At 67.6% G+C, this 115,343-nt stretch carries 86 protein-coding genes and 4 pseudogenes (2 of these 90 cut by a window edge); 48 read left to right on the top strand and 42 right to left on the bottom strand.

What is annotated here, in order from left to right; genetic code table 11:
* The 9 genes from HUA76_RS28570 to HUA76_RS28535 all read left to right on the top strand — a co-directional run.
* A protein-coding gene (locus HUA76_RS28570) for a hypothetical protein (protein WP_174462629.1) crosses the window boundary here: on the top strand, window positions 1-1,046 show its 3' portion. Its footprint begins 454 nt before the window's first position; the window shows 1,046 of its 1,500 coding nt (coding positions 455-1,500); its start codon lies off the left edge, out of view; its stop codon occupies window positions 1,044-1,046.
* Between the two features lie 470 nt (window positions 1,047-1,516).
* The gene (locus tag HUA76_RS28565; protein ID WP_174459501.1) at window positions 1,517-2,026 is read left to right on the top strand and encodes a hypothetical protein; all 510 of its coding nucleotides are present in this window, start codon (window positions 1,517-1,519) and stop codon (window positions 2,024-2,026) included.
* A gap of 81 nt (window positions 2,027-2,107) precedes the next feature.
* A complete protein-coding gene (locus tag HUA76_RS44950) occupies window positions 2,108-2,491 on the top strand; it encodes a hypothetical protein (protein WP_217440335.1) in 384 nt (127 codons plus the stop codon).
* A 577-nt stretch (window positions 2,492-3,068) separates the two neighbouring features.
* Window positions 3,069-3,584, top strand: a complete 516-nt coding sequence (locus HUA76_RS44945) for a hypothetical protein (RefSeq protein ID WP_217440333.1) — start codon at window positions 3,069-3,071, stop codon at window positions 3,582-3,584.
* Between the two features lie 234 nt (window positions 3,585-3,818).
* Window positions 3,819-5,471 carry a hypothetical protein gene (locus tag HUA76_RS28555; protein WP_174462628.1) on the top strand — a complete coding sequence of 551 codons (1,653 nt, stop codon included), beginning with the start codon at window positions 3,819-3,821 and terminating at the stop codon, window positions 5,469-5,471.
* Between the two features lie 265 nt (window positions 5,472-5,736).
* Entirely contained in the window at window positions 5,737-6,270 is a 534-nt protein-coding gene (locus tag HUA76_RS28550; RefSeq protein ID WP_174462627.1) for a DUF4833 domain-containing protein, read from the top strand.
* A gap of 129 nt (window positions 6,271-6,399) precedes the next feature.
* Window positions 6,400-7,653, top strand: coding sequence for an endonuclease (locus tag HUA76_RS28545; RefSeq protein ID WP_141649009.1), 1,254 nt, complete (start codon window positions 6,400-6,402; stop codon window positions 7,651-7,653).
* A 408-nt stretch (window positions 7,654-8,061) separates the two neighbouring features.
* Window positions 8,062-8,589: a hypothetical protein gene (locus tag HUA76_RS28540; protein WP_141649008.1), complete on the top strand. Its 528-nt coding sequence runs from the start codon at window positions 8,062-8,064 to the stop codon at window positions 8,587-8,589.
* A 209-nt stretch (window positions 8,590-8,798) separates the two neighbouring features.
* Window positions 8,799-10,055 carry a serine/threonine-protein kinase gene (locus HUA76_RS28535; RefSeq protein WP_174462626.1) on the top strand — a complete coding sequence of 419 codons (1,257 nt, stop codon included), beginning with the start codon at window positions 8,799-8,801 and terminating at the stop codon, window positions 10,053-10,055.
* 194 nt (window positions 10,056-10,249) lie between these two features.
* Here the strand turns inward: HUA76_RS28535 and HUA76_RS28530 are convergent, their stop codons facing one another.
* The 3 genes from HUA76_RS28530 to HUA76_RS28520 form a co-directional block, all read right to left on the bottom strand.
* Window positions 10,250-10,774 (bottom strand): hypothetical protein, encoded by a 525-nt coding sequence (locus HUA76_RS28530; RefSeq protein ID WP_174462625.1) that lies wholly within the window; start codon window positions 10,772-10,774, stop codon window positions 10,250-10,252.
* Between the two features lie 13 nt (window positions 10,775-10,787).
* The gene (locus tag HUA76_RS28525) at window positions 10,788-12,446 is read right to left on the bottom strand and encodes a hypothetical protein (RefSeq protein WP_174458963.1); all 1,659 of its coding nucleotides are present in this window, start codon (window positions 12,444-12,446) and stop codon (window positions 10,788-10,790) included.
* A 334-nt stretch (window positions 12,447-12,780) separates the two neighbouring features.
* A complete protein-coding gene (locus HUA76_RS28520; RefSeq protein ID WP_254614546.1) occupies window positions 12,781-14,748 on the bottom strand; it encodes an APC family permease in 1,968 nt (655 codons plus the stop codon).
* A gap of 308 nt (window positions 14,749-15,056) precedes the next feature.
* On the opposite strand from HUA76_RS28520, the gene HUA76_RS28515 reads away from it, so the two are divergent.
* The 3 genes from HUA76_RS28515 to HUA76_RS28505 all read left to right on the top strand — a co-directional run bounded on the left by HUA76_RS28515 (window position 15,057) and on the right by HUA76_RS28505 (window position 18,717).
* Window positions 15,057-15,860 carry a hypothetical protein gene (locus tag HUA76_RS28515; RefSeq protein ID WP_174458962.1) on the top strand — a complete coding sequence of 268 codons (804 nt, stop codon included), beginning with the start codon at window positions 15,057-15,059 and terminating at the stop codon, window positions 15,858-15,860.
* Window positions 15,861-16,127: 267 nt separating this feature from the next.
* A complete protein-coding gene (locus HUA76_RS28510; protein ID WP_174458961.1) occupies window positions 16,128-18,311 on the top strand; it encodes a methyl-accepting chemotaxis protein in 2,184 nt (727 codons plus the stop codon).
* Window positions 18,312-18,339: 28 nt separating this feature from the next.
* Window positions 18,340-18,717, top strand: a complete 378-nt coding sequence (locus HUA76_RS28505; RefSeq protein ID WP_141648481.1) for a hypothetical protein — start codon at window positions 18,340-18,342, stop codon at window positions 18,715-18,717.
* A 58-nt stretch (window positions 18,718-18,775) separates the two neighbouring features.
* Here the strand turns inward: HUA76_RS28505 and HUA76_RS28500 are convergent, their stop codons facing one another.
* Window positions 18,776-19,690 carry a hypothetical protein gene (locus tag HUA76_RS28500; RefSeq protein WP_174462624.1) on the bottom strand — a complete coding sequence of 305 codons (915 nt, stop codon included), beginning with the start codon at window positions 19,688-19,690 and terminating at the stop codon, window positions 18,776-18,778.
* 435 nt (window positions 19,691-20,125) lie between these two features.
* On the opposite strand from HUA76_RS28500, the gene HUA76_RS28495 reads away from it, so the two are divergent.
* The 5 genes from HUA76_RS28495 to HUA76_RS28475 all read left to right on the top strand — a co-directional run bounded on the left by HUA76_RS28495 (window position 20,126) and on the right by HUA76_RS28475 (window position 24,559).
* A complete protein-coding gene (locus HUA76_RS28495; protein WP_174458959.1) occupies window positions 20,126-21,028 on the top strand; it encodes a hypothetical protein in 903 nt (300 codons plus the stop codon).
* Between the two features lie 75 nt (window positions 21,029-21,103).
* A complete protein-coding gene (locus HUA76_RS28490) occupies window positions 21,104-21,895 on the top strand; it encodes an enoyl-CoA hydratase/isomerase family protein (protein ID WP_174458958.1) in 792 nt (263 codons plus the stop codon).
* Window positions 21,896-21,989: 94 nt separating this feature from the next.
* Window positions 21,990-22,574: a hypothetical protein gene (locus HUA76_RS28485; protein ID WP_174458957.1), complete on the top strand. Its 585-nt coding sequence runs from the start codon at window positions 21,990-21,992 to the stop codon at window positions 22,572-22,574.
* 78 nt (window positions 22,575-22,652) lie between these two features.
* On the top strand, window positions 22,653-23,384 hold the full coding sequence (locus HUA76_RS28480) for a hypothetical protein (RefSeq protein WP_141646925.1): 732 nt from the start codon (window positions 22,653-22,655) through the stop codon (window positions 23,382-23,384).
* A gap of 521 nt (window positions 23,385-23,905) precedes the next feature.
* Complete coding sequence (locus HUA76_RS28475; RefSeq protein ID WP_174458956.1) at window positions 23,906-24,559, top strand: lipopolysaccharide assembly protein LapB; 654 nt, start codon at window positions 23,906-23,908, stop codon at window positions 24,557-24,559.
* A 17-nt stretch (window positions 24,560-24,576) separates the two neighbouring features.
* On the opposite strand, the gene HUA76_RS28470 is transcribed toward HUA76_RS28475, so the two are convergent.
* Window positions 24,577-25,161 (bottom strand): TetR/AcrR family transcriptional regulator, encoded by a 585-nt coding sequence (locus HUA76_RS28470; RefSeq protein ID WP_371745766.1) that lies wholly within the window; start codon window positions 25,159-25,161, stop codon window positions 24,577-24,579.
* A gap of 99 nt (window positions 25,162-25,260) precedes the next feature.
* On the opposite strand from HUA76_RS28470, the gene HUA76_RS28465 reads away from it, so the two are divergent.
* Both HUA76_RS28465 and HUA76_RS28460 read left to right on the top strand, forming a co-directional pair.
* A complete protein-coding gene (locus HUA76_RS28465; RefSeq protein ID WP_254614545.1) occupies window positions 25,261-26,103 on the top strand; it encodes an SDR family NAD(P)-dependent oxidoreductase in 843 nt (280 codons plus the stop codon).
* 159 nt (window positions 26,104-26,262) lie between these two features.
* Window positions 26,263-29,673 (top strand): Ig-like domain-containing protein, encoded by a 3,411-nt coding sequence (locus HUA76_RS28460; RefSeq protein WP_174462623.1) that lies wholly within the window; start codon window positions 26,263-26,265, stop codon window positions 29,671-29,673.
* Window positions 29,674-29,765: 92 nt separating this feature from the next.
* Here HUA76_RS28460 and HUA76_RS28455 read toward each other — a convergent pair whose 3' ends face one another.
* The 3 genes from HUA76_RS28455 to HUA76_RS28445 all read right to left on the bottom strand — a co-directional run bounded on the left by HUA76_RS28455 (window position 29,766) and on the right by HUA76_RS28445 (window position 34,000).
* On the bottom strand, window positions 29,766-30,362 hold the full coding sequence (locus HUA76_RS28455) for a hypothetical protein (protein ID WP_254614544.1): 597 nt from the start codon (window positions 30,360-30,362) through the stop codon (window positions 29,766-29,768).
* Between the two features lie 108 nt (window positions 30,363-30,470).
* On the bottom strand, window positions 30,471-31,547 hold the full coding sequence (locus HUA76_RS28450) for an MBL fold metallo-hydrolase (protein WP_174458952.1): 1,077 nt from the start codon (window positions 31,545-31,547) through the stop codon (window positions 30,471-30,473).
* A gap of 83 nt (window positions 31,548-31,630) precedes the next feature.
* Entirely contained in the window at window positions 31,631-34,000 is a 2,370-nt protein-coding gene (locus tag HUA76_RS28445) for an arylsulfatase (protein WP_174458951.1), read from the bottom strand.
* Between the two features lie 205 nt (window positions 34,001-34,205).
* Here HUA76_RS28445 and HUA76_RS28440 point away from each other — a divergent pair, with 205 nt between their 5' ends.
* Entirely contained in the window at window positions 34,206-34,673 is a 468-nt protein-coding gene (locus tag HUA76_RS28440) for a carbonic anhydrase (RefSeq protein WP_141646931.1), read from the top strand.
* Window positions 34,674-34,694: 21 nt separating this feature from the next.
* Here the strand turns inward: HUA76_RS28440 and HUA76_RS28435 are convergent, their stop codons facing one another.
* From HUA76_RS28435 to HUA76_RS45685, 4 genes are all read right to left on the bottom strand, one after another.
* Window positions 34,695-36,170 carry an amino acid permease gene (locus HUA76_RS28435; protein ID WP_141646932.1) on the bottom strand — a complete coding sequence of 492 codons (1,476 nt, stop codon included), beginning with the start codon at window positions 36,168-36,170 and terminating at the stop codon, window positions 34,695-34,697.
* Between the two features lie 109 nt (window positions 36,171-36,279).
* Window positions 36,280-36,939: a hypothetical protein gene (locus tag HUA76_RS28430; protein WP_174462622.1), complete on the bottom strand. Its 660-nt coding sequence runs from the start codon at window positions 36,937-36,939 to the stop codon at window positions 36,280-36,282.
* A 119-nt stretch (window positions 36,940-37,058) separates the two neighbouring features.
* Window positions 37,059-38,162: a right-handed parallel beta-helix repeat-containing protein gene (locus tag HUA76_RS28425; protein ID WP_254614543.1), complete on the bottom strand. Its 1,104-nt coding sequence runs from the start codon at window positions 38,160-38,162 to the stop codon at window positions 37,059-37,061.
* Complete coding sequence (locus HUA76_RS45685) at window positions 38,111-38,614, bottom strand: hypothetical protein (RefSeq protein WP_254614542.1); 504 nt, start codon at window positions 38,612-38,614, stop codon at window positions 38,111-38,113. The genes HUA76_RS28425 and HUA76_RS45685 overlap by 52 nt, the downstream gene beginning before the upstream one ends.
* 405 nt (window positions 38,615-39,019) lie before the next feature.
* On the opposite strand from HUA76_RS45685, the gene HUA76_RS28420 reads away from it, so the two are divergent.
* The 3 genes from HUA76_RS28420 to HUA76_RS28410 are packed head-to-tail and all read left to right on the top strand — an operon-like array spanning window position 39,020 to window position 41,440.
* Complete coding sequence (locus HUA76_RS28420) at window positions 39,020-39,634, top strand: hypothetical protein (RefSeq protein ID WP_174462620.1); 615 nt, start codon at window positions 39,020-39,022, stop codon at window positions 39,632-39,634.
* The gene (locus tag HUA76_RS28415; protein WP_174462619.1) at window positions 39,631-40,653 is read left to right on the top strand and encodes a DUF2071 domain-containing protein; all 1,023 of its coding nucleotides are present in this window, start codon (window positions 39,631-39,633) and stop codon (window positions 40,651-40,653) included. The genes HUA76_RS28420 and HUA76_RS28415 overlap by 4 nt, the downstream gene beginning before the upstream one ends.
* A 25-nt stretch (window positions 40,654-40,678) precedes the next feature.
* Window positions 40,679-41,440, top strand: coding sequence for a murein L,D-transpeptidase family protein (locus HUA76_RS28410; RefSeq protein ID WP_174462618.1), 762 nt, complete (start codon window positions 40,679-40,681; stop codon window positions 41,438-41,440).
* A gap of 21 nt (window positions 41,441-41,461) precedes the next feature.
* Here the strand turns inward: HUA76_RS28410 and HUA76_RS28405 are convergent, their stop codons facing one another.
* From HUA76_RS28405 to HUA76_RS28395, 3 genes are all read right to left on the bottom strand, one after another.
* On the bottom strand, window positions 41,462-42,286 hold the full coding sequence (locus tag HUA76_RS28405; protein WP_174462617.1) for a matrixin family metalloprotease: 825 nt from the start codon (window positions 42,284-42,286) through the stop codon (window positions 41,462-41,464).
* 86 nt (window positions 42,287-42,372) lie between these two features.
* On the bottom strand, window positions 42,373-43,830 hold the full coding sequence (locus tag HUA76_RS28400; RefSeq protein WP_174462616.1) for an SPFH domain-containing protein: 1,458 nt from the start codon (window positions 43,828-43,830) through the stop codon (window positions 42,373-42,375).
* Window positions 43,831-43,895: 65 nt separating this feature from the next.
* Entirely contained in the window at window positions 43,896-45,239 is a 1,344-nt protein-coding gene (locus HUA76_RS28395) for an OmpA family protein (protein ID WP_371745767.1), read from the bottom strand.
* Between the two features lie 210 nt (window positions 45,240-45,449).
* On the opposite strand from HUA76_RS28395, the gene HUA76_RS28390 reads away from it, so the two are divergent.
* Window positions 45,450-47,084 carry a fumarate hydratase gene (locus HUA76_RS28390; protein WP_141648781.1) on the top strand — a complete coding sequence of 545 codons (1,635 nt, stop codon included), beginning with the start codon at window positions 45,450-45,452 and terminating at the stop codon, window positions 47,082-47,084.
* A 64-nt stretch (window positions 47,085-47,148) separates the two neighbouring features.
* Here HUA76_RS28390 and HUA76_RS28385 read toward each other — a convergent pair whose 3' ends face one another.
* The 5 genes from HUA76_RS28385 to HUA76_RS28365 form a co-directional block, all read right to left on the bottom strand.
* The gene (locus HUA76_RS28385; protein WP_174462615.1) at window positions 47,149-50,580 is read right to left on the bottom strand and encodes an HYR domain-containing protein; all 3,432 of its coding nucleotides are present in this window, start codon (window positions 50,578-50,580) and stop codon (window positions 47,149-47,151) included.
* A gap of 219 nt (window positions 50,581-50,799) precedes the next feature.
* Entirely contained in the window at window positions 50,800-51,021 is a 222-nt protein-coding gene (locus HUA76_RS28380) for a hypothetical protein (protein ID WP_141648779.1), read from the bottom strand.
* A 145-nt stretch (window positions 51,022-51,166) separates the two neighbouring features.
* Entirely contained in the window at window positions 51,167-53,296 is a 2,130-nt protein-coding gene (locus HUA76_RS28375; RefSeq protein WP_141648778.1) for a M13 family metallopeptidase, read from the bottom strand.
* Window positions 53,297-53,502: 206 nt separating this feature from the next.
* A complete protein-coding gene (locus HUA76_RS28370) occupies window positions 53,503-56,820 on the bottom strand; it encodes a C45 family autoproteolytic acyltransferase/hydolase (RefSeq protein ID WP_174462614.1) in 3,318 nt (1,105 codons plus the stop codon).
* Between the two features lie 158 nt (window positions 56,821-56,978).
* Window positions 56,979-57,929: a hypothetical protein gene (locus HUA76_RS28365; RefSeq protein WP_174462613.1), complete on the bottom strand. Its 951-nt coding sequence runs from the start codon at window positions 57,927-57,929 to the stop codon at window positions 56,979-56,981.
* Between the two features lie 59 nt (window positions 57,930-57,988).
* Here HUA76_RS28365 and HUA76_RS28360 point away from each other — a divergent pair, with 59 nt between their 5' ends.
* Window positions 57,989-58,399 carry a VOC family protein gene (locus HUA76_RS28360; RefSeq protein ID WP_141647649.1) on the top strand — a complete coding sequence of 137 codons (411 nt, stop codon included), beginning with the start codon at window positions 57,989-57,991 and terminating at the stop codon, window positions 58,397-58,399.
* Window positions 58,400-58,473: 74 nt separating this feature from the next.
* Here HUA76_RS28360 and HUA76_RS28355 read toward each other — a convergent pair whose 3' ends face one another.
* Together HUA76_RS28355 and HUA76_RS28350 are read right to left on the bottom strand one after the other, a co-directional pair.
* Entirely contained in the window at window positions 58,474-59,367 is an 894-nt protein-coding gene (locus tag HUA76_RS28355) for a 1,4-dihydroxy-2-naphthoyl-CoA synthase (RefSeq protein ID WP_141647648.1), read from the bottom strand.
* Between the two features lie 40 nt (window positions 59,368-59,407).
* The gene (locus HUA76_RS28350) at window positions 59,408-59,572 is read right to left on the bottom strand and encodes a hypothetical protein (protein WP_174458938.1); all 165 of its coding nucleotides are present in this window, start codon (window positions 59,570-59,572) and stop codon (window positions 59,408-59,410) included.
* A gap of 220 nt (window positions 59,573-59,792) precedes the next feature.
* Here HUA76_RS28350 and HUA76_RS28345 point away from each other — a divergent pair, with 220 nt between their 5' ends.
* A complete protein-coding gene (locus HUA76_RS28345) occupies window positions 59,793-60,212 on the top strand; it encodes a hypothetical protein (RefSeq protein ID WP_174458936.1) in 420 nt (139 codons plus the stop codon).
* 171 nt (window positions 60,213-60,383) lie between these two features.
* Complete coding sequence (locus HUA76_RS28340; protein WP_141647644.1) at window positions 60,384-61,274, top strand: DUF1003 domain-containing protein; 891 nt, start codon at window positions 60,384-60,386, stop codon at window positions 61,272-61,274.
* Window positions 61,275-61,357: 83 nt separating this feature from the next.
* Here the strand turns inward: HUA76_RS28340 and HUA76_RS28335 are convergent, their stop codons facing one another.
* The 3 genes from HUA76_RS28335 to HUA76_RS28325 form a co-directional block, all read right to left on the bottom strand.
* Window positions 61,358-63,091, bottom strand: a complete 1,734-nt coding sequence (locus HUA76_RS28335; RefSeq protein WP_174462612.1) for a PA14 domain-containing protein — start codon at window positions 63,089-63,091, stop codon at window positions 61,358-61,360.
* 507 nt (window positions 63,092-63,598) lie between these two features.
* A complete protein-coding gene (locus HUA76_RS28330; protein ID WP_174462611.1) occupies window positions 63,599-64,306 on the bottom strand; it encodes a hypothetical protein in 708 nt (235 codons plus the stop codon).
* Between the two features lie 257 nt (window positions 64,307-64,563).
* Window positions 64,564-65,046 (bottom strand): hypothetical protein, encoded by a 483-nt coding sequence (locus HUA76_RS28325; protein WP_141647640.1) that lies wholly within the window; start codon window positions 65,044-65,046, stop codon window positions 64,564-64,566.
* An 834-nt stretch (window positions 65,047-65,880) separates the two neighbouring features.
* On the opposite strand from HUA76_RS28325, the gene HUA76_RS28320 reads away from it, so the two are divergent.
* Window positions 65,881-67,131, top strand: coding sequence for a hypothetical protein (locus HUA76_RS28320; RefSeq protein WP_141647639.1), 1,251 nt, complete (start codon window positions 65,881-65,883; stop codon window positions 67,129-67,131).
* A gap of 142 nt (window positions 67,132-67,273) precedes the next feature.
* Here HUA76_RS28320 and HUA76_RS28315 read toward each other — a convergent pair.
* Window positions 67,274-68,359, bottom strand: a pseudogene (locus tag HUA76_RS28315) (serine/threonine protein kinase); the annotation flags it as partial.
* A gap of 277 nt (window positions 68,360-68,636) precedes the next feature.
* Window positions 68,637-69,350, bottom strand: a pseudogene (locus HUA76_RS46545) (DUF2381 family protein); the annotation flags it as partial.
* 922 nt (window positions 69,351-70,272) lie between these two features.
* On the opposite strand from HUA76_RS46545, the pseudogene HUA76_RS28305 reads away from it, so the two are divergent.
* Both HUA76_RS28305 and HUA76_RS28300 read left to right on the top strand, forming a co-directional pair.
* Window positions 70,273-70,473: pseudogene (locus HUA76_RS28305) on the top strand (transposase); the annotation flags it as partial.
* Window positions 70,474-70,551: 78 nt separating this feature from the next.
* On the top strand, window positions 70,552-71,040 hold the full coding sequence (locus HUA76_RS28300; protein WP_174458932.1) for a hypothetical protein: 489 nt from the start codon (window positions 70,552-70,554) through the stop codon (window positions 71,038-71,040).
* Window positions 71,041-71,277: 237 nt separating this feature from the next.
* Here the strand turns inward: HUA76_RS28300 and HUA76_RS45670 are convergent, their stop codons facing one another.
* Window positions 71,278-71,436 carry a hypothetical protein gene (locus tag HUA76_RS45670; RefSeq protein ID WP_246137689.1) on the bottom strand — a complete coding sequence of 53 codons (159 nt, stop codon included), beginning with the start codon at window positions 71,434-71,436 and terminating at the stop codon, window positions 71,278-71,280.
* A gap of 459 nt (window positions 71,437-71,895) precedes the next feature.
* Here HUA76_RS45670 and HUA76_RS28290 point away from each other — a divergent pair, with 459 nt between their 5' ends.
* From HUA76_RS28290 to HUA76_RS28280, 3 genes and pseudogenes are all read left to right on the top strand, one after another.
* Window positions 71,896-72,144, top strand: coding sequence for a hypothetical protein (locus HUA76_RS28290; RefSeq protein ID WP_174458931.1), 249 nt, complete (start codon window positions 71,896-71,898; stop codon window positions 72,142-72,144).
* Window positions 72,145-72,392: 248 nt separating this feature from the next.
* Entirely contained in the window at window positions 72,393-73,322 is a 930-nt protein-coding gene (locus HUA76_RS28285; RefSeq protein WP_174462610.1) for a WD40 repeat domain-containing protein, read from the top strand.
* A gap of 83 nt (window positions 73,323-73,405) precedes the next feature.
* Window positions 73,406-73,741: pseudogene (locus HUA76_RS28280) on the top strand (tyrosine-type recombinase/integrase); the annotation flags it as partial.
* 21 nt (window positions 73,742-73,762) lie between these two features.
* Here the strand turns inward: HUA76_RS28280 and HUA76_RS28275 are convergent.
* Entirely contained in the window at window positions 73,763-75,028 is a 1,266-nt protein-coding gene (locus HUA76_RS28275; RefSeq protein WP_174462609.1) for a cytochrome P450, read from the bottom strand.
* A 394-nt stretch (window positions 75,029-75,422) separates the two neighbouring features.
* On the opposite strand from HUA76_RS28275, the gene HUA76_RS28270 reads away from it, so the two are divergent.
* Window positions 75,423-76,622, top strand: a complete 1,200-nt coding sequence (locus HUA76_RS28270) for a DUF2314 domain-containing protein (protein WP_174462608.1) — start codon at window positions 75,423-75,425, stop codon at window positions 76,620-76,622.
* A gap of 478 nt (window positions 76,623-77,100) precedes the next feature.
* Window positions 77,101-79,875 carry an ELWxxDGT repeat protein gene (locus HUA76_RS28265; protein WP_174462607.1) on the top strand — a complete coding sequence of 925 codons (2,775 nt, stop codon included), beginning with the start codon at window positions 77,101-77,103 and terminating at the stop codon, window positions 79,873-79,875.
* A 229-nt stretch (window positions 79,876-80,104) separates the two neighbouring features.
* Here HUA76_RS28265 and HUA76_RS46540 read toward each other — a convergent pair whose 3' ends face one another.
* Window positions 80,105-81,409, bottom strand: a complete 1,305-nt coding sequence (locus HUA76_RS46540; RefSeq protein ID WP_306440922.1) for a M57 family metalloprotease — start codon at window positions 81,407-81,409, stop codon at window positions 80,105-80,107.
* A gap of 331 nt (window positions 81,410-81,740) precedes the next feature.
* On the bottom strand, window positions 81,741-83,855 hold the full coding sequence (locus tag HUA76_RS28255; protein WP_174462606.1) for a hypothetical protein: 2,115 nt from the start codon (window positions 83,853-83,855) through the stop codon (window positions 81,741-81,743).
* A 337-nt stretch (window positions 83,856-84,192) separates the two neighbouring features.
* Here HUA76_RS28255 and HUA76_RS46535 point away from each other — a divergent pair, with 337 nt between their 5' ends.
* Window positions 84,193-84,306 (top strand): DUF6289 family protein, encoded by a 114-nt coding sequence (locus HUA76_RS46535; protein ID WP_371745768.1) that lies wholly within the window; start codon window positions 84,193-84,195, stop codon window positions 84,304-84,306.
* 357 nt (window positions 84,307-84,663) lie between these two features.
* Window positions 84,664-88,479 carry an Ig-like domain-containing protein gene (locus tag HUA76_RS28250; protein ID WP_174462605.1) on the top strand — a complete coding sequence of 1,272 codons (3,816 nt, stop codon included), beginning with the start codon at window positions 84,664-84,666 and terminating at the stop codon, window positions 88,477-88,479.
* A 113-nt stretch (window positions 88,480-88,592) separates the two neighbouring features.
* Here the strand turns inward: HUA76_RS28250 and HUA76_RS28245 are convergent, their stop codons facing one another.
* Window positions 88,593-90,860 carry a hypothetical protein gene (locus HUA76_RS28245; RefSeq protein ID WP_174462604.1) on the bottom strand — a complete coding sequence of 756 codons (2,268 nt, stop codon included), beginning with the start codon at window positions 90,858-90,860 and terminating at the stop codon, window positions 88,593-88,595.
* A 297-nt stretch (window positions 90,861-91,157) separates the two neighbouring features.
* Between HUA76_RS28245 and HUA76_RS28240 the strand changes: the two genes are divergently transcribed.
* Window positions 91,158-91,736, top strand: a complete 579-nt coding sequence (locus HUA76_RS28240; RefSeq protein WP_174458922.1) for a hypothetical protein — start codon at window positions 91,158-91,160, stop codon at window positions 91,734-91,736.
* Between the two features lie 79 nt (window positions 91,737-91,815).
* Here HUA76_RS28240 and HUA76_RS28235 read toward each other — a convergent pair whose 3' ends face one another.
* The 3 genes from HUA76_RS28235 to HUA76_RS28225 all read right to left on the bottom strand — a co-directional run bounded on the left by HUA76_RS28235 (window position 91,816) and on the right by HUA76_RS28225 (window position 94,712).
* The gene (locus tag HUA76_RS28235; RefSeq protein ID WP_174462603.1) at window positions 91,816-93,306 is read right to left on the bottom strand and encodes a ricin-type beta-trefoil lectin domain protein; all 1,491 of its coding nucleotides are present in this window, start codon (window positions 93,304-93,306) and stop codon (window positions 91,816-91,818) included.
* 284 nt (window positions 93,307-93,590) lie between these two features.
* The gene (locus HUA76_RS28230; protein ID WP_174462602.1) at window positions 93,591-93,935 is read right to left on the bottom strand and encodes a hypothetical protein; all 345 of its coding nucleotides are present in this window, start codon (window positions 93,933-93,935) and stop codon (window positions 93,591-93,593) included.
* 357 nt (window positions 93,936-94,292) lie between these two features.
* Window positions 94,293-94,712 (bottom strand): hypothetical protein, encoded by a 420-nt coding sequence (locus HUA76_RS28225; protein ID WP_174462601.1) that lies wholly within the window; start codon window positions 94,710-94,712, stop codon window positions 94,293-94,295.
* A 177-nt stretch (window positions 94,713-94,889) separates the two neighbouring features.
* Between HUA76_RS28225 and nth the strand changes: the two genes are divergently transcribed.
* The 7 genes from nth (at window position 94,890) to HUA76_RS28190 (ending at window position 103,877) form a co-directional block, all read left to right on the top strand.
* Window positions 94,890-95,522, top strand: a complete 633-nt coding sequence (nth, locus tag HUA76_RS28220) for an endonuclease III (RefSeq protein ID WP_174462600.1) — start codon at window positions 94,890-94,892, stop codon at window positions 95,520-95,522.
* Window positions 95,523-95,612: 90 nt separating this feature from the next.
* On the top strand, window positions 95,613-96,929 hold the full coding sequence (locus HUA76_RS28215; protein WP_174458915.1) for a DUF418 domain-containing protein: 1,317 nt from the start codon (window positions 95,613-95,615) through the stop codon (window positions 96,927-96,929).
* A gap of 138 nt (window positions 96,930-97,067) precedes the next feature.
* Entirely contained in the window at window positions 97,068-97,901 is an 834-nt protein-coding gene (gene xdhC, locus HUA76_RS28210) for a xanthine dehydrogenase accessory protein XdhC (protein WP_174458914.1), read from the top strand.
* Window positions 97,898-101,713 (top strand): xanthine dehydrogenase molybdopterin binding subunit, encoded by a 3,816-nt coding sequence (xdhB, locus tag HUA76_RS28205; RefSeq protein ID WP_174462599.1) that lies wholly within the window; start codon window positions 97,898-97,900, stop codon window positions 101,711-101,713. The genes xdhC and xdhB overlap by 4 nt, the downstream gene beginning before the upstream one ends.
* Before the next feature lie 14 nt (window positions 101,714-101,727).
* A complete protein-coding gene (locus HUA76_RS28200; RefSeq protein WP_174462598.1) occupies window positions 101,728-102,354 on the top strand; it encodes a hypothetical protein in 627 nt (208 codons plus the stop codon).
* 91 nt (window positions 102,355-102,445) lie between these two features.
* Window positions 102,446-103,045 (top strand): hypothetical protein, encoded by a 600-nt coding sequence (locus tag HUA76_RS28195; protein ID WP_174462597.1) that lies wholly within the window; start codon window positions 102,446-102,448, stop codon window positions 103,043-103,045.
* 196 nt (window positions 103,046-103,241) lie between these two features.
* Complete coding sequence (locus HUA76_RS28190) at window positions 103,242-103,877, top strand: hypothetical protein (RefSeq protein WP_174462596.1); 636 nt, start codon at window positions 103,242-103,244, stop codon at window positions 103,875-103,877.
* Window positions 103,878-104,093: 216 nt separating this feature from the next.
* Here HUA76_RS28190 and HUA76_RS28185 read toward each other — a convergent pair whose 3' ends face one another.
* The 4 genes from HUA76_RS28185 to HUA76_RS28170 form a co-directional block, all read right to left on the bottom strand.
* Window positions 104,094-105,080, bottom strand: a complete 987-nt coding sequence (locus HUA76_RS28185; RefSeq protein ID WP_174462595.1) for a hypothetical protein — start codon at window positions 105,078-105,080, stop codon at window positions 104,094-104,096.
* Window positions 105,077-105,898: a serine aminopeptidase domain-containing protein gene (locus HUA76_RS28180; RefSeq protein WP_174459205.1), complete on the bottom strand. Its 822-nt coding sequence runs from the start codon at window positions 105,896-105,898 to the stop codon at window positions 105,077-105,079. The genes HUA76_RS28185 and HUA76_RS28180 overlap by 4 nt, the downstream gene beginning before the upstream one ends.
* Window positions 105,899-106,081: 183 nt before the next feature.
* The gene (locus tag HUA76_RS28175; RefSeq protein WP_305794251.1) at window positions 106,082-106,294 is read right to left on the bottom strand and encodes a helix-turn-helix domain-containing protein; all 213 of its coding nucleotides are present in this window, start codon (window positions 106,292-106,294) and stop codon (window positions 106,082-106,084) included.
* Window positions 106,295-106,332: 38 nt separating this feature from the next.
* The gene (locus HUA76_RS28170) at window positions 106,333-107,145 is read right to left on the bottom strand and encodes a hypothetical protein (RefSeq protein ID WP_174462594.1); all 813 of its coding nucleotides are present in this window, start codon (window positions 107,143-107,145) and stop codon (window positions 106,333-106,335) included.
* A gap of 256 nt (window positions 107,146-107,401) precedes the next feature.
* Between HUA76_RS28170 and HUA76_RS28165 the strand changes: the two genes are divergently transcribed.
* On the top strand, window positions 107,402-108,676 hold the full coding sequence (locus HUA76_RS28165; RefSeq protein WP_174459207.1) for an endonuclease/exonuclease/phosphatase family protein: 1,275 nt from the start codon (window positions 107,402-107,404) through the stop codon (window positions 108,674-108,676).
* A gap of 16 nt (window positions 108,677-108,692) precedes the next feature.
* On the opposite strand, the gene HUA76_RS28160 is transcribed toward HUA76_RS28165, so the two are convergent.
* Window positions 108,693-109,433 (bottom strand): peptidoglycan-binding protein, encoded by a 741-nt coding sequence (locus HUA76_RS28160; protein ID WP_174459208.1) that lies wholly within the window; start codon window positions 109,431-109,433, stop codon window positions 108,693-108,695.
* A gap of 83 nt (window positions 109,434-109,516) precedes the next feature.
* Window positions 109,517-109,849: a hypothetical protein gene (locus HUA76_RS28155; protein ID WP_246137600.1), complete on the bottom strand. Its 333-nt coding sequence runs from the start codon at window positions 109,847-109,849 to the stop codon at window positions 109,517-109,519.
* A gap of 209 nt (window positions 109,850-110,058) precedes the next feature.
* Here HUA76_RS28155 and HUA76_RS28150 point away from each other — a divergent pair, with 209 nt between their 5' ends.
* Complete coding sequence (locus HUA76_RS28150) at window positions 110,059-111,801, top strand: amidohydrolase family protein (protein WP_174462593.1); 1,743 nt, start codon at window positions 110,059-110,061, stop codon at window positions 111,799-111,801.
* Between the two features lies 1 nt (window position 111,802).
* Here the strand turns inward: HUA76_RS28150 and HUA76_RS28145 are convergent, their stop codons facing one another.
* A complete protein-coding gene (locus tag HUA76_RS28145; RefSeq protein ID WP_174462592.1) occupies window positions 111,803-112,753 on the bottom strand; it encodes an FAD-dependent oxidoreductase in 951 nt (316 codons plus the stop codon).
* A 199-nt stretch (window positions 112,754-112,952) separates the two neighbouring features.
* Between HUA76_RS28145 and HUA76_RS28140 the strand changes: the two genes are divergently transcribed.
* On the top strand, window positions 112,953-115,343 hold the 5' portion of the coding sequence (locus HUA76_RS28140; protein ID WP_174459211.1) for a CHAT domain-containing protein. 375 nt of this gene lie beyond the right edge of the window; the window shows 2,391 of its 2,766 coding nt (coding positions 1-2,391); its start codon is at window positions 112,953-112,955; its stop codon lies beyond the right edge, outside the window.

Raw genomic sequence — 115,343 nt, 5'->3', positions numbered from 1 at the left:
TCAGCGATGGCACCGAGACCGGAACCCGGCTCGTCAAGGACCTCACACCCGGCCCCGAGGGCACGTATCTCGCGGCCGTCGCCGCGCAGCACGGTCAACTCACCTTCCTGAGGCTGTGGTCCTTCGCGCCCGGCAATCCTCAAGTGGAGCTGTGGCGCTCGGATGGGACGGCCTCGGGCACGGTGCGGTTCGCGAACTTCGGGACGAGCTCGACTCTTGGCAACGTGTCGCTGCAGGTGGGCGACAACCTGCTCTTCTTCCTGGCCTCGCCCGAGCAGGGCACCGCGCTGTGGCGCACCGACGGGACCGCGAGCGGAACCCAATTCGTCAAGAAGCTCGATGCCCAGGTCGTCAATCTCACGACCACGGGACAGGCGGGGGCCGTGGGCCTGTTCCTGTTCAAAGACGGCGCGAACACGGAGGTGTGGAAGACGGACGGCACGGCCTCGGGCACCCTCCGGCTGGACGCGTTCGGAAAGAGCGTCAACCTGCTCGGGGCGCTGCACGACACCGTCTACCTGTCCTCGGTGGACAGCACGACGATGCTGATGCGCATCGAGAGTCTGTCCCTCCAGGGCGGTGGCAAGGCCTCCGTCACCACGCTCCCCAATCCGTTCGCGGGCCAGGAGGCCGCCTACCCCTACCCGCAGCAGATGGCCGTCTCCGGGGACCTGCTCTACTTCTCCGTGGCCATCGCCAGCCCCGGCCCCGCGCCCCGCGCCGCGACGCTGTGGGTCTCGAACGGAACCGCCGCGGGCACCCTCCCACTCTCGGAGTCCCTGAGCCTGAGCGATGAGTACGCCTCGCCCTTGTTCCCGACCGGTGACGGTGCCGCGCTGTTCGTCGCGTCGACGACCCACACCAGCCTGGAGCCCTGGTTCACCCAGGGCACTGTCGCGACGACCCGGCTCCTCGCGGACATCCATCCGGGTCCTGCTTCATCCATCCCCGATGGCTTCGCCCGCGTGGGTGATCGCATCTACTTCCGCGCCGTGGACGACACCGGCTCCTATCAGCCGTGGTTCGTGTCCTGTCCGCGAAAGTGACGCGCCCCGTCTCCATCCCGGCCTCCGGAGTCGTGCGCAGCAGGAGAAGATGCGGCCCTCCCGGTCGACGTGGGTAAGGCCTCGGACAGAGGCGTCCCAAAACAGGACCCTCACACGCTGGCGCTTCTCACGAGCGCGATGGGAGTTCCACTCTCGCGCACGGGACAGCAGGTGGGCCTCCGCTTCGCGCGGCGGGCCACCCGCATCGCGGCGTTCGGCCAGACATGAAGGGGTTCTATCGGTGGCGCTCCGCTTCTTCTTTCATGAAAAGTATTTCCATGAAGAAACCCTCGCGCCACCAACCCCCTCCTGATTCCGAGCGCACACTGGAATCAACCATCCCGCGGAAGCAGCTCCATTCCATTACCAGACGCTTCACAGCCCCCTAGGACTGTCGCCACCTTGGCACAAGCAGTGCTCAGGCACCTCGCCCACACGGCCGCTTGAACGGCCGCTTGGGGAGGGACTTCATGAAGAAGTGTATTGGCCTTGCACTCGCTCTGACCATCGTCGCCTGCGGCAAGGCAAAGGACGACGAAGCGCCGTTGATCGATCCGCCGGAGACACCCACGTCTCAGACCGTCGCGGTGCGCCTGCTCGGAGTCAACGCAGCGGGGCCCGTGCGCGTGCAAGTCTCCACGCTGGAACTGACGGTGGATGGCAATCCGTTTCCGGCTCGGATTGGCGGCAGTGAGATCGACCTGGGCAACGACCAGAACGCGTGGGCCGTGACAACGTTTGACCTTCCCGTCGATGCACGCAAGGTCGCGATCAGGCTGAAGTTCCAATCCGAAGGCATCATCGAGCGCAACGGGAAGTCGCAGCTGCTCGACCTGAGTGGCCCACCGATCTCCCTGATCGCGGACGCCGCGCAGATCCGGACTCGCAACAAGGTGGTGGTCGAGTTCGATATTGCCCGCTCCCTGGTCGAACGTGGCGAACAAGTCTTCATGTTCCCGGAGTTCATCGTCCGCTACTGACGAGACTCCGGGCGGCACGAACACAAGCAACAAGCAAGAGCTGAAGACAGTCCAAGCATTTTGAAGTGAGGGCAGGATATCATGCGTTGGGGATGGTTGGCGGCAACAGCGGCAGTACTCACGGGCAACGTCGCGCTTGCGCACGAACTGGCGTGCGACAAGCGGGTGAACGGCGAGCTCATCTACGAAATTCAGTCGTACCCGGCGACGCTCGAGTGGACGATGACGGTGCGCAACGTGCACCGCACGAGCGCGTCGGACGTCGAGGCGGTGGAGGATCGACTGCTCACCGACAAGTTCGGTTGGGCACCTCAACGAACGCCTCCGTACAGGCTTGCATTTGGCGAGTCACACCGAGAAGTTCACGAACACCGTGAACTCGTTCGAGGAATGCAAGCAGCTCGCGCTGGCGGATGGCTCGAACGACGAGCTCATCGACAACGTGTTCTCGGCGACCTGGGATGATGGCGAGACCCAGTGTCGGGCACGCGTCGTCTGCCTGCCGCTTTGCCCGCCTCAGACGTGCATCGGAGAGCGGGGTCCCCCGGGGGCGGAGGGGCCAGAGGGGCCAGCGGGGGCCCAGGGGCCCGTGGGTGATGCGGGGCCCGAGGGGGCACAAGGGCCCCAGGGAACCAGCGGACCGCCGGGGTTGCCAGGCGCCACCGGAGCGCAGGGACCCGCGGGGCCCATCGGCCCTATCGGTCCTATTGGTCCTGCCGGTGCCACGGGCCCGGCGGGCCCTGCTGGCCCCGTGGGACCCGCGGGGCCTGTCGGTGAGACGGGTGCCACTGGTCCCGCCGGCCCTGCTGGCGCCACCGGTCCTGCCGGTCCTGCTGGCCCCGCCGGTCCTACCGGGGATACAGGTGCCACCGGCCCTACGGGCCCTGCCGGCGCAACCGGCCCCGCGGGTGCGACGGGGCCCGCTGGCGAGACGGGTGCCACCGGCCCCGCGGGGCCTGCCGGGCCCGCCGGCGCAACGGGTCCTGCCGGTGCAACGGGTCCTGCCGGGGAGTCCGTGGTCGGGGCGTCCGAGCCCCCTGGGGTGAACTGCCCCACGGGCGGTGTCCAGTACACCTCCGCCTCTGGCGTCAACTACGTCTGCAACGGAGCTCCGGGCCCCGCGGGTGACACCCTGGCCTTCGGCTACTTCTATGCGCTGATGCCGCCCGACAACGCCGCCACGGTCGCGGCCGCGTCCGCGGTGGACTTCCCTCGCGATGGTGCGACGAGCGGAATCAGCCGGGCCAGCGCCAGCGAGTTCGTCCTGCCAGCGATTGGCGTCTATGAAATTTCCTGGCAGGTCAGCGTCAGCGAGGCCGGCCAGCTCATCCTCGGGCTCGACAGCGGCTCAGGGGTGGTGGAGCAGATCAGCACCGTGGCTGGCAGGGCGACGGGAACGTCCCAGATCATGAACCACGTGTTGATCACGACGAGCTCCGTGAACTCGCTCTTGACCGTCCGCAATCCCGCTGGGAATTCGCCGGCCCTGACGATTACGCCTCTCGCCGGCGGCACGCGGGCCGTCTCCGCGACACTCCTGATCAAACAAATCCAGTAGGCACCGGCCCCATCAGGGCCGGTGTTCCGGGGAGGCCATTCGCGCGGTTCGAGTGGCCTCCCCTCGAAGTCTGTCATTTCGGACGCAGGGCCAAAAAGGCATGACACCTGCCCGGCTCGAATTGCGCAGACACCTCGTGAATGCTTGCGCAGTAAAGGGCTGTCAGTCCATGACATGAACACCGTCAGGAGCCGCGGTTAGGGTGTGAATTCCTAACGCTCCCTGGAGGTCTTCATGCAATTGCCGCGATTTTCTGTCGTACTGGTTTCAGCCTGCGCCGCATGGCTGGTGGGCTGTGGGGATGCGCCCGCGGACTCGATGGAACTGGCGGACGGGCTCTCCACCATCGACCCACGGTCGGGCCCCACGGGGGACGGGACCTGGATGGGCGAGCCCACGGGCGCGGGCTGCGAACCCGACGCAGGCACTCCGCCGCCCACGGATGGCGGACCGTCTGCCGACACCGTGCTGGTGACGAGCACCACGCGCTTCTTCACCTCGGTGGGCATCTCCGAGCAGGTCGAGGACTTGTCTGCCAATCCCCCTGAGATCCTCGTGCCCCAGGGCGCGACCTTCTCCCTGATTCTGGGCTCCGCGGTGCCCGGTGGCTGGGAATTCCGGGGCGTGCCCCAGGGGCCGTACTACCTGCACACGGGGACCTCCCACGTCATCACGTCGGCGCGCCACGTGGACGTCGGCAGGAACCGGCTGGGCCGGGACGATGCCGTCTACTCGGAGTTCAACTGGGCGCCCCTGCAAATCAACCTCTTGAACCTGGCGCCATGGACGCCATCCGGGTCCGGAAACCTGCAGCCCGGCTCCAGCCTCCAGCTCACCTCCGGGCAGGTGGACCTGTTCGGCTGGATGGACCTCTTCGAGAGGGTCCCCAGGGGGCAGACGTCCATCCTCACCAACCAGGCCAGCCTGTCGCTCGGCAGTGGCTACAACATCCCCATCTTCGAGGCCGCGCGCGGAGACCGGATGTATGTCAATCAACTGAGCCAGTTCAGCGCGCAAGCGCTGTCGGATGGGACACCCGTGGGCTACGCCGCCGTGGAGCGCTCCCTGGAAGTGGGCGCGTTCGACTTCGCGCCGGACGGGGTCAGCCCGCTGCCGGTCTCCGGCATGCTCCAGCCCGTGAGGATGCGCGAGTTCCCCGTGGAGTGGCGCCTGCCCGCGTTCACGCGCTTCGCCTCGGAGGTACACCCGCTGGCGGCGCCCTGGACGCCCACGCTCCAGGTCCTGCCCGCCGCGCATGGGCTGTCCAAGGGTTGGATCGGCTACTCGGGTGAGCTGCTCACCCTCCGCCTGCCCCGAGCCTCCTCGTTCGACTACACGACCCGCCTGAAGTTCGGCAATCCGTTTCCCCAGAACTGGGGTGTCGTAGGCGCCTCGGGCTACAGCTTCCGGCACTCCGCCCCGCTGCCGGACGGCTCGGGCAACTCAATCGCCATCTCGGGCACCATCTCCACGGTCGACACGCTCGACAATCTCATCGCGGGGCCGCTGCAGCCCCGGGTGTCCCCTCCCCGCTCACTGACCATCGACGGCGTGCCCGCGAGCGTGCCGCGCGAGGTGGGCTCCGCAAGCCCCGTCATCGCCTGGGCACCGCCCACGCTCGGCACGCCCAATGCCTACCGGGTGGCCTTCTACCGGTATGACCCGGACCTGAACTTCGCCTTCCAGACGACGAGCCTCTATGTGCCCGGCTCGGCCACGCAGGTCCGACTGCCGCCCGACGTGCTCCTACCGGACAGCATCTACTACCTGCGTGTGGGGGCCATCGACGCCCCTGGCTTCGACATGGAGCGCCACCCGTTCACGACCCACGAGCAGGTGCCCTACAGCAGCGCGGATGCCGTCAGCTCCCTCATCACCACGCCGTAAGCGGCTTCGGTGGAGCTGAAACGTTTCGCCAGCTCCTGGCCACGCGGCCCGGGTCCGGACGGGGTCAAACCTCACCGGGCCCGGGCCGTGGTGTCAGGAGTTGCATCTTCCGCCACACCAAATTGCGGACCTCCCTCGTCTTCCGTGCTAGGCAGCGCCCGCCGAAGCGCCTCGGCCGGGTGACAGCTCGAGGGCCCTGGGGTGTTGAACCAGTCCAGAGCCTCCAGACCTGACCCACGGCACCGCGCCGAAACAGGGGGACCGCATGTTTCCGAAGACCGGGTTCACGAGTGCCGTCACCACGGTGCTGCTGGCGTTCGCTCCGCGAGTCGCCGCGGAGCCCACCGTCCAGGCTCCGTCCGCCTTCTTCCTCTCCCGGAGCGAGAACCGGAACCAGGTCCATTACGCCGTGGCCCTGGATGAGGGCTGCCGCCCTGTCGGCGCGCGTCCCGTGCACGTGTACTGGCGGATGCTGGAGCGGGGCGAAGCGGAGGTCGAAGCGCTGCTGAGCATCGAGCTTCCCGCCTATGGACTCGAGGACGCGCAGCAGGTGGAGTCCACCGCCGAGGGTGGGCGGGTGCGCATCCGCCTGCGGTCATTTCCGGATCGCCCCATCGACATCACCACCACCCTGGTGCGCGGTCAGTGCTCGGTGCAGGCCTGGACGAAGTTCGGCGCCAACACGGCCCAACTGGTCCACATCTTCGTGAAGACGTCCTGGCCCTTCTCGGTCGACTTCGTGCGGCTGGATGGCGTGGGCGCCGAAGGTCAGGCCCTCTCCGAGCTGATCCGCCGGTAGGACGTCCCGCCCGCGCCGGAGCCATGAAACACCGGTGTGATACCCCTGGAATTTCCAGCGGTTCCGGCTGCGTCAAAAAATCCGCGCGGAAGTGACAACCTCAGGGGGAACGGGGCCGATAATGCCCGCATGACCAGTGTCGTCGGCCCCCGCCGCTCGCCCCTCTCCGCTCGCCCGACCGAAACTGAAACCGCGCGTGAAACGTCTTCACCCCGGGCACCTGCCCCGGCGCGCAACGAGTTCGAGCCCTCGCGGCAGGGACTCGCGGGCCTCACCCCCTCCCTGCTGACGAAGCTCGGCTCCGTCTTCGTGCCTGGCGCCCCCACCGTCGCGAACGCGGCGGCCCCGAGCGCGAAGGCCGCGACGGGAACGGCGGCGACGCCGCTGACCCCCAGCACGAGCCCCAACGCGGCCATCCAGGACAACGCCACCGTCACCAGCACGCTGGACGTCGCGGACGACGCCAAGGTGGAGTCGCTCAAGCTGGACCTGGACATCGCGCACACCTACCGGGGTGACCTGACGGTGACGCTGACGTCCCCGTCGGGCAAGAGCGCGGTGGTGTCCAACCGCCAGGGCGGCTCCGCGGATGACCTCAAGGGTTCGTTCGACCTGAAGGACTTCGCGGGAGAGCCCACGAAGGGCACCTGGAAGCTCGAGGTGAAGGACACCGCGAAGGGCGACATCGGCACGCTGAAGCAGTGGGGGATGAACATCGTCCCCGAGACGAAGGCGCCCGAGCCGGACCCGGAGCCCTCGGATGACCCGTTCGACGGCCTGCGCGACGACGCGCTGCTGAAGGCCGTGAGGGACTCGGCCTCCGGCAAGAAGGTGGTCAGCTACAACGAGGCGCGCAACATCATCTTCTCCAGCCTGGACGTGAACGCCGCCGGCAACGTGGAGTGCGTCTACACGGGCGTGGAGGTCAAGGGCGGGAAGATTCCGAACAGCTCCGTGATGAACGTGGAGCACACCTGGCCGCAGTCCAAGGGTGCCACGGGCGCCGCCAAGAGCGACCTGCACCACCTGTTCCCCACCGACAGCAAGGCCAACTCGCGGCGCAGCAGCTTCCCGTTCGGCGAAGTGGTGAACGTGAAGTGGAGCCACAACGGCGCCAAGCTGGGCACCGACGCCAAGGGCAACACCGTGTTCGAGCCGCCCGACTCCCACAAGGGCAACGTGGCGCGCGCGATGTTCTACTTCTCGTCCACGTACAACAAGCCCATTCCCGCCGACGAGGAAGCCGCCCTCAAGGCGTGGAACAAGCTGGACGGAGTGGACACCGCGGAGATCGAGCGCAACCGCCGCGTGGCCAACATCCAGGGCAACACCAACGCGTTCGTCGACAACGCGGACCTCGCGGATCGCGTCAAGGATTTCTAGACGCCCGCTGAGCCGCACCGGAGATGAAGCACAGGGGTTGGATGGCTCGAGCCGTCCAACCCCTTTCATTTGGAGCCCGTCCATCCGCCACCGCGACATCGCTGCCCGGAACTCGTGGTGTGGGGAGTGCTGACAATCCTGTCGCGATGGCTGCTCGCCCACTCCCGCGACTCCGGGGAAAAGCGAGGGGCGTCGCGAGGCATGGGTGTTGCTTGGAGACAATCGCCACCCAGCCACAGGAGCGACTGTCTGACTCGCCTCGCCTTCGTCGCGCTGCTCCTCCTCGCCCCGGCGGTTCGTGCCCAGGCGGAGTCCCCCAGGCCCCAGGCCGAGTCCACGGCGGCCATTCCGAAGACCTCCATCTGGCTGTCGCCCGTGACGCACGCCTTCTTGTTCTTGGGAGGGCCGATGACGGAGCGGCTCCACGTCGCCGTGCCGATTGGCGTGGGCCGGAGCTTCTCGGAGACAACCACGGGGGTGCTCGAAGTCACGCCCATGCTGACGCGCAACAGTTGCAACCGCGAGTCCATGCGCTGCGACACGATACGGCAGCTCAAGGTCACCCTGGGCCTGGCGTGGAAGCCCGCGCCCAGGGCTCGTGGGCAGGGCTTCTTCTTCCAGCCCAGGTTGAGCGGCATGTGGACCTTTGACAGCCAGCATTTCCGTCCCTTCGGAAGGGCCTCCGCGCTGACGTATGAGCAGGAACATGGCTTCCAGGTCACCCTGGGGATGGACGTGGGCTACCGCGTCGTGACGCGACGCTCTGGGTTCTTCTTCGAGCCCATGCTCGGACTCGGCATGGGCTACAGCGTGAACCAGCGACGCAAGGCCATCGACGTGAGCTTCCAGTATGGAAATCCCATGACGGAGGACCGCACGGACCGCGCCATCACCGACCTGGACCTGGACCTGGTTCGCCTGGGCGTCACCTTCTGAATCCAGTGTCCCGGTACTCGATACGGAGCAGGCTCTCGCGCGCCAAGAACCATTCGCTCACGACGCGAGATATTCATGGAAACCTCCGCGCATGAAACAGGCTCGGTACATCGGGCTCGTCTGAGATTTCCCGGTATCAACGACTGAAACATACGTCATCAGGCGGATACCCCTCGCCATGTGGGCGGCTTGGGTATACCGGTTGATTCATGAGCCGCTCGTCAGCTTCGGTCGGGACATTGCTGGGTCAGAAGTATCAGCTGCGCCAGAGGATTGGCGTGGGGGCAATGGGCATCGTCTACGAGGCGGCGGAGCTGGACGAGACCGACGCGGTGGCCATCAAGGTGCTCCAGCAGCACCTCCTCGACAACGAGGCCGTGCTCGCGCGCTTCCGCCGTGAGGCGCACGCCATCGCGGGGCTCCAGCACCCGCACCTGGTCGAGGTGAAGGACTTCCAGTGCAACCCGGACGAGCCTCCGTTCATGGTGATGGAGCTGCTCCAGGGTCAGACGCTCCGACTCCTGCTGAAGCAGCAGGGTCCCCTGCCCGTCGCGCGCGCGGTGGCCATCGCGCTGCAGACGTTGTCCGCGCTGGAGACCGCGCATCGCGCTGGGGTCATCCACCGCGACATCAAGCCGGACAACCTCTTCATCGTCTCGAGCGAGACGGGTGACAAGGTGAAGGTGTTGGACTTCGGTGTGGCGAGGCTGCTCCACGAGGACGACGCCTCGGCGGTGGGCGCGGAGGCGGGAGCCTGGGTGGGGACGCCGTCGTTCATGGCGCCCGAGCAGGTGCGTTGCCAGCCCGTTGACGCGCGCGCGGATCTCTACTCGCTGGGTGCGTGTCTGTACCAGATGGTGACGGGGAAGCAGCCCATCGACGTCGCCGACACGGTGGCGCTCTTCTCCGCCATCGTGGAGCGGGTGCCGCCGCTCGCCTCAGCGATTCGCGCGGACGTGCCCGAGGACTTCTCGCGAGTGCTTGCACGCGCGCTGCACAAGAAGCCCGCGGAGCGCTTCGCTGATGCCGAGGAGATGGCACAAGCGCTCAGGCCGTGGGCCACCCCACCCGGGATTGAGACTGCGCTTCAGATTGACGCCGGACCTGAGCTTCCGATCGACGCCGGGCCTGAGCTTCAGTTCGACATTGCGCATGAGCTTCCGCTCGACGCCGCGCCCGCGCCTCAGCTCGACACCGCGCCTGAGCCTCTGCTCGACTGCGCGCCCGCGCCTCAGTCCAACGCAGCCCCTCAGCCCAGCGCCGCGCCTCAGCCCAACGCTGCGCCTGCGCCGCAGCTCAACGCCGAGCCTGCGCCAAATCTCGCGCCTGTGGATGAGCGTGCTCCGATTGTACCTATGGCGCCGCTGCCGCCCCTGCCCCGGCGCCGCTCGGCCATGAAGGAGAGCCTCATGGTCGTCGGAGCCACCCTGCTCGGGCTCGTGGTAGGCGTGGCGCTCGGCCTGTAAGGCGGGGGCCTCACACCGCGAGCATCGTCTGTGCCTTCACATCCTCGCGGGCCGCGACAAAAGAAGACGCGCCCCTCCACGCTGACGCAGGGGCGCCCAAACCTCGAGCACGGGGAGCATGCTCAAGGTCCGACATCGAAGAATGACTCTCTCCAATGGAGCGGGAGCCCCAAGGGCCCCCGCCCCTCCCGCCCTCAGTGGACGATGAACGTCGAGGGGAGCAGGACCTTGGCGCCTCGGCCCTGGAAGAGGCTGTCCTTCAGGTGCAACTGGATGACGACGTGCTTGCGCTTCTCCAGCTCCGCGCGCTTGGTCGTGAACAGGATGGAGCCCGAGCGAGCGTTGATGAGACCCGGCGCGCCGGACTCCCGGAAGGCCCCCATGTCATCGAAGTGCACGCGCACGTCCGCCGACTGCGCTTCCGCCGGCAGGTAGAAGTACCCCAGCAGATAGGCGTGGTCCGTCTGAGCCAGGTCCATGGAGCGCGCGGACGCGGCGAGCTGGAACGGAATCGACTTGCCCTGCGCAATCACCTCGATGCGCCCCACGCCCAGCAGCGCCTTCTCATACAGCTCCGCATCCTGACCGAGCAGCCGCAGCTCGAAGCGGTCGCCCTCGGGCACCACGATCGGGTCCGGTCCACCGCCTCCATCACACGCGCTCAGCGTCAGCGCCACGAACATCCCGGACAGGGCCATCCACCTTGAATTCGTCATCATGTCATCCCCCCTTTCAGTACTGCGGTTCCACGGCCCGCTCCTGCCCCAGCAGCGGATCCATCTTCCAGATCTTCTTGCTCAGCGGCACCGCCCTGCGCTGACCGGAGCGGTTGTGCTTCTCCAGTTGCTCCAGCGCCTGCTCCAGCAACATCGGGTTGGGAGCAACCCACGCCTCCAGGCCCGTCAGCGCCGGAGCCTGGGTGCCGAAGAACCGCTCGTTGCACGTGGCCGTCAGCAACTCACGAGCGACCTTCACCTTGAGGGACTCGAAGTCCGAGCGGATGGCACCGCCCTGCGAGATGGCCGGGTTGGCCCAGAGGATGCCCAGCGCGGTCTCCGTCGTCGTGACCTTGCCCAGGTTGCCCAGCGAGATGGGGCCCGGCGCCAGACACTCGCTCAGGGCGTCCTCGCTGGAGCCATAGAAGCCGTGGTCCCGCGTCAGCATCGGAGGCTGTTCCTCACTGCCCACGGGAGGAGGCAGGTTGAAAGCACATGTCGCGCCGTCCGCGAACTGCGTGGCGGGGCCGGTGGTGACAGTGGTCAGCGCTCCCGTGACCAGGTTCACTGAATAGAACGTGTTGGCGAGGTTCACGTTCGCGTTGGTGGACCCGTAGAAGAACAGCGATCCGGAGACCGTGAAGAAGGCGGAGACCATGGAGTTGCCCACCGACGGCACACCGTTGATGAGTGTCGGGAGGAGGAAGTCCAGGTGGGTGCCCAGCACCGGATCGATGACGGTGACGCGCTGGGTGGCGCTGTTGAAGCCATACAGCAGGCCGTTGATGGGGTTCACCGCGAAGTCGGCGACCCGGAACGTCGCGGGAGTGCCCACGACGACATCCGACAGCGTCGCGCCCGTGGCGGTGTTGATGCGGACCAGGTGGTTGCTCGTGATTTCGAACCCGAGATAGGAGCCATCCTGGAGGACGGCGCCCGCGCCCCAGAGCGCCGTGTTCGCGGCCCCCGTGGCGAGCGGAGCGATGACATCGGACGAGCCATTGGCGTCCACCCGGATGAAGCTGGGCTGGACCACGCCGTCGGAGCTGATGGCATACAGGAAGCCGTCGACATGGTTGAAGGCGAGGGCATTGTACGGCAGCGAGGTCTCCCCCTGGAGCGCGAGCGTGGCCGTGCCAGGGTCGAAGATGTACAGACGCGACGGCCCCACGGGCAGCCCGGCGCTCGAGGAAGACGCCGTCGAGATGTAGACCGTGTCGTCACACGACAGGATGCGTTCCTGGGCGCAGAGCACGTTGACGCCGTCCTGGGCGGAGCCGCTGTCCCAGCCGATGCTGAAGACGTTCGTGAAGGAGGCCTCCTCGCTGGGTGTGGAAGGATTGGCGTCCAGCGCGCCCAGCGCGATGCAGGCCTCGTAGCTGGGCACGGGGAATGAGCACTGATACGTGACGTTGCCACCCACGGGGACCGTCCGCGGCGGCGTGGGGTCGAGCGTGCACGCGGTCAGGAGCGGGTCTGCCGCCAGGAGGAGAATCGACTCCAGCGTCGGATGGATGTTCGTCGCGCTGAACGTGAAGTTCAGCGTGTTCGGATAGGTAATGATCGTGGCCTGCTTCACGCCATTCACGAGCTTCTCCGCTCGGAAATCGTGAGCCCAGACACCCGGGGCCCATAACGCGCCACCGAGCAGGACTCCAAACCATCTGCGATTCATCTTTATGCCTCCGCGCCCTTGGGGGTTACGGCCAGGGACGCCGGACGCCCTGCACGGAAGGTGCCCGCTTTGGCTTGGTTCACAAACTATTCCCGGTGACGCCTGCGAATGCCCTTCAGTCCCGGCGTGTGATGAACACGCGGCATGAACAGACAGACATTCTCGGATGATGGGTGCCCGAGAGTGATTGTCTGCCCGATGAAGGGCTCGACACCCGCCCCCCAGGGCAACACCGCCTGCGGGCCAGGACGCGAGGGAAACAACCTACACGGAAATTTTTGGCAAAAGAGCCCTGCAACAATTCCAGTCAAAACACATATTCCGTGTCGGGTGCTCAGGAAGGAGCCACGGGCCCTGACTCCGCGACGGGCCCGAGGGCGGAGCCGGGCTGGGACTGGTCCTCGGTGCGCAGGTACCAGGGCACGCTGATGACCACCAGGCGCCGGGCTCCGGACAGCATCAAGGTGCTGCGCAGGAGCTCGGAGCGGCGCCCATACATGACAGCCCGGTACCACCGGCGCTCCAGCAGCTCCGGCAGGACGACGGCCACCGTGCGGTGCGGGTCCTCGGCGAGGAGTCTGTCCACGTAGTCCAGCAGGGGCTGCACGAGCCCCCGGTAGGGCGAGGGGACTTCGTCCAGCCTCGGCACCTGGAGGCGGGCCCGCACCGCGGGCTCCTGGACGAGCGCGGCCCACTGCTCGGCCAGGGAGCCCGGGGCGGCCTCGTCCTCGTCGGTGCGCACATGGACCGCGCGGACGTCATGGCAGAGCCCCAGCGCGAACCGCAGGGCGGTCTCCGACGCGTGGGACCAGCGGCTCATGGGCACCACCGCCACCATGCTCCCGCGCGAGTCCACCGCCATGGGCCGCTGAAGCCCTGTCGTCTCGCGCACGCGCAGATAGGCCTTGTGGACCCGACTGAACAGCAGCACGCCCAGCGGGATGATGACCACGGCGGCCCAGCCGCCATGGGTGAACTTGGCGACGATGACGATGGCCAGCGCAAGCCCCGTCAGAAGCGCGCCCACGCCGTTGAGGACGCGGCGCCACCGCCACCCCGTCTCGCGGCGGCGCGTCCAGTACACCACCATGCCCGTCTGCGAGAGGGTGAAGGCGAGCAGCGCGCCAATGGCGAACAGCGGGATGAGCCGGTCGGTGATGGCATCCGAGGCGAGGATGAGCAACCCCGCGAGCACCGCGAGCAACAGGATGCCTCGCGAGTACGCCAGCCTGCGTCCCCGGTGCACGAAGGCCACGGGCAGATAGCGATCCAACGCCAGGAGCCAGCACACGCGAGGGAAGCCCGCGAAGCTGGTGTTGGCCGACAGCGCGAGCACGCCGAGGATGGACGTCATCGCGACGTAATAGAAGACACCCCGCCCTGTCACCGCCGCGAGCAACTGGGACAGGACACTCTGGTAGCCCGGGCCGTCGGGCGCCGTCGCGCCCACGCCATAGACCTGGCACAGCGCGGACACGCCGAGCAGCAGCAGCACGAGGACGAGGATGATGAGCGACAGCGTGAGCCTGGCGCGGCGCACGGAGGGCGCGCGGAACACCGGCACCGCGTTGCTGACCGCCTCCACGCCCGTCATCGCCGTACAGCCGCTGGCGAAGGCCCGCAGCACCAGCCACAAGCCCACGCTCGCCGAGGGCGAGGGCAGCGCTGGCGGAGGGATGTCACTGGCCGGAGCGCCCCCTTGCGCGAAGGCCCGGAACGCACCGACGGCGAGCAGGATGAAGAGCGAGCCGATGAACATCGCGGTGGGCAACAGGAACAAGGCCCCGGCTTCCCGCGCGCCTCGGAGGTTGACGAGCGTGAGCAGGCCCAGCAACCCCAGCGCGAGCCCCAGCGTGTGCGGCCGCAGCGCGGGGAAGGCGGAGACGATGGCGCCCACGCCCGCGGAGATTCCCACCGCCACGTTGAGCAGGTAGTCCAAGAGCAGGGCGGACGCCGCGAGCAGCCCCACCCGACGGCCCAGGTTCTCTCGCGCCACCGTATAGGCACCACCGCCGCGCGGGTAGGCTGCGATGGTCTGCCGGTAGGAGGACGCCACCACCACCAGCAGCCCGACGATGCACGCGGTGATGGGCAGCAGCAGCTTCACGCCCGTGGGGCCCAGGGGGCGCAGCACCGTGAGCGCGGCCTCGGGGCCATACGCCGCGGACGACAGCGCATCCAGCCCGAGGAGTGCCACGCCCGCGAGCACGCCCACCTGCTCGTGTGACGCCTGCGCCGTCGTGAGGGGCTTGCCGAGCAGCATGTCCATCCAGCTCCGGCGGCTCGTCCTGGCGTGTTCCATGCCACCCCTCTGGCGCCCCTCGTGGTCCCGTCGCCGGGCGTCCCTCACGGGCAACCTGGGGATGCCACGCTCCAGGCAGAGCGGGCGGCGTGCCAGGCGCGCGACTCCACCCAATCCCTCGCATCCGCCCCAGGACACGTCGCATGCCTCCGCGCGGACACCTTGCTGCCCCGGGGTGATGGGCTGCCAACACCCGGAGTCCGCTTGTGTCGTCCCCGGACGCTCGGCCCTGGAGTCGGCTTCACGGAGCCCTCCCTGATTGGTCACTTCCACGTCCACCCCGCAAATCGCATTGGAGGGCAGCACGTATGGCCATGAGGCACTGCTGGACGCTATCTGTCATCGCCACCCTGGGAGTCTCCGGGACAGCGGTGGCGCAGGAGTCGGAGACGCGCGAGTCGAGCCCGGTGGAGCCGGTGGAGATGGATGTCCGCGCGGAGCACGGGATGGCCGGCCCCCAACTGGCGGTGGGTATCAACCTGGGCCTGGGCGCGGGCTACGTCTACAAGGACGGCACGTCGCGCACGGGGACCCGGGAGGACTTGAAGATCACCGACGCCGCCAACGCCTCCCTGCCACTGATGCTGGAGCTGGGCTATCGCTTCAACCCCCGCTTCTACGCGGGGCTCTGGGGCAGCTGGGAGAAGGTCTTCACCAAGACGAACGACATCTCCTGTCCGGAGGGGTTCGACTGCAACAACTCCCAATGGCGCTTCGGCCCCGAGGGCCGCTTCCACTTCAATCCGGAGTCGGGCTTCGACCCGTGGGTGGGGCTGGCCGTGGGCCTGGAGTTCCTCAAGAGCCACGTGGAGGGCACCACCCAGGTGCCCGTGCCCGGCGGAGGCACCGTGGCCGCGAACATCGACACCCAGGTGACGGACCGGGGCCCCACCTTCATCCGCCTCAGCGCCGGAGGCGACGTGCGGCTCACGCGCTACGTCGCGTTCGGGCCCATCGTCACCGCGTCGCTGGGCAGCTACACCGTTCGCACGGGTGACCAGACGTTGAGCATCGCCGGCCTGCCCGGGCAGACCTCCCCCGTCTCCGCCGTGGACGACGGCTTCCATGCACTCTTCACCCTGGGCGTGCGCGGCGTCTTCCGCACGTTCTGAGGCGCGCGGAGCAGGCCCGCGAGGCGGAAGACCGGGCGAGCCGTCCACGACGGCCCGCCCGGCCCGGTGCCCGATTTCCCCCGCTCCTGACACGATGTCTCGTGACAAGTGCACCTGGGTCACAACCGCCCCTCCCAAATGTTGCCGTGGCGCGTCGGAAAAGGCTCACTCCCCGGCTCCCAGAGGCCCTTCCCAAACCTTTCCTACATGTCAGGGGATGCAGACCTATTTACAGTCATGCGCCGCCAGTCGAGCATTGGCCTCCTCATGGCTGCCTACCGCCCCTCCCCGACACCTTTCGACAGCCTTGCCCCGCGCGACTCCATCGCGAGGCGTCACGCACCGTCGCGCCGAGTCGCGCGTCTGGCCCTGCTGGGCTGCGCGCTGTTCATGGCGCTCGTGCATGCACCGACGGCCCGCGCGGCCGAGGAGGCGAGTTCCTCCATCCCATTGCTGGAGGGATGGCGCTACCGCTGGGGTGACTCGCCCCAAGGCGCGGATGGACTTCCCTTGTGGGCGCAGACGGCCAACGTCGCCGAGGACTGGCGCACGATGGAGGCGCTCAAGCCGCCACCGGGACGCGGCACCCACGTCTTTCTGTGGGTCAGCATCCCGTTGCCCCAGGGGCCGTGGGCCGAGCCCGCCGTCATGCTGGGTGAGGTCACCAACGCCGTGGAGGCCTACGCCAACGGTCAGCGCGTCTATGTGAGCGGGCGACTGAACACGTCTGGCGCGGAGCTGTCCGACAACATGGCCTGGCATGTCGTGCCGGTGCCGCGCGCCGCGCTGGGTGGACATCTGCTGCTGCGCGTCCAGTCGAGCAACCCGAACATCGGCGTGGCACAGGGCGCGTTGATCGGCTCGCGGCACCAACTGCTCGCCAAGGTGACGCGCGAGGGCCAGGCGCCGTTCGTCATGGGCATGCTGCTGCTGGCGGTGGCGGTGGGTTCGGGTGGAGCATTCCTGATGCACTGGCGTCGGCGGATGCTCGCGGGCCTGGCGGTGTTCTCCGCCAGCGGCGGCTTCGTGCTGCTGGGCCTGAGCGGCATGCCCAACGCGCTCTGGGACGCGCCCATCACCGCGACGCGCTTCACGGTGCTCGGCATCTTCCTGCTCGTGTCGGGCCTCATCGAGTTCGTGTCCGACGCCATCCTCAACAACCAGCGGCGCTGGTTCCGCATTGGAGCGATGGGCTACACGGCGCTCTGCGTGGTGGCGGCCCTGTCCGCCCTGCTGGACCTGGGCACCGCGCAGCGCATCCTGGTGCCCTTCCTGCCCTTCTCCTTCATCATGCTGCTCATCTGCTTCAGCGTGGCGGCGGCGGAGGCGTGGCGGGGCAACCCCGACGCCCGCATCTTCGTGGGAGGCATGTCGGGGCTCGTGCTCTTCCTCGCGCTCACGGTGCTGCCCGTCATCGGCGTGCTGAGCTTTTCGTTGGGCAACGTGTCGCACTGGGGATACCTGGCGCTCACCCTGTCGCTGATAGGCATCGTCGCGCGACGCTCCATGGAGGTGGTGCGCTCGCTGGAGGCCCACACCCGGCAACTGGAGGAGCGGCAGCTGGAGGTGCGCAACCTGGCGGGGCGCATGGGCACCGGCGCCGGTGAGCTGGCCACGGTGGTGCAGCAACTGCGCTCCACCAGCGACCAGCAGACCGAGGGCGTCAGCCGTCAGGCGGCGGCGCTCCAGGAGGCCGAGCAGACGGTGAAGGAGATCCGCCGCTCGTCGCAGATGACGGCGGAGAAGGCCAGCTCGCTCGCCGCGTCCGCGGAAGGCGCCGAGCAGGTGGGCCGCGAAGGCAGCGCCGCGCTGGAGCGGACGCTGGCGGACCTGGCGGCGATTCGCAACGAGGTGTCGGAGATGGCCCGCCGCATCCTCGCGCTCGACGAGCGGACGCGCGAGGTGTCCGGCATCGTCGACTCGGTGAAGGACCTGGCGGACCAGTCCAACATGCTGGCCATCAACGCGGCCATCGAGGCGGCGCGCAGCGGCGAGAGCGGCCGGGGCTTCGGCGTGGTGGCGCGGGAGATGCGAGGACTGGCGGACCAGTCCATCCGCGCTACGCACCGCATCCGCGAGGTGCTCAACGGCGTGAGCGCCAGCATGCGCGAGGCGGCCCAGTTCAGCGAGAAGGGCGACGAGCGCGTCCGGCAGAGCCTGGATGCGGTGCGCACGTCCAGCGCCCAGTTCCAGGAGCTGGCCATCCTCATTGGCGACTCCAGCGCGAGCATGCGGCAGATCACCGCCGCCGTCAGCGCGCAGGACTCCGGTACCCAGCAGATGGCCATGGCCATCCAGGAGCTCTCCGGACAGATGCAGCGCACCCTGAAGACGGTTCAGGAGACACAGGAGGCCACCCGCTCCGTCCAGTCGCTGGCGGAGAGCATGTCCGGCCTGGCCACCCAGTCGCTCCGGGCAGAGGGCTCCACGAGCGTCGCGCCACCCCGGTAGCCCCCAACACCCTCGGAAGAGAGGTCCCATGCGTACCCAGGCCGCCCTGCTGCTCGTGCTCGTCGCCGTGGCTTCAGCGTGTGGAGGGGCCCATGGGGCCGCCTCGGACCCCAATCAGCCTCCGCCCCCCAAGACAACGGTGGCGGTGGAGAGCCGGAAGCTCGTGGACGTCAACCTCTACGCGCTGACGGGGACGCGGCGGATGCGGCTGGGGACCGTGCCGGGGATGTCGACGCGCAACTTCGTGTTGCCCCCGGACATGGTGGGCAACACGGACCGCATCCGCTTCGGCATCGAAATCATCGGCACCCTGGGCCACAAGAGCCTGGGCAGCGAGCGTGGCTTCGAAAGCGAGCAGGAGATGTCCGTCCGGCCCGGCGACGAGCTCTCCCTGACCATCTACTGACACCCACCCGGCGCCTTCCTTTCGTGAGGAAGGCACCGGGCTCGGGTCCTGGTTCCGGTCAGAACGACACGATGTCGCGGCGGCTCGAAGCCCCGCTTTCAAGGTCGGACAGCACCGAGGCCCCATCGAACGGCACCGGAGGCGCGGGCTCCAGGGGCCGAGCCGCGGCATCTGACGCCAGCGCGGCGGCGGTGACCTCGAGTTCGAAGAACCCGCCGTTGTTGTTCTCGTCGCTCTCCGCGACGACGCCATCCACGTCCGCCAGCACCACGACGCGGTAGCTGCCCGGAGCGATGGTCGGCGAGAAGGTGATGGTGGTGGGCGGCAAGGACCACGTCCCCGCGCCCGCGCTGATGGGAATGGCGCCAATGCCCTCCAGAATCTGGAAGTCCGGGTCGGTCAGGAAGACGCCCACGTGCGTGGCCGAGGGGGCCGCGCAGCGGGTGAAGAGTTCGAAGGAGAGGTCGGCGGAGCCTCCTGGCTGGATGGTGCCCGGGCTGAGCGTGCCGGCCGTGAAGAAGAAGTCGGGCGGCTTCGTGGTGCCCAGCAGGCTGTTGTCGCTCAACACGCCGGTGAGGTCCACGCGGCCCAGGACATACCAGGTCGATGGCTGACACCCGTTGGAGATGAACTCCAATTGGGCCACGGTGTTGGCGGGCATGGAGAACCGGGAGATGAACTGCGTCTGGGTTCCCACCGGCGGCAGATAGGGTCCAAGTCCACTTCCCCGGAGCGCGATCTGCGTGGTGAACAGCGGGTAGACGCCGCTGCTGCCATTCGCAGTGGCCGACAAATAGAAGTTCAACTGCGCCACCGCCGCTCCAACGCCTGACTTGCTGCCGGCCATGGAGTACTGGACGTTGAAGCCCGAGAGCGGGGTCGTGATCGTCGGCGGTACCGAGATGGAGATCATCTGGACCTGCGCCCAGGCGGGAGTCGCCACCACGCCCAGCAGCAGAAAGAAAGACACCACGGCGGATTTCCTTGTCATACAAAAGACAGTACACACGCCAGGAATGGCGCAGCAAGACAGACACCACCCGCCACGCCCGCGCCCATGTACACCAACCAGACACGCTTCTCCAAGGCAATCACAACCAATCCAACTTTACGACCGCGACGGAAGCTCGCGACCCTCAACAGGGCCCTCGGCCGGGAGACTCCCCCGGGAAACCGCTACACCGACAGCGAGACGCGCCGGCGCGCCACGGGCGTGCCCATCCTCCGCGCCCTCCTGAAAACACCCACACGCGGATGAAGACAGCCACTTCTTAAATTCCGATTCTTCGGAAACTCCGGACATCCCCGGCCCGACAACGTGTGGACCCCGGGTCGAATCGCGGTGCGACAGGCCCGCCGTGCACGGCCCGAGAACCGCTCGCGGGAACACCCCGCCTGGAGAAGAAAGATGCACACGAAACGGAAGATGTGGCTCCTCGCCCTGCTGTTCGTGGGGCTCTCCGCCTGTGGTGGTGAGGGCGAAGGGGTGACGGACGCGCCCGAGTCGCTCGACACGAGCACGGCCGAGCTCAACACCGCCATCTACAACCGGGCGCGCAACTACGCCGCGGCCCATCCCACGCGGGATGGCGGCACGTGGGACCAATGGTGCGGCTCGCTGATGTGGCGCTTCGGACAGTTCCCGGAGTCCTCGGCGCGGCCCTCGGCCATCGAGGCCTATCACGCGTCGACCCGGCAGCCCTACGCCGCTTCGCAGGCTCCCGCAGGGGCCTTCCACTGGTGGGACATCGGTTCGTTCGGCCACGTGGGCCTGGACCTCAACGGCGGTGGCACCACGGTCTTCATGGCCACGCGAAAGCTCGCGGAGAGCTGGGGCAACGCCATTGGCATCAACAGCGTGTCGGGGTACTCGGCGCAGTCCGGCGCGCGATATCTCGGCTGGTCGCTGGACTACGCGGGCAGCGTCATCCCGGACCATGGCCCCCTGCCCGGTGGCGGAGGTCTGCCTCGGACGTCGACGGAGGACGACGGCATCCCCGGGCCCATCTACTACAAGCGCATCCAGACGGTGGGGCGGCGGGACTTCGGCTACACGGGTCCCATCGACGGTGTCACCGGACCGAACACGGAGAAGATTCGCGTGAGAATCACGGCGCGCGAGCTCAACCGTCGGGGCGGCCCGCGCACCTCCGCGCAAGAAGACGGAATCCCAGGCGCCATCTACTGGCAGCGCGTCCAGACGGTGGGCCGGGGGTTCGGCTACACGGGCCCCATCGACGGGATTCCCGGCCCGAACACGTACAAGGCCGAGCACCGCATCTGCGGGTACGCCGTGAATCGGGCGTTCTAGACGGAAGGCCCCTGCCCTCGCGCTCACAATGCCCTTTCCGCCGAGCGCGAGGGCGGATGCGGCTACAGTCCGCGCATGACTGTCCAGGCCACGGGCGTGCTGCTCGACCTTGAAGGTGGCGTCGCCACGCTCACGCTGAACGATGCCGCGCGCCGCAACGCGATGACTCCCGAGCTGGGGGATGCGCTTCGTGCGCGGGTGGAAGAGCTGCGTGGGCGGGAGGACGTGCGCGCCGTCGTCCTCGCCGGAGCGGGCGGGACGTTCTCCGCGGGCGGCGACCTCCTGATGCTGGAGCGACTGCGCCAGGTCTCCTTCGAGGAGGCCCGCGTCTTCATGCTCGACTTCTACTCACGCTATCTCAGCATCCTGGACCTGCCCGTCCCCACGGTGGCGGCGGTGGAGGGCGCGGCCATTGGCGCGGGGCTGTGTGTCGCGCTCGCGTGCGACATGTGCATCGTCTCCGAGGACGCGAAGCTCGCCCTCAACTTCGTGCAGCTCGGCCTGCATCCCGGCATGGGCGCCACGTGGCTCGTGCCACTGCGCACAGGCCCGCAGCGCGCCGCGGAGCTGCTGCTCACCGGGCGGCGCTTCGATGGCCGCGAGGCGGTGCGGCTCGGGCTCGCGCTGGAGGCCACCCCCGCCACGGAGACCCGGACCCGCGCACGCGCTCTCGCGACGGGCATCGCGTCGAACGCTCCGCTCGCGACCCGGGGACTCAAGCAGCGGCTCGGCCTGGACCGCGCGGGGCTCCATCGCGCGCTGGCGGAAGAGGCCCGGCTCCAGGCGGAGAGCTACGGCAGCTCAGACCTGGGCGAAGGACTCGCCGCCGCCGCGGCGCGACGGCCTCCCGTGTTCCAGGGGCGGTAATCCGCCCATCGCCGTGCTTCCTCGTCGCCAGGGTTCGCGACATGCTGCCGGGCGGCTTCGCGGTGGACGCGAGACAGCGGCGGGAGGGATGGAGATGGGACAGCTTCGACTGGAGCGACACCTGCACGGGGTGCACGTGGTGCTCATGTGCACGGACGACGCGGAGGAACAGGCGGAGTGGGTGCTGAGCGTGCTCGAGCGCCTGCCTCCCGGCGGACTCATCCCCGGACGCACGCTGCGCTTCGGCTGGTCCAACCTGCGCCTGGACCCGCGCGGAGATTCGCTGGTGGTGACGGAGCCCGACTTCGACGGCAACCCGCTGACCGACTGGCGCGACGACATCACCGTGACGCTGCGAGTCCAGGGGCGGATGCTCGAGACGACGCAGACGGTGGGCACCGAGCCCCTGTTTCCTCGCTACGGGGACAAGGTCGCGGCCGTGCCCGGCTGGGACAGGAGCCCCCGGGTCGCCATGGCGCGCGCACGCGCCCCCGAGGGCACCGACTCCGGCTGGCTCATCGTCCCACCCGGCCCGCCCGGCGATGAGACCTTCGAGACCTTCCCCGTGTACGCCCTGCTGCGTCGCCGCCCCGCGTTGCTGTCCGCGCTCGCCCTCCCTGGAGGATGGGTGGCGGAGTTCGAGGACGACACGCTCGTGGGCTACGGCAAGCCCGACTGAGAATCCGGGTCCGCGTCAGGTACGCTCCGAGCGAACCGTCCTGGGCCCCCAACTCAAAAATTCGAAGACACGAACATCATGACCAAGCTCAATCAGATCATCGCCGTCGAGAAGGGCGTCAAGAACCGCTCCCAGCAGGAGCTGACGCAGGCCCACCACGACCTCCAGAAGCCGCAGCTGCTCAACGGCATCTCCCGCACCTATCAGCCCCGTGACGAAGAGGGTGAGCGCTTCCCTCCCGAGTCCACGCGCGTGCAGGTGCGCACCGACGACGTGCTGAAGAAGACGAAGGAAATCCTCACCCGGCTCTTCGACGTCACCGCCACCAAGGACCTCACCAACTGTCACGCGAAGGCGGACGTGCGTGTCGACGGCAAGGTGCTGCTCAAGGGCGCCCCCGCCACGTACCTGCTCTTCCTGGAGAAGCAGCTGGTGGACCTGCAGACCTTCGTGAAGAAGCTGCCCACGCTGGACCCGTCGGAGTCCTGGGTCCCCGACCCGGCGCAGGGCCTGTGGGCCACCGAGCCGGTGCAGACCGCGAAGACGAAGAAGGTCCCCCGCAACCACGTGAAGGCCGAGGCCACCGAGAAGCACCCCGCCCAGGTGGAGGTCTATTACGAGGACATCGTCGTCGGTTACTGGAAGACGGTGAAGTACTCGGGCGCTCTCCCCGCCGTCCGGGTCAATGAGCTGGTGGAGCGTGTGGAGAAGCTTCAGCAGGCGGTCAAGTTCGCGCGCGAGGAAGCCAACGCGGTGGAGGTCGAAGAGTTGAAGTCGGGCGAGGTTCTCCTCGGCTACCTCTTCAGCTAGACTCGGCGCGCAGTCCTTTCGGAGTACAAGCTCAAACTCAGCAGCAAGTTGATGCCGAGCGTTCCCGGGTCGCCTTCAGTGCAGGTTCGAACCCTGCCCCCGCCATCCACTCCTGCGGCGGGGTAGCCCAACGGGTAGAGGCAAGCGACGTCACGGGCCCGCGAAGCACCCCACGCTCAGATTCTCACTCCAGACTCAGCATTCGCTGTCGCAGGTCCGATCAACCGCCTTCGCCCTTCTCCCCGAGATGCTGGTGCAATTCCAGCCCGCCGCTCCACTCGCTTGCGCGGCGGTCGTTCAATCGCAGGACACGGGGCATCAGACTGAGGCGAAGTCTTAAACGTGCGGACCTCATCCATGGCAGCACCCCGAGCCCGGTCAGGAGGACACCCTGATCGGGCTCACCTATTTGTCCCGTCGAAACTTCCAGCGCGGCTGTTTCACCTGGCGGACATGTCTCGCCGTGAGGGCTCGTGTGGGGTTGCCCTCGGCGCGCGGGGCGACTTCAATGCGGAGTCGCGATGCTGTTCGGAAGCAAGACGCCGCCGTCCCGTTCGGAGCTCGTCACCGAGGCGGACCTGGCTCGCTCGAAGGGCCGGCTGAACAAGGCCATCTCTGGTTACCGGAAGGCGCTGGAGCTGGAGCCGAAGGACGCGGTGGTGCTCGGCAAGCTCGCGCCGCTGCTGGCCCGGGTGAAGCAGCCGGAGGCCGCGCTGGAGAGCTTCCGCGCGGCGGCCCAGGTCCATCTGGACAAGGGTTTCGCGGACAAGGCGCTCGCCGTCTATGCGCAGGCGGCGGAGCTGTTTCCCCTGGAGCTGGACCTCTGGCGACAGGTGTCGCAACTCCACGTCGTGAAGGGACACCGCGCGGAGGCCGTGAAGACACTGCTCCGAGGCCGGCTCCACTTCCGTCGCGGGGCCGAGCGGCCTGGTGCCATCCTCCTGCTTCGCGAGACGCTCGCGCTGGACGCGACGTTGTTCGAGGTGAAGCTGGACCTGGCGCTCCTGCTCGCGCGACAGAAGCAGCGTGACGAAGCGCTCGCGGTGCTGGAGCCCCTGCCCGCGGAAGCGAAGAGTCGCCGCCACATGCGCAGGTTGCGGTGGACGCAAGCCCAGGTGACGCCGACCGTCGGAGCGTTCGCGTCGTGGCTGCGCGCGGTGCTGCTGGGCCGCTAAGCGTCAGCCCTTGGCAGTCATGAGCCGTGAGCCTCCCTGGACTTGACGCTCTGCCACGCGAGCCTTGGCAGTTGGCCTCGCATCCAGGAGGGCTCCAGCGGAGCGCCCGCGAGGAAGCGGCGGCAGGCCTCGTGACTCGGGCCGAGCAGCACGACATCCAGCAGCAGCGGCGGCCACGGTGGCAGCGAGCCCTCCGCGATGAAGCGCCCGAAGTGCTGGACGATGGGCGCGAGCAGCTCCGCCTTGCGCGCCGTGAGCGCTCCCGCAGCGTGCGTCCCCAGCTCCATCGCCATCGCCTGGTACATGAAGCGCCCTTCATCCCGGTGGGCGAAGATCCACTCCAGGTGGCCATCCACCAAGGCCACCACGGCCGCCTCCGCCGTGGTGGTGGGCAACACGCGCTCCGACAGGTGCGTGAAGAGGCGCTCGAAGGTGCGAATCAGCAACGCCAGTGTCAGGTCCGGCAGCCCGTCGAAGAGGTGGTAGACGCTCGACGGGCTCGCCCCCGCGGCCTTGCGAATCTCCTCGATGCCCGTGCTGAGAACGCCCCGCTCCGCGAAGCAGTGCAGCGCCGCATCCAGCAAGGCATCGCGTCGCTTCACCCCGTCCCGTCGTGCTGGCCCCATCGCCCTACCCTATGCGCTGCCCCCTCCTTGGGTCATCAAACCCCAGACTCTCGAATTGGAATATTCTTCCAATTCATGAACAGGGCTGGCAGGCTGGTGTCCATGGCCGACCTCATCCTCACTGGAGCGTCGCGTGGCATCGGTCACGCGCTGGCAAAGGCCCTCGCGAAGTCGACGGAGGACCGACTCATCCTGGTTGCTCGGGACCGGGCCCGATTGGACGCGCTGGTGCTCTCCATCCAGCGGGACGGCGGGCAGGCGCTCGCCGTGCCTGGAGACCTTTCCTCTCTCGCGGCGGCGCGCGACCTGGGGCGGCGATTGGTGGACGTAGTGGGCCCCGAGTCCACGCTGGTGCACAACGCGGGCGTGTGGCCATCGCGACGGGAGCTGACGCCGGACGGGCTGGAGCGGGCGTTCGTGGTGAATCATGCCGCGCCGTGGGTGATGCAGCAGGCGTTGCTCGACGCGGGCCGGCTGCGCCGCATCCTGCTGGTGAGCGCGGGACTGTTGGTGAAGGGCCGGTTCGACGCGGCGCGCACACCCATGGGTGAGGACTTCTCCAGCATCCGGACCTACTGCGACACCAAGCTCGGCTTCGCGCTCGCGATGCGCGACGTCGCCACCGAACATCCGGAGCTGGACGTGCTCGTGATGCATCCCGGCGTCGTGCGCACGGACCTGGGTGCGCGCACGGGGCCCGTGGGCTGGCTGCTCTCGCTCGTGAAGCGCGGCTGGGAGTCGCCGGAGGTCTGCGCCGAGCGCCTCGTCCGAGTCCTCTCCAGGAAGCGTTGGTCTCCTCCGGGACAGGCCTCCTGGTGGATGGAGGAAACGGAGCAACCCTGGCCCGCGGTGACGGAGGATGTCGCCACGCGGCGCGCCGTGCGCGAGGTCCACGCGCGACTGTTCCCGGGCACTTGAGGCCCGCGCGGCCGCGGGCTCGTCCCGCGCGGAGGACGACTCGTCACCGGCGCCGGAGCTTCCGTCACATCCCCGCCCTCGCTGTCGACACGTCCCGCTACGACACGGTGCTCCAGCGCCTCCGGTGTTCGCCGGCGGCCCGTAGCGAGGAGCGTGTCCATGCATCGCCCGATATCCATCCGAAGCCTGTTCCTGGCGAGCGCCCTCACCCTGGCCTTCGTGCCCGGGTGTCAGGACGCCCCGCCGCCCGCTGACTCCCCTCCCGAGCCGCTGGGTGCCGCCACCCAGGGCCTCACCTGCGGCGACAGCCTCATCCCCGCGATGACGGCCGGCGATGCTCCGAGCGGGCTCGCCATCGGCTCCAGCCAGCTCAGTGCGTCCAACCCCGGCTGGATGGCGCTCGACGGCAGCGACACCACCATGTGGCTCTCCGCGAGCGGACAGGCCACGGCCTGGCTCACCTACGAGTTCTTCAACGGCCCCAAGACAGTCACGCACTACGCCATCAAGTTCTCCAACGGCACGCTCAACGCACGAGCGCCACGGGACTGGACGCTGCAGGGCTGGTCCGGCACCGCGTGGAACACGATTGACTCGCGCACGCTCCAGACGAACTGGGGAGGCACCGAGCAGCGCGAGTTCGCCGTCGCGTCTCCCACGGCCTACAGCAAGTACCGCCTGGTGGTGACGGAGGACAACGCGGCCGGCACGGGCGTGGACGTCCTCTCCATCGGCAAGCTGAGCTTCTACAACTGCGCCTGCGCCGCCAGCGTCAACCAGGTACCGGACATGACGAGCGCGACCGCGCCCTCCGGCATCGTCACCGCCTCGGGGGTCATCGACGCGGAGCCGGAGTACGACGCCTGGAAGGCGTTCGACAGCGTGGCCACCGGAACATCCATGTGGATCTCCGCCATCAAGCAGACTCCCGCGTGGTTGGCCTACGAGTGGACGGACGGTCCTCGCATCGTCAGCCGGTACGCCATCAAGTACGCCAACGGAGACATTACCACGCGCGCGCCGAAGAACTGGACCTTCCAGGGCTGGAACGGCAGCGCGTGGGTGACGGTGGACACGCGCATCGACGAGATGAACTGGTTGGGCGCGGAGCGGCGCGAGTACACGCTCAGCACCCCGAGGACGTTCAGCAAGTTCCGGCTGAACGTGACGGACGACAATGATTCTCGCACCGGGGTCGAGGTCATCTCCCTGGCGCGGCTGGAGCTGCTCGGCTGCGTGCGCGACACGGTGGCGCCCATCGTCCCGGTGTTCACGGGCTTCACGCCGGCCTCTCCCAGCACGCAGACCAGTACGACTCTCGCCGGCACCACGGAGGCGGGAGCCACCGTGCGGCTCTTCTCTGGAAGCAGCTGCGCCGGAAGCCCCCTCGCGAGCGTGACGGCCACCGCCACGGGCACCTTCACCCGCCCCTTCACCATGACGGCCAACACCACGAGCACCTTCTCCGCGAAGGCGGAGGACGCCGTGGGCAACATCTCCGCGTGCTCCGCCGCCATCAGCTATGTCCATGACAACATCGCCCCCACCACGCCCTTCCAGCTCGGCTTCGTCCCCAATGGAGTGGGAACGCAGTTGACGCCCCTGCTCGAAGGTCGCACCGAGGCGGGCGCGCTTGTCCGCGTCTTCCAGAACTCCAGCTGCGGAGGGACTCCGCTGACCACCACCACGGCGAACGCGACGACCGGCAACTTCAGCCTCAACCTCACCGTGGGGACCAACTCGGTGACGACGTTCTCCTTGCGAGCCGTGGATGCCGCTGGCAACACCTCCGGCTGCTCTCCGACGGTGGCGTACACGCACGACAACCTCGCGCCGCTACCGGCCACCTTCATACCGGGACTGGTGCCCTTCCCCCAGGCGCCCTTCGTCAGCGCGGTGCGCACCCTGGCCGAGCCTCGCACGCGGGTGGTCCTCTTCTCGAACGCGGGCTGCACCACGCCCATGGGCACGGAGGTGCCGCTGGACAATGCAGGCAGCGCGATGGTGCCGCTGCTCGCCAACCAGGTCGGTGTCACCGTCTTCGCGAGGGTCCGGGACGCGGCGGGCAATCAGTCCTCCTGCACGTCCTTCACGGAGACCTGCGTCGCGGGCTTCCTGGACTGCGATGGCAATCCGGGCAACGGGTGTGAGACGTCGATGATGGAAGACGCGGCGAACTGCGGCGCGTGCGGCACCGTGTGCGGTGGCGCGGCCTCGGCGAGCGGCGTCTGTGGCGCGGGGACGTGTGGCCTCGGCTGCGCGGTGGGCACCTTCGACTGCGACGGCAACACGGTCAACGGCTGCGAGTCATCCACGGCCTGTGCTCCAGGCGTGTGTCAGGTGACGCCGAACCGCGAGCTGCTCATCACCGACCTGTCCGTGGTGGAAGACCCGGTGCGCACCACCGGCAACGGCGTCTGGACGTTCGGCACGCTGATGCGCCGCATGAACGGCGGGCAGAATCCCTCCGAGCTGGTGCGCAACTGGCTGAAGACGTGGGAGCAGGACCAGTTCATCGAGGCCTCGTTCGTCGCCGCGCGCACGCGCATCCGCCCCGACGTGCTCGGGCCGTGGGAGGCACGCAGCGGCGGCCCCACCGCACAACTCGACTTCAACACGGCGCCATTCCGACTGCTCGCCATCGTCAACCGCATTGACCTGCGCAGCGAAGGTACGCACTCGGGTGAGGGCCGCTTCGTCTTCGGCGTCACCACGCCCACGGGCCAGCCGCTGCCGTTCACCGTCATCCTTGAGTACATGCTGCCCGGCGATGGGCCGGAGGACATCCAGCGCTGGGCCCGTGACTGGCACGAGTTGGGCACGCTGAGCCTCGGCACACCCGCGTTCAACACGAAGCTCCAGGCGCTCACGGACCGCTTCACCCAGTCGTTCGTGGCACCCGGCCACTTCATGGGCAGCGCCATCCATCAGGTGCGCACCAACGAGAACGCGCTGGACCCGCTGTGGGAGCTGCGCGAGTTCCGCTTCGGGCCCACCGGCCTGGCCCCCGCTCCCGTGGCCCTCACGCCGGAGCTCTTCCACGCCGGCACGCCCCTGGTGTCGAACTACGTGCAGCAGAACGTGGCGCCCCTCATGAACGGCACCCACGAGGTGCCGGCCTTCTTCGAGGGACAGCCCTTCCTGGCGGGCTCCGCGCTCACGCCGTTCTTCTTCTTCTGGGACGCGCCGGGCGCGGACCCCGAGGCCCGGCATCGCTTCTCCCTGAACACGTGCAACGGCTGCCACGCGGGGGAGACGCAGACCCCCTTCCTCCACATCTTCCCGCGCTCGGCCGGTAGCGCCTCGGGCCCGTCGCCCTTCATGGTCAGCCAGGCGCCGACTCCAGACCCCGTGAACTCCTCCATCACCCGCGTCTTCGACGACCTGGGCCGGCGAGACGACGACCTGGAGAACCTGGTGTGCGGAGCACCGCAGGGCTTCCAGGCGATGACGGGCTCCGTGGGCGAGGCCCTCCTCGCGCCACGCTCACTGAGCAGCGCGAAGAACCTGGACGCTGCCGTGCCGGGCTTCCCGCCCCGCTCGAACCTGCCTCCGGGCCGCGTCCACTGAGACGCACCGGACACACGAAGTGAATGGGCCGGGCTCCACCAAGGCGCGTGGAGTCCGGCCCGAATCATGTCCAAAGGACATCACGCGCTGGCTCAGAAACTCCCGAGCATCCAGGCACTGCCCACGAGGATGGAGACCGTGGACGCCACACGAGGCACATGCGTCGCCAGCTTGGAGGAGAACTGCTTGATGCGGGAAAAGGCGGCGATGCTCGCGGTGAGCGCGGACATGGCCATCGTGCTGCCGATGGAGAACCCGCCCAGGTAGAGGGCCTGCTCCGGCGCCGTGCCCGACACCGCGATGGGGAGCAGCAACACCAGCGCGGATGCACCCGTCAGACCGTGCACCAGCCCCACGGCGAGCACGCCTCGGGACGCCAGGGCCTCATCGCCCGCGCCCAGCTTCCGCCGCAGTCCCCAGACGCCCATCCCCAGCAGCGCGAGTCCCGCGAGGCGTTCGGCCCAGCGATCAACGGACTCCAGATGCACCGCGGACAGGAGCACCAGCAGCACTCCCGCGGCGATCAGGGTTCCGAGCCCATGGCCGAATCCCCACAGCAGCCCCACCCGCCACGCGCCCCGACGACGTCCCACCGAAAGAGGGGCGAGACTCAGCAGGTGGTCCGGTCCCGCCAGTGCGTGCAGCGCACCTGAACCGACAGCCGCGAGCGCGATGAGGGGCATGGTCATGGTGGTATCCACCTGCTGAGGGAGAGATGCCCATCCCCCCGCCCGCGTTCCAAGACATCGACTCAGGGGTCCCGCGAAGCCCCGCCGCCCGGTCGATTGAACGCCCGCCTACCCGCCCAGGACGGGCCCTGGGGCCAGCACTCCCGCCGAGACTTCCCGCCACCAGGGCGTGGCCTGCTCCAGGCGCAGGGGCTCGCTCGCGGCCCCCAGGCGAGGCGTGAAGAGCCGGACCTGCTGCTCGGAGGCCAGCCGGAGCAGCGTCTCCGCGGGCTCATCCCATGCGTGCAGGGCCAGGTTGAAGGTGCCCCAGTGCACCGGCATCAACCGGCCGCCCCCGAGCATCTCGTGGGCCTTGAGCGCGTTCTCCGGTCCCAGGTGGATGGTGCCCCAGCTCGGATGAAAGGCACCCACCTCCAGCATCACCAGGTCGAACGGACCATGTCTCCGCCCCACTTCGCGCAGCTCCTCCGTCAGCCCTGTGTCACCACTGAAGAAGAGGCGGTGCTTGTCACCCTCCAGAACCCAGGACGCCCACAGCGTCCGGTTCCGGTCGCCCAAGCCGCGCCCGGAGAAGTGCTGCGACGGCGTGGCGGTGAGTGTCACCGGTCCCACCGTGGTCCGCTCCCACCAGTCCAGCTCGGTGATCAGCTCCGGCGCCACACCGTAGGCCTCCAGGTGGGCCCCCACGCCCAGGGCCGTGACGAACGGAACGCGCCGCTTCGCCAGGGCTTGGATGGTGGGCCGGCACAGGTGGTCATAGTGGTCGTGCGACAGCAGCACCACGTCCAGCTCCGGCAACGCGTCCAGGGACACCGGCGCCTCGTGGAAACGCCGAGGCCCGGCGAAGGACATGGGCGAGGCACGCTCGCCGAACACGGGGTCCGTCAGGATGCGCGCGCCGTCCAGCTCCAGCAGCATCGTGCTGTGCCCCAGCCACGTCACCCGCAGGCCGGTGTCGGGCCTCCGTCCCCAGGCTTCCAGCGGGTTCTCCAGGGGCAACGGCCCCGGAGGCGTGCGCTGCGCGCCCCCGAAGAAGTACTCGCCGAGCAACGGCAGGGGGTTGCCCTGGATGCCAGGGTGCACGGGCGCGGTGTTGCGGAACCGACCCTCCGCGAACTGGCGGGAGGCGCTCACCCGCTCGAGTCGCAGCCCCGAGATATGCCCACCACGGCTGGAAGAAGACATGTCGTCGTGTCTAACGCCTTGGCCCGATTCTGGCCACCCCACCAGGAGGACGAGCGATGGGTCGCCCTCCCGGCGGGTGGAAGTCAGTCCAGTCGGACGTGCTGCTCCAACCGCTCCTCGGCCGTCAGCTCGCGGTTGGCGACCTCCAGGTCGAAGTCAAAGGTGGCGTACTCGATGCGGCCCGTGAAGGGGAACGTCCCCCGGTCCAGGTACCCGCGGCTCACGGGCGAACGAGAGTCCATTCCGACATCCATGCACTCGGTGCTGAAACGCCCGCGACACTGGCGCGGAATCGCCACGTGGCCTACGTCCTTGCCGTTGATGAAGATGCGTGCCGACGCGGGGCCGCCCAGCGTGTCGGACTCATTGGTGAACGCGAGCTTCAGCTCCACCCGCCCCGTGGGGACCTCGATGTCCGACACGGCCTCGTGCCGCTCCACGTCGAAGAAGTTGTAGTGGTACACGAGCCGCCGGTCCTTCACGTACAGCGACCAACCACCCATGTCTCCGCCCACGCAGACCAGCACGCCCTCGGTGCCCTCCGAGGGAAGGTCCGCTCCGACGGTGAGCGTGTAGCTGATGTTGTTCGTCTTCGGCGCGCTGCCCTCCGGCAGATAGGTCATGCCCGAGTAGAACGTGACGCGCTTGCGCCCGTAGAACCAGCTCGGGCGGAGTGTGACGTCCGCGCGCTCGATGAACCGGTCATCCAGGGGCAGCACGTCGTACTTCGCCGCCTCCACCATGAACAGGTCCTGGAGCTCGCGCAGCTTCTCGGGATGTCGGGCCGCGACGTCCACCGCCTGGCTGTAGTCGCCCCGGAGGTCATAAAGCTCCCAGCGGTCCTTGGCGAAGTCCGCCGTTCCCACCGTCTGCCACGGCAACCGGCCATGTCGGCATGAGGCCATCCAGCCATCGCGATACAGCGCCCGGTTGCCGAACATCTCGAAGTACTGGGTGGTCCGCGTGCTCGGAGCGTCCTCGGCCTTTTCATCGAAGGTGTACGCCAGGCTGACGCCCTCGATGGGCTTCTGCGGCGTGCCCTTCATCATCGTCGGCTCGGTGATGCCGATGACCTCCAGCAACGTGGGCGCGATGTCGATGATGTGGTGGAACTGGAAGCGCGAGCCACCTCCCTCGGTGATTTCGCGAGGCCACGAAACAATCATCGGGTTGCGCGTGCCACCGAAGTGCGAGGCCACCTGCTTCGTCCACTGGAACGGCGTGTCGCCCGCCCAGGCCCAGCCCACCGGGTAGTGCGGCGACGTGCCCGGCAGGCCAATCTCGTCCTGTCGGTCCAGGAGCTGCTGGAGGTCGGGCGCGTACCCTCCCAGCGTCAGCATCTCGTTGAGGGTGCCCGTGAGCGTGCCCTCCGCGCTCGAGCCATTGTCTCCGATGATGTAGAGCACGAGCGTGTTCTCCAGCTCGCCCAGGTCGTCGAGGGCCTGGACGACTCGGCCCACCTCGTGGTCCGCGTGGGACAGGAAGTCCGCGTAGTTCTCCGCCATGCGACTGAAGAGCTGCTTCTGCTCGTCGTCGAAGGAGTCCCAGGCGGGAATCTCCGCGGGGCGCGCGGTGAGCTTCGCGTCGGGAGGAACCACGCCCAGCTCTATCTGCCGCTTGAACACCTCCTCGCGATAGGCGTCCCAGCCCTGGTCGAACTTCCCCTGATGCCGGCCTCGCCAGTCGAGTGGTGGCTGGTGCGGCGCATGGCCCGCGCCGGGTGCGAAATAGAGGAACAGCGGACGCTGCGGGGCAATCGACTTCTGCTGGCGCATCCACCCGATGCAGTCATCCGCGAGGTCTCTCGTGAGCTGATAGCCCTCCTCGGGCGTCCGGCCGGCCTCCACGGGCTCCGTGCCCCGATAGAGCGCGGGACGGAACTGGTCCGTCTCACCGCCGATGAAGCCGTAGAAGTAGTCGAAGCCCCGCTGCGTGGGCCAGTTGTCGAACGGCCCCGCCGCGCTCGTCTGGTTGTCGGGGACGTTGTGGTTCTTCCCCCACCAGGCCGTGCCGTAACCATTCTGTTGGAGGGTCTCCGCGATGGTGCCACAGCTCTTGGGGATGATGCCCGTGTAGCCGGGGTAGCCCGTGCCTATCTCGCCGATGACTCCCGACGCGGCGCTGTGGTGGTTGCGGCCGGTGAGCAACGCGGCCCGCGTGGGCGAGCAGAGCGCGGTGGTGTGGAACTGGCAATACTTCAACCCGCTCCGCGCGAGCCGCTCGGCCGTCGGCATCGAGACTCGTCCGCCGAACGCGCTGGACCACCCATAGCCCACGTCGTCCAGCAGCACGAGCAGCACGTTGGGCGCGCGCTCTGGCGCGTTCGGCTGGCGCGGGAAGTCGGGCTTCGAGTCCTGATAGGTCAGCCCGATCTTCGCTTTCGAGAAGCGGTACTCCGGGCCTGGGTAGACGTGGCGATCCACCTTCCGAGGGAACCGAGGCTTCCTGGCCATCGCACGAGTCCTTGCTGCGCCGGGCGCAAAGAAAACCGAGGGCACGGCACCATGGAGACAGGTGGGCCCCCCTGGACGCGCCTTCAAGCCACCCCCGAGCGCCGCCCAGCCCCCGGGCCTGTGTCCACCCCCTGGACGACGGGGAGGAACAGCCAGGCACGCATCCGCTCGAACCCTGGGAGGTGAAACCCGCTAGGGTGCCGCCATGATCGACGAGAAGCCGTTCGTCTCCCGCCACCGCTACGAGCACCACCATCCGACGGTGCTCGCCATCTATTGCTCGGATGGACGCTTCACGGATGCCGTGGAGGACCTCGCCACCCACCTGGGCCATGAGCGCATCGATACGCTGACCATCCCCGGTGGTCCCGCGCTCCTCAACCGCTGGGTGGCTGACTATCTGGAGAGCGACACCATCACCCGCGCGGCACGCTTCCTCATCATCGGCCACCACATCGAGGAGGTCCTCCTGCTCGCTCACGCCAACTGCGGCTACTACCAGTCCCGTCACGGAACGATGGGGCCGGAGTTCATCGCGGAGCAGCAGGTCCAGGATCTGCGTCACGCCGCCGAGCAGCTCCAGAAGGAGCACACCGGCATCCGCGTGCGCCCCTTCTTCGTCCACCCGGAAGCGGAGCGCATCCACTTCAAGCCCGTAGCCCTCCACGACTGAGGCCGCGGACGACCCTCTGGCTCAGCGCGAGTCCGTCCGCCCCGCCGCCTCCGCTTGCCCCACGCGGGAGTGCTTGCGGCCGTAGCCGAAGTAGATGACCAACCCCAGCGCGAGCCAGAGGATGAGGCGTATCCAGGTCTCCGTGCCAAGGCCCAGCATCAGGGCCGTGCAGACGAGGATGCCCAGGATGGGGACCACGGGCACGAAGGGCGTCCGAAAGGGCCTGGGCAGATCCGGCCGCGTGTAGCGCAACACGAGGATGCCCGCACAGACGACCACGAACGCGAATAGCGTTCCGATGGAGACGAGGTGCCCGAGCAACCCGATGGGAAACAGCCCCGCCACCACCATGGACACGGCTCCGGTGATGAGCGTGGACACATAGGGCGTGCGGAAGCGCGGATGGATGCGGCCGAAGAACGGTGGCAACAACCCGTCGCGCGACATGGCGAAGAAGATGCGCGGCTGCCCCATCAACATGACGAGCACCACGGACGCCAGTCCCGCGATGGCCCCCACCCCGACGATGGGACGGAGCCATTGCAGGGCCGGGCCCCCCTCGGAGATGGCCACGTACACGGGCTCGGGCACGTTCAGCGTGCGGTACGGCGCCAGGCCCGTCATCACCGCCGCCATCAGGACGTAGAGCACCGTGCACACGATGAGCGAGCCGAGGATTCCCGTGGGCAGGTCCTTCGACGGGTTCTTGGTCTCCTGCGCGGCCGTCGAGACGGCGTCGAAGCCGATGTACGCGAAGAAGATGACGCCCGCTCCCGACAGCACCCCGCTCCAGCCAAACTCTCCGAAGCGCCCGGTGTTGGGAGGAATGAAGGGCGTCCAGTGCTCCCGCTCGACGTGGAAGGCGCCGAAGACGATGACGAGCAGGACGATGGCGACCTTCACGAAGACGATGATGTTGTTGACGCGCGCCGACTCGTGGATGCCGACGACGAGCAGCACCGTGAGCACGCCCACCAGCAGCACCGCCGGAAGGTTGATGAGCGCTCCGGTGGCGTGAGGGATGAGCGAGCCCGGCGCGGTGTCGAACGGAGCATTCGCCAAGGCCGCCGGCAGCTGCCACCCCACGTAGTCGCGAAGGAAGGCCGTCAGGTAGCCGGACCACCCCACCGCCACGGCCGAGGACGCGAAGAGATACTCCAGCATCAGGTCCCAGCCGATGATCCACGCCACCAGTTCGCCCAGCGTGGCGTAGCCGTACGTGTATGCGCTGCCGGCGACGGGAATCATCGAGGCGAACTCCGCGTAGCACAGCCCCGCGAAGAGACAGCCGACCCCGGCCAGGACGAACGACAGGACGATGGCGGGCCCCGCGTGCTGCGCCGCCGCCGTCCCCGTCACGACGAAGATGCCCGCGCCGATGATGGCCCCGATTCCCAGCAACGTCAGCTGGAACCCATTGAGGGTGCGGTGCAGCTCATGCCCCGCGCCATCCTCGTCCTGGAGCCTCGCGAGGCTCTTCTTCGACCAGATTCCCACGGGCGGCAGTCAATGCCGGCCCGCGAGCATTCGGAAGCACGGACAGCGGCGCTCGTCGGCAAGTGTCACCCGGCGAGCGAATCGCCGTCGCCGCGCCCCCGGTGTCCACTCAGCCGCGGCGGTGCTCGCGGCGGTCCTCACGGCGCTCACGGTGGTCCTCGCGAAGCTCCTGCTTGCCCTCGCGGACCTCGCGCTCCGCCAGCCGGATGAGCTCCTGGATGAGGTCCCGCTTGCGGTGCAGCGCGCCACCATTCCGGCGGCCCTCCAGCTCCGCGAGCTCCCGGGCGATGACCTGCCGCGAGCGCAGCGTGGCGGCCTCCGCCTTCACATCGCGACGGTCATCCCGCGCATCCCGTCGGTCATCACGGAGGTCCCGCTTGTCGCTGACGTACGCGGCCCGGCGACCCCAGGCCGCATCGTCACGGACCTCCCACTGCTCCGCGCGCACCTCGCGCTGGCTGCGCTGGGCCTCCCGCTGCGAGGACGACAGCTCGGTGCGGCTCTCCATCATCTCCGCGCGAAGAAGCTGGCGCAGGCGCCCTTCCACGGCATCCATCTCACGGGTGTCACGACGCGCCCAGGCCTTGTCGAAGCGGGCCAGGACGGACTTCAGCTCCTCCACGTCCTTCCGGTCGTCCCGAAGCTCGCGGCGGTCCTCATGCACCTCGTACCGGTCCTGCGCGCGCTCCCATTGGTTGGAGCGGGACTGGGCCTGCGCGCTTCCCGCGAAGAGAAGTCCCGTGAGCACGGCGGATGAAAAAGCGTTCATGGTGGGGGGTCCTCGTGAGCGCGAAGCTCGCTTGTGTGTACAGGCCTCCTGACGCGCCCGGAGCCATTTTATTCGAGGCCCCGAGCCCCCGGGTGGCGACAAGGTAGGACTCGCGCCGACTACTGGGCGGCGACGGTGCAGTCGCCCGTCACATTCGGCGCGGGGTTGCCATTCACCGTGTTCCCACTGAAGACGTTGTCGCTCTCGACCACCAGCTCCACCGCGCCGCTGCCTCGGTTGCACACCACCACGCCCCCCGCCCCTGCCTGGTTGTCCAGGAAGCGGTTGTGTCGCAGGGTGACACCGCGAGTGCCAACATCCTCCACGTAGATGGCCGCCGCGGGCCCCTTCGTCACGAAGTTGTCCTCGAAGAGGTTGTCCACGATGAGGTCGTTGTTCGGCTGGAAGTAGTGCAGGGCCGCGCCGCCGCCCAGGTCGTAGATGTTCTGTGAGTTGGGCCAGGCGAGCACGGGCCTCACCGTCAGGCCGCTCCACACACTGCCCCGGAACGCCTCCAGGCCGTTGTTCCGGAACGTGTTGCCGCGCACCACGGAGTCACGTCCGTGCGTCACGCACATCGCCCCGCCACCCGCCATGGAGGACGTGCCCGCCTGAGCGAAGCGGTCGATGTCCGACGTGCGGTTGCCTTCGAACAGCGTGCTCTCCACGCGAGAGCCCACGGTAAACATCAGGTCCAGCGCGCCGCATTTCGCCGCGGACACGTTGTCACGGAACACGGAGTTCCGAATCGTCACCGGCCCCGGGTAGTAGGCCCACAGCGCGCCACGCGTCCAGTCGCGGTCGCCGTTGTATTCGTTCTTGCGCACCTTCTCGAAGACCATGTGGTCGAAGACGGGGTGTCCGTCTCCCACGGAGTTGTCTCCATAGAAGTTCATGCCCCACCAGCCATACGGGTTCGTCGAGGTGAGCAGCACGGGCTTGTCCGCCGTGCCACTCACCTGGATGCCGCCGTACACACGCACTTCCACGCGGCCCTTCTGGTGGTTCATCACGCTGTCCGGCGCACCCGCAGCGACATCGGCCTCCGTCACCTCCGGGCGCCCCTTGAAGTCGAGGATGACGCCGGGCTGCACCTTGAGGACCTGTCCCTTCGGAATCGTGACGACGCCCTGGGCATTGCCGATGACCCGGTAGGGTGAGCCCGCCGCCGTCAGCGTCCCGGACAACGTGCCCGTGACGACCGTGCCGCCATCCGTCGGCAACTCGACGGGCCCCGCATCCTGGCCTGCGTCCGGGCCGCCATCCGAAGCACCGCCATCCGTCCCAGCATCGGCTGGGCCCGCATCCACGGGGTCAGGACCGCTGCCACCGTCCACGCCGGAGTCGCCTCCATCCGAGGTCCCAGGGCCAGCGTCGCGCTCGGGTTCGCCGCCAGCGTCGCGTTCGGGCTCTCCACCGGCGTCGCGTTCGGGCGCTCCACCGGCATCGCGCTCGGGCTCTCCACCAGCATCGCGCTCTGGCTCTCCGCCAGCATCACGCTCGGGCTCCCCGCCAGCGTCGCGTTCGGGCTCTCCACCGGCATCGCGTTCGGGCTCTCCGCCAGCGTCACGCTCGGGCTCTCCGCCAGCATCGCGCACGAGCCCGCCACCATCCTCCACTCCCACGCCGTCTTCAGGGTCCGTCGACGAATCTTCGCCGGAACAAGCAAAGGCACTCACCGAGAGAGACACGGCGACGACGCTGGCAATCAAGAAGGAAAACGAAGATGTCTTCATGGGCGGGCTGGCAGGTAACACGAGCAGGAGTCAGCCACCATTGCATGAGGGTCCCATCCCATGCGGACCAACCTTCGCTCCGAATTCCTGCACGAAGGTACATGCCCGCCTCACGCGCCAGGCACTTCCCCACCCCCGCGGTCGGGCTTCCCTCCTCCAGTGTCCCGTACATGCCGCGCACTCACCTCACCTGCATGGTCGGTTTTCATGCACCAGGTGGAGACATCCCCTGCACTGAAGCCTGCTCCCTCGCTTCGCCACGCCGTGGCTGACGTACCGGGTCTGGAATCCGACCGCGAACGGGACGCCTTCCTCGCCGGGGGTCGCGTAGACTCCGGGCCACGATGAACCGCGAAGAAGCGAACCAGGCCCTCGAGCTCATCCGCCGCGTCGTGTCCCAGGCGCGTGACGACTCGGCCCTCCAGAACTGGGGCGTCATCTGGATGCTCCATGCCTTCACCAACGCCGCGGGATTCGCCGCCACTCAGTGGCTCTGGAATCGGGGAGACCGGACGCCCGGCGCCTACGTCGTCCTCTGGAGCGCCATCCTGGCCTTCAACATTTCCAGCATCTTCCTGCTCAAGCGCGGGCAGACGGCGGGCGCGCGCTCCTTCGTCGAGCGGCAGATCTGGGCCATCTGGACCACGTTCATGGGTGGCATGGGGCTGGTGGCCCTCATCAACTGGCTGCTCGGCCTGGACCGGCTGTTCATGCCCGCGGTGGCCTGTGTGTTGTTCGCCACCGCCTTCTCGATGATGGGTGCGCTGATGGGCCGGGTGTGGTTCACGGTGGCGGCCTTCTTCGCGGTCGTCTCCCTGGTGATGACGCGCTTGCCAGAGCACGGCTTCAGCCTGCTGGCCGCGCTCTGGTTCGCGGTGCAGTTCGGCGGAGGGCTCGCGCTCCACCGCGCCCGCTTGCGCAGGCTCGCGGCCCGGACGCCCGAGGCTCGGCTGGTATGAAGCCGGAGTCGCTCGCCGCGCTGGTGGCCCTCGCGACCGAGCCCTGGGGACTGGACGAGCCGGAGCTTCACTCGCGCCTCTCGATGGCCGGAGTGACGGACCCCGCGTCGGCGCTGCGCGCGATTGCCCTGGCGGGCCTGGCTCGCGAGGAGCGACACCGCTGGGTCCCCACGCCGTTGGGACACGAAGCCCTGCGCGAGGCCCACCTGCTCCTCGCGAGCAGCCAGGACCCGAGCCCCAGTCCCCCCGGCATGGAGGAGTGCCCATCCGTGCCCTGGCTCACCCAGGTGCAGACGCACTGGGTGGAAGCCGTCTCACTCAACTACGCGGTGGAGGCGGAGCGACTCGCGCGCCTGTTGCCCGCGCCGCTCGTTCCAGAAATCCATCGCGGCACCGCGTGGGTGCAGGTGCTGATGTCGTCCCTGCGCGACATGCGTCCCCAGGGCGTGTCTCCCCTGCTGGGCGTTTGCTTCTACCAGGTGAGCTATCGGGCGGCGGTGAGCTATCGCAACGCGCGCGGCGAGTGGCGACGCGGCGGCTACTTCGTGCGCAGCGAGACGAATGACCCGGTGATGCGCCGCGTGGGCAATGCGCTGGACGAGTTCCGCTTCCACGAGTTCGGCGAGGCGCACATGGTGATGGCTCGCGAGGGTGAGTTGCTCACCGTCGCGGCGGACCCGGAGGCGGCCTTTCCCGGAGGGCGCCTCGTCGGCGTGTTCGACACCCGGCCCCAGACACACCCGCCCCAGGGCAGCGTGTGGACGGGGCTGGAGGACCTGCACGAGCCGCTGGTCGAGTGCTACGACGCGCTCGGTGTTTCGGGCGACTTCGTCTACGTGCTCACCATCGACCGCGCCCCATGGAACGCCCGCTTCTGCACCCCGGTGGAGCTGTACTGCGAGTACTTCGAGGAGGGCCCTCTCGCCCCGGGAGCGCGGCTGGACTCGGTCCTCCACCTCACGGAGTGTGCCTACCGCTGGCGGCCTCTTCGCAGGGAACGACATACCGTGGAACCGTGAGCGACCCGGCGGAGTCCAACGCGCGATGAAGACCTCTCTCGCAATCGTCGCCGGCCTCCTTGGCGCCCTTCTCTCCCTGAGCGCCCATGCAGGGGACCGCGTCGCCACCGCTCGCGCCTCGCGGATGAAGGACGTCACGGCCCTCTTCGCCACCGCCGGGACACCCTGGCCCACGGACCAGCTCTATGTCCGGGCCTTCAAGCACGAGAAGGAGCTGGAGGTCTGGGCAGGGCCCAAGGAGGGTCCTCTGGTGAAGGTGAAGACGTACCCCTTCTGCGCCGCCTCGGGAGAGCTGGGGCCCAAGCGTCGCGAGGGCGACCTCCAGGTCCCGGAAGGGTTCTACACACTCGACCTCTTCAACCCGGTGAGCAACTTCCACCTCTCCGTGCGGGTCAGCTATCCCAACACGGCGGACAAGCACCACCAGAAGCCGGGCGTCCGGCTGGGCGGCAACATCTTCGTCCATGGCAACTGCGTGAGCATCGGCTGCATCGCCATCGAGGATGGCCCCATCGAGGAGCTCTACCTCATGGCGCTGGACACGCGCGCCCGGACGAAGCGGGACGCGCCCATCCACATCTTCCCGCGCAGGCTCGACGCGGCGGGGATGGCGGCGCTGGAGAAGCAGGCAGGCGCGGACACCTCGCTGGTGTCGTTCTGGAAGGGCCTCCAGCCCGCGTACACCCTCTTCGAGGAGAGCCGCCAGGTGCCTCGCACCTCGGTCGTCGCGAAGACGGGTGCCTATGTCGTGACACCCGCGACGAAGGCCCCTCGCGCGGGACGATGACCGCGCGAAGGGCGCCGCGCGTCACAGCGGATACAGGAACCCCGCCGCCGTCTCGTCCTGGGCGCTCAACACCAGGTCTCCCGCCGTCACACCGCACGAGTAGTTGACCATCACCGAGTTGGGATCCGGGGTCTCCGTCAGCATGCACGTGCCCGTGGTCCGCGGACAGAGCACGCTGCCCGGCTCATGCACGAAGCCCAGCACATGCCCCAGCTCGTGCCGCAGGAGGCCCCTGAGCGTCAAAGGGGCGATGTTCCCGAACGCGGTGTTGTCGATGAGCAGGCTCCGCGCGGAGCGGGCCGCATTCGGGAAGAACGCGCGGGCCAGATACTGGCCGCCCGTGTTGACCGGACGGATGTCGAAGACGACGCCCTCCTGCGAGGCAATGCAGGCCCCGTCGAGCGAGCTCTCGTGGATGAAGTTCACGCCCGCCACGGCTTCCCACGCCTTCGCCGCGCTGCTCATCGCCGCGATGACGTCGGCCTGGCGCGTGCCGAAAGACCTGCTGACGCAGTACCGCAAGTCGCGCACCGCCGTGGCGCCCCACATGACGAGGACGCCATTGGGGCACCCCACGGCCAGCGCGTCCTCGCGAGTCCCCAGTCCGTCCCGTCGCACGTAACGGTCGTGGTACGCGCGCAGCGCCGTGTCGCCGTCGAACGCCAGGTCCGGCGGCACGACATAGACGTTCGAGTCGGGCTCCCGGTATGCCCTCGATTTGAACTCCTCGAAGGCCGCATCGGAGGTGCCTGCCGGCGCACCTGCCGGCTCCTGTTCGACGCTCCCGCATGCCGAGAGCAGGACGGACACTCCGAGACACAACCCCACGAAACAGACATTGCGCATGACTCCCCCTCTGACGGCTCCCAAAGCCGCCCAACCAGAAATAATAGCAAATCTGGAAGGTGACCTGGGAGCCGGGGGGCTGAACTTCAATCCGGCGTGGGGTGCTCTTCTTCCGGCGCGGGGGTGGGGGCACCAGGCGGCGGAGACGCGGGCGGCTCCGTCTTCAAGACATTCACCAGGGCCATCATCTGGGCCACCAGGGTGGTCAGTCCCTGGCCGTCCTGCGCGCCGCCGGAGCCTCCAATGGACACCGAGCGCAGCTCGCGAGGCTGCGGCAGCTTCTCCGCGATGGCGGGCAGCAACTCCACCAGCCGCGCCTGCACGTTGGACGCACTCAGCCCGTTGAGGATCTGCTGGCGCAGCTCCAGGTGCTCCAGCTCGACCCGGGCCTGACGGTTGGCCGCGGCGCGCTCCACGTCGTGAGCGTCCGTGGTCGCCAGCGCGGTGCGCTTGAGCCTTGCCGCCTCCACCTCCTGGTGCAGTCGCGCCAGCTCCGCCTCACCTGCCAGCCGGGCCTTCTCCAGCTCCGCGGCCTGGAGCACCGTCTGCTGCCGCTCCGTGGCCAGCTTGCGCGCGTCCTCTTCCTCGCGATGCTGTCGCCGCTGCCGCTCGGACTGCTCGCGGTCGTACGCCTGCGCGTCCTTGCTCGCCCGGAGCGCGGACAGCTCGCCATCGCTCTCCAGCCGCATGCGCTCGCGCGTCTGCTCCACCTCCAGCTCACGCTGGGCCAGCGACTCCTCCTTCCCCAACGACGCCAGCCGGGCGATGCGCTCCTGCTCGGCGCGGAACGGCGTCTGGAGGCTCTCCCACAGGCGCGCGGAGCTGACCACGGCCTCCTTGATTTGCACCGTGACGATGCGCAGCCCCAGGCCCTTGTCGGTGCCTCCGCCGCCCTCCGCCACGTGCCGCAACCGGGCCGTGAGTTCCTCGATGATGGGCTGCTTGTCGGACAGCACCGCGTCGATGCTCATGGTGGCCACCTTGTCCTTGATGGCCGCTTCCGCCTGCTCGCGCAGCTGCACGTTCACCACGCGCATCGGGTCCTCCACGTCGGTGAAGTCCAGCTTGCGGTAGGCCGTGCCGAAGTCCTCGATGATCCACTGCACGTAGCCCTGCACCAGCAGGCCCTGCAGCTCGCGGCAGATGCAGTGCGCGTTGATGAGGATGGTCTGCATCGCGCCCGGCACCACCAGGAACGAGTCCTTCGAGGGGTCGTATGCGAACGACACCCCCAGGCCGAGCGTCAGCGGCTGCGCATGCCCACGGCGCGTCTGCACCACGTAGGCATTGGGCGGGACGACGACCGTCTTCCAGCGCCAGAAGCCGGTGATGCGCACGTCCACCGCGTTCCCCGGGCTCGCACCACCACCTCCTCCTCCTCCTCCGCCCCCTCCTCCGGGTGACGCCGGGCGGGACGCGCTCGCCGACGCCATGGCGATACCGCCCACCATCTGCTTGCGAGCCCGCAGGTCCACCTCCAGGCGCTGCTGCTGCTCCCGCACCTGGTCGAGATACGCGTTCTTCACCGGCTCCTGGGACGACATGGACGCTCCCCCTGAAAAGGGGCCCATCCAAGCACACGTCAGGAGCCCCGAGGAGGCGGGGGGCGCTACTTGCCCTTCACCAGCAGGATGTCCACGCGGCGGTTCAGCTCGCGCCCGCGCGGAATCAGGTTGGGGGCCTTGGGACGGGTATCGCCCAGGCCGGAGGCGTCGATGCGCGACGGGCTCAGGCCCGCCTTCACCAGCAGGTCCGCCACGGCCTTGGCGCGCGACTCGGAGAGCGCCTGTCGCGCCGTCGCCGGAGCCTCGCGGTTGTCCGTGTGTCCCTCCAGGCGCAGCTTCAGCGTCTCGTCCCGCACCAGCAGGTCCACCAACAGGGCCAGGCCCTCCGTGGAGTCCTTGCGCGGCGCGGCCTGCTTCTCCGCGAAGCGCGGGGGCTTGGGCAGCTCCACGCGCTCGTTCTTCACCTGCGGCTGCTTCGCCTTCTGCGCGGGCGCGGGCGCCAGCACGAAGGCCACCGAGGCCTCGCGGTCTCGGCTCACCTTCACCTGACGCGTCTGGGCCAGGAACCCCTTGGAGAGCACATCCACCGTGTACTCACCCGGGGGCAGCATCACCGGCACCGGCTTGCGCGCGTTCTTGTCGAGGAGGACCTGCTGCGGCGCGCCCTTGCCCCGGACATACGCCGTGGCGGCCACGGGCTTCTTGCCCGCGAGCACCTTCAGCAGCAGCCGCCCCGGCGCCACCGGGCCCTGCTCCGGAGATTCCCGGGGCTTCGTCCCAGCGACTGGCGGCGCGGTGACAGGAGGCGCCGTCACGGGCGGCGCGGTGACAGGAGGCGTCACCTGCGCCACGGCGATGGGCGGCGCACCCGCGTCCTGGCCTTCCACCAGCGTGGCGTCCGCGAGCGGCGCGGTCATCTCCGCCGATACATCGTGCGACAGCTTCAGCTTCAGCCGAGGGTCGGGTGCGGTGGGGTTGATGCCGGGAATCACCTTCACCCGCATCCGCAGCCCCTTCTGCGCCTGGAACGTGACGGAGGCCGTCATCTTCCAGAGGAAGCCGCTCTCCTCGCTGAAGAGGTTCCACGCGTCGTTGTTCGTATAGGTGACGCGCGACACCAGCGTGTAGGAGCCCTCCTCCACCTTCAGCGACGCGAGGCGATGGATGCCCGGGCCGGAGATGACGTCCAGCCCCGGTACCGCGAGGGGTTGGCCGTTGAGGATGAAGTCCACCTCCAGCAGCTTGTAGGCCCGCGCGGTTCCCGCGCCCGGGAGCCCTTCGTAGGTGATGACGACCTCTGGAGGAGGCGTCTTGACCAGGGCCTGGAGCTGACGGTCCAGGTCCTCGCGGGCCCGCTGCTCGACGGTGGACGGTTCAGCCGCGCGAGCCGTGGCGCCGACGAGGGCCAGGATGCAGAGCCACAGTGCTTGTACGGAGGAATAAGCCACGGGGGTCCACAGCATCGCACAACCTGGGCCTGCCGCGAGTTGTCAGCCGGGCGGGCTGACCACCAGCCGACCGTCGGCCCCCCTCCCCTCACTCCAGGTCCCGGCCGGACAGGGGCCTGGGGTGTGGCCCGGTCCACGTTTTTGGCTCCCATCCCGCCGCCAAGGGCGCTACTCCTGGGCGCCGAAGACTCCCCCGAAGAGGCGCGCGCGATGAACGACTTCCAGTTCCAGGAAATGCTCCCGCTGGGCAAGGACGAGACGCCCTACCGATTGCTCACGAAGGACCACGTCTCCACCTTCGAGGCCGGCGGACGCACCTTCCTCCAGGTCGCCCCCGAAGCGCTCACCCTGCTGACCCGGGAGGCCATGCGGGACATCGCGCACCTCCTGCGCCCCGGGCACCTGGGCCAGCTTTCGAAGATCCTCCAGGACCCGGAGGCGTCCGCGAATGACCGCTTCGTCGCGCTGGAGCTGCTGAAGAACGCGAACATCGCCGCCGGTGGCGTGCTGCCGTCCTGCCAGGACACGGGCACCGCCATCATCATGGGCAAGAAGGGCCAGCACGTCCTCACCGACGGCCATGACGAGGAGGCCCTCTCCCGCGGCGTCTTCGAGACGTATCGCACGTCCAACCTGCGCTACTCGCAGATGGCGGCGCTGGACATGTACAAGGAGGCCAACACCGGCAACAACCTGCCCGCGCAGATCGAGCTCTACGCGACGGGGGGTGACGCCTACAAGTTCCTGTTCATGGCCAAGGGCGGCGGCTCGGCCAACAAGAGCTATCTGTTCCAGGAGACCAAGGCGCTGCTCAACCCGACGAGCCTCTTGGCTTTCCTCGACGCGAAGATCCGCTCGCTGGGCACCGCGGCGTGTCCGCCGTACCACCTGGCCATCGTCGTGGGCGGCACGTCCGCGGAGTTCGCGCTGAAGACGGCCAAGTACGCCTCCGCGCGCTACCTGGACACGCTGCCCACCGAGGGCAACGCGCTGGGCCGGGGCTTCCGCGACGTGGCGCTGGAGCAGGAGGTGCTGAAGCTCACGCAGCGCATGGGCATTGGCGCCCAGTTCGGCGGCAAGTACTTCTGCCACGATGTGCGCGTCATCCGGCTGCCGCGCCACGGCGCCTCGTGCCCGGTGGCCATCGCCGTGTCGTGTTCGGCGGACCGGCAGGTGCTCGGCAAGATTACGCGCGACGGTGTCTTCCTGGAGCAGCTGGAGGCGGACCCGGCGAAGTACCTCCCGGAGACGACGGACGCGGACCTGGCCGGCGAGGTGGTGAAGCTGGACCTCAACCGTCCGATGAGCGAGCTGCGCGCGGAGCTGTCGCGCTACCCCATCAAGACGCGCGTGTCGCTCACCGGCCCCATGGTGGTGGCGCGCGACATCGCCCACGCGAAGCTCAAGGAGCGGTTGGACCGGGGCGAGGGCATGCCGCAGTACCTGAAGGACCGCATGGTCTACTACGCGGGCCCGGCGAAGACGCCGGAAGGGTATGCCTCCGGCTCTTTCGGTCCGACGACGGCCGGCCGCATGGACGCGTACGTGGACCAGTTCCAGGCGGAGGGCGGCAGCTTCGTGATGCTGGCCAAGGGCAACCGCTCCCAGGCCGTCACCGACGCGTGCAAGAAGCACGGCGGCTTCTACCTGGGCTCCATTGGCGGCCCGGCGGCCCGGCTCGCCAAGGACTGCATCACCAAGGTGGAGGTGCTGGAGTACGAGGAACTGGGCATGGAGGCCGTGTGGAAGATTGAAGTGGTCGACTTCCCGGCCTTCATCGTGGTGGACGACAAGGGCAACGACTTCTTCGCCCACCTCAACAAGCCCTCCGCGAAGAAGGGCTGAGGGCACGCCGTGGAGTGGCGGGACTGAAGCGCCACCCCTCAAGTGGCGCTCCGAGGGCCTCGGCTCAGCGACGCCGGCGAACGAGCGTCGGAAGCACGAGCAACAGGAGGCCGAAGAACAAGGAGCCTCCTCCTCCCGCGCAACCGCACGACTCGGACTCCTCCGGCCTGGGGACGATAGCGCCACCGTCCACCACGCCACCGTCTCCTGCCCCTGCGTCACCGGGACCCGCGTCGTCACCGGGACCCGCGTCGTCGCCAGGACCCGCGTCGTCGCCAGGACCCGCGTCACCGGGTCCGGCGTCCGCAACCGGGCGCTCGGTGATGGTCACCGGAAAGTGACAGGTCGCCTGATGGCCGGCGTGGTCCGTGACCACCACGTCCACGGTGCTCGTCCCGACTGGGAACACAGAGCCCGAAGGAGGAACGCTCTCCACCGTCGGAGCGGGGTCCAGCGCATCGCTCACGGAGACATCGAACAGGACCGCCGCTCCCTCGATGCCGTTCAACCCCACCGGGCACGTCAGCGTGGGCGGAGAGGTGTCACGCCGAATGGAGACCCGCTGCGACGTCGTGCCTCCCTGCGATGTCGCGGAGCAGGTGAACACCTGCTCCAGGGTGTCCCTCGTCACCGTCTCGGCTTCGCAGCCCGTCGTCTGGGTGACGCTCGACTCTGCTTCCTCGATGGACCACGCGAGCGAGACGTCCCCCACGTAGAAGCCATTCGCGCCGAGCACCCCTGTCACGTTCGCCTTCACGACCGGCGGGGTGACGTCGACATCCACCGCGAACGGCTCCATCCCATATTCAGGGTGAACCGCCGCCAGGAACAGCGTGCCAGAGACCGTGATAGGCGCTGACGGAGACGAGGGCATTGCCCCTGGCCAGAGGTCCGCGACCAACGAGGGCTCGCCCGCGCCCGGGTCGAGCCGACAGAGCTCCAACCCCACGGCTCCCAGCTCACAATCCAGGAACACCGTGTCCCGGTACGTGGTGAGCCACGACGACCCCAGCACGGAGCCCACCACCGTGGTGCCTTCGGGGGTCCCATCCGTCCTCGCCAGATACCGACCCGAAGAGGTCTGGATGAGGAGCACCGTGCCCGTACCTTGCCGCGTGGCGGCGAGCAGCCGCGTATCCCCTGTCCCCGGCTCGAAGTCGCCCAACCGCTGTGCACGAGTGCCACGCAGCACCCAGACCTCGCGCCCCACCTCCGCGCCCTTGGCCGTGAAGAACAACAGCGGACCGACCGCGTGCAAGTCGGCGGGCTCCACGTCCTGCGTGCCAGGAACGAGCGCCGTCCCCATCACGGAGCCGTCACTCGACCAGAGGGATGCGCCCTGAGTGACGAACGCCACCCGGTCCTCATAGGCGACCGGCTTCCCCGCGGGGACGGTTGCGAGCCTTATCACCGAGCCCGCAACGCGGGCCCCGTCCGTGCGGTACGGGAAGTAATCGCTCTCGCTGGTCAGGTACTGGCGGAAGAACACCTGGGTGCCGGCCACGGCGAGGAAGTCGAGCGGACGACCGGCAAGCGACTGCATCGAGAGCGTTCCATCCCGGGTGCCATCACTCTCCGCCAGTTCGTAGCCTGAATCCCATTCGCGCCCCAGAATCATCCTCGAGCCCAGGTGGGCCTTGCCAGAGGCGGGACTCAGGTGCACGGCATCGCCAGGCCCCCCCTTCGAAATATACAGCGCCGCGCCTTCACGGAAGGTGAGCGCGTCCCCCCAGCGTTCCAGCTGGGTGATGGTCGAATACAACGAGAACGCATCACGGATGACGTGCGTGCCGGCGTGCGTGCCGTCGGTGCGAAGCAGCGACGATTGTCCCAGCGCCTTCGTCGCGCTGAAGTACGCGAACGTATCTCCCGAGGTCCAGTTCTCGGGGTAGGACCCCGCGTTCGACCAGGTCCAGACTTCCGTCACGGCACCTTCCGGTCCGCCTTCGGGGAAGGCGTGAAGCAACAAGCCGCTGCCCTCGATGGAGAACGCGTGCAGCGTCCCTCCCCTCGACACGACGTCGGTCAGTCGCCCTTCGAAGACCCTCGAGGTCCCTTCCGGTGTGCCATCGGTCCGCCACACGGACTCGGCACTGCCCTCGGGAGTCCCGGAGAGCAGCACCTGGGCGCCGACCGCGGTGAACGCCGTGACACTCGTTCCAGCAGCGCCTGGGCTGAGGTCGGCGAGCAACCCGGTGCCCGCCTCCGTGCCGTCCGTGGTCCAGGGCTCCAGGCCCGTCAACGCATCGCTGGCGACGAAGTAGAGCCGCCCGCCGTTCTGGACGACCACGCTGGTGCTGGGAAGCGCGGCGAACCTTCGGACCACGCGAGGCGCTGCGACGCCATCCCACGCGAACACCGCGGGACCGGTCGAGTCGACTCCCACGTAGACGAACTGGGAGCCAATGCGGGAGACGGGGCCCACCAGTCGCTCAAGCCACTGGAGCACGCGCGTCCCCGAGGACGTACCGTCCGTCCGCCAGAGCGCGACACCCAACTCGGTCGACACCGCGAAGTGCACCTGGGACCCGAGCGGATCCAACCAGGAGGCCAGCAACGTGGTGCGATTGGACCTGATGGAAGCAATCGTCGTCGTGCCACTGACCGTTCCATCCGAGGCCCTCAACGCGATGTCATAGACGCGATTGGAACCCGACCAGGCGCCGAACAAAGACCGGGGGCCGATGTCGAGGTTGGGCCCGGTGAACGGTTCGATGGTGGAGACCTGCTTGGTCCCAGCGGGGGTGCCATTGGTGACGTAGAGGTCCCAGAGGTAGATGTTGCTGTAGCCGGAGCGGAACCAGAGCTTCCCTCCTCGAATGGACAGGCGAAGCTCGCGCGAACGCGTGGACTGGTCGACCGCGTACACGAGCCGCGTCCCGGTGGCTGTCCCATCCGTCCTCCACAGCTCGTTGCGGGAGCTGAAGTACAGCGCACCCTCGAACTCGAGCAGCCCCGTCGATTCACTGGAGAATCCGTACGGACCGGCCCACGTGTCACTCACGAGGTGGGTCCCTTCGGAGGTGCCGTCGGAGCGCCACAATTCATGGCCGTGCACGCCATCGTTGGCGAGGAAGTAGAGCGCCGAGTCCCAGGTCGTCCACCCGAGGCAGTTCCCGTCACCGGAGCCAGGCCGGATGTCCTTGAGCAGCGTGGTGCCTTCCGGGGTGCCATCGGTCGACCACGGCTCCGAGCCGTGGACACCGTCGTCGGCGAGGAAAAAGACCCGCTCCCCCAGCACCCCCATGAGGCGAGGCGTCGACGAGCCCATCCCCGGGTGGATGTCCTTCACCATCCGCGCTGCCCCCCGGGAGAGGTCGGTGACCCACAGCTCATTGCCCGCCGCCGCCGTCGCCAGCGAGAAATACACGCGGTCGCCGACGGAGACGAGCACGCGGGCTCCTGTATAGGGCGTCACGGGCGTGGGATTCAGGTCGGCAATCAGTCGTGGCGTCGCCGAGACAAGACTGAGCACCAACAAGCTGCTGTAGAGCATGCGTGTTCCTCAGGGGGTGTGGTGCGTCCAGGAATGCGGGCGCGCGATGCACCTCGCTTGCCCCGTTAGACGACACCCGCCCTCCCCTGGTGGCTCATTCCCGCCACGAGACGAGGCCCACCGATTACGCCCCTGCGTCCCGAGAACCTCGTCCCAGGACGAGCCCTCAAGGGACCGTTGCGGAAAACCCTTGCGAAAGAGGCGTGACGCGGGGAGCCCTCACGCGCGCGGCGGCGCTTCTTCCACCGGCACGGCCACGGGGACCTTCTTCTTCGGGATGATGCCGCGACGGGGGCCCTTGAGGGCCACGCCCAGCAGCATGCTCGCGGGGAGCATCATCCCCAGTCCTTGCGTGAGGTTGTCGGGAGGATGAACGACAGCCCCCAACACCAGCGCGGAGAACAACAAACCACAGACCAGTCGAAGCAACAGGGAGCTCACGCGAGGAACCTCGGTGACGGGGTGCCCCAGCGTAAACATCCCAGAGGCCCTGTCCAGGCGGCCTCATGGGGCCCTTCAGGGTGGGGCCGAGCAAGCACCCCACCCTGTCCCACCGCCCACGTCGGACGGTGGGAGCGTCAGGGAGCTACCAGATCTTCACGCGCTTCTCGGGGGCGAGCCAGCCGGCGTCGCCTTCCTTCACGCCGAACGCCTCGTAGAACTCCGCCATGTTCCGCACCACGCCGTTGACGCGGTACTGCGGCGGCGAGTGGGTGTCGGTGAGCAGCATCTGCCGCATGGCGTCGTCGCGGTACAGGCCACGCCAGACCTGCGCCCAGCCGAGGAAGAAGCGCTGGGGGCCGGTGAAGCCGGCGATGGACGGCGCCGCCTTACCCTGGAGGGACATGTTGTACGCCTTGTAGGCGACCGCGAGGCCGCTCAGGTCGCCGATGTTCTCACCCAGGGTCAGCTCGCCGTTGACGTTCATGGACTCCAGCGGGCTGAAGCCGGCGTACTGGGCCACCAGCACGGACGTGCGCTGCTTGAAGCCGGCCTGGTCCTTCTCCGTCCACCAGTTGCGCAGGTTGCCGTCGCCATCCGAGCGGCTGCCCTGGTCATCGAAGCCGTGGCTGATTTCGTGGCCAATCACCGCGCCGATGGCGCCGTAGTTCGTCGCGTCGTCCGCGTCCGGGTTGAAGAACGGCGGCTGGAGGATGGCGGCCGGGAAGACAATCTCGTTCATCGTGGAGCTGTAGTAGGCATTCACCATCTGCGGCGGCATGCCCCACTCCTCGCGGTCGATGGGCTTGCCCAGCTTGTCCACCATCCGCTGGAAGTCGAATGCCTCACCGCGACGGACGTTGCCCAGCAGGTCGCCCGCGACGATCTCCAGGCGCGAGTAGTCCCGCCACTTGTCCGGGTAGCCGATCTTCACGTTGAACTTGGACAGCTTCGCCTGGGCCTGCGCCTTCGTCTCGGCGCTCATCCAGTCCAGCCCGTCGATGCCCTGACGGAAGGCCTCACGCAGGTTGTTGACCAGCTCCACCATGCGCTGCTTCGACGCGGGGCTGAAGTGGCGCTCCACGTAGAGCTGGCCCACGGCCTCGCCCAGCGAGTCCTCCACCGCCGACACGCCGCGCTTCCAGCGCGGACGGTTCTCCTGAAGGCCCTGCAGCGTCTTGCCGTAGAACTCGAACGAGGCCTGCTCGAAGGGGCTCGACAGCATCGGCGCGCGGCCGGCCAGCACCTTGAACGTCAGGTACTGCTTGAGCACGGGCAGCGGCGTCGTCTTGACGAGTCCCGACAGGGCCTCGAAGTACGTCGGCTGGCGGACGATGACGGCGGGCGTCGCCTGGGCACCCGCGGCCTTGAAGAAGCGCGTCCACGAGAAGCCGGGGGTGAGTGCCTCCGCCTCCTTGACGCTCTTGAGGTTGTAGGTGGCCTCGCGGTCCCGGCTCTTCACCCGGTCCCAGCTCTTGTCGGCCAGCGTCGTCTCGAGCGCGAGGATGGCCTCGGCCGCCTTCTTCGCGTCCTTCTCACCGGCCAGGGTGAAGAGCTTCTCGATGTACGCCACGTAGGCGGCGCGAATCTCGATGAAGCGCGGCTCCTGCTTGGAATAGTAGTCCCGGTCCGGCAGGCCCAGGCCGCTCTGGCTGACGTACGCGATGTAGCGCGTGGCCTGCTTCTGGTCCTGGCCCACGAAGAAGGCGAAGGGCGTCTGGATGCCGCTGCGCTGGAGCTCCGCGAACAGCTCCGGCAGCTGCGCCTTGTCCTTCAGGCCCTTCACCCGCGCGAGCTCCTGGGCAATCGGCTTCACGCCGAGCGACTCGATGCGCTCGGTATCCATGAAGCTGTTGTACAGGTCGCCCACCTTCTGCGCGGTGGAGCCCGGCGCGCGCTCCTTCGCGGTGGCGGACTCCTCGATGATGGCGCGCAGGGCCAGCTCGGACTTGTCCGCCAGCTCGATGAACGAGCCATAGCGGGCGCGGTCCGCGGGGATGGGCGTGTTCTTCAGCCAGGTCCCGTTGACGAACCGGTAGAAGTCATCCTGGGGACGGATGCCGCGGTCCAGGTTCTTCAGCTCGACGCCGAGTGCACGAACCGCCTCCTCCGACACGGCCTCCGCGACGGGCGCGGGCGTGGACGCGGAAGCGGCGGGAGGCGGAGTCGCCTCGGTGGGCGCGGGCTGCGGCGCGCTGGCGCAGCCGGTCAGCAACAGGGTTCCGAGGGCACTGGTCGCCCAGGCTCGGTGGGCAATGGACTTCTTGGGGCTCATGAGGTTCCGAGAGGAAAAAGGGACGGGGGATGCTGCCGGACCCGAGTGGTCGTCGTCCATCCGGGCAGGCAGGAAAAACACCCGCGCGCCCGCCCTATTCCTCAGGGAGTCCCCCGCCCTGGCTGCAATTTCGTGGAAACAGCCGTTTCCGGCCCCGCCCCCGTTCAGGAGGCGAGGCCGCGAGCGCCCACTCCCGCCTCAGGCGCTCAGCGCTGGCCCATGACGGGCGCGGGCACCGAGGTGGCGGGGGCGGGCACCGGAGGCGCGACGGGCGCGGGAGCCGGCGTCACCGTCACGTCCTGCGACAGGGCCTCCAGGTCATGGAAGCCCTTCGTCGTCACGTCGCCGTTCCGGAACAGGGCCCAGCCCTGGAGGTTGCGCTGGTAGGTCCGCGTCATGTGCCACAGTTGGATGCCGCTGTTGGCGACGAAGAGGTACAGGGCGCGCTTGGGGTTCCAGGGGTTGGGCAGGGCCAGGGCGATGCCGTCGTCCGGGCGGCCATACGTCTTGCCCTGCCAGCGGAAGAAGCGGCGGCCCAGCTCCATGGGGAGCTTCTTCTCCTGGGCCAGCCGGGCGAGCAGCGCGTTGTCCTCCGCCCCGCCGAAGACGACCAGGTCGCGATCCGCCAGCTGCGCGTCCGTCACCTCGAAGTCCGGCGCCACGGGGACCAGCCGCTCGGTGAAGACATCCGCCAGCGACTCGCGGTAGCCCAGCACCAGCGTGCGCATGGACTCCGTCTGCCGGGCGGTGCCGTGCACCATCAGCAGCTTCTCCCAGGCATCCGTCTGGTTGGCCAGGACCTGGTAGCGCTCGCGCGGCACCGGAATGTCATTGCCCGCGTTGAAGACGACGCGCACGGGCGCCTCCTTGGTGCGCAGGACGAACGTCTCGCTCGCGGTGCCCTTCACCTCCACGCGCTCCAGCGTGGAGCCCTTCGCCGTGTGCACCTCCACCAGCGTGACGAAGTGCCAGGGCTTCGGGCCGGGCTGCTCCACCTTGAGCGTCACCTCATAGCCGTCCTTCACCTGCGCGGCGGTGGCGCGGAAGCGCGGCTGCGGCAGGCCCGTGCGCTCCAGCCACTGGCCGACGAAGGAGCCCACGTCCTTGCCCACCGCCTCCTGCGCGGTGCGCTTGAAGTCCGCGGTGGAGATGTCCTTGTTCGCGTAGCGCGCGTGGACGGCGTTCATCACCTTGGAGAAGTCCGCGTTGCCCAACAGCAGGCGCAACTGGTGCAGCGCGAAGGTGCCCTTGATGCGCGGCACCAGATAGGTGCCATAGCGGCCGTACTCCGTCTTGACGGAGGCGGGCAGCACGTCCGCCTCGCGCGAGGTGGTGAAGAGGTAGCGGTCATTCAGGTCCGCGAGCACGTCGCGCTGCGCGTCGAAGGCCTTGTCCTGCTTGTCCTCGTGGGCCGACACGTCGCGCAAGAGCTTCCAGTACGCGGACGTGCCGCTGATGAGCCAGTTCTCCCCGTCCGACGCGGGGAACAGGGTGTTGGCCCACAGGAGCGACTTGTCGAAGCCGACCGCGTCCTTCACCCGGGAGAAGTCCCGCTTGGCGGCCTGGGGCTCCTCGGGCGCCTTCCACGTCTTGCGCGCCTCCTTCAATTTGGCGGCGACGTAGATGGGGCTGAACGTCGTGTAGCCCAGCGACAGGTGCGGCGTGGCGCCGGGAAGGTCCGGCATGAAGCGGCTGCCAATCATCTTCTCGCGCAGCGTCGTCTTGCCGTAGTGGGCCAGGAACATCAGCTTCTCGGCCATCTCCGACGTGGTCACCTTGCCGTCGCACGCGTGCGGGCGGTTGATGGGGCTGGAGGCCATCATCCGCGTGGCGGAGTCCAGGTCGAACCCCTTCTTGCCGAACTTCGCGTAGTACTCCCAGAAGGCGATGTCGCGGTTCCAGGTGTTGAAGGCCAGGTCCGCGGGCGCGTTGTCCGGGCTGGAGACGGACTCCTTGCGGACCTCCAAGTCGCGGTTGTTGTTGTTCGCCCAGATGAAGTCCTTGAGGTTGCCCGGCGTGTCGGAGGTATTGCCCTTGCTGCCGGTGCGCCACAGCCGCGTCTTCTTCGTGCCGAGCAACAGGCAGGCACCCTCGTCCGTCTTCGTGTCCGCGAGCGTCCAGTCGTTGGTGTACAGGCCGTTGTTGTTGTCCTTCATGATGCGCGCGACGTCATCGATGGAGGACGCGTACTGCGCCGCCTTGCGGATGCGGTTGCTCTGCGGGGAGCCGTTCAGGTCGAAAGGCGTCTGCCCCACCGTCGTCTCGCCGATGACGATGCCCGCGGAGTTGATGAACCAGTCCGCGCCGCTGTGGATGCCGCCCGGGAAGGTCTGCATCACGAAGCGGTGGCCCCGGGTGGGCTGCACGTCCAGCACCACGTCCCAGTGGACGCCGGTGTAGCCGTTCCACATGAAAATCTGCCCGATGATGGCGCGGCCGTCCTTCGTCGCGGACTTGGTGGCGACGAAGGAGGAGCAGTGGTCGCCCTTGCCTCCGCGCTCGGCCTCCTCGTCGGCCTTGAGGAAGGTGCGGCCGGACAGCGAGGTGGAGGTGGCGCGGTTGGCCTCCTCCAGTTGGCCCGCGTCCACGGCGGTGTTGAGCGTGACGATGTCGAGCACGTCCAGCTCGCGATCCTTGAACTTCGCGCCGGCCTTGTTCGCGCCGTCGGCGATGCCCTTCATCTCCTCCAGGTACTCGGCGTCGAACTTGCGCAGGAAGAGCGAGTCCGCGAGCAGTCGCTGGTGGCTCCATCCCTTGGCCGCATCCGTCTTGTCCTTCTGGATGCCGAGCTTCTCCATGTACCGGACGATTTCCTGCGAGGTCAGTTCACCGAACTGGACGCCGCGCTCGTAGGGCTCGCCCTCGATGTGGACGTAGATCCACCCGCCGTCGTCGTAGCGGAAGCCCTTGCCCGCCCAGCGCACGGACTCCATCGGGACATACGCGGTGATGTCCTCCACGGGCTCCAGGCGGACATCGTCATACCAGACGGAGCCGGTGGCCTTGCCGTTGCGGCCCAGGTGGAGCTGCACGCGGTCCGAGGACTGGCTGGCGAAGAAGAGGACGGAGGCGCGGGTGCCGGCCTCACCGCCCGGGGCGGGTGCGCAGTTGGTGAAGGGGAAGCTCTTCATCGAGAAGCAGGCGCCGTGGGCCGTGGGATAGCGGGCCTGGGGGTCGACCTGGACGCCCTTGGTCCGCACCCAGGCGCTGAGCCGGTAGAGCTGGCCCACCTGGAGCTGGAGGTTCTCGGACTCGACGGTGGTCTCGCCACCGCCCTGAGGGCTCTCGATGAGCAGGCCGCGCGAGCCCTCCACCTTGCCCTCGGCGCTGGAGGCCACCTTGCCAGGTCCCTGCGAGCGCCAGAACGCGGGCACCGAGGAGGACCCTCCGGCCACCTCGAAGTTTCCGTTCGGCACCGCCGAGGACTTGACGGGGGAGGCGGCCACGGCGGGCGCGGCCTGGAGCAGGCTCGCGGACAACAGCAGCACGCCGAGGAGCTTCGACGTCTGGGGGAGGTCGGTCATGTCGTTCCCTTCCCGAGCAGGGCGGGGCAACAGCTCGGGGAATCGGGGCGCATGACACTGCCGCGCGTTTCGAGCGTCAACCCTTCACGTCATCCAAGGCACCATGACGCGAGGTGACTTCCACACCCACCCCGACACTGCGTGCGCCCCCTCCCCTGTCAGCGCAGCAACCGGCCCGACGCGTGGAGCACACCGCGCGCGGCCCGGCGCACCGCGTCCACGCGCCGCGACTCCACCCAGGGAGGGTCCACGGGAGCGTCCCAGTCGAACACGCGCAGCCGCGACAGGAAGCCCTGCTTCACGCAGCCCTCCAGGCTGAAGACGTGCAGGTCATGCGTCCAGCGCACCGCGAGCCGCAAGTCGCGCGACAGCTCCGTCCAGTCCAGCGGCGGCGCCGAGAGGACCCCTGGCAGCTCCACGCCGCCCCCTGTGCTGCCCACCGCGAGCGAGCCCGTGCCCGGCGCGTAGCTCCACAGGAGCGCGGCGCCTCGGGGACGCACGAAGCTGGTGTAGAGCATCAGCACCTCCCGGTCCGCGGGCACGTCCACCAGACCCGCCACGCGCCGCAGCACGGAGGAGCGCGCCTGGCGCTCATCCACGATGAAGGGGAACTGGTACGCGTCCACGCGGTAGCCATCCACGCGGATGCGCTCCACCAGCGCGTGGTAGCCCGCCCTCGCCTCGCGGGAGCGACCTCCTCGGAGGATGAGCCGCGAGAGCATCCCAGGAAGACTCCGCAGCGGCGCTTCGGCCCACCTGCGCAGCTCCTGGATATCGGGCTCGATGTCCAACCCCACGCCGGCCCACTCGAGCTTCTCGTCGTCCGTCCACGTCCTGAAGGCTTCGTAGCGCGCACGCGCTTGCAGCACGTTGCCCGCGTGGAACCAGTAGCCCTGCTCCGGAGGGAGCAGGAGCCACGCCGTGACGGGGATGCCCGCGCGGTTCAGGCGGCGCACCACATCGGCTCGCTCGGGGCTCAAGTCCAGGAGTCCCAGGCTCACGCCGGCGCGCATCGCCTGGAGATCGTCGATGACGCCTTCGGTGTTGAACAGTTCGCGAAGTGGCTCCGGAGCCAGCTCGCAAAAGAAGGTCAGGAAATGGGGTTTCATGGCAGCCTCGCGCCTCCACGCGTACCCCCTCAGGGGCGCACATTTCCGCGAGGAGCACCATGGAATTTCACAGAGGCCGGATGCTCGACCACGTCCACCTCCGCGCCAAGGACCTGGCGGCGAGCAAGCGGTTCTATCAGGCCATTCTCGAAGTGTTGGGCATCCCGCTGGGCTCGCATGGCCCCGACAACTTCTTCGCGGACGAGCTGTTCGTCAGCACCGCGGACCCCGGTGCGCCGAGTGGACGCGGCGTCCATCTGGCCTTCCAGGCGAAGGACCAGGAGATGGTGAAGCGCGTCTACGAGGTCGCGCTCGCGGCCGGTGGGAAGGACAACGGCGGCCCAGGTGAGCGGCCCTACCACCCGGGCTACTACGCGGCCTTCGTGCTGGACCCGGACGGTAACAACATCGAAGCCGTCTACCATGGCCCGGCGAAGCGCTCCGCGCCGTCCGTGGTCTTCACCGTGTAGGCAGCTGAAGCATGTGAACGGCCCGCTCTGGGGTGTCTCCGAAGCGGGCCGAGTCTCACGAAGCGAAGCGCGGTTCAGTAGCTCCAGGGGAAGCGCTTGAAGTCGCGCTTGCGCTTCTGCACGAAGGCGTCGCGGCCTTCCTGGGCCTCTTCGGTGCCGTAGGCCAGGCGCGTGGCCTCGCCCGCGAAGAGCTGCTGCCCCACCAGACCGTCGTCGGGCAGGTTGAAGGCGTACTTCAGCATCTTGATGGCGGTGGGGCTCTTGGTGTTGATCTCCGCCGCCCACTCCAGCGCGAAGTCCTCCAGCTTCTCGTGGGGCACCACGGCGTTGACCATTCCCATCTGGAAGGCCTCCTGCGCCGAGTAGTTCGCGCCCACGAAGAAGATTTCGCGCGCCCGCTTCTGGCCAATCTGCCGCGCCAGCAGCGCCGAGCCATAGCCACCATCGAAGCTGGCCACGTCCGCGTCGGTCTGCTTGAACACCGCGTGCTCCTGGCTCGCGATGGTCATGTCGCAGACGACATGCAGGCTGTGTCCACCGCCCACGGCCCACCCCGGCACCACGGCGATGACCGCCTTGGGGAGGAAGCGGATCTGCCGCTGGACTTCCAGGATGTGCAGCCGTCCGAGGCGTGCCGGGTCGGACTCGCCTTCCTCTCCCTCGTACTTGTAGCCGTCCTTGCCGCGGATGCGCTGGTCTCCGCCCGAGCAGAACGCCCAGCCGCCGTCCTTGGGGGACGGGCCGTTGCCGGTGATGAGCACGCAGCCCACGTCCGTCATGAAGCGCGTGGCCTCCAGCGCCTTGGACAGTTCGTCGACGGTGCGGGGACGGAAGGCGTTGCGCACCTCGGGACGGTTGAACGCGATGCGCACCGTGCCCTGGTCCACCGCGCGGTGGAAGGTGATGTCCTTGAACTTGTGGCCCTCGACGGGCGTCCAGCGGGCCGGATTGAAGATGGCCGAGACCATGGGTTTCTCACTCGGGAGAAAGGGGGAACGGGCGCGGACCCTACGCTGGCACGAAGGGAGCGTCCATCGTCCATCCGAGGATGGCGAGGTTCATTCCCCTGGGCTGGTCCCGCATGGGAGCGGTGAGACACTCGCCGCCTACCCATCCGAGCGCGGCGATGCGCAGGAGTTGGTGCAAGAGCGCTTCAAGTCGTTTGGCGTCCATGGTGCGGCACCGGAGGATCGAGCCCGCTGGATGGTCGACGTCAAGCAGACGTCTACGGCTGCGCTCCGCGATGAGGAACAGGCGGAGGCGTCATCCCGCCGTGGCAAACCGTGTGCATGACTTATCTCTGGTTCGGCAGTCCAAGCAGGCCCTGCCTTCATGCGAGTTCGTGACCACCTTTCTACTGGGTGACTGTTCCGCTCAGCCCAGGAGGTCTCGGATGAAACGATGGACCCAGCACCTGCTCCTCGGACTCCTGCTGAGCACGCCTCCCCTGGCCCTGGCCGTGGACACCCAGGCGAGCGGGGACTCGGCCCGTCCCTCCCCTGCCCCAGATGCCGAGGGCACGAGCGGCACACCTCGGGCCTTCTCCGGCCCGGTGCTCGGAACCGCCCCGGGAACACTCTTCGTCACCGGTCCCAGCGGCGCTTCGATTCCCATCCGCGTGACACACCAGACACGCATCGCCGGAGCGACTGTCCCGCGCGACCAGGACATCGAGACCTATCTGCGCGAGAACCTGAAGCCCGGCCGCTCCGTCCGCGTCCAGTTCGACGTCAGGCCCTTCTCCGACGGTACCCCGCAGAACGTCGCCTCCACCGTCGAGCCGAAAACCTCCCGCGAATCCCCTTCGCCGTGAGCCACGTCGCGAAAGCACCGCGACTCGTTGGAGCCACAGTCATCCGGCCGGGCCCTACTTTTCGGCCCTGGGAAAACCATCGTCCCGTGACACGGTGACGCTGGGCGAATTGCTCGGAAGGTGCCAGCCTGCGGAGCGCACGGTGCAGCCCTTCGCGAGGAACTCCGCGTCATGCCCGCCGACGTCGCCCTGCTCAAGGAAGTGCCCCTCTTCGCCGCCCTCGATGACGAGGAGCGCGCGCTGCTCGCCAACCAGCTCGAGGAAGTGCGCCTGTCCGCCGGAGAGAAGGTGTTCAGCCGAGGAGACCCCGGCGGCGCCATCTACATCGTCAGCTCCGGCGAGGTTCAAATCTCCGTCGAGGACACCACCGGCCAGGTCATCGTCTTCGAGACCGCGCGGCGCGGCGACTTCTTCGGCGAGCTGTCCCTGCTGGATGGAGACCCGCGCAGCGCGGATGCCCGCGCCATCCAGGAAACGTCCGCCCTCAAGGTGGACCGCGCCGACCTCGAGCTCCTCTTCCGGCGCCACCCCTCCAGCGCCATGGACGTGCTGACCGCCATCGGCCGTCGCCTGCGCGAAGCAGACAAGATGCTGCACAGCCGGCCATCACTCAGCCCCAACGAGATGGTGGAGGAGCGACTGACGACCATCCAACGACTCGCGGATGGACTGGCCGCCTTCAGCGGTACCTTCACCTTCATGATGCTGCACGCCGTGTGGTTCGCGGTGTGGATCACCATCAACCTGGGATGGATTCCCACGTTCCACGCGTTCGACCCGTTCCCCTTCGGCCTGCTCACCATGGTGGTCAGCCTGGAGGCCATCTTCCTGTCCTGCTTCGTCCTCATCAGCCAGAGCCGGCAGGCCGCCAAGGACCGCATCCGCTCCGACGTCGAGTACGAAGCCAACATCCGCGCCGGCATGGAGGTCACCCAGCTCCACTCCAAGCTGGACCACCTCTACGCGCAGACCATGGCCCGCCTGGACGCCGTCGAACGCGGGCGCCCACCCTCGGCTCCGGCGACCTCCAAGCCCGGCCAGCCCGCGGCATCCCAGGGCTGACCGAGCCACCGCTGGCTCCAGGCTCAGTTTGGCGCGGAAGCCCAACTCGCCTCCATCGAGCGGAAGTGCAACGCCAGTTGGCGTCAGGGGGCGCAGATGATGACCGAATCGACCTCCAGGTCTGGCGGGTCATAGACCGCCGCGGTGTCCGGCCCGACGTTCCAGGTCCCCTCCGGCTGCACCGCGAAGTCGATATAGGGGCGCCACCCATCGGCGAGCGCTGTGCGGAAGGCCTCGTCGGTGACCCTCCCGTTGAAGCCAGACGTCTGGTAGGTCGCGGTCCGCACCAGGATGCGCGAAGAGCCCAGGCTGTCCCGATAGTAGTATCGGGCAATCGCCGGAACCGCGGCGGCGTCCCACTCGACTTCCCAGACGTGCGCCGCGGAAACCAGGTTGGCGAAGGGGCCGACTTCGTTGTTCGAGGTGTGAATCATCGGGCTCGAGCCGACGTGCGTGGTGGCCGAGAACTTGTTCGGGTCATTGGCCGTGCCCTTGGGGGAATCCCACCAGGTCTCGATGAGGTCGAGCTCGCCGTAGCGTGCATCGCCGAAGCTGTTGCGGGCCCACAGGGCGGGGAACGTGCCGGGCATGGGGGTCGGCATCCTCGCGTAAAAGGCCATCGCGCCCTTTCCCGGAGCGAAGGTGCCCTTCCCCTTCAGCCATGCGCCCGAGTAGTAGTTCGTGCCCGCGCACCTGGCGGGATTCTCCGGCGTGATGTTGGGATAGGGGTCCGCGCAGTGGCGCTTGGAGGCGACCTTCAGCTTGCCGTCCTCCACCTTCACGTTGGCGCGGAGCATCTTGGTGAGCTGCGTGAACGCGCCCCCGCTGGGGTTGTTGTTTCCCTGGATGACGTCCCACTTCGTGGTGTCGAGGGCAGTCCCGTCGAAGTCGTCGCGGAAGAGCTCGTTGGTGAAACCCGGAGGGCAGTCGAGCCTCGTGACAGGGATGGGAGGGCCCACGGGGCCGGGGAAGAGGTTCTCCTTGGGGATGATGCCCTTGGGCGTCGACGGCGATGACCACGAGAGCATTGCCACGGCGTTGCCAGTGTTCTCGAAGTACTCGAGCACGATGTCGTAGGGCTCGCCGGCCTGGAGCGCGCTGGTCCCGGAGTTCTCGATGGCGCCGTGTGCGGTCCAGTTGTCGATGATGCGCGTGCCATTCACCGTCAGGCGGATGCCATCGTCGCTGGTGGTGTAGAAGGTGTACGTCTCCGTGTGGTCGGCGCTGACCTTGCCCGTCCAGCGCACGCTGAAGGTCTCGGCCCCGAGGTCGGCGAGAGGCGCGGCCGCTCCCCAATTGAAATCGACGGTGGCATCCACTCGACTCACCGAAGCGCCAGTGAAGTCGACGTTGTCGAAATATTGCCCCTGGAGCCCGGTGCCGCTGCGACCGGTGACGTCGAGCCAGATGATGGACGAGACCAGAGATCCGGCCGCCGCGCTGTTCTCGAAGAGCAGCTCGGTCCGGAGCAACCTTGCGTCCGCCACGTCCAGGCTGGCGAACGTGTCGCTGAAGTTCCCGGGAGTGGTGGTGAGTCCGTGGAGGGGCCCCGTGGCGAGCAGGGTCGCGCCATCGTAGAGCTTCACGCGGAGCGAGCCGGCGCCTCCGTTGATGGCCCATCCGTCGTAGTTCACGACGACTTTCGATGCGCCGCCGGGCATGGCGCTGTCGTGATAGCCCAGGGTCAGGGTCGATGACGTTCTCGCGGGGGCGCTGCGCGCGAACGAGCCGCCGCGATCACTCGCCGCGAAGGAGACACCGTCATCCATCAAGCCATGGATGGGCGCGCTTCCTCCGCCTGCCCAGATGCCGCTCATGGCCTCGTCGCTGCTGGGAGACACACTGGACGAGACGAGCGCCGATGGCACTGTCTCACTCGCTTCGAGGTCGTCGCCCTTCTCGGATGAAGAGCCGTGGCACGCCGCGAGGAAGGCAAGGGAGAAGACAGGGAGAGTCCGGAGCGTACGTATCGCTCTGTTCATGAAGAGCACCCTTGGTAGGCACAGCGCCAGGAATTCCAGATGTCTCAAATTCCATGTAGCGCGGTTGCACCAACAATTGTGCACGGAGCTTTCTCACCCCGTCAAGCCATCGCTTCGCTTGTCTTCACGAGTGCGCAGCAATCCGGAAGACTTCTCCACCAGGGGCGGAACCATTCCTCTCTCATGATGACAATGGCACCTTCGCAAGGGATTGAACCGCTCCAGCGCGCCCGCGTCGAAGTCGCTTTCAAGGTGCGCCCGCGCGGTGCGGCGCCGGCGCATGAGCTGTGCCTTGATGTGCTGGGCGACTCCTCGATCCTGCGAGACCTGGAGCTGTTTGTATCAGTTCGCGTCGGTGGCCTGGGCGACCGGAACGCGGCACATCTCCAGGAGCTTCTTCTTCTGGACGGCCGAGGCGCCCGCCCAGTCCGGATGTTCCGAGGCGACGCAGGTCGGCTGGGAGGGGGCCTCGGGCGGAGCCTCCGGCCTGGCGATCAACGCACCAGGGCCGCTGGTCTGTCCCAACTCCAGCTCCAGCAGCATGCCGCGGATGGCCTCCGCCTCGTCCTTCCCGGTCATCTGGTCCCGGCCGTGCCAGAGCGAGCCGGTGATGACATTCTTGTCGCATCTCGGCACCCAGGTGGGCGGGGCGTCACTGCACACCGCGCGGCCATCCAAGGTGGGATTGCCGAACAAGTCCATCCGGGTGACGCCGTCCTCGCGTGGCGTCAGCAGCACGAAGAACATGGACCCCACCGTGTTCGTGGAGCCGTAGACGATGTCGCCCCCCGACACCGTGGTCAACGCCGTGCGCAGTCCCTTGAAGACGTAGACGAGGCTCCCGTCCTTGCGGACTTGCTTCTCCGTCACCGGGAAGCCGCGCTTGCTCATCAACTCCGTGATGCGCCGCGCGGCGTCATCCGGGCCTCCTTGGAGGAGTGCCTCGGACTTCTTCGCGTCCAGGAATGAGTGACTGCTGGTCCGAATGCTGGAGATGCAGCCGCTGCCCAGCATCACCATTCCCGCCAGGGCCCATGCTTGGATTTTCATGGGAAGGCTCCCTAGCATTTGTCATTCCAAGCCCATCGTTCGTCAGGCTTTCGAGCGGAGAGGGCCCCGGCACCTCGCATCCGCGCGCCGCGTGTCTTCATGACAGACCTTGATGCGGGGAAGTACGTAGATGCTGATTCCGCATGTTTTACGGAAATCGCACTGCCATTTCTTCCATGCGCGTGTCTCCACCCGCCCGGGCCCCGAAGTGGCCAGGGACGGGCGGGCACTGACTCCGGGCGTTGAGGACAGCCAGCTCAGGGCTCGGGGAAGCCTTCGCGCACCCACACGTTGGCGGTGTCCCTGTTGAACTTGAAGTTCATGGGCACGCGATGCTTCGCGACAGTCGCACCCGCGTCGTCGGTGGCCGAGAGCAGCGCGTGGGGCTCATACTCATCGGCCACGATCTCCAGCAGGACCTCGTACCAACGGCCCTCCCAGGCGATGGAGAGCTTCCGGGTCAGGGCCTGGTCGCGTTGTCGCGCGGAGCGGTCGAGGACCTCCGAGGCCGTCTTCACGAAGGTCGCGAACGCGGGCGCATCGAAGGGCTTGGGGTTCTTCTTGTCGCGGCCCATCACCCACGGACTGATGAGGACGGGCTCGGCAATCCCCTGCTTGCGGATCTCCACGGCCCAGCCGTCATCGTCCTCGTTCTTGATGACCCGGGCCGACCAGCCATTCTTCTGCCAGAACGTGGGCTCCATCACTTCAGGCTCGGTAGGCGTTCGCTCGTCGCTCATGGGGTTCCTCATACCCTCCGATGGCCATTTGCCAGAGCAGAGAATGAGCTTTCCCCTGCACCACGGAAGTCGACCGCGCGCTCGACCGCCTCGCGGCCGAGCGCTCCTCGCTGGATGGGAGGCGGCGGGGATCGAACCCACGGCCGGCGTTGCGAAAACCCCAGCAGAATCGCGCCCTTACCTCGCAACCGCCCGGAACCACTCGGATTCGACTTCCCTCCGCGTACCGCCCTGTCCCGGTTCGTCCCAACCCGTTCCGCAGCCTTCTGCGACATACCTGCAACATGGCGCCAGCCCCCGAGCAGTGAGGGCCGGCACCTGGGCGCCGTCCTAAACGACGGAGCGCGATTCCCGATCGGCCTGGAGAGTAGGCGGGCGCCAGCAGCGCGGTGATGGGGCTGCGCCACCTCCACCGTGGTGGCCGCCGTGCTGCGCTAGCAGGAGCGCGGCCGTGAGGGACTGCGAGATGGCAGAGCCTTCAACGGCCAGGTCGCCCGCGACCATGGGACGCGCGCTGGCCTCGGTGGGCGCACGTCGCAAGGGTGCGCTGCCCCTGGCCCGCGCGGCGGCGGCGGCACCAGCGCCAGTGGCAATTGAAGTGCCGGGCCACCTACGCCCGTCCCCAGGAGCCCGTCCTCTACGAGGACGAGATGGACGTGCACCTCAACCCCAAAATCGGGCCTGAGCTGGGGAGAGCGCCCGGGCTGTCCGGCCACGCTTCATGCCTATCTCAAACATGTAAAACATGCAATAATTGAATAGACAACAAATACGGCAAACTGCAAGAAGGAGGCAGTTGGTGTGATGCCAATTATTTGCACACAAAGGAATTCTATGTCCAAGCTTCACAAGGCGCTGCTGACAGCTTCCGTTGCGCTCCTCGGTTTGAACGGGTGTGGCGGCGCCGACCTCCCGGACGCGGAGGTGGTCAGCACCCGCCAGGGGGTGGAATCCGCGACGGCCATCCCTCTCCCAATCCCCGCCTGCGCGCTTCTCCCCGATACGGACCGCGACGGCGTCTGCGACGTGGTGGAGCTGTTGCTGGGCACCAATCCCAACAACCCCGACACGGACGGAGACCGCCTCAACGACTACGCGGAGTCGTTCGGCTTCGGCGGTGGCCTGGACCTGACGGCCCTCGGCGCGAACGCGCGCAGGAAGGACGTCTTCGTGGAGGTGGACTACTATCCCAACCTCAGGCCCAGCCAGGCCACGCTGGACAAGGTCATCACGGCTTTCGCCAGCGCGCCGGTGAGCAATCCGGATGGGTCCACTGGCATCACGCTGCACCTGGTGCTGGATCAGCAGATCGCCGCCGCGGACGCGGACATGAACCTGAGCCCCGTGTGGACGGAATTCGACGTCATCAAGGCGAAGTACTTCGCCGCCGCCCGCGCGCCCTACTTTCACTACGCGGTGTTCGCGCACCAACACAACGGGAACTTCTCCAGCGGTATCTCTCGCGGCCTCCCCGCGCATGACTTCCTGATGACGTTGGGCTCTTTCAATGGCACCGAGCAACAGCAGGCCGGCACCCTCATGCACGAACTGGGTCACAACCTGGGCCTGGACCACGGTGGCAACGACGGAGCCAACTACAAGCCCAACTACCTGAGCATCATGAACTACGAATACCAGTTCTATGGATTCGAACTTGGCGGCACGGTCGGCGCGCTCGACTACTCGCGTGTGCACGTGGATTCCATCAACGAGGCGGCCGTCAATGAGCTCACCGCGTTCGCGGCCGTCGCCCCGTCCACCGGGTCGGAACTGACTAGGTACTACGGGCTGCGCTTCAACGACGCCCAGGTGGCGATGTTCTCCGCAGCCGACTTCGTCGACTTCAACAACAACCGCCAATACGACTTCAACACCATTGCGTTGGACTTCAACCGCGACGGCGACGCGACGGATGTGTACCCCGTGTCGCAGAACGACTGGGCGGCCCTGTTGTACGACGGCGGCGGCCAGATTGGCTTCGCCACGCCGGGCATCACCCAGGACCTGGGCCGCGAGGAGCTGTTCCTCGTCGCCCCCGAGAAGATGGAGCCCTGCCTCACCGGGGACCCGCGCGACGCCCGCTAACCCGCTTCAGGTAAATCGGTGAACCGTGCTCGGAGAGGGAGCGGATGACCTCTCCGAGTGCGCGGCCTTTCCCAGCCCCGTGCTGCGTGCCGTCACCGCACGACGCGCAGCATGAGACCTATCGAGAATCGCGCTCCGTCGTTTAGTTCGTGCTGATTTCGTCCTGGGATGCCTCAAAGCCTTGGGGACGCCGAATTCCCAGCTCGGTCAGCGCCTCGCCGGCCAGCTTCATGAGCTTGAGCAGCTCGGCTTCCGCGTCCTCCTGCCCGAAGACCTCACCGTCCCCCAGCCAGTGGCGCGGGTCCGCCGCCAACTCGCGCGCCGACTGGTAGCGGTCAGCGGGCTTCGCTTGAAGAAGCCGGCCCAACGTCACCCGCAACCCCTGCGGGAGGTTCTCCGTCAACGCGTCCAGGTCCGCCTGCGAGTAGGTCGCCGCGCGCCAGATCACGTCTTCAACCATGGGGTGACTGTTCGCGAGGCGGGCCCGTCGGATGGCACGCCGGACGCGCACGCGCTGCCTGACCGACAGCGAGCCCTTCACCTCTTCGGTCAGGTCGTCCGGAGCGTCGAGAAGGTTCCTCCCCGTCGCGATTTCGAGCATGACGACGCCGAGCGCGAAGAGGTCCGAACGCGCATCAACACGACCGGTCAGGAGCATTTCAGGAGAAGAGTAGAACGCATCCCCCAGCGGACGGCGCACCGTGGATGAAACGCGCCCAGGCAAGTCCGACAGGGCGAGTCCGAAGTCGGCAACCTGCACGCCACCCTTCCAGTCAACGAAGATGGTCCCCACGTCGACGGCCCGGTGAACGATGTTGAGGGGCCTCTCCTCGCCGTCCCTGGCCTCGTGGGCGTGCTCAAGAGCCGCAGCCACCTTGGCCCCCACGTACAGCGCGAACAGGGGCGAGAACCGGCGCCCGCACTCCGCAGCGAGCGTCAGCATGTCGCTCACGCTGTGCCCTGACGGATGATCGGTGATGACGTACCAGCACCCTTCCGCCTTGTGCATCCCGTGGACGCGAAGGATCCCCGGATGGTTGAGGAAGGTCGCAAGACGCACCTGCTCTTCGAGCCTTACCCTTGCCCGCTTGACGCCCGCCCCCTCCTGGCCCGTCTGGGGGCCAACCGCATTGAGCAGCACCTTCCCGCGGGGGTGGTTGCCCTCCAGCGTCCGGCGCCGCGCGACGAAGAGGCTCAGCCCGTGGTGCGCATCGAACGCATCGCTCCTCTGTCCTCGGGAATGCCGAGCCTCCGTTTCCCCTTCCCCGAGTAGTGCGGAACGCTGCTGGAAAGTGCGCCTGCGCGTCGAGGGCTCAACGCCAGCGCATCCCGTTACGAAGAGAACGGCGCACAGTATCCAGCGGACAGCACACATTCTTCACCCCCATGCCTCTCTCCAAGGAAGGCAAGTGGGTTGAATGCTGGCATTCCCGTCTGACAAACGGCTGGGAACCGACTGCGCGGCGGAACCTTACAACGTCACCCCGACATGCCTCGAAGGCCCGTCAGGGGAAGGTCACGTTGCTAATCGTCACCGTGCGCGGCCCATTGGCCTCCCACAGCTTGAGGGCGAAGGGGCCGCGTGCGGATTCGCCGGAAGCCTCTGTTTCAATCACCACTCGCCCCTTTCCACCTGGGGTGATGGGTGATTCTTGCCAGACACGAAGCACCTTCAATTCCGTTCCAGGAACACCGCGTAGGGCGGCGCCGCTCGCAATCCACGGCAGTTCTCCGCGCAGGCCACTCAGTAAGACTTTCAGGGCTACACGCCCTGTCGAGCGATAGCTTTGCACCTTGAAAGGCTGAAGTACGCTCTTCGAGTCCGAGGGAATCGCCTCCGTCACAATTCTCCCGGCCACACCACTCACATCAATGCCGCCCATCGCGAGCAAGCCTACCAGCCCCCGGGACTCCATGTTCCGAGACCAAGCGCGCGCTTTCCTCCTGGCACCGCTGTGTCTCGGCTCGCGCTTCTCTTGCCTCTTGCCGGTACGACTCGACGGTTCTTGTATTCCGATACACCTCGACAACCGTGTCCGCACGCGCGGGATGGACGGTCAGTGAGAAGGATGCCCCGGGAGGCGCCGCGCCATCACGGAATCTCACCGAAACCCGGAACTTCTCTCCGGGACTCACTTTCGCAGAAGGGACCAACCGCATCGTCATGCGGCCCATGTCGACAATTGAGAATACCCCCCTCTCGTCCAATTCGACCCCATCTTGAGCCAGCTCAGAGTCGAAGAGAAGCATCGTGGACAAAAGTGCACATACTGAGCCGCATTGCCCGCCGGCTTATTCGCGTTTTCATGAGAGACGAGTCACAGGATCGACATTGACATACAACGTCCGCCACCTAACAAAACCCTTGTCCCATCGCACAATATCGACAATCCGACAAAAGACAGACATTGGAGTGGCTCGCGGGAGTTATCCCCGCCCCATAGCACACAAAGAAGTCGCGGCTATCACCTTGCTTCAGCAGCACCGCTGGACTGTTCTCACCTCACACCTGGAGACGAATCATGAGGCTTGTTCTATTTGCCACAACCCTCGCACTACTTGTTGGCCCTCGGGTTGCCCAAGCCCAGTGCAACACCACTGTCGTTGATGTCGGGCTCGTGACGACCGTGACAGTAACCGTGACGGGCGACGCACATGGATGCGAATGGGCAGACCTCAATCCCAATCGCTCCAACCTGACTTCCGTAACTGGAGCACTTGTCGCCTTGCCGGGAGCTACACGCCAATTCCTATTGCACGAGGGAAAGAGCTTCTGGCAACCGGGCGTCCTGGAACTAGGTGAAGCCGCGGACGGCGGTTGCAATACTAGCACAGATCCATACGTAATAACCTGCTCTTCCGCGATAGAATACTTCCCCAGTCGCAAGCCCAACTACAGATTGTGCGGAATCCGCGCTGGGCCCTTGCGCCCGCTTGAGAGCGCAACTACGGCATGTGTCTTTACTGCGCTCTAAGGCAGAGCACCTCACTCTCCTGACCGCCAAAGTCGCCGCACCCAAGCCCTCAATTGGCCTCGGTGCGGCGATGTTCGTTCTGAAGGACCACGGCGCTTCGTGCAACACCTCCCCTCGGGGGGCTACGCTACTCGCCCTCATCGGCAAGCAGCTCGCGCAACTCCACAACGGACGCTTTCGCGACGAGTGCCTCAGCATGGAATGGTTTCGTTCCAGGGTAGAGGCGAAGGTTGTCATCGAGGCGTGGCGGCAGCACTACAACCTGGTCCGGCCACACTCGAGCCTCGGCTACCTCACGCCTCTGGAATTTCGACGGCAGTGCGAAGCAGTGGTACCCGCCCCATCCCGGCCGGCACCTCTCGCGTAAAAGGATCCAGGCAGGTCATCTTCTCTGATGCGATGGTGCGCGATGTGTTGCTGAATGAGAGTCTAGGGAGAGAACCTGATGAAGAAAAACCTGATGTGCCTGACCGCCGTGTTCACGCTTTCCGTTGCCGTTCCCTCCTTCGCTTCTGAGCCACCCCCGGAGAGCAGCGCCGCCAGCATCTGCCCAATGACGAAGGTGACCGAGAACACGCTGAAGCTGAAGCCGAATAACTCATTCCCCGTGGGCGGAATCAAGGCCCCCAAGGTGTCGTGCCACGACAACAAGGAGAAGTTCAAAGCCGGGTACCACTTCAAGCTCTTCGTCTCCCCCGACCGTAAAGTAAGAATCGACTACCTTCACAAGCCCGAGGAAATCCAGGCCGCGTGCCAGAACGCCTGCATCGAGCAGTCGAAAAATTGCAAAGAGACGTTCGCGAAAGGTGACAAATCCAAAGTAGCCATGTGCACCGCCCAACTCCACGATTGCATGGCCGCCCACAACGAGTCTCATTCAGCCGTCTTCAAGAAGATTTCGGATACACACTGCACAAAGTACGGCGAACCCTGAACGACGGGTCGCAGTTCTCGAATGGCCTTATGCTGCGAGTCGAGCGGGACCAGCGCGCAGCAGCCGGCTTGCAGTCCGCTGCGCGTTGCGAGCTGCCAAGAGGCATCCACTCTTGCTGGAGTGCGGAGCCGCGTTGTCCGGGATGAAGTGCAGGCGCCGTTTAGTCGCGGGGCTTGAGGTTATGAGCAGGCATCCCATTCACGACGTAAGTCTTCGCGAAGCGTACGATAATCCGCATCACTTCACTGGCATCCGTCGGTTCGACGTGCGCCACTCGCCCAGGACGAAGCCGTCAATCAGCTCTCCGGGGCGCAGTTCGTCCGTGCGAATCCAGCCGCACGCCACCGTGCGCCAGCAATGGTCGGGCGTCACGACCAGCACGCGACCATCCATCATCACAAGCTTGCAGCGGGGCTGCGACAGGGCGAGATTATCGGGCTCCAGTGGAACGATCTGGACCTGCCCCAGGGCTTGCTGAGCGTCAACCGGACCATTTGGCGCGGTGTGGAGGACTCGCCTAAGAACCTCCAACAAAAGTCAGGATAGAGGCGGCGAAGGAGCATAAGGCAACGGCTCAGGACGAGGAATCCGAAATGGACGTCGTCCCTGCGCTCATCTCGAACACGGACACGGCCGAGCTGATTCTTCCAGGCCAATGGGCGCTCCACCACCCAGCGGAAACGCCCCAGACGCTCCTTCGACAGGCTCCAGCGCTACGTGAGGACCCGCAACGGCGTGGCTCCCTCTAACAGGTCGTCCCATAGCGCACCTCAAGAGGAGAACTCGGTGAGCGTGTCACGCCGAGCCGGTCCTTTCGCGTTTCGACGTGACCGGGAAGCCTCTGGTACGGATGTCGTGCAGCTCGAGGCGATGCTGCGACGGGGCGACCTCAAGTCCTCCGACCTGGTGCTCATGGATGGGAATTGGCAGACGTTTCAACAGGCCATTCCCTTCGAGGAGGTTTGTTTCGAGCTGGAGCGTCAAGCGCGCCCCTTCCAACTGGCCGCGTTGGCGCTCTCCCTCGTGTTGGGGTTGCGACTGGCGCTGGGGCTGACCTGGTTCGTCTGCTCCATCCCCGACTGGATTTTCGACTCCTCACGGTGACGCAGAGAGAGCGAAGTCCTGGAACCAGAAGTGGCAGATGGCGCACCAAGGGGGCCTTGGAGTTGCGGACCTCCGAGTCCGCGGGGTAGGAGTCCTCCTGTCTCGGTCCTCTCCCTTTGGCCGATTTTCACCTGACCATTGAGGCCCTGAAAGCCCTTCAAGCCCGCCGCAGAGCGGCTATGCGCGCTCCCCGGATCCTCACCATGCTCATGCCCTCCCTTCCGCTGACCCCTGACACCGCGAGGCACTTGTCCCTGCTGCGAATGCTGGGGCCGCCGGAACGGTCGACGTCCTCGCGGTGGCAGCGGTTGGCCTGGGATGCGTCGTCGCGCTATCTGTTGTCGGTCCAGAATCGGGGCGGTACGCCGCTGCGTTGGTGGGACCTGCACTCGGAAGAGTCGGCTCCGCTTGTCGCGCACCCCGTCTCCCAATGCGTGGGCGCGTGGTTCCTGCCCGACTCCCAGCGGCTTCTGTCCGTGACGAGGCGCGGCACCCTCCAGACCTGGTCCGTCACCGACGGCAAGCTGTTGTCCTCGGTGGAGCTTGGTGGGTCCGTCGCCCGTGGGTGCCTGTCGTCGGACGGCACGCGCCTTCTGGTCACGGCCAGCCAGGGACGCGTCCTACTCTGGAACATGGAGCGCGACTGGCTCATGTGGCGGCTGGAGGACCCGGCCTTCCTCTACGGCTGCGCATTGTCGCCGGATGGCCGGTTCGCGGCTGTGGGCGTCGCCGAGGAGCAGGACGGCGCCACGACACGTGGCTCGGTTCGCCTCTGGGATGCGCGGACCGGTAAGCTCGTGGGGGCCCGCACGTTCGACTCACAGGAGCTCTGGACCGTGGCGTTCACGCCGTCCGGAGCGTCGCTGGTCGCCGCGAATTCCGCTGGCCAGTTGTTGTTCCTGGACCTTCCCGGACTTGAAACCACTCGGATCATCAGGGCCCCGGCCTCCGGGGCCCTGCAGTTCGAGTTCAATCGGGAGGGCACCTTGCTGGCGGCTGGTCCGGACACGAGCGCGTTCGAGGTCATCGACGTTCGTGAGGGACGCAGCGTCTTCTCCTATTCGGACCTGGACGACCAGGAGGGAAGCACCGCGAACTTCTCGCCCGACGGACGCTTCGTGAGCTGGGGCATGGACGACGGCAAGGTGGGCGTCTGGGGCGTGAAGCCGCGGCCCTGACGCCGCTTGAGGTTGTTCAGCCCGGTCGCCTGACCGTCCTCGACGACTTGTAGCGCCGCAGCTCGCGCCCATCCTGCCTGGCCTTGCGCTTGCGGCCCCGGCGGTATGTTGCCTCATGCTCCTTCGGCGCCTCCATCCTGACTTTAGTTCGAGGTTCTAAGGGTGGACGCGAGCGGACGGTCGACCTGCCCCGTTCGGTGGTGGAGGCGCTCAAGTCGCACCGGCACCTGCGCGATCGCTTCGTGTTCTGCCAAGAAGACGGCCGGCAGCTCACCGACGGGAAGATGGAGGCGCCGCTTCGACGTGCGCTCCGGGTGGCGGGCATCACCCGCGAGCAGGGGCAAATAGGCTGGCACGACCTGCGGCACACCTACGGGAGCCACCTCGCAATGAGGGTGGTTCCGCTGAAGGTAATTCAGGCGTGCCGCTCCACGCTGTCGTCAGCGAACCTGGGGCGCGTGGACCTCCCACGCGACCTCGAGGCTCTCGTGCCTCCTGACGGTGACGCTCCTCAAGAAGCCCGGCGTCTGCCCTGGCACCAGCCGGAGCCCCGGGAGACTCCGCAGAAGGGCCTCCAGCGACAGGCGTGCCTCCAGCCGTGCGAGCGGCGCGCCGATGCAGAAATGGAGGCCCTGCCCGAAGGCGAGGTGCTTCTTGACGTCAGGCCGCCGAACGTCGAAGCGCTCCGGCTCGTGGAACCGGGCCTCGTCGCGATTGGCCGACGCGTAGACGATTCGGATGTGGGCTCCCTTGGGAATGGAAACGCCCCCAAGCTCCACCGCCTCCAGCGCGGTACGGAACATGGCATGCACGGGAGAGGTCATCCGCACCGCCTCCTCGACCGCGCCCGCGATGACGCCCGGGTCATCCCGAAGGGCCCGCAGCTGCTCCGGATGCTCGAGCAGCAGCTCCACCGCTCCCACGATGAGGCCCGCGGTCGTCTCGTGCCCCGCGAAGTGCACCTGCATCAGCATGCTCACGAGCTCCGCCATGCTCATGGGCGGCGTCATCCCCTGTGACCCGGTGACGATGTCGCTCATCAGGTCATCCCGGGGAGACGTCTTGCGTTCCTCGAGCGCCGCGGCGAGGTAGCGCTGGAAGTCGACCACGCCTCGCGCGCATGCGACCTGGTGCTCAATGGGGCCATGTGCCGCGAGGACCGTGGTCAGCTCGTCGGACCAGCGCCGGAACCTGTGGATGTCCGAGCGAGGGATTCCGAGAATCTCCGCGATGATGCTGCACGACAGTGGATGGGCGAACCGCAGGAACAGGTCCGCCTGCCCTTCCTTCCGGAAGGAGTCGATGAGTTCGTCCACGAGGGCGCGGATGAAGGGTTCCTTCTCCGCGAGGCGCCGCCCGGTGAAGGCCTTGCTGACGAGGCTCCGGAAGCGCGAATGCGCTGGCGGATCATTGTCGACGAGGCTGGGGACCAGGGGGTAGCCGTCCATCAGCGCGGCAACCACCTCCGGAGGCGTCGTCGCGGCGCCCACGGTGATGGACTCGGCGGACGAGAAGCGCTCGGTATCGGCGACCACTGCGCTGATGTCCGCATGGCGCGTCACCACCCACGCCCCCAGCGCCGGGCTGAAGAACACCGGCTCCTCCCGCCGTGCACGCGCGAGGAACGGGTGGGGATTCTCGAGCTGGGGAGAGTCGAGCGGGCGGTACTCAGACCCGAGTCCTGAAGCGGCGCTGTCCTTGAACATGCGTGCTGACCTCACTCAAAGGTTCGTCGGGTGTTCAGTGCGGATGGGAGGCCCCGCGAATCCTAGCAGGCCAGCAAGACGCACCCGCATCCCGACGGTGACGACGACGCCATGACGAAGCTGGGACAGGAACGGCCGACTGTCGCCTCCGGGTGGTAGGTTGCCGTCACCTACCTTCTTCGAACAGGGCGTGAGGATGAGCATGCGCGGTGTGACCGCCAGGCGGTTGGGTTTCGTGGGGTTCTGGGGCGCGGTGCTCTGTGCGCTCGCGCTCTCGGGCTGTGCCACCCGGGCGGCGACTCTCCGGCCGATTCCCCCACCGCTGCCACCAGGCCCGCTCTTCTCCCCGCGTGCCACGTTTCGCTTCGCCGTCGTCCACACGCCAAAGCCTGGCATGCCAGTCCTCCCGAAGGTGGAGGAGCTGGTGCGCGAGCGATTCACCGTGCTGCGGCTCGCTGGGGAGGGCTTAGGGGCAGCGCCCCTGCCCACCGTGCGCGTCTCGGAGCGAGCCCTGAAGGACCATCCTCTCCCCGAGCAGGGGATGCTGGAAATCGCCGCGCGCGGCCTCTCGCCCCAGGAGCAGGCGCAGCTCGCGGCCTCCGAGCGCGTCATCGTCCTGGAGTTCACCACCGAGCCCCCGGCTTTCGAGGCGGTGCGGCAGGCACATGCGTTGGCATTGGAGCTGGCCCGCGCCAGCGCCGGGCTGTTGTGGGACGAGCATGCCGGGGAGTTCTTCTCCGTGGAGGGCTGGCACGAGCGCCGGCTCGAAGGCTGGGACGGCGGCGAGCCGATGCTGCCACGCCACTTCAACACCCGTGTCTACTCGGAATGGGACGGCACCGCACGGCTCATGACCGCGGGCCTGGGCACCTTCGGCCTCCCGGACCTGGGAGTGCAGCAGGTCCCGGCGCCGCTCGCGCACACGGTGGGCACGTTCATGAACCTCGTCGCCCAGCTCATGGTCGAAGGCACCGCCATCCGCGAGGATGGAGTCTTCCCCATCACCGTGGACGCACTGAAGCTCGCCTCCTATCGCGAGGCCCTGCTGGAGCAGGTACCGCCCGAGGCGCCACGGCGCACCTTGATTGGCCTGCTCCCCGTGGACCCGAGCGACGTGGAAGGTGAGAACCGGCTGGTGGAAATCATCTTCAAGGCTCGGCCTGGCGACAACCCGTCGGAGCGCCCCTATGCCGCCATCTCCGAGGTCTTCGGCACGCAATCCGAGATTGTCCATGTCGACGAGGACCCGGAGCTGCTGGCCGCGAGCCGCCGCGCCGTGGAGGCCCTGCTCACGCGAATCAAACCGCGCTTCCAGGAGGGTCTGGAGCTGGAGTCGAAGCTGCTCGTGAAGGCCCGCTTCACCACCCATGACGGGGGCATCGAGTGGATGTGGGTCCACGTCACGCGGTGGGAGGGCAGCGTGCTCCATGGCGTGTTGAACAGCGAGCCGGAGGCCGTGCCCGAGCTGAAAGCAGGCTCGCCCGTGACGGTGGGGGAAGACTCGCTCTTCGACTACATCCTGGAGCGGGACGGTGGCTCCGAGGGCAACGAGACGCAGCGCCTCATCCTTGAGCGCTCGGGCAAGACGCGCTGACCGGGAGGAGGCGACCTCGCCCACTCGCCCACGGTCAGGCAGGTGCTCGAGCACTTGAAGCGGCCTGTGGATGTGCCGCCTCTTGCACCGGCACCAGGGCCGCCGCAGCCAGACTTCTGGCAGTCAGCGCCCCACCCTTCCGCGCCGCGCACTCCCGCGCAGCGCTCGGCGGCGGTGTGTCCGTTCACGTGCCACAGGGGCCACACCCCCTCTGAGCCGACCTCTCCAAGAGGTGCTCTTACCCGTCCGCTCACGAGCAGGACAGCACCATGGGCTTCTATCGGTCCGATGTTCCGGGAGAGCACCGATACGTGGCCTTCACCCAAAACAAGGCAATGCGTCTCGCGTCAGAATTCCCTTCCAGACATGTCAGTCCGGTGCGGTTCCATCCAACACCTCAGTGAGGGGGCTCTCCAACATGAGTATCCAGAAGCAAGGCGGACGTTCCGCGTCCGTATGTTCCACTCCTGCATCCGGAGTGAGAGGTCTTTTCCTATTCACACTGCTCACCTTGGGCGCGGGCTGCGGCCCGGAGGCAACGGAGCCGTGGGCTCCCAAGCAGGAACCAGGTCCCCTCAGGGAGGCGCTGGACGAAGGACCCGCCTTCCTGGTCAAGGACATCAACACCTCGACTCCGGCCAACGTCGGCTCCAATCCGAAGCACTTCGTCGCGCTCGGTGGGGCGCTCTACTTCGCCGCCGACAGCCACACCTCGGGCGAGGAGCTCTGGAGGACCGACGGCACCTCCGCTGGCACCGCGCTGGTCGCGGACCTCTGCTCGGGCCCATGCGGCTCAAACCCGCGCGGTCTGACGGTCATGAACGAGGCGCTCTATTTCTTCGCCTCGAATTCCCACGGAGCCCTGGGGCTGTGGCGCAGCGATGGCACTGTCGCCGGCACGCAGATGCTCAAGGCAATCAACATCAACAACTTCAGTCCAAAACTCACCCCCATCAACGGGACGCTCTACTTCAGCATCTACGACCCCGCCTCGGGAAACGAACTGTGGACGAGTGATGGCACCGCCGTCGGCACGAAGATGCTCGTGGATATCAACCCGGGCACCGGCGACTCCTACCCGAGTGGCTTCCTCGCCTTCAACGGCACGGTCTATTTCAGGGCCACCTCCGGGGTGGGGGCCGAGTTGTGGGCGACGGACGGCACCGCCGCCGGCACCGCCATGCGGATGGACCTCTACCCGGGCACCAACGGCTCCGCGCCAGCTGAACTCACCGTGTACAACGACATGCTCTACTTCATCGCCTCGGATGCTCCCAGCCAGCGGAGTCTCTTCAAGTCCAATGGGACGGCCGCGGGGACCGTCAAGGTGAAGGGTTTCGGGACCATGGGCGCCCCCCTGCTCTTCAACGGGCTGATGTACTTCCCGGCCTCCGACACCGCCTCCGGATACGAGCTGTGGAAGAGCGATGGCACCACCGCCGGGACCTTGCTGGCCGTGGATGTCTTTCCTGGCAGCGCCGCCTCCCACATCAACAACATCAAGGTGGTGGGAGACAGTCTGTTCTTCACCGCCTACGACTCCACCGCTACCTATGCCCTGTGGCAGAGCGACGGCACCCAGGCGGGCACCCAGCGACTCCTCACCGCGCCCTCGAACCTGAACAACGTCAACGTCCTGGGCGGCTCGGTCTACTTTTCCGCCCGGGAGGCGAGCACGGGCTCGAGCGTCTACGCGGAGCTCTGGGTGAGTGACCTGACCGCCGCGGGCACCCGCGTCGTGAAGGACATCAACCCGGGCACCTCGCTTGGCGCCTTTTCAACCCTGGCGACGAGCTACTTCGGCATCCTGGACGGCGTCCTCTACTTCGGAGCCAACGACGGCGTCTCGAACACCGAGCTGTGGCGCAGCGATGGCACGGCCGCTGGCACCACCCAGGTGAAAGACCTCTTCGGGCCCGTGAGCGAGTCCTCCCCCGCGAATCTCGTCGTGTCGAACGGCCGCGTGTTCTTCACCGCCAATGAAGGGAGCCATGGGGCGGAGCTGTGGGAGAGCAATGGCACCGCCACGGGCACCCGCAGGTATTGGGACATCTGCACGGGGAGCTGCAGCCCGACCCTGTCCTCCTTCACCCTGCATGGCTCGAGCATCTTCTACATCACCACCACCAATTCGATTGGAGGCAGCTCGCCCGCGAGGCTGATGCGGAGTCCCACCTCCTCGGGCACCGCTGGCGCCATCCCCGTGGCCAGCTCGCTCACCGTCACCTCGCCCCGATTGGTGTCGTACAAGAACTGGCTGTACTTCCGCGCCAATGACACCAGCTACGGCGACACCTTGCGGATGACGGACGGCTCCTACACCACCCAGACGAGTGACACCGCCGGTCGCGGGCTCAGGACCCCGGACCAGATGGTGGTCTCCAACGGGACGCTCTTCTTCACCGCCGATGACGGCACGAGCATGGGGACCGAGCTGTACAAGACGGATGGCACCTACTCGGGCTCGACGCGGGTGAAGGACATCTGGCCGGGCGTGAACAGCTCCTCCCCGTCCAACCTCACCGACGTGAATGGGACGCTGTTCTTCCGCGCCCAGGATGGAACCGGCGCGTACAACCAACTCTGGAAGAGCGATGGCACCAGCACGGGCACCGTCAAGGTGGCGACCTTCTTGCCGGCAACCGGCGGCGCGTTGACCAACTTCAGGAACATGTCGGGGACGCTCTTCTTCTTCGTGTCCGACTACACCACGACCGAGCTCTGGAAGAGCGATGGCACCAGCGCGGGCACCGTCAAGGTGAAGGACCTTCCGGTGCGCTCCTACTCCGAGTCGACGTACTTCGCCACGATGGGCGGCGCGCTCTACTTCGGCCTGCGTGACGATGCTCACGGCTACGAGTTGTGGAAGAGCGATGGGACTGCCGCGGGCACGGACATCCTGGTGGACCTCCGACCCGGTCCGAATGGGGGATTGGCGACGCAGTCCTACAACAATGGCGCGCTCGTCTCGAACCTGCTTCCGTTGGCCGAAGGGCGGCTGTTGTTCTCCGCGTCGGATGGGGAAACCGGAATGGAGTTGTGGATGACGGACGGGAGCGCCGCGGGAACGGTGCGCTTGACGGACCTGGCACCGGGTGACGCCTCCTCCACTCCGACGTCGCTGACTCGCGCGGGCACCCTGGTCTACTTCGCCGCCAACGACGGGGGGCGTGGCCGCGAGTTGTGGGCCCTGCGTGTCGCCGACATCATGGACAGCAGCCAGACTTCTGGCAGTAAGGGCCCCACCCCTTAGCCCCCTACCCTTCAGCGCGGCGCTCTCCCGCGCCGCGCTCGGCAGCGGTGTGTCCGTTCACTTCCCTCGGGCACAGCGTATCGTCGTGCGCCTGCGCCCCGGGCGCGGCTCGAAGTGACCCGGATGGCGCATACCCGCGTGGCTATCCGGGGTCTGTCATTGGGTGCGTTGAAGCGAAACCGGCGGCCCGGAGCACTTCTGTCCGGGCCGCCCATTGCCAACGGGGCGATTACGGGCTGAGGGAGATGCTCCCCGCCCAGTAACCGTAGGAGTACGAGGTCACGCCATTGCGGGTGGTGCCCGCGTAGCCACCCTGGGCCGGCTGGATGGTGACAGTCACCTGTCCGCCGCTGGAGGCAATCACACCCGCGTGCACGGACGCCGTGCAGACATCCGAGTCATCGGTGTAGAGGTCCGTCCCCCAGATCGCCGCTCCGAGGCTCGCCGTCGGGCAGTTGCACCGGATTTGCGTCCCGTTCTGCCCGCGGTAGGACAGGAAGTTGAAGCTGGAGCAGATCGGCGGAGTCTGCGGCACCTGAGCGCCGATGAGGCGGAAGCTCCCCGCCCAGGCGCCGTAGGAGTTCGTGGTGACGCCGTTGCGAGTGGTTCCCACGTAGGTGCTCTGGCCCGGCTGGATTTCGACGACCACCGTCCCACCGCTGGTGGAGATGACACCCGCGTGCACCGCGGCGGTGCAGATATTCGAGTCATCGGTGTAGAGATTCGTTCCCCAGACAGTGCCTGAGGCCCCCGGGGAGCAGGTGCAGCGACCCTGTGCCCCCGTCTGCCCTCGGAAGACCGTGAGGTCGACGTTCGAGCAGTTCGGGAGCTCGCTCGGGCCGTAGAGGGCTTTCAGCGCGGCCTCGTCGGCCTGGGTGAACTCGCCGGTACTGCCGAAGTTGGGGCAGGCGTTCATGACGGACCCGTCCCAAACGGCGGCTTCCGGCGACCCCGGGATGAGGATGGCGCCCACGCCCATATCGCCCTCGTTGTAGCCGCTCGGGCAACTGATGGCGCTGTTGTAGTAGTCCGTGTGGCGCAACCCGATGGCGTGGCCAATCTCGTGGGTGATGGTGTGCTCGTTGATGTCGAGCTCGTAGTTGGCCAGCAAGACAGTCATGTAGATGGTCCCGTGGGGGAGACCGAGCGCAGGGAAGAACGTCCAGCTATGGTCCTCGGTCGTGGTCACCATGTCGATGTTCGCGGAGCAGCCGGTGGTCGGGCCGCGCTCGAAGGTGAACCGCAGACCCAGCGCGTTGTAGTTTTCGATGGCCATGTTGAGCCCCAGCTTCAACTTGGGATGCTCGTTGAACGAGTCCGATGGGTTGAGGCAGATCTTCGTCACTGAGGGGCCGACGACGTTGGTCGTTCTGTAGTGCTCGGCGCTCCCCGGGGGGGCCTGAAGCATCTCTCGGGAGGCCTGGAGCGTCACACGCGTGTCGCCGCCCACGAAAACAGCCTCGTTGATGACCTGGATGTCCTTGGCCGGATAGCCGGCCTCGATGAGGTTGGAGATGATCTCCTCGTTCTCCATTCGCGGCTCCATACCGCCGCAACCGACCAGCAATGCGACACCGGTCATCGCGAGGACTGCTGCCTGCTTGAACATGGATGCTCGTCTCTTTGACTGCGGGGGAATGCGCCGCCCGGCGAGGGCTTCCCGCCGGGGCCGCGCGCCAGGTTTCATAGCGCGCCCCCACCCCAAACCCTCAGCGACAACCTTGGATGACTAATCCGTCTCAAGTCTCGGGATTCGAGACACCCACGCGAAGTCGGAACTTGCTGCTGAAATGACCCCGCGGGCTGTTGAAGACCGGGGCCTCCCGCCTCGCTGGGCTGAGGCGCCAGAGAACGCGGCGGCGTGCTCAGTCCAGGATGAGTGAGTAGGGGCCGTACGTGAAGCTCCCGGACGCAATGTCAGGCCGGACCCGGAGGTGGTGGAGGCCCGATTGGGTGGGAGTGAAGTCCCCCGCGAAGCTCCTGGGCACCGCCGTTCCATCCGGGGCCACCACACTCACCACCGTCCCGAAACCGGCCGTGGCCTTCACGCGACGCGGCTGCCCGGCGAGCAGGCTCAGCGAGAACACGTCCACGTCGAACGCTGAGTCCAGCACCGCGGGCAGCAGCAGCGGATAGGTGATGGGCGTCGCATGGACCAGGTCATCCCCATGGTCGTCCGTGCCCAGGTACTCCAGCGTGAGCTGGTAGAGCCCCGCCCTGACGACGACGTAGACCGGAGCCGTCGCGTCGGCGTCCAGGTGGTAGCTGATGGTGGTGCCCTGGGTCGTCTTGAGCGTGCGAAGCGGCCCGGCCGGTGACTCGAGCTTCGGGTCGCATCCGGTGCAACTCACCCGATAGAGGGCATTGGCCTCCATGGAGAAGGTGAACACGTCCACGTCCGTGCTCACGTAGCACGCGCCAGAGACAGGCAGGCCCGGTTCGAGCGGCGTGGCTGTCGCGGGTGTGTCCCCGTGGTCATCGGGTCCCAGGTCACGGGCCCAGATGGAGAAGGTGCCCGCACGCCCGAACGGCGCGACATCCACCTCCAGGAAGTAGACCGCCTCCTCGGACGACAGGAAGGTGAAGCCACCGGACAGGGTATGGAGCACCGTCCCCTGCGCGTTCTTCAGCCTCACTGCGCCCGCGTTGCCGGTGCCTCCCATCTGCTGAAGGGAGTAGTGGTGCCCGGCACGCACGGAGAAGGAGAAGACATCCACGTCGAGGCGCGTCTCCATGTGTCCCGTGAGCAGGGAGGGAAGCAGCACTTCGGTCGCATCCACGAGGGTGTCCCCGTGGTCGTCTGAGCCCAGGTCTTCCAGGCGACAGGAATAGGGGCCCACGTAGGCCCCGAAGCCCACCTCCACGAAGTACTCGGCGACAGCGGCCGCATCCACCGAGACACGCGTCGGCTGGTTCTCGACGTACGTGTGGACATCCACCATCTGCCCCGTGCCATTCGTGAGCATCAGGTGCGGCCCCACGCTGTACCCAGGGACGACCTCGCAACTGAAGAGGTAGATGTGTCCCACCTGGGTGGTGAAGGAGAAGACATCCCGGTCCAGTCCACCGGAGAGCTGCCCCGTGAAAGGCACGGACGACGGCGTCACCGGAGTGGCGTACTCCCGCGCATCCCCGTGGTCGTCCGTGCCCAGGGTCGCGAACTGGAGCGTATAGGCCGCCTGGACGATGAGGTCCTGCGCGAAGACCGACGTCACCTCCACCCGGTAGATTCCGTCATGCGTCGCATTGAAGGAGACCGTGCCCGTGGGATCCCCCGTGGACGAACCCGTGGGAGAGAGGACCTTCACCTTGCAGGACACGGCCGGGTTCTGGGACGTGCAGGTGACGCCATGGAAGGCCCCGTGCGACAAAGACACGGTGAACACATCCATGTCCGTGCGCAGCTCCATGACGCCCGTGGCCTGGGTGCTCGGGAGCCAAGGCGTGGCCGTTTCCACGGTGTCACCGTGGTCATCCTGCCCCACGTCCTCGAGCACGCAGCTGTAGGAGCCCGACAGCTCCTCATGGACGGCGAACATCCTCAGGTAGGTGGTCTGCGCCGAGTGGGTCTTGAAGTAGAGGCTGCGCCCGGACGAAATCCAGACAGGGACCCAATCCAGACGCCTGCCCGCGGAATCGATGAGCTCGAGCCCCCAACCCACGAGCGGCTCCGGAAAGGTGCAGTGGAAGCGGTAGAAGTGCCGGGCCCCCGACTGGAAGGCGAAGACATCCCGGTCGAGGGAGCTCTCCAGCGTGCCTCCGAAGCTGGCAGAGGAGGCAGGGAGGTGCGTCGCGGTGGCCGGAGTGTCTCCGTGGTCATCGAGCAGCGCGCCTGAAAGGGAGACATTCGCCGGCTGGAAGGACTCCGCCTGCATACCAGGGGCGCCCTCCTCTATTGGCTCGGGGAGTGCTCCACCGCAGCCCAGCGCGAACATCAGAATGGGCAGACGACGCCAGATGGCTCGTAACAGGGGTGTCATGGTCGTTCCTCCAGACAGCAGGTGAGATGGATGGGCCAACGGCGTGGGCCCCTCCTTCCTGAAGGAAGACGCGGCGGAAAGCAAAAACACTGGCACACGGAGCACATGTCAAGCCATGGCAGCTCCATGGGACGTCGGAGCGCCGCGCACCAGGACACACTTGGCTGAGGCGGAGGAGCCGAGGCGGGGCGCGGATGGGGGCCGCCGAACCGTGCGCCACCTCGGAGGAAAGGCCGTCTATTCTCGGTCGCCAAGATAGAGCCAGAGCACTCTTGTCCATCCCCGCACGGGCCGGACAGCATCTCCCAGACTCCTGGGATGGACACGCCCGCCTGGCATGACGACCCTCGCGGGAGATCGGCGATGTGATTGCAATGGCATCCGCAGAAACTGGGGCGTCAGGACCAGTCACTACGAGTTCACCGAAGTCGAGTGCCACGAACGGCGGTAGCGTGGAATGCGGCCGCATTCATTTCCGCGAGGTGCCGCCCCAACCCGTCAGGGCGTCAGGCTCAGGACCGCGATGACACGTGCGTCGCCGACTGGCCGAGATCTGGAGGTCGCTCCAAGGGGAACGTCAGAGGGTCGCGGTACATCGGTGCGGTGTGGCGAGCGCCTGTCACCTGGTTGCAGGTGCCCTCGCCTATCCGGGCGCGCATGACCCCTGTCCGTACAGGGGCTCCGTCGACGCGTGGTCCCTCTTGCTGCTTCTTGGTCCTGTCGTCGTCACCCGAGTCGCGGGAACGGAAAGCGCCGCACGAGCCGTTCGGCCCGCGACATCCCCCCTATGACATTGAAACCCTCCTGGATGAGATGGGCCCTGGTTGTCCTGGGCCTCATGGTGTTCACCCCTGCCTGCAAGGACAACACGCCGAACGACAATGACCCGCCGGACGCCTCGGGCGATCCCGACGCGGGAGGCTCCGATGGTGGCTCCAGCCCCACGGGGGACGGTGGGACTGGAGACGGTGGCTCGCAGCCTTCGGAGAGCCTGGGCTTCATCGACTACGTGTTGCCCGCGTTGGACGCGGAGGCGGTCCCTCGCAACGCGCGGGTCATCGTGGGCTTCACGGAAGCGCTCGACGTCAGCTCGGTGAACGAGAATGTCCTCACGGTGTCGGAGAACGGGGTCTCGCTCCAGGGCACCCTGACTCATGACGCCACCACCCGCACGCTGACCTTCACCCCGGCGCGTCCGTTCACCGCCGACGCGTTGGTGACGGCGGTGGTCTCCTCGCTGCTGCGCTCGGTGACGGGCAAGTCGCTGAGCGTGCCCCATCACTCCATCTTCACGGTGGGGTTGGAGTCGGACTCGTCGCCGCCGAGCGTGACGGCCACGAAGCCCCTCCTGGGAGTGACGGACGTGCCGTCGACCTGGCCGGTGTACGTCCTCACGTTCAACGAGGCCATGGACCCGCGCACCCTCACGGCCGAGTCGCTCCAGTTCGAGCAGTTGCTGGGTCCGAACCCCGCGTCGCCACTCTCCGGGACGTACTCCTATGAAGCCGCGAGCCGGTCGCTGTACTTCCGGGTGAGCCCCCAGCCCGCGCCGGGCGCACGTGTCACGGGCACGCTCTCCACGAAGGCGAAGGACCTGGCGGGCAATCCCCTCGTTCAGCCGTACACGCTCACGTTCGTGGTGGCGTCGTCGAGAGACACCACCTCGCCTCGCGTGCAGGCAACCCTGCCGGAGGCAACCTCGGTGGGAGTCGCCGTGCGCAACGCCCCCATCATCGTCACGTTCAGCGAGCCGCTCCGGCCCGCGAGCATCACGCCGGACCGTCTCTACCTGGAGGAACTGAACGCGGATGGCACCCAGGTGGTCGGCCTCGTCCCGGGCGCCCTGCGCTACGACGACGCGCGGCTCCAAGGGGTCTTCACTCCTGCCCAGCCCTTGAAGTACCAGACGCGCTACCGGGGACACGCCCGCTTCGTGGAGGATATCGTCGGTAACCGGCTGGTGCCATTCGAGGGTTTCGGCTTCGTCACGGAGCTGCCCCCCTCCCCTCCACAGGTCCTCGACGCGACGCCTGCTCCGGACACGCGCTTCGTGCCGCTGAGTGGCCCGCTGCGCGTGCGCTTCGACCGGCCGCTGGACCGGGACTCCATCACCCCGGAGACGGTCAGCGTCGCGGGTGTCACGGGGGTGGCCAACTACGAGTCATCGACGAACACGGTGGCGTTCCGTCAGTTGTCGCCCTTCGCGCCGGCGACGAACTACACGGTGACCGTGAGGGACGTGCGCACGCCGCAGGGGGCAAGCCTCGCTTCGCCCTTCACGTACACCTTCCGCACGGTGGCTCCGGGGGTGAGGGTGAGCGCGGGCAGTCCTGGCCAGCCGGGCCCGGCCGTGTTCGCCACCGGGCCGCTGGGGACGCTGGCCGTGTGGAACGAGAACACGGGCACGGGCGTCCAGGTCCGCGCCTCGCTCAACCGAGGCTCTGGCTTCGGAGCGTCCATCCTGGTGGGCGAGGGGCGCTCGATGAAGGAGTCGCCGCAGGCGGCCGCGTGGGACCAGCGGTTCATCGTGGGGTGGTCGACCCCATCGCCCAACGACGATGCGGTGGCGCTCTTCGATGGAACGGCCTTCACCCCGGTGACGCCTGGCATCCGTGGCCACCTCTTCGGCTTCGGCGACAACCTCTATGCCTATGACTCCGTAGCGAAGTCCTTCCGTGTGCGCTCCGGAGCGCAGTGGTTGGAGGTGACCCGGAAGAACCTGGGGACGTCCCCCACCCTCGTCTCCAACGCGGGGGCCGTGATGTTGATATCCGGGCCGGACTCTTTCGAGGACGTCACGACGATTTTCGATGGTGTGCAGTGGGTGCACTCCAGCGTCGTCTCCTCGTCCGTGGAGGAGCAGTACACCCTCGTGGGAGACAGCTTTGGCCGGGCGTGGACCACCTCGGAGGGGACGTGGTTCTCGCTCTTCAATCGGACCACCCGGGCGTGGGGGCCCGCCGAGTTCATCACCTCCAGTCAGGCGCGCAACCTGCGCATCGCCTCGGATGGCAGCACCGTCACGGCGCTCTTCATCCGCTCGGATGAACTCACCGCGTCGGTTCGCGTCAATGGTGAGTGGCAGGCCCTCGTGCGGCTGCCGGACAGCGGGCCTCTGCTCCTCCCCGTGGCGGTGGTTTCGTACCAGGGCAACTACGTCGGGTTGTTGTCGGGCAGCCCTTCGGGGCTGCACTCCATCACGCAAGTGGGGGGCTCGTGGACGTCGGTGACGAGGAGCGTTGTCGCGACAGGGATGCACGCGGTGCTCGAGACGCGTGCGGTGGGCAATGAGCTGCTGGTCCTGATGAAGAAGAACGGCCCGACGTCGTCCCTGCATGAAGTCTGGGGGACCGCGCTCACGTCGCAGGGGTGGCAGCCGAGCGTCCAGCTTCGAGGCGCGGAGAGCACTCCCGTGGTGCCGCATCGGGTGGGGGACCAGGTGAGTGTGTCCTATGTGGCGCCGGGGCAGCTCTCCGTGCGTGGCTATCAGGGCGGCGGCCAGTGGGGCGCGGCGAGGCAGATGGTGACGCCGCCGCTCGTCGGTGGCGTGCGGGAGGCGGTGGTCCACTTCGCGCCGGACGGGCAAGGAGCCGCCGCGTGGGAGCAGTTCGATGGGGGCGTGTGGAGCCTCTTCCTCGCGGAGTACGACGGGGAGGTGTGGCACCAGCCCGTGCGTCTGGGGCCCGTGGGCTCCAACGTCCGGGTGGCCGTGGATGGCGACAGGGTGGTCGTCGCATACCTTCAGCCATCCACCACGGCGGGCAAGGTGGACATCTGGGCGGTGTCCTACGCCGCGGGGGGGATGGGGACGCCGGTCAAGCTGGACAGCGTGACGGCTACGGCCCCCGACCTGGTCCTGGTGCACGGAGCCAGTGGCTTCATGGCGGCGTGGGGCGAGTGGGAGATTCGCTCGGCGCAGAGCGTGGACGGGACGACGTGGAGCACGCCTCAGCTCGCCGCCGAGCGCACGTCGACGATACTGCGTTGGAGAAACACCCAGTTGATTCCCTCGGGAGCCTCCTTCGCGTTGTCGACGAAGCGGGAGGACCGCGAGCTGAACATCCTGCGCATGCACACCTCGGGCGTCTGGCAGCCGAGGGTGGAGCCGGTGCTGCGGACCGGCATCTACGACATCGTGGCCACGGACAGCGCGGTGATGGTGATGGCGCCCCTCAGCCATGAGTTCCGCTACATGGTGCACAACGGTGTCGCCTGGTCCAACGAGAACTCCGTGGCGTCGTCAGGGGACGGCCAGGGCTTGCTGGCCGTGTCCCCGAGCGGGATCCGGATGCACACGGACCTGAGTTGGTGGCGGTGGACTGGAACGGAGTGGCTGAAGGAAGCGACGAATGTCAGCCGCCCCTACCCTTCTGGCAGCCTGCGGTGCGACGCGAAGGGCTGTGGGCTGATGACGGGGCCCGGCTTCGGGGAGTCGACGGACCTGGGCTTGTCCTACGCGTCGGGCACGCGCTCGTTCTGGAGCGGCGCCACGCCCCACCAGGGGCCCTTCCCCGTCCAGACCTGGAGCGTGACGTGGGACTTCGCGGGGGGCACCTACCGCGCCACCTGGCGTCAGCCCGTGGAACCGGGCGTGACGGCGCTGCACGCCAGCACGGAGCTGTGACGCCGGGCGCGCGGGTGTGAGTCCGTGAGGACGGAGCGGGAGCCGAGGCTTTCGCTCCGTCCTCGCGTCATGAAGTGGCCCGTCACACAGCCCCGAGGACTGGGGCGTCGTGCCTACCGGTAGAAGCGGACGTCACATATCTGGGAGAACTGGGTGATGCCGGGGAAGGTGCCCGACGCGTAGAACCGTACGTAGCGCGTGTTCAACCCTCCGCCCGAGCGCTGGCTGTAATCCCTGATGAGCGTCTGACCGGACGCATACGACAGGGAGCCGCCGTCCTGAATCACCCAACTGCTCCCGTTGAGGCTGAGGCCCATGTACCAGCTCGGCGGATTCGCGCTGCCGAAGAGGACCTCCATCCGCTTGACCAGGTGCACCTGTCCCAGGTCGATGTACACCGACTGCTCGTTCCCGTTGCTCGTCCACCAGCAGGAGCCCGTGTTGTCATCCGTCACCGTGTAGGCCGCGATGGCGTTGATGGTGGCGTTGCTGGACGTCGCGGGAATCTTCTGCTCGACGGTGGCGTCGACGAAGAAAGGCCCCGCGATGCCGAAGCGGCCCGAGTCGTTCTTGTCCACCACCTTGAGCAGCACGTTCGAGTTGCCCCAGCCGCCCGTGTAGAAGTTCCAGTACCTGTTCGTGTTCGCCACGACGTCCTCGCCCACCTTGGTCCAGGTCGCGCCGTTGTCTCGCGAAGCGAAGTAGTCGACCGCCACACCCTGCGGATGGGACCAGTGGACGGTGACATTCACGCCATCGTGCGTCGTGGTGCCGACCCAGGGCAGTTCGGCCTCGATGCCATTGGCGATGGTCAGCGTCGTCGCGTTGGAGACGATGGTCTGCTGGTGGGGGTCCACCACCCTCCAGAGCGTGGTCGTCGGCAGCGTGGCGGAGTCGATGGGGTAGTAATAGTTGTTGGTGATGGTCCCGACGGTCTTCCAGTCAGGCGACAAGGGGTTGGTCGCGCGCTGGAGGATGAGGTTGTTACCACCGCCGTTGATGAACAGCATGGGCACGAGCTGCCGGTTGATCACCGGGTGCTCGAAGGAGACGGTCGGCTTGGTGACGGGATTGGTGACCCAGATGGGGGCCATGACGACTTCGGAGTTGCCCCAGTTCTGGGTGAGCGTGACGACGTAGATGGACTCGTAGGGCGTCAGCGAGAACGCCTCGCGCACATTGATGAGGTTCGGGTCGGAGTAGGTGATTTCCTTGAGGGGCGCGCCGGGCTGGAAGGGGTTCCAGACCTGGAGCTTCGTCCACTCGTTGCCACCATACCCGGTGCCGTCCTTGGTCGTGCCCCACACGGTGAAGTCCAGCCTCCGCTCGTTGGCGGCGCGCTCGAACTCGGAGCCCATGGGGCGCCCGTTGACCATGAAGAAGCCGGAGGCGGGCGCAAGCCCTGTGCGAAACACCGAGCGGTTGCGCAGCGCGGTCAGGAAGTTGTTGTAGTTGAACGGCGTGCCGGGTGGCAGCACGACACCGCCGCGCCCCTGGGCGAAGTCATCGCCGTAGAGCTTCTCCCGGGGCACGCCAGGCTCGTCGATGAAGGGCCTGACGAAGGAGCCGTCGGGATTCCGGTCCAGGTACTCATGGGCCAGCAGCTCGCGGGTGGTGGCGTGCGAGTCCGAGTTGGAGACCGGGGCGACGCGGAAGCCTCGACGCAGCAGCTCGAAGTATCTGGGGAGCCCGTTGAACTCGGTGAGCTCAATGGCGTCACGAACGTTGCGGCGGCGGTCCGGCTCGGTGGGCAGCGTGAACCAGACGTTGTCGCTGGGGTGGTTCAACTGGACGTGGGTGCTGAGCAGCGGATTGGTCGAGTAGTTGTTGAGGATTTCGTGATGCATGTCCCAGACATCGTCCGAGTGGACGTGGACGTGCCGGTTGAAGCTGTTGAAGTGGTGGTCATGGGAGGGGCCGGTGCCGTCGTCGGGACCGACGTGGCTCTCCACGCCCGTGAGGATGAGCAGCTCGGGCTGACCGTTCGCATCCAGCTCCGGGCTCAGCTGGGAGATGGGGTCATCACCGTCATAGCCGTCGTCCCAGGACGAGGTGTGGTTGCTGGTACCGAAGAAGTCATAGCCATGGCGGAACGCGGACTGGAGTACCTCGCTCCGCAGAATCTGGGGCGTGAAGTCGAGCTCCGTGTCCTCGTTCTCCGAATGGCCTCGGGGGTGGCTGTGCAGGTCGCCGAGGAAGACCTGCCAGCCCCCGCCGCCAAGCTCCTGAGCGATACGATTGCGATACTTGCTCTCCCGTTCCGCGGGGAGCGGAATGCGGTCCGAGGCGACCACGTTCGTCACCTCCCCCGCGAGGGAGGGACCCGCCACCAGGGCAGCCGTCAACAACAGCCAGGGGCTGCGACTTCCACGTCGAGACATGGGATTTCCTCTGAAAGAGCCCCGTGAGCGGGGTGTTTTTTCAAGAGGCATTACGGAGGCATGACGGGAAGCTGGTCGTTCGGACCGCGAGCGAAGGTGCTGGTTGAATGCGGGAGGACCCGTGGCGCACCCGAGTCCCAGGGGGCTTCCACCCCACCTCGGAGCCCCCAGAAGGATTGAAGGCTCAACAGCGTGGAGTCACCGGGGCTGACGGGGCTATCGCGGATTTGTTCCAGCGCCCCGAAACGCAGTAGAAACATCGTCTTTGGGCCGGAAAGCAGTGGCGGGGAAGCCGACATGAGTGACGCAGTGTCTCGAGAAAAGAAGAGTCCAACCGCCGTGACGTACCTGCGCGTCCCGTTGTTGCTGATGACGGCGATGCTGACCATGGGCAGTGGCATGGGCAATCCGGGGTGCGGCAGTGGCGACGACAAGGACGACGACGACATCGGGCCCGAACGCTGTGAATCAGGCTGCGCCATCAGCGGCGACTATGTGTTCCGCTTCCAGGACCCCACGCCGTTGAGCGCCGACTGCGGCCTGCTGGGGGTGTCGCTGCCGGAGGGCGAGCGGGTCGTCGTGGTCCAGAAGGGCAGCGAGGTGGACATCACCGCGACGCTGGGAGAGCTCCAGCTCACGGGCTCGCATTACGGGAGCACCACCAAACACATCGTGCTGAGGGCCATTGTGCAGCTCCAGCGCCGCGAGGGACCTCCCACCGAGTTGCTCTACCTCATCGAAGGCCAGTTCGCGGAGGGCCCCGAGAGTGTCGACGCGCCGGCCTCTTTCTCCGGGACGTTCAATGCCAACCATGTGAACACGGTGGCGGGCGACCCGGAGTGCCGCGTGGTGCGTCGCTTCACGGCGACGCGCTGACCTGAGTCGAAAAGGTCGCGTCGCTGTCCTCGGTGGGCGGCGACGCGGCCTGGTCGTAGGTCAGTAGCGGGGCGGCGCGCTACCAGCGGTGCTCCCACTTCTGGTTGTCACCTCCGTGGCATTCCCACAAGAACGGCAGCGTCCCGTCGGACGTGCTCCAGGGGTTGTCGAGGCACAGCCCGCCCGGCCCCCGAATCTCCCCTCGCAGATGGAACTTCTGCGCGGATGAGCCATTGCAGTCCCAGAGCCGGAAGGGGGTGCGGTTGGTCGTATTCCCATCGGCGAGGTCCAGACACTTCCCGCCGAGGCCGCGAATCTCCCCGCCCTGGTTGAACGTCCACCGCTGGTTCGCGCCGCCATGGCAGGCATAGGCCCACACCGGCGTGCCATTCGCGGTGCTCCACGGCACATCCAGACACCGGCCATCCGGCGCGCGGATGAGGCCTGAATCCGTCACCGTCCACTTCTGGTTGGGGCCCCCCCAGCAGTCGAAGAGCCAGGTCCCCGAGCCGTCATACGCATAGGGGACGTCAACGCACTTGCCGGAGAGGTGGCGAAGCTCCACGTTCTCCATCCGCCACTGCTGATTTCCAGTCGCCCAGCAGTCGAAGAGCCAGGTCGTGGTACCGGCTGTCGCAAAGGGCGCGTCCAGACACTTGCCCGCGTTGCCGACGAAGGCCAGGGCTTCCCGCCGGAACGTCTGCGCCGAGGAGCCGTTGCACGAGTGGAGCTGGAACGGAGTGCGGTTCGCGGTGCCGCCCCCCTGCGCGTCCAGGCACTTGCCGCCCCACGCCTTCAGCTCCCCCGTGGGCCGGTGCGCCCGCCAGAGCCACCCGAGCGAGGTGTGATCCAGGAAGATGCCCTGGTTGTGGATGCCATTGTTCGAGTGGTTCACGCCGACGACCTGCAGCGAGTCGTCTTCGATCACCGCGGCACCGCTGCTTCCAGACTCCGTGTCGCAGGAGTGGAGGAAACCGGCGGCGAGAGGGGGGATGTAGCAAGTCTGCGACCACTCGAGGTCCCTGCCCTGGGGGTGACTGAAGATCGTCCCAGAGGAGCCCACCGGATTGTTGATACCGCCCGCGTTGGACTGGAATCCCACCGCCGCGGGGGGCGGCGGGCTCACCTCGAAGAAGGCGTAATCCCAGGCGCCCGAGTTCTGCATCGCCAGGATGCGGGTACAACTCGAGACCAGATAGGGGCCGGTCCCCGCGCGCTTTCCCCAGGAGACGGTCGTGTCCGCGGGACACGCGAGGTTCGACTGTCCGCCGGAGCCCGCCGCGAAACAGTGGCCCGCGGTCATCACCACGCCGTTGCCCAGGTGGGTCGCGGTACAGAAGCCCGCAGTGCCGATCTTCAGCAGGCCGAAGGCATCCAGCAGCGGGCGGTACCTCGCCGGGATGTTCGAGCCATCCGCCGCCACGGGGATGAGGTCATTGCCGCCAACGATGAGGCCTTCCCTCTGTGACTGCAGGGGTGTGTCCTCCATGGGCACACCTTCCATGACCTCGAGCTCCGTGCCACAACCCACCAGCAGCAAGGCCATCACTCCCGCCATTCGACGCAGCATGCCCATCCCCCCATTCCTCGTAGCGCTGCCTTGAAAATGGCCGGAGCGCCGAGGTTTCGTGCTGTCAGGAACGTGCAACGTCCAGATCCTTGGCTCCCGCGCGGGCGGACGTCGCTGAGTCGTCAGCCACCCTCCGCCTCATCCTCCTGACGCATTCGCGGTCCTCGTTCGATACATGGGAGAGAGCGCGTATGAGAAGGATTTCGCGCCGGAGTGCGCGACGTGCGGCCACAGAGGAGCGCCGCACGTACGTGTGAGGCGCTCCCAACCCTGGCAGCTCGCTGTCAGTGCAGGCACTCGCTACAGGAGCCAGACAGCTTGGTATTGGCGATGAAGGAGGTGTAGTCCGCTTGCGACGTGACCACCGCGGAGCCGAAGTCAGCGTAGACCGCCCAGGTGGATGGCGTGGCCGCGGCGGCCTCGAAGGTTCCGCGATAGTAGCCCACTTCATTGTTCGTCTTGATGAAGCTCCACCCGTAATTGCGATTCCATGGGCGGCAGCTCGCATGCGTCACCATGTAGCCCGCCGTGGGAGCACCGCCACGCCCCTTCCACAGGTAGCACGCGTTCGCGGGCACCTGCGACGAGGGGGCTTGAGCGGGCGGCGTCTGCGCACCAGCGCCAGTCATCAGCAGACAGCTCCCCAATGAGAAAAACGTCACGAATCCGCGCATGCTTGGGTCATCTCCGGCAGGGCCCATGAAAGTGGGGCCAGAGGCGACACAGCAAGCATCATGCCCAAGCGCGATGGGGCCCCGTGCAGGCACGACAGGTGCGCCCAAGGCCCGCTCGCCCCTCATTGACATGTCAAACGGGAGCGGATGACGCGTCAAAGGCGCATCTCCCGGGGAGAGGTCTTGCGCTCCTCGAGCGCCGCGGCGAGGTAGCGCTGGAAGTCGACCTCGCCTCGTGCGCATGCGACCTGGTGCTCGATGGGACCAGGTCAGGCGCGGGCCGGGACGAGGGCGGCGCGCCGCCGAGGCAGCTCACCCGCCTGTACTGGAGAGGCCCTCCGTGGCGCCCGGTGGACGTGCGCCGACGACGGCGGGGCGGCCCGCGAGCAGGAGGCCCAGGATCGCGGCCGCGCCCGCTGCATGGATTCCCCCGACCCAGGCTGGCGGCATCAACGTCGCGCCCGCACCCACGAGGAAGGCCAGGGTCGCGAGGGACGCCGACAGGCGCCAGGCCCAGAGTCTGCGGCGGAACAGGAACCCAGCCGCGACGGCGACCACGACTCCGTGGGCCAGCAGCGCCGTGGACAGCAGCGCGGACATCTCGGCGGCCATGAGTCCCGCGAGCAGCAGGTAGGGAACCACCAGGGCCTGCATGATGGCCGCACCGGTGATGAAACCGCCTCCGCGCTGGGAGACCTGGAGGGGCGATTCACTCGCGACCGTTTCGCTCATGGGGCCGCAATGTAGCTCGACCGCCTTACCCATGGAGTGCGTGCTCACGGGAGGTCCGGCACGCCTCGGAACGTGCCCGAGGACTGGAGAGGAGGAGCTGTCATCATCGCCATCCCCCTCCCCTGCTTCCGCGCCCGTGCCTGTCAGACATCCCGGGTAGGATGCCCTCCACACCCCATGAAACCCGCTGAGAAAGCCGCCCTCCTCCTCGAGCGCCTGCGTGTGAAGCACCCCGACGCACGCTACGAGCTCAACTGGTCCACGCCGTTCGAGCTGCTCGTCGCCACCATCCTCGCCGCGCAGTGCACCGACGAGCGCGTCAACCGCGTCACCGCCACCGTGTTCCCCAAATACCCGGGCCCCCAGGCCTTCGCGGACGCCGACACCGCGGAGCTGGAGGAAGACCTCAAGCCCACCGGGTTCTTCAAGCAGAAGACCAAGTCCGTCCAGGCCATGAGCCGCGCGCTGCTCGCGGACTTCGGCGGAGAGGTCCCCCGCACTGTCGCGGAGCTGGTGACGCTCCCCGGCGTGGCGCGCAAGACGGCCAACGTGGTCCTCAACACCGCCTTCAACCTGGCGTCCGGCATCATCGTCGACACGCACGTCGCCCGCGTCAGCCAGCGCCTGGGCCTGACGAAGCACGAAAAGCCGGAGGCGATTGAAGAGGACCTGATGAAGCTGGTGCCCCAGGACGCGTGGACCTTCTTCGGCCCCGCCACCGTCCTGCATGGCCGCTACACCTGCACCGCCAAGAAGCCGAAGTGCGACGAGTGCATCGTGAAGGACATCTGCCCACGCATCGGCGTGTAGACCCACCCGACCCACTCGAAGCACGCGCAATTCACCGCTGCCGTGGAATACCGGCAATAAAGCTCAGGTTCAGGCGTTCTTTCCGAACACATGACCTCTGCTCCTTCCGCGGTGACCACCGCCGAGGCCCGCCCGGTCGATTCGGGCGAGCGCCTGGTGTTGCTCGACACGCTGCGCGGCTTCGCGCTGTGCGGCGTGTTCATCTCCAATACGTTTATGTGGTTCAGCGGCCGGGCCTTCATGCCCCGGGAGCAACTCGAGTCCCTGTTCGCAAATGGGACGATGCTCGACAAGGTGCTCCTGCCCGTCGTGACGACGCTGGTGAGCGGGCGGTTCATCACCATCTTCTCGTTCCTCTTCGGACTGGGCTTCGCGGTGCAGATGGGCCGAGCGGAGGCGCGGGGCTCGCCCGTCACGCGCCTCTACGTGCGCCGGCTCGGGGTGATGCTCCTGCTGGGGCTCACGCACCTGACGCTCATCTGGTACGGAGATATCCTCAGCAACTACGCGCTGCTGGGCTTCTGGCTGCTGTTGTTCCGGCGCCGGGAGGACCGGACGATTCTCAAGGTCGCCGCGGTGCTGCTCTTCGCGTGGCCCATCGTGAGCGCGGTCATCTTCAAGCTGCCGCAGTTGATGGCCGCCACGCCGGAGGCCGCCGCCGCGCTGGCGAAGCTGGAGACGGAGCGCTCCGCGGCCCTGAAGGCGGACACCCTGTCGGTGTTCCAGAACGGGAACTGGTGGGCCGTGGTGAAGGGCGGCCTGTCGTTCTACCGGCGCGAGTTCCTGCTCATCATGTGCGTCAACTCGCTGGCGCTGCTGGGCCGCTTCCTCCTGGGCTTCTATGCGGGCCGCAAGCGCCTGTTCCATGACGCGCCCCAGCACGTGGCCTTCTTCCGCCGCCTGTTCTTCTGGTCGCTGGGATTGGGCGTGCTGGGCAGCAGCGTGGGCGTGGTGACGCAGCAGCTCGTGCTGCGCAAGATCATCAATCCGGAGACGCTGCCCGTGTGGCTGCCCATGGTGCTGGCCCCGGTGCGCGCCATGGGTGAGGTGGGCATCGCCGCGACGTACGTGTCGGGCATCACCCTGCTCTTCCAGCGCGCGACGGGGCAGAAAATCCTGTCCGTGCTCGCGCCGGTGGGCCGCATGGCGCTGACCAACTACCTGAGCCAGTCCGTCGTCAGCATCCTCGTGTTCTACGGCTACGGCCTGGGGCTCGTCGGCAAGCTGACGCCCAGCATGAGCATCGTGTACTGCCTGGGGGTCTTCACCGTTCAAATCGTGTGGAGCCACCTGTGGCTCGCGCGCTTCCGCTTCGGGCCCATGGAGTGGGTGTGGCGCTCGCTGACGTACGGCAAGCTCCAGCCCATGCGCCGGAGCACCGAGGCCGGCGCGGCGGTGGCCACGTAGGCTCGGCGCGGAGCCCCAGGGAGAGGGCCCCGGGGCATCCCCAGGGGGCGGCCCGGACACCAGGCCGTCGTCCAGCCCACGGACTCCGGGTGAGAGTCATCCCCGTCGGACTCCGGGTGTGGCAGACTCACAGGGACCATGTGGGATTGGGTCCGCCAGCTGGGCGAGTGGGCGCGCGAGGATGCGCCCTTCGCCGTGGCCACCGTTACAGCGTGCCAGGGAAGTACCCCCGCCGAGCCCGGCGCGAAGCTGCTGGTGCGTGGGGACGGCGCGTTCCACGGCACCGTGGGCGGCGGACACCTGGAGCAGTTGGTGCTCGCCGACGCGCGGGCCTGTCTGGAGCGCGGCGAGTCCCGCTCCTATCGCTATCCGCTGGGCGCGAAGCTCGGCCAGTGCTGTGGGGGCGTGGTGGACATCTTCGTGGAGCCCGTCAACCACGGGCCTCGCCTGTACCTCTTCGGGGCCGGGCACGTGGGCCAGGCGGTGTGCCGCATCCTCGAGGGGACCCCCTTCCGCGTACACCTGGTGGACGAGCGCCCCGAGTGGCTCCACGGCGAGCGCGTGCCCGCGGCGGTGACACGCCACGACGAGTCCTGGGAGGACTTCGTGGCCCAGGCCGTGTGGGACGCGCGCCGGACGTACGTCGCGGTGATGACGCACCGGCATGACCTGGACCAGGACATCATCGCCGCCGCGCTGGAGAAGCCCGCGCGATACATCGGCCTCATCGGCAGCAAGACGAAGTGGGCGCGCTTCCGGCAGCGGCTGGAGGCGCGAGGCGTGCCCGCGACGCTGCTGAGCCGGGTGCAGTGCCCCATGGGGCTGGAGCTGGGGGGCAAGTCCCCCCAGGAAGTCGCGGTGAGCATCGCCGCGGGGCTGCTCCAGCTCCACCACCAACCTTTCGTTGAAACCCGCCCCGAGCCATCCGCCTCGGAGCCGCCCCGCCTGCGCGGGGTTTCGTCTGGAGAATGAGCACCATGTTCGAGTTCCGGCTCAACGGGAGCCTGGTCGGCGTCGAGGACGTGTCGCCCAACACCACGCTGCTCGACTACCTGCGCGCCCAAGGCGCCACGGGAACGAAGCAGGGCTGCGCCGAGGGGGACTGTGGCGCGTGCACCGTGGCGATGGTGGACCGCGATGCCCAGGGCAACCGCTGCCTGCGCGCGTTCAACAGTTGCATCACCCTGGTGCCCATGGTGGCCGGGCGCGAGGTGGTGACGGTGGAGGGCGTGGGCTCGCGCGAGAAGCCACACCCCGTGCAGCAGGCGATGGTGAAGCACTACGGCTCGCAGTGTGGTTTCTGCACGCCGGGCTTCATCGTCTCCATGGCGGAGGCGTACTCGCGGCCGGAGGTCTGTACCCCGGAGACGGTGGCGGACCAGCTCTGTGGAAACATCTGCCGCTGTACCGGATACCGGCCCATCCGCGACGCGATGATGGAGGCGCTCGCCGCACGGGATGCGGCGGTGGGCCTGCAGCCGTTGCCGGGCACGTCGCTCGGGGGCCCTGCTTCACCCGTGTCGGCGCTGAGCTATGAGGCCGGCGGCCAGAAGTTCCTGCGGCCCACGTCGTGGGAGGAGCTGCTCGCGCTGAAGGGCGCGCATCCGGAGGCGCTGCTCGTGGCGGGCGCCACGGAAGTGGGCGTGGACATCACCAAGAAGGCCCGGCGCTTTCCGTTCCTCATCTCCACCGAGGGCGTGGAGTCCCTGCGTGCCATCCGCCGTGAAGCGGACGGCTGGTACGTGGGCGGCGCGGCGACGCTCGTGGACCTGGAGGATGCGCTCGGCAAGGACGTGCCCGAGGTGGGGAAGATGCTCAACGTCTTCGCCTCGCGACAGATCCGGCAGCGGGCCACGCTGTCGGGCAACCTGGTGACGGCGTCGCCGATTGGCGACCTGGCGCCGGTGCTGCTCGCGCTGGATGCTCGGATGGTGCTGTCGTCCGTGAAGGGCGAGCGGACGGTGGCGCTGTCGGACTTCTTCCTCGCGTACCGGAAGACGGCGCTCCAGGTGGACGAGGTCGTGCGCTTCATCGTCATCCCGCATGCGCCTTCGGCGGCCAGTGGGCTCCGGCGGGTGTCGGATTCGTTCAAGGTGTCGAAGCGGCGCGAGCTGGATATCAGCATCGTCGCCGCGGGCTTCTGCGTGGAGCTGGATGCGGGCGGTGTGGTGCGCACGGCGCGGCTCGGGTACGGCGGCGTGGCGGCCACGCCCATTCGCGCGCGACGCACCGAGGAGCTGCTCGTCGGCCAGCCGTGGACCCGGGAGACGGTGGACAAGGTGCTGCCCGTGCTCTCGGGCGAGCTGTCCCCCATCAGCGACTTGCGCGGGAGCGCGGAGTACCGACGCGGGCTCATCGTGAGCCTGTTCGAGAAGTTCTTCTCGGGGGAGCAGAGTCCCTCGCTGGACGCGGCGCCGGGCTTCGTCACGGGAGACGCCGAGGCGCCCACGGACACCAGCCGCGTGCTGCGGCATGAGAGTGCGCTGGGGCATGTGACGGGGGCCGCGAAGTACGTGGACGATGTGGCGCAGGGCCGGCCCATGCTGGAGGTGTGGGCGGTGTGTTCGCCGCATGCGCACGCGCGAATCCTGCGCAGGGATGCGACGGCCGCGAGGGCGCTTCCGGGCGTGGTGACGGTGCTGCTCGCGGAGGACATCCCCGGGATGAACGACACGGGGCCCATCCGCCACGACGAGCCGCTCCTGGCGAAGGACGAGGTGCTGTTCCACGGGCAGATTGTCGCCGTGGTGGTGGGAGAGAGCATCGACGCGTGCCGCGAGGCCGCGAAGCAGGTGGTGGTGGAGTACGAGCCGCTGCCGGCCATCCTCACCGTGGAAGACGCGATGGCGCAGGGCAGCTACCACACGGAGCCGCACGTCATCCGGCGCGGCGATGTGGACGCGGCGCTCGCGTCGAGCCCGCGTCGGTTGTCGGGCACGGTGACGATGGGCGGGCAGGAGCACTTCTACCTGGAGACGCAGGCGGCCTTCGCGGAGAAGGGCGACGACGGAGACATCACGGTGGTGTCCTCCACGCAGCACCCGTCCGAGGTGCAAGCGGTGATTTCCCACGTGTTGCACCTGCCGCGCAGTCGCGTGGTGGTGCAGTCACCGCGCATGGGTGGCGGCTTCGGTGGCAAGGAGACGCAGGGCAACTCACCCGCGGCCATTGTCGCGCTGGCCGCGTGGCACACGGGCAAGCCGGTGCGGTGGATGATGGACCGGGACGTGGACATGGCGGTGACGGGAAAGCGCCATCCGTTCCATGCCACGTTCGAGGTGGGGTTCACCGAGCAGGGCAAGCTGCTCGCCCTGCGCGCGCAGCTCGTGTCGAACGCGGGCTGGTCGCTGGATTTGTCCGAGTCGATTACGGACCGCGCCCTCTTCCACCTGGACAACGCCTATTACGTCCCGGCCATGAGCTACACGGGCCGCGTGGCGAAGACGCATCTGGTGTCCAACACGGCCTTCCGTGGCTTCGGTGGACCGCAGGGCATGCTGGTGGGTGAGGAGGTCCTGGACCGCGTGGCGCGCACGCTGGGCCTGCCGCCGGAGGAAGTGCGCGAGCGCAACTTCTACCGGGGCACCGGTGAGACGAACACGACGCACTACGGCCAGGAGTTGGAGGACGAGCGGCTGCCGCACCTGTGGCGTGAGCTGAAGGACTCGTCGGACTTCGCGCGCCGACGTCGGGAGGTGGAGGAGTTCAATGCCCGCTCACCGCGAATCAAGCGCGGGCTGGCGATGACGCCGATGAAGTTCGGCATCTCCTTCACGGCGACGTTCCTGAATCAGGCGGGCGCGCTGGTGCATGTGTACCGGGATGGCTCGGTGATGCTGTCGCACGGCGGCACGGAGATGGGCCAGGGTCTGCACACGAAGATTCAGGGCGTGGCCATGCGCGAGCTGGGATTGCCCGCGGACGCCATCCGGGTGGCGAAGACGGTGACGGACAAGGTGCCCAACACCTCCGCCACGGCGGCCTCGTCGGGTTCGGACCTGAACGGCGCGGCGGTGCGCGAGGCGTGCGTCACGCTGCGTGGGCGGCTTGTGCCGGTGGCCGTGAAGCTGCTGTCGGAGCGGCACGGGCGCACCGTGGCTCCGGAGGCGGTGGTGTTCCAGGACGGGCGCGTGGGGGTAGCGGATGCATCCGTGTCCTTCGCGGAGGTGGTGGACGCCGCGTACCTGGCGCGCGTGGGACTCTCGGTGACGGGCTACTACCAGACGCCGGGCATCGGCTACGACAAGGCGAAGGGCCGAGGGAAGCCGTTCCTCTACTTCGCGTATGGCGCGGCGGTGACGGAGGTGGAGGTGGACGGCCACACGGGCATGAAGCGGGTGCTCCGGGTGGACGTGCTGGAGGACGTGGGTGACTCGCTCAACCCGGGTGTGGACCGGGGACAGATTGAAGGCGGCTTCGTCCAGGGCATGGGCTGGCTGACGGGCGAGGACCTGCGCTGGGATGCGAAGGGACGGTTGCTCACGCACTCGGCCAGCACGTACCCGGTGCCCGCGTTCAGCGATGCGCCGGTGGACTTCCGTGTGCGGCTGTTGGAGCGGGCGCGGCAGCACAACACGATTCACGGCAGCAAGGCGGTGGGCGAGCCGCCGCTGATGCTGGCGCTGTCGGTGCGCGAGGCGCTGAGGGATGCGGTGGGTGCGTTCGGGGCTCCGGGCGGAGAGGTGGAGCTGGCCGCTCCCGCCACGCACGAGGCCCTGTTCCTGGCCATCCAGCGGCGTGAGGCCCGGAGCAAGTCTGAGTCGCGGCTGGTGGTCGCGGCATAGCTTCCTGGCGCCCCGTGGGAACGAGGCGCCGTTCACCACACGAGAGCAGGAGCAATGTGACGACACATACGTTGGAGTCGTTGAAGCCTCGGCTTCGGAGGGCCGGGGACCTCGCGGACCTCCTGCTCGAGGAGCACGCGACGTTCCTCGACGGTGACACCTGGGTCCACGAGGGAGACCTGGTGCTCGAAGGGGAGCTTGAGGTGAAGCGGGGGGCGTTGCTGATTCTGGGAAATCTGAGAGTCAGCGATGCCGTTGGGACGGACGAGAGCGGCAAGCTCGTCGTCACAGGTCGACTCGATGCCCGCCACCTCTATCTGGAAGGCGACCTGCGGGTGCACAAGGACGTTGCGCTCCGAGGCGCCCTCTTCGGCTTCTACGAAGCAGGCAATTCACAGGTCGACGGACGGACGACCGCGAAGCTCGGTCTCATCGGCGACCATGAATGGGAGTGCGATGACGAGCACTACGAGGTCTCTGGCCGCTTCTCGAACTTCGTCGAGCTTGAGGAGGGAGACCCCGATGCCATCCGCCAGCTCATGGGCGATAAGGAGTTCGCCATTCTCGCGCCCATGCTGGGTCTGTCCGACGAGGATACGGAGTGCGATGGCTACGGAATGAAGCTCTTCTTCCGGGTCTGAGCAAAGCGCGAGGCTCGGAGCAAGGCGGAGACGGGGCTGGTCGCGGCGTAGGGACTGGGCGCCGATTCATCGTTGAACGTGGAGACGTGACTTGAACGAGCAGACACTGCAGTCGCTGAAGCCGAAGCTCCGGCCCGTGAAGGACGAGGATCTCGAGCAGATTGGTGATGAGGACATCGCGGGAGTCCTCGGCGATGACAGTTGGGTTCACGAGGGAGACCTCGTGATTGAGGGCGACCTCAGCGTGACGGAGGGGGGACTGTTGGTCCTGGGGGACCTGACGGTGAGCGGCGAGGTCACGACGGATGAGACGGGCACGTTGGCTGTCATGGGTCAGCTCAAGGCCCACCACCTCTACCTGGAGGGCAACCTGGAGGTTCACGGGGACGCCACGCTCAGCGGTGTCGTCTACGGCTTCTACGAAGCGGGCATCTCCCGGGTCTACGGCAAGACGACCGCGAAGCTCGGCCTGATTGGCAATCACGATTGGTCTTGCGACAGCGAGCACTACGAAGTCGTCGGGCGCTTCAGCAACTACCACAAGCTCCTGGAAGGCGACCCGGAAGCCATCCGCAAGCTTGTCGGCGACAAGGAGTTCGCCCAGCTCGCGCGCATGCTGGGGGTGACCAAGGAAGAGGCGGAGGGTTCGTCGAACAGTGCCTGGGGACTGAGCCTCTTCCACCGGGTCTGAGCTGTCCGCGTCGGTCCCTGGACCTGAACAGGGACCACGCCCGACTCCGAGGGCATCATCCTCAAGATGCGGCGGCTGGCGTGAACCCCGCGAGAATCCGACAAAGCCGTAATTGCGGAAATAACATCAAAAGTTATTTACTGAACGCTCGGCGCGCGAACACCCCACCCACGCGCTCCGAACAGGGGACATCAACATGCCTCGTCATCTGTCGACCTTGCGTTCACTGACCGCGCTCACCGCCTTCGCCACGCTGTCCACGGCATCCGCCGAGGAGCGCGGCAAGCCGCAGGCCCCCCAGACCACAACGCCCGCTCGGACAGGAAACCAGGAGCTGCTGGCCGGGACGTACTCCGTCTCCATCCCCGCCATCACCTGCGTGCACCAGGGAAGCGCTCCTCCGCCAGCTCCGATGACCTGCGGCGGCGGCGGCACGCTGCGCACGGACGGCGACAATACCTTCCCGTGCGCAGTGAACTCCAATGCCACGCTCAATACGTACGTGTGCGGTCTGAATCTTCCGTCGGGTGCGCAGATCCAGGAAGCCATTGCCTACGGCTACGACTCCTCCACCGTCGGATACTTCGAAGCCGCCATCTGGAGCACGGCCGATGCGACCCTCGCCGTGTCGTACTTCAGCAGCTTCGGTGGTACCTGGCAGAACTCGGGAGTGGCATTCAACAGTGGCTACTCCAGCTTCCCCATCTTCTCCGCATCCCAACCCGCCCATACCGTGGTGGCTGGTAACCGGTATGTGATTGGCTTCGCTACGCGCGACCCCATCCAGTCCAACCTGGTCTTTGGCTTCCGCGTCCGCTACTTCCTGCCGTAAGGCGCCCCGTCACGGAGTCCCGGCGCCCGCCCCTGTCTCCCTGGGGCGGAGCGCCTCGTGAACCGGACTCCCACGAAGTGTGCCCCTTCCGAGTGAGCTCTCGCGCCGCGCGCGACAAAATCACACACACAAACATTTCGTCTGTGGACAGGCAGTGCTCAAGTTGAGCGCGTCCATCACGTGTGGCGCGGCTTGCAGACTGGACGGCTGCGCGCCTCAGCCCACCACCCGCTCGATACCCGGACGCACAGCTTCGGGCGGGATGGGCAGGTGCGTGGTGTTGGAACCCGGGAAGAGTTCCGAGGCCCACTGACACAGGTGATCCACACACGACTCAATCGCACCACCCGTCGTGAAGATGTGATTGGTGCCCTTGAGGCGAATCCGCGACAGGTTCGGATGTGGCAGATCCGCCAGCGCCGAGCGATGGATACGGTCGAAGAACACGTCCCGCAGCTTGCCCTCCGCCGTCAACACCAGCACCGGCTGCCCGCGCTCCACCACCCGCTGCCACGCCCGCACCAGCGGCACGTTCGCCACCGCCGGCAGCGAATCCCAGTCCATCAACAAATCGAGCAGCTTCTGTCGCGGGAACGGCACGTACTTGAACAGCCGCGCATACTCGTTCTCCCGCGTCAGCATCCGCATCCAGCCCCAATACGAAAAGAGCTTCGACGTCACCCGCTTCAATGACAGCCGCGAGGACTCAACCTCCACCTCGGCCCCCTCCCCTCCCACCGCCGCCGCTTCCTGCTCCGACAGGTAGAACTCCGGCTCGAACATGAACAGGCCGCGCACCCCCTCCGGCTCACGGTCCGCCAGATACAGCGCCGTCGTCGCCGCCCCGCACAGCCCTCCCATCAACATCCCCTCCAGCCCATATCGCCGCTGGAGCTCCTCTCGCACCTCGCTCGCCACCTCGACGAAGCCGCCCTTGCACACGAGCTGGTACAGCTCCGACGTCATCTCCGGCAACGGACCGTCCGAGTCCCCCAACCCCGGCAGGTCCACTCGGAAGCACGGGAACCCTCGCGCCGCGAGCCTCTCCGCCGCGAGCACCGACAGCCCCCCATGCCCGGAGCGCGGCACATGCCCGGGGTTCAGGAAGAGCACGCCCACCGAGCGTCGAGTCCCCGTCGCCGGAGGATGAAACGTCCCCCACAACCTGTGGCCCTTCACGTCGAGCTGGATCAACTCCCTCATGACCGCACCTCGTGGCGCGCCCCAGTCCCGGCGATGAACCGCAGACTGTCCTCATAGAGTTCCGCCAGCTCCGGCAAGAGCCGGTTGCTCGTCGTCCAGAAGAAGGGCCGAGGTGCCCTCACCGAGCGGCTCCGTCCCGGCGCCAGGAAGCGCTCCGCGGGACGGCCATCCAGGTGCACCACCCGCCACGGCCGCGCCTCGTCCTTCTCAGGGACCGCCAGCCCGTAGCCGTCCGAACTGCGCCACAGACCGCGAGACCAGGGCAACCCCTCCACCTCCACGTGCCGCCCCGCCTCCAGCTCCGTCACGTAGTCCTCACGCGAGCGAGCCTCCCCTCCCGTCCCCTCCAGGTTGTCCGCCGCCACCTTCCGGCGAAGCACTTCCATCAGATGCGCCCGCCCCGACTCCGGCGGCTCCCACATCAAGAGCCCTTCCACCGGCTCCGTCCGGAACACTCGCGCCGCGAGCAACGCACCGAGTCGAAGCCCATGCACCGTCAACGGCACACCGGGACTCACGCGCCGCAAGTGCTCCAGCCCCGTGCGCAAATCTTCTTCCCAGCGCGGGAAAGTCATCTCATCGAAGCGCCCCGTGCTCTCGCCAGAGCCTCGATAATCCAGACGCAGCACCTCCACGCCCCGAGCCGCGAGGAAGCGCGCCCATCTCACCCACACGACATAGCCATGCGCCCGCTCCAGCCCCAACGGCCCCGCCAGCAACACCGCCGCCCGACGCTCCGTCAGCGCCCGGTGATGAACGTAGTAAAGCGAGTCCTCGCCCTGGGAGAGATACCCAGGTGACTCAGTCAATGCCGGCATGTGAGTGGTGAGTCCCCCGCCTTGATGTCGCGTGATGCTAGGAACGCGTCGCCAAGCGAGTCAAACAGTCCTTGTCACCGCCGCAATCCACCGCGCGGACGCCCTCCGCGAACCGTCACGGCAGTCAAAACGCACGCATGGTCGGTCTTCAAAGACCCAGACGCGCGGAGGACCACGGCGGCATCACGGTGAAGCCGGAAGGTGCTCTCGGAGGAAGCGCTCCGGGCTTATGCCCCACCAGCGCGTGAAGGCGCGATGGAAGGCGGCCGGCTCGGCATAGCCCAGGAGAAAGGAGACCTCCGCGATGGACATCCGCCGCCGCAGGTAGGTCCCAGACAACTCACGGAGCAGGGACTCTTCCACGGGCAGCCCAAGCCGGCTCGCGAAGGCGGCCATCTCCTACGTGCTCGGACTCCCGACACCTGACGCGGGCGCTAGCGGTATTGCAACAGGATGGCGAGGACAATGATGCCATTGAGCCCCAGGCCCACCGAGAAGTAGCCCCCGCTGGCGCGTGAGACACCAGCGGCCACGTTCAGGTGGCCAATGTCCTCCAGGCACAGCTTCACCCCTGTCTCACCGCCCAGGTTCAGCAAGGTGTCCTGCCCCGACGTCATGCCTCCCACCATCGCCCGCGCATAGGGGACCACATAGGGCGAGACGTAGTGCTGATACGCGGCGAAGCCGTTGGTCTCCACCAGCCCGTCTTCCCCACCGAACACCATGTTCGCGCCGAAGCCCAGCCGGCGATCCATGAAGGCCATCGGCTGGAGGTTGAAGGACAGCTCGAGGCCCGTGCCCATCTCGCTGCCCGTCCGCATGGCGAAGAGCACCTCCGTCGCGGGCTTGTCCATCGCGGGGGCCTGGTGGCGCAGCCGGGCCGCGGCCTGCTGGTCCACGGCCTGACCCTTCGCCTCGTGCACCTCCGCCAGCGCCAGGGCGGCAGCCACGTCGCCCGTCTCGTAGACCTTGGTGAGCGGACGCTCCGCGCCGGACAGGTCGCCGGACTCCTTGCGCAGCTTGCCCTCCGTCATGCAGCTCGACAGGTCGCCTTCCTCGCACGCCTTGCCGTAGGCCTCGATGGCTCGGGGACGGTCTCCCTCGCGCAGCAGCTTGGCGCCCCACTCCGCACAGGGAAGCAGCGCGCCCGGCTCACACGAAGGTGGCGCCCATTCGGTCCGGGACGTCGTGGTCGCGCACGCCGTCACTCCCACAGCACACATCACCAGCAGCAACACCCGCATCATGTTCAGCATTCAACCACGAGGTGCCCCCGCTCTGCCTCTCGGTCTGCCGCAGAGGAGGCCATGGCCTCGCCGCCCGCCCGCTTTCCGTCCCGGCGAGAATGGCCGAACCACGCGTTCCAAGAAGCCTGCCCCCTGGCGAGTCGGAGGATCCGCACCGAACTTGAGGACACCCAGGAGGATTGGTGGACACCGTCGCTCGCCAGCACGACTCGCTGCTTCGCGCCCCTCGTGGGAGGGGCCTGCCCCAGGAGCCCGTATGAAGGTGCCCGAGGTCCTCGAGCACCTGCCGGGCGTGGGGCCCCTTCTTGGCCGCATGGCGACCAGCGCCGAGGAGCCTCGTCCTCGCAGGGACCCCACCCTCACCCTGCCAAGCCTCGACGCCTTCAAGTTGCCGGCAACGGAGCGCAAGCTCGGCGATGGGCGCACGCTGCTCGTCCGACACCCGGAGTCCCGGCCGCCCACGGGCCCCGGGCTCTCCGTGATGAGCTTCAACATCCTGCTCGGAGGACAGCGCCGCGAAGCCCTGCTGGCGTACTTCGACGGGCTGGAGGCGGAGGGCCGCATGCCGGACGTCATCGGGCTTCAGGAGGCCAACGTCCCCATCGCCGTGCTGCTGTCGGCGCGGTACGGCTTCCACCTGGCGTACTTCGGTCATGACGGTGGCAACGGCGCGAGGCTCATCAACGGCAAGGCGTTCCTCACGCGGCATCCGCTGGTGGACGCGGCCCACTTCACCTACTCCCTCTCCGACGCCGAGCGCGCCGCCGCCATCCATCGCCGGGGCGGAGACCCGTGCGAGCTGCCGGAGGACCGGGGCGCGCTGTACGTCCGGCTGGACGTGGAGGGTGTGCCCGTCGTCCTCTACAACGTGCACCACACGCTGGGAGACTCCGGCATCAACGCGCACAACCTGAGGCAGCTCAACACGCTGCTGCGCCACCGGGAGGTCCCTCACGCCGTGGCGCTGGGTGACTTCAACGCCAACACCGCCATCAAGCGCGGCGGCTCCTGGTTGATGGCCCACCTGATCACCTACGACGACACGGACACGGTGGAGGAGTACGCCGTGCGCTACGGCGTGCCGCACACGAGCGTGGGCGACACGGGCGTGGGCAACATCGCGGACCCTCGGCTGCGGCACGAGCTGCATGTGCTGGAGCAGGGCCTGCCGGAGACCATCGCCCACGCCGCCGTCGCACGGGTCCGCATGCCAGACGGAGAGATGATGACGCCGAAGCAGGCGTGCTCGGAGCTGCGCTCCGGGAAGGTTCCGCGAGGCAGCGAGCACTGGCTGCGGCTCCAGGACATCGCCGACAGCGCCACCCTCACCTCGCTGCCGGACGAGTCGGGCATCGTGCCCGCCACAGGCAAGCGCTTCGACAACTTCTACGCCAGCCCGGAGCTGGAGCCTGTCCTCTTCGAGGTGGACCGGAGCACCGAGTCGTCGGACCACCAGCCCGTCCTGGCGCACTACACGCCGCGCCCGGCGAAGCCTCGCGACGGCAAGCCGACACCGGGCAAGCCCACGTGAGCCAAGGCAGCGCTCGTCACACGAGGACGAAGTCCACGTTCTTGAAGCCCCGGGTGCGTGCACAGACCTCGTAGCCTTCGTGCGCGCCCTCGTCGTTGGTGTTGGCCTCGATGGTCTGGAAGGTCTCCTCGTCCACCTCGGTGACGATGCCCGCGTGGGCCCAGTCTCCGGGCGTGCGGCGCCGCAGGAAGAGGCTGCCCGGACGGATGCGCGTGCGGTCCGGCGGCGCGCTCTGCGTGGAGAGGAAGCTCTCCCGCGCGCGCCCCTGCGCCGCGAGCAAGTCACTGGAGAAGGTCCGCTCCACGGGCATGGGCACGCCCAGCGTCCTCGCCGCCTGATGCAGACAGAAGGTCGCGAAGCCAGCGGACCAGCACCAGGACGCGCCCTCGTTGCCATCCAGATACATCCGCACCCAGGGGCCGCGATTCCTCCCACCCACCTCGCGCGGAAGCTGGCGCAGGTGCTGCGCCGCATACGCCACCGTCAGCGAGCCCAGGGAGCGGCCCGCCGGAGAAGCCAGGGAGAGCGCCGAGCGCAGCGGCGCCACCAGCCGCTCGAAGGTCACCGCGTCCGCGACCCCGGAGACAGGCACGTTCGACCTGGCCTGAAACCGCTTGAGCGCCGCTTCCGTGGCGGGGCCGAAGTCCCCGTCGATGGCGACCGCGAAGCCATTCAGGGTCAGCCACTCCTGGATGCGCCGCACGCCAGGGGACTCCTCGCCCCGGCGATACACCTTGTCCAGCTCCAGCTCGCTCATGGGGCCCCCGCCAGCCGCTGCATGGCCGTGAGCGTCATCCTGGCACCGCGCCGAGTCACGGCGCCAGGAGGGCCCATGTGACCTCAACGCGGAGGTGCTTCACCTGGCACGTCGCGGTCTTCCACCGAACGTTCCCGGTCCTCCTCTGACTGGTTCGGCACGGGTGTGGCCGCATCGCCCGGCGCACCCGAGCCGCCAACGCCTTCCTTGAAACCCTGCGAGGCCTCCTCCGCGGCGGTCTTCATGTCCTTCGCCGCCTCGCGCGTGCCGTCACGCACCTCCCTCGCCGCCTTGCCCATCTCGCGGCCGACATTGCGTGAGTTGTCGCGAACCTCATCGTCCTCGCATCCCGTGAAGGCCGCGAGCGACGCGCCCAAGCCCACCAGCGTGAGCCACTTCCACCGTGTCCGTGCCATCTCTCGCCTCCCGCGCGCAGGTCGCGTTCGTGTCGTCCGGACGGCAAGGTAGGCATGGGAGCACGCCAGAGCGGGCCTGCGAGCAAGCGCCCCGCTCCTCGTTCCAGGGGCGTACATCCACTCTGACGCACCGCGCCCGACTGTTTGCCGCCCTCCTGTCGGTGGCTTCCGGGTGGAAGTGGACAGAACGGCGGGCCTAGGCTCGGCCCATGGACCTCATCGTCGAGAACGGACTCGTATTCGATGGTCTAGGCAACCCACCCCGCAAGCTGAACGTGGGCATCCGAGGAGACACGGTCGCCGCCCTCACGGAAGGACCGATTGAGCGCGCGCCGCACACGCGCGTCATCGACGCGGCCGGCCACTGGGTGACTCCGGGCTTCATCGACCTGCACACCCACTACGACGCGGAGGTGGAGCTGGCCCCGTCGCTCTCCGAGTCGGTGCGCCACGGCGTCACCACGGTGGTGGTGGGAAGCTGCTCGCTCAGCCTCGCGGTGGGCAAGCCCGAGGACCTGGCGGACATGTTCTGCCGCGTGGAGGCCATCCCCTACGACACCGTCCGCTCGCTGCTGGAGCAGCGCAAGACGTGGGACTCGCTGGGCGGCTACCTGGAACATCTGGAGACGCTCCCGCTGGGCCCCAATGTCGCGTCCATGCTGGGGCACTCCGCGCTGCGCGCCCACGCCATGGGCCTGCATCGCAGCCTGGAGCCGGGGCTGCGCCCCAGCGAGGACGAGCTGCGGCGCATGGAGGCGATGGTCACCGAGGGCTTGGACCTGGGCTACCTGGGCATGTCCATCATGACGCTCAAGTGGGACAAGATGGGCGGCTCGCGTGACATCCGCAGCCGGCCCCTGCCCTCCACCTATGCCCGCTGGAGCGAGTACCGCCGGCTGACGAAGCTCCTGCGCGCGCGGGGCCGCGTGTTCCAGGGCGTGCCCAACATCAGCACCAAGGTGAACGTGGTGCTGTTCCTGCTCGAGAGCATGGGCCTGTGGCGCAAGACGCTGAAGACGACAGTCATTTCGATGATGGACCCGCGCGCCAGCCGAGGCATCCACCGGCTCATCGGCGTCCTGTCGCGCGCGGCCAACACGCTGTTCGGCGCGAACTTCCGCTGGCAGGCGCTGCCGGAGGTGTTCGACCTGTGGGCGGACGGCATCGACCTGGTGGTCTTCGAGGAGTTCGGCGCGGGCGCGGCGGCCCTGCATCTCCAGGACGCGGCCTCCCGCGCGGGGCTGCTGAAGGACCCGGAGTACCGCGCCCGCTTCCGGAGCCAGTGGACCAACCGCTTCCTGCCGCGCGCCTTCCACCGCGACTTCAACCAGTCGCGCATCCTCGAGTGCCCGGACAAAAGCCTGGTGAACAAGTCCTTCGCGCAGGTGGCCCAGGAGCAGGGCCGCGACGCGGTGGACGTGTTCCTGGACCTGGTGGCCACGCACGGGGACGCGCTGCGCTGGTACACCGTCATGGCCAATGACAGGCTCAAGGAGCTGGAGTTCATCTGCCAGCACCCCGACATCCTCGTCGGCTTCTCCGACGCGGGCGCCCACCTGCGCAACATGGCGCACTACAACTTCCCGTTGCGGCTCCTGAGGCTGGTGCGCGAGGCACAGAAGCGCGGCGAGCCCTTCATGACCGTGGAGCGCGCGGTGCATCGGCTCACCGGGGAGATTGGCGATTGGTTCGGCATGGACGCGGGCGTGCTCGCCGAGGGCCGACGCGCCGACCTGGTCGTCATCAATCCCGACGGCCTGGACGAGAAGCTCGATGAAATCGCCGAGGCACCGATGGAGAACTTCGGAGGCTTCGTGCGGCTGGTGCGCCGCAATGATGCCGCGGTGAAGGCGGTGCTCATCGCCGGACGCGAGGCGGTGAGCGCCGGCACGGTGTCCCCGGCCCTGGGCCAGGAGCGCGGCTTCGGACGCGTGCTCCGCGCGGGGGCCTGACTCAGCGGGAGTGGGCCGCGACGAGTTGGACGACCTCCTCCGCGCAGCCCCATGAGAGCGTGACGCCCGCGCCCCCGTGGCCGTAGTCATGCACCACGACGCGCTCCCCGAGGACCTCCACCTCCAGTCGCACGGTGGGGCGTCCAGGGCGCAGCCCGACCTTGTGCTCCACCACGTCCAGCTTCGCGCCCTCGGGAAGCAACGGCGCGTTGCGCTCCAGGATGGCCCGGGCCTTCAGCGCGTCGGGGACGAGCGACGCGTTCCCCTCCTCCGCCGTGCCGCCGAGGATGCAGTCCCGCGAGCGGGGAATGACGTAGGCCATGCCGCTCTCGCACTCGTCGTCGAAGATGAAGCGGTCCGTGGGGGGAGGACTCACCCGGAGCACCTCACCGCGCACGGGGAAGAGCGTCTCGTCTCCCACGACGTCCCGAGCCCCCAGGCCCGTGCAGTTGACCACGAGGGACGCGCTCGCCCATGCCTCGTCCAGGGAGCGCACCTCTCGCTGGATGATGTGGCCGCCCAGCTCGCGCAGGCGCGCCATGAGGAACGGCAGATAGCGCGGCATCTCGATGACGGGCGCGGTGAAGTGATAACCCTCCAACAGTCCCGGAGGCAGCTCGTCCGCCCGCGCCCGACGGAAGTCCGGCACGCTGTCGCGCCACCACGGGTCCTCGACGTGACGACGGAACACCTCCACGCCGGGGACCATCAGGATGCCCGCCTCGGGACGCTCCTGGGCCAGCGACGCCAGCACCGTGTACGTCCGCTTCGCCCAGGCACTGACGCGCTCCTGCGGCCACGCGCGATAGGGGTACCAGACGGCCGCGGCGACATCCGACGTCGTGTGAGGCGACAGCTCTCGCGCCCACACCTCCACCGTGTGCCCGGCCTCCTGCAACCGGATGGCGCATGACAGGCCCGACACACCACCGCCGAGGATGACGATGAACATGGCGCAACCCTAGCGCCGGAGAGCACCCACCCGCCGCCCGGACGCACTGCCCGGGTCGTCATGACTCAGGCCGTCATCCCCAACCCATCGTGACTTTCACCAACACCATTTGTCTCAGTCAGGCTTCTTGGCTTAAGACTCGGGGCCTGAGTGATGGCTTCGCGCCATGGGACGCGGAGCGACGGGGAGGGTCCAGCGAATGGCTGCCGAGCTGGATGCACCAGGGAAGTCTACTCGCGGGCGACGCGCGCCGCGCCTGCGTGCCTGGCATCTCATCCCCCTGCTCGTGTTCCCGGCCATCCTCATCGCGCGCTCGGGCCCGCTGCCCGGCCGTCGTGACGAGCTGCTTTGGCTCACCGACACACGCACCCGCCCCCTGGAGCCGCGCCTCAGCGTCCCGGCCGCGGACGTCCATCGTCCCTACGTCCGGCCTCGCGAGGAGCGCCCCTCCATCGCCGTTCCCCTGAGGGAGCTGGCCCGGCTGGAAGAGAGCGGAGACCGGGCGGGCATCGCCGCCTCCTATCTGCTCCATGGAGATCCCCAGCAGGGCCTCGCGCACCTGGCGCATGCGCCTCCATCGCTGAATCGCGACAACGACCAGGCCGTCGCCGCCTTCCTGCTGAAGCGCAACGACGAGGCCCTGACCTGGCTCGACGGCCTGCTGGAGACCTCGCCCCGTCATCCGCAGGCCCTGTGGAACCGGGCGCTCGTGCTGCGCGAAATGGGGCTGCACCTGCTCGCGGCGTCCGTCTTCGACGAGGTGGCCGCCCTGGGCGAGCCCGGCTGGAGCGCGGAGGCCCGTGAGCACGCGTCCTGGCTGCGCGCCTCCGTGAGCCAGCGGGCCGAGTCCTGGAACGGCACGAGGACCGCGCTCACCCAGCTGGCCCAGGACGCGAACCTCCCCATCCCCTTGGAGGAGGCGCGCCGACATCCCGGCATCTCTCGCGGCCTCTTCTACGACGTCGTGCGCACCGCGCCCACGTCGGCCCGGGTGCAGGCGTTGCTCCCGCTGGCGGAGCTGCTGGACCGCATCCACGGCGGCACGGCCCTGGCGGACCACACGCGGAACATCGCCACGCGGGACTTCACGCGACGCGCGCCCCTGGCCGCCGAGTACGCCCGCCTCTTGCGAGAGCGCCAACCCGCGTCCCCGGACTACCTCACCCGTCTGCGCGGTGCGGGCGAACATGACCTGCTGCTCGGCGCGAGGCTGCTGACGCCGGAGGCCCAGAGTCCCCCCGAGGAGCTGGAGCGCGTGGCGCGCCAGTGGAACGACCCGTGGATCCACCTGCTGGTCCAGGACGAACTCGCGCGGCAGGAGGGCCTCGCGGGTGAAGCCTGGCAGGCGGACCAGCGACTCAAGGCCGCGCTGACGCTGTGCCGGGAGAAGCGGCTTCGCCCGCGCTGCGCGGACCTGCTGCGCAAGGTGAGCCACCGGGCCACGTCCGCCAACCGGCTGTCGGAGGCCGAGGACACGGGCCGCGCGAGCTGGCGCGAAGCCCAGGCGATGGGCGAGTGGGAGCTGGAGTCGGCGGCCCTGCGCGCACTCGCCCAGGCCGCGCGCTTCCAGTTCCGCGTCGCCTCCGCGCGCGCGTACCTGTCCGAGTACCTGGCGCGCGCCCCGGACACCTGCGACGTGAAGAACTACGTCCACCGCAACATCGCGGCCCTGGAGTTGATGCGGCTGCGGCCCAAGGAGGCTCGCCGCGCCTTGTCGCGCGCGCAGGAATGCAATCCGTCCGTGGGTCTCATCGGCGCGTGGACACTCACCGACCTCATGCGGTTGGACCCTCGGCCCGAGGACGCGGAGCAGATCAGCGCGGAGCTGACGCGAGCCCACGCCACGCGGGAGACTCCCGGCCGTCGCATGCTCGCCCAGTTGGTCCAGGCGCGCTTCGAGCTGCTGAAGGACCGGAAGCAGGGCAACGCGCGGCTCGCCGCCGTCATCCGACAGGCCGCGCCGTACCTGAACACGGACGCGGACGCACGCGACACGGTGGCGGTGGCCTATCAGACGATGGCCGTCACCGCCGGAGAGGCCGGCGCCTTCTCCGAGGTGCCAGGCGTCGTGGCCGACCATCTGGGCGTCGCCAGCCCGAAGCAGTGTGCGCTCATCGCCGCGGCGGAAGCCGAGCGCACGGTGGTGGTGGCGCTCGGTCCCCGGGGACAGGTGCTCGGGCACCACGACGCCTCACGCAAGGAGCCCCTGGGGGACGACCTCTCCGGGCTGGTGCCGGAGAAGCTGCTGACATTGCTGCGCTCGTGTCCTCGGGTGGAGGTGCTCGCGGCGCCGCCCCTGGACAGCCGCTCCGGACTGCTCCCGCCGGAGATGGCGTGGAGCTACCGCGTGGCCATGGACGCCTCGCCAGAGCCGAAGAGGAAGCCACCTCCTCCGCTGCATGTGGTGGTGGCCAACGTGGAGACGCCCTCGGGCCTGGGGCTCGCGCGGCTGTCCTCGTGGGAGTCCACACCCGCGCCCATCGGCCAGTCGATGGAGCTGTCTGGCGCCCAGGCCACGCCCTCGCGCGTGCTGGAGGCGATGTCGCGAGCCACCGACATCGAGTTCCACGCGCACGGCGTGGTGGACCGC

Origin of the sequence: Myxococcus sp. CA056, from assembly GCF_013336715.1 — a bacterium.
Taxonomy (GTDB): domain Bacteria; phylum Myxococcota; class Myxococcia; order Myxococcales; family Myxococcaceae; genus Myxococcus; species Myxococcus llanfairpwllgwyngyllgogerychwyrndrobwllllantysiliogogogochensis.
Note: the sequence above shows the minus strand (reverse complement) of the source record. Positions and strands in the feature narration are given on the sequence as shown.

Coding starts and splice junctions, on each gene's coding strand:
- HUA76_RS28520 (WP_254614546.1), bottom strand. CDS start 14,748: ATGGAACACGCCAGGACGAGCCGCCGGAGCTGGATGGACATGCTGCTC.
- HUA76_RS28180 (WP_174459205.1), bottom strand. CDS start 105,898: ATGCCGGCATTGACTGAGTCACCTGGGTATCTCTCCCAGGGCGAGGAC.
- HUA76_RS28465 (WP_254614545.1), top strand. CDS start 25,261: ATGAACAGGGCTGGCAGGCTGGTGTCCATGGCCGACCTCATCCTCACT.
- HUA76_RS28175 (WP_305794251.1), bottom strand. CDS start 106,294: ATGGCCGCCTTCGCGAGCCGGCTTGGGCTGCCCGTGGAAGAGTCCCTG.
- HUA76_RS28345 (WP_174458936.1), top strand. CDS start 59,793: ATGAAACGATGGACCCAGCACCTGCTCCTCGGACTCCTGCTGAGCACG.
- HUA76_RS28240 (WP_174458922.1), top strand. CDS start 91,158: ATGAGTGACGCAGTGTCTCGAGAAAAGAAGAGTCCAACCGCCGTGACG.
- HUA76_RS28510 (WP_174458961.1), top strand. CDS start 16,128: ATGGCTGCCTACCGCCCCTCCCCGACACCTTTCGACAGCCTTGCCCCG.
- HUA76_RS28365 (WP_174462613.1), bottom strand. CDS start 57,929: ATGAAACCCCATTTCCTGACCTTCTTTTGCGAGCTGGCTCCGGAGCCA.
- HUA76_RS28550 (WP_174462627.1), top strand. CDS start 5,737: ATGTTTCCGAAGACCGGGTTCACGAGTGCCGTCACCACGGTGCTGCTG.
- HUA76_RS28535 (WP_174462626.1), top strand. CDS start 8,799: ATGAGCCGCTCGTCAGCTTCGGTCGGGACATTGCTGGGTCAGAAGTAT.
- HUA76_RS28405 (WP_174462617.1), bottom strand. CDS start 42,286: ATGCGCAATGTCTGTTTCGTGGGGTTGTGTCTCGGAGTGTCCGTCCTG.
- HUA76_RS46535 (WP_371745768.1), top strand. CDS start 84,193: ATGACGACCCTCGCGGGAGATCGGCGATGTGATTGCAATGGCATCCGC.
- HUA76_RS28390 (WP_141648781.1), top strand. CDS start 45,450: ATGAACGACTTCCAGTTCCAGGAAATGCTCCCGCTGGGCAAGGACGAG.
- HUA76_RS28540 (WP_141649008.1), top strand. CDS start 8,062: ATGACGGAGCGGCTCCACGTCGCCGTGCCGATTGGCGTGGGCCGGAGC.
- HUA76_RS28270 (WP_174462608.1), top strand. CDS start 75,423: ATGCCAGTCCTCCCGAAGGTGGAGGAGCTGGTGCGCGAGCGATTCACC.
- HUA76_RS28485 (WP_174458957.1), top strand. CDS start 21,990: ATGGGACAGCTTCGACTGGAGCGACACCTGCACGGGGTGCACGTGGTG.
- HUA76_RS28400 (WP_174462616.1), bottom strand. CDS start 43,830: ATGTCGTCCCAGGAGCCGGTGAAGAACGCGTATCTCGACCAGGTGCGG.
- HUA76_RS28440 (WP_141646931.1), top strand. CDS start 34,206: ATGATCGACGAGAAGCCGTTCGTCTCCCGCCACCGCTACGAGCACCAC.
- HUA76_RS28340 (WP_141647644.1), top strand. CDS start 60,384: ATGCCCGCCGACGTCGCCCTGCTCAAGGAAGTGCCCCTCTTCGCCGCC.
- HUA76_RS28165 (WP_174459207.1), top strand. CDS start 107,402: ATGAAGGTGCCCGAGGTCCTCGAGCACCTGCCGGGCGTGGGGCCCCTT.
- HUA76_RS28185 (WP_174462595.1), bottom strand. CDS start 105,080: ATGAGGGAGTTGATCCAGCTCGACGTGAAGGGCCACAGGTTGTGGGGG.
- HUA76_RS28505 (WP_141648481.1), top strand. CDS start 18,340: ATGCGTACCCAGGCCGCCCTGCTGCTCGTGCTCGTCGCCGTGGCTTCA.
- HUA76_RS28420 (WP_174462620.1), top strand. CDS start 39,020: ATGAACCGCGAAGAAGCGAACCAGGCCCTCGAGCTCATCCGCCGCGTC.
- HUA76_RS46540 (WP_306440922.1), bottom strand. CDS start 81,409: ATGGAGAACGAGGAGATCATCTCCAACCTCATCGAGGCCGGCTATCCG.
- HUA76_RS28355 (WP_141647648.1), bottom strand. CDS start 59,367: ATGGTCTCGGCCATCTTCAATCCGGCCCGCTGGACGCCCGTCGAGGGC.
- HUA76_RS28375 (WP_141648778.1), bottom strand. CDS start 53,296: ATGAGCCCCAAGAAGTCCATTGCCCACCGAGCCTGGGCGACCAGTGCC.
- HUA76_RS28145 (WP_174462592.1), bottom strand. CDS start 112,753: ATGTTCATCGTCATCCTCGGCGGTGGTGTGTCGGGCCTGTCATGCGCC.
- HUA76_RS28415 (WP_174462619.1), top strand. CDS start 39,631: ATGAAGCCGGAGTCGCTCGCCGCGCTGGTGGCCCTCGCGACCGAGCCC.
- HUA76_RS28460 (WP_174462623.1), top strand. CDS start 26,263: ATGCATCGCCCGATATCCATCCGAAGCCTGTTCCTGGCGAGCGCCCTC.
- HUA76_RS28320 (WP_141647639.1), top strand. CDS start 65,881: ATGTCCAAGCTTCACAAGGCGCTGCTGACAGCTTCCGTTGCGCTCCTC.
- HUA76_RS28275 (WP_174462609.1), bottom strand. CDS start 75,028: ATGTTCAAGGACAGCGCCGCTTCAGGACTCGGGTCTGAGTACCGCCCG.
- HUA76_RS28450 (WP_174458952.1), bottom strand. CDS start 31,547: ATGTCTTCTTCCAGCCGTGGTGGGCATATCTCGGGGCTGCGACTCGAG.
- HUA76_RS28410 (WP_174462618.1), top strand. CDS start 40,679: ATGAAGACCTCTCTCGCAATCGTCGCCGGCCTCCTTGGCGCCCTTCTC.
- HUA76_RS28545 (WP_141649009.1), top strand. CDS start 6,400: ATGACCAGTGTCGTCGGCCCCCGCCGCTCGCCCCTCTCCGCTCGCCCG.
- HUA76_RS44950 (WP_217440335.1), top strand. CDS start 2,108: ATGCGTTGGGGATGGTTGGCGGCAACAGCGGCAGTACTCACGGGCAAC.
- HUA76_RS28190 (WP_174462596.1), top strand. CDS start 103,242: ATGCCTCGTCATCTGTCGACCTTGCGTTCACTGACCGCGCTCACCGCC.
- HUA76_RS28475 (WP_174458956.1), top strand. CDS start 23,906: ATGCTGTTCGGAAGCAAGACGCCGCCGTCCCGTTCGGAGCTCGTCACC.
- HUA76_RS28350 (WP_174458938.1), bottom strand. CDS start 59,572: ATGGACGCCAAACGACTTGAAGCGCTCTTGCACCAACTCCTGCGCATC.
- HUA76_RS28555 (WP_174462628.1), top strand. CDS start 3,819: ATGCAATTGCCGCGATTTTCTGTCGTACTGGTTTCAGCCTGCGCCGCA.
- HUA76_RS28385 (WP_174462615.1), bottom strand. CDS start 50,580: ATGCTCTACAGCAGCTTGTTGGTGCTCAGTCTTGTCTCGGCGACGCCA.
- HUA76_RS28480 (WP_141646925.1), top strand. CDS start 22,653: ATGACCAAGCTCAATCAGATCATCGCCGTCGAGAAGGGCGTCAAGAAC.
- HUA76_RS28170 (WP_174462594.1), bottom strand. CDS start 107,145: ATGATGCGGGTGTTGCTGCTGGTGATGTGTGCTGTGGGAGTGACGGCG.
- HUA76_RS28150 (WP_174462593.1), top strand. CDS start 110,059: ATGGACCTCATCGTCGAGAACGGACTCGTATTCGATGGTCTAGGCAAC.
- HUA76_RS28160 (WP_174459208.1), bottom strand. CDS start 109,433: ATGAGCGAGCTGGAGCTGGACAAGGTGTATCGCCGGGGCGAGGAGTCC.
- HUA76_RS28370 (WP_174462614.1), bottom strand. CDS start 56,820: ATGACCGACCTCCCCCAGACGTCGAAGCTCCTCGGCGTGCTGCTGTTG.
- xdhB (WP_174462599.1), top strand. CDS start 97,898: ATGAGCACCATGTTCGAGTTCCGGCTCAACGGGAGCCTGGTCGGCGTC.
- HUA76_RS28330 (WP_174462611.1), bottom strand. CDS start 64,306: ATGAAAATCCAAGCATGGGCCCTGGCGGGAATGGTGATGCTGGGCAGC.
- HUA76_RS28515 (WP_174458962.1), top strand. CDS start 15,057: ATGGCCATGAGGCACTGCTGGACGCTATCTGTCATCGCCACCCTGGGA.
- HUA76_RS28230 (WP_174462602.1), bottom strand. CDS start 93,935: ATGACTGGCGCTGGTGCGCAGACGCCGCCCGCTCAAGCCCCCTCGTCG.
- nth (WP_174462600.1), top strand. CDS start 94,890: ATGAAACCCGCTGAGAAAGCCGCCCTCCTCCTCGAGCGCCTGCGTGTG.
- HUA76_RS28155 (WP_246137600.1), bottom strand. CDS start 109,849: ATGGCACGGACACGGTGGAAGTGGCTCACGCTGGTGGGCTTGGGCGCG.
- HUA76_RS28530 (WP_174462625.1), bottom strand. CDS start 10,774: ATGATGACGAATTCAAGGTGGATGGCCCTGTCCGGGATGTTCGTGGCG.
- HUA76_RS28215 (WP_174458915.1), top strand. CDS start 95,613: ATGACCTCTGCTCCTTCCGCGGTGACCACCGCCGAGGCCCGCCCGGTC.
- HUA76_RS28565 (WP_174459501.1), top strand. CDS start 1,517: ATGAAGAAGTGTATTGGCCTTGCACTCGCTCTGACCATCGTCGCCTGC.
- HUA76_RS28495 (WP_174458959.1), top strand. CDS start 20,126: ATGCACACGAAACGGAAGATGTGGCTCCTCGCCCTGCTGTTCGTGGGG.
- HUA76_RS28525 (WP_174458963.1), bottom strand. CDS start 12,446: ATGAATCGCAGATGGTTTGGAGTCCTGCTCGGTGGCGCGTTATGGGCC.
- HUA76_RS28360 (WP_141647649.1), top strand. CDS start 57,989: ATGGAATTTCACAGAGGCCGGATGCTCGACCACGTCCACCTCCGCGCC.
- HUA76_RS28490 (WP_174458958.1), top strand. CDS start 21,104: ATGACTGTCCAGGCCACGGGCGTGCTGCTCGACCTTGAAGGTGGCGTC.
- HUA76_RS28250 (WP_174462605.1), top strand. CDS start 84,664: ATGAGATGGGCCCTGGTTGTCCTGGGCCTCATGGTGTTCACCCCTGCC.
- xdhC (WP_174458914.1), top strand. CDS start 97,068: ATGTGGGATTGGGTCCGCCAGCTGGGCGAGTGGGCGCGCGAGGATGCG.
- HUA76_RS28225 (WP_174462601.1), bottom strand. CDS start 94,712: ATGAGCGAAACGGTCGCGAGTGAATCGCCCCTCCAGGTCTCCCAGCGC.
- HUA76_RS28445 (WP_174458951.1), bottom strand. CDS start 34,000: ATGGCCAGGAAGCCTCGGTTCCCTCGGAAGGTGGATCGCCACGTCTAC.
- HUA76_RS28255 (WP_174462606.1), bottom strand. CDS start 83,855: ATGACACCCCTGTTACGAGCCATCTGGCGTCGTCTGCCCATTCTGATG.
- HUA76_RS28335 (WP_174462612.1), bottom strand. CDS start 63,091: ATGAGCGGCATCTGGGCAGGCGGAGGAAGCGCGCCCATCCATGGCTTG.
- HUA76_RS45670 (WP_246137689.1), bottom strand. CDS start 71,436: ATGATGGATGGTCGCGTGCTGGTCGTGACGCCCGACCATTGCTGGCGC.
- HUA76_RS28235 (WP_174462603.1), bottom strand. CDS start 93,306: ATGCTGCGTCGAATGGCGGGAGTGATGGCCTTGCTGCTGGTGGGTTGT.
- HUA76_RS28430 (WP_174462622.1), bottom strand. CDS start 36,939: ATGAACGCTTTTTCATCCGCCGTGCTCACGGGACTTCTCTTCGCGGGA.
- HUA76_RS28455 (WP_254614544.1), bottom strand. CDS start 30,362: ATGACCATGCCCCTCATCGCGCTCGCGGCTGTCGGTTCAGGTGCGCTG.
- HUA76_RS28325 (WP_141647640.1), bottom strand. CDS start 65,046: ATGAGCGACGAGCGAACGCCTACCGAGCCTGAAGTGATGGAGCCCACG.
- HUA76_RS28245 (WP_174462604.1), bottom strand. CDS start 90,860: ATGTCTCGACGTGGAAGTCGCAGCCCCTGGCTGTTGTTGACGGCTGCC.
- HUA76_RS28300 (WP_174458932.1), top strand. CDS start 70,552: ATGAAGAAAAACCTGATGTGCCTGACCGCCGTGTTCACGCTTTCCGTT.